A 111993-nucleotide genomic window follows, 5' to 3' on the forward strand; every position below is an offset into this window, starting at 1 on the left:
CGGCGGCCCCTGCGGCGTCCCCTGCGGCGGCCCCTGCGGCGGCCCCTGCGGCGGCCCATGCGGCGTCCCATGCGGCGGCCCATGCGGCGGCCCCTGCGGCGGCCCCTGCGGCGGCCCGTGCGGCTCGCACGACGGGGCCCGCGGCCTCGGCGGTGTGCATGTCGATGATGGGTGCGAGGGCGCGGACCTTCGCTGCTTCGGCGGGGAGCGAGAGGTCGAGGAAGGTGGGCAGGTGGGTGCGGATGAGCCAGTCGAGGGCGATGTACGAGCGGCGCTCGTCGTGGCCGTCGTCGCGGGTGCCGATGATGCGTGGGATGAGCGGAACGAGTTCCTGGCGCTTGTCGTCGGGGAGCACGTCGTTGAGCGACCTGCCGAACGATCCGAGGACGGGCGAGACGCACTCGGGGTGGTCGCTGAACGGTTCCCCGGCGACGTAGGATGCGGCCTCGAGGAGGCACATACCTGCCTCGGGCGTGGAGTGTGCACCGGAGTCGAGGGTGATGGTGGGCGTGCTCATGAGTGGTTCCCTTCGTTGGTGGTGGGTCGTGCATGCCGGTCGGGGCGGGTGCGTGCGCGCTCCCCAGCAGCGGCCCCAGCCGCTCCCGCCCCGAGCTTGTGGGCGTGGTGGCGTTCGACGAGCCACCAGGCGAGGTAGAGGATCGCGGCGAGCGGGAGGCCGACCGCGGGGTCGATGTAGTCGGGAGTGTTCATGCGAATCGGCCTCCGCGCTTCACTCGGCGAGTGACGCGGGCCGTGAGGACGCGACGCTGCCCCTGAGTGCCGGCCAACGTCGTGGCTCCTGCATCAGCGAAGGCCTCGGCCCGCTGGAAGTCGGCGGCGCCCGAGAGCACGCCACGCGCCAGCTCGGCGAGGAGTCGCGAGTTCCGTTCGATCTCGCGGCGGGCCGTGGGCCTCCAGCGCTTCGCTTCCTCGGCGAACGACTCGGCCAGCTCGAACAGGTCGTTACTCAGGGCGATGCGGTCGGTGTCGGTAATGGTGCCGGTGTGGATTCTCATGCTGCTCCCTGCACTCGGGCTGCGGAGCATCCTCGCTCGCAGTGTCGGTCATCGATCAGCACGTGACCGCACGACCCGACACCCGCTCTGTAGGTACCTACGAGAGATGAGTTAGACGGTTCATTTACGGTTCTATGTGCGACAACAGATGTCGGGCCGTAGGTCCTGATCTCGTCGGGTCGCGACAGATTTGTCGGGCCGTGCGACCCGTCAGCAGGTGTCGGGTCGTTAGAGGGTGACGCCCCGACAGCAGGTGTCGGGCCGTTGGCGAAGAGTGGAGGCTCGCCGTAGTCGCGTCCGAAGTCGAAATTGAGGTCGAAGACGACGGGCTTGCGGTCGGCTCGGAGGTGCTCGGTGAGGCGCTGGTCGCCGTGCCGGATGAGCCCGCGGGTGCGGAGGTCGCGGAAGGCGCGCTCCACGGTCCTGAGCGAGCACCCGAGTTCGTTCGCGAGTTCGCTCTTCTTGCGCCACACGTTGCGTCCGTCGCTGTGGGCGTGGTTGGCGAGCAGGAGGAGCACCCGGAACGCCGTGGGCGGCACGACGTCGAGCGGGAGCTTGGATACCCAGATGAAGGCTTCCAGGCTCATGCGGCATCCCACGGGTTGCGAGCGAGGATCGCCTCGATGTCCGCCGCGGCATAACGGCGATGCGAGCCGGTCGGTCGAATCGCACGGATGTCACCACGGTCGGCCAGTCGCGCCAGAGTGCTCAGGCTGACGCCGAGGGCCTCGGCGGCGACGCCGGGAGTGACCCATTCGTCATGAGTAGGGCGAACTGTCATACCGGGGAGTGTACATGCCATTTCGCCCTAATCACGCGTTTCCGCCAACTTGATTGCGGATTTGACGGATTTGGGCGATACTCGTCTACATGGAGACGAAGCAGAAGGATCGAGTCCGCATCGCCAAGCGTCAGATGGACGCGGAGGTCGGTCGGCGTGTCCACATGCTGATGTGGGACCAGCAGCTCACTCAGACCGCTTTCGGGGCTCGCGTGGGGATCGACCAGAGCACGCTCGCGAAGAAGCTGCGAGGACAGCGCGGATGGAGCCTCGACGAGGTGGCCACTGTTGCCGCGGAACTGGGCGTGAGCGTGGCTTATCTGTTCGGCGAGGGCGAAGGTGTGGGCCCTGCCGGGATCGAACCGACGACATCCACGGTGTAAACGTGGCGCTCTACCAGCTGAGCTAAAGGCCCTGGTGCGCTCAGTCTATCCGGGTGCGGATGCGCACCCGTGTCGTGGAAGAGGGATAGGCTGAGGTCGGCGCGCGTTGTGCACGGCCGACAAGGCTGCCCGTGTCGCTTCCCGTTTCCTTGGCATGACCTGCCAGCTTGACGAAAGGTTCCCCCGTGACCGTCCACGACCAGGATCCGTACTCTCAGGGCCCCCTCGACAGCGATCCGGAAGAGACCGGTGAGTGGCAGCAGTCGCTCGACGAGCTGGTGGACGCCAAGGGCCACGGCCGCGGGCGCGAGATCATGCTCAGCCTGCTCAAGCGCTCCAAGGAACTGCACCTGAACGTGCCGATGGTTCCGACCACCGACTACATCAACACCATCGCCCCGGAGAACGAGCCCGAGTTCCCCGGCGACGAGGAGATCGAGCGGCGTTACCGCGCCTGGATCCGTTGGAACGCCGCCATCACGGTGCACCGCGCCCAGCGCCCCGGGATCGGCGTCGGCGGTCACATCTCCACCTACGCGTCCTCCGCGGCGCTGTACGAGGTGGGCTTCAACCACTTCTTCAAGGGCGCGGACCACCCCGGTGGCGCCGACCAGATCTTCATCCAGGGCCACGCCTCCCCCGGCACCTACGCCCGCTCCTTCCTCGAGGGTCGCCTCACCGAGGACCAGCTCGACGGCTTCCGCCAGGAGAAGTCGCACGCGCCGAACGGCATCCCGTCGTACCCGCACCCGCGCCTGATGCCGGAGTACTGGCAGTTCCCGACGGTGTCCATGGGTCTCGGCCCGATCAACGCCATCTACCAGGCGATGTCGAACAAGTACCTCGAGAACCGCGGGATCAAGGACACCTCGCAGTCGCACGTCTGGGCGTTCCTCGGCGACGGCGAGATGGACGAGGTCGAGAGCCGCGGCCAGCTCCAGGTCGCCGCGAACGAGGGCCTCGACAACCTCACCTTCGTCGTCAACTGCAACCTGCAGCGTCTCGACGGCCCGGTGCGCGGCAACGGCAAGATCGTCCAGGAGCTCGAGTCGTTCTTCCGCGGCGCGGGCTGGAACGTCATCAAGGTGGTCTGGGGCCGTGAGTGGGACGACCTGCTCGCCCGCGACACCGAGGGTGCACTGCTCAACCTCATGAACGTCACGCCCGACGGCGACTACCAGACGTACAAGGCCGAGTCCGGGGCCTACATCCGCGAGCACTTCTTCGGCCGCGACGAGCGCGCCGCCGCGCTCGTCAAGGACTACTCCGACGACGACATCTGGAACCTCAAGCGGGGTGGCCACGACTACCGCAAGGTGTACGCCGCGTTCAAGGCCGCGACCGAGCACAAGGGCAAGCCGACCGTCATCCTCGCGAAGACCGTCAAGGGCTACGGGCTCGGCCCGCAGTTCGAGGGCCGCAACGCGACCCACCAGATGAAGAAGATGACGCTGGACAACCTCAAGACGTTCCGCGACGCGATGCACATTCCGATCACGGACGCGCAGCTCGAGGAGAACCCGTACCTGCCCCCGTACTACAACCCGGGACCGCAGGACGAGACGATCCAGTACATGCTCGAGCGCCGCAAGGCCCTCGGCGGCTTCCTCCCGGAGCGCCGCTCGACGCACGTCGGCCTCTCCCTTCCCGAGGAGAACGCCTACGCGCTGCCGAAGAAGGGCTCCGGCACGCAGGAGATCGCCACGACCATGGCGTTCGTCCGCCTGTTGAAGGACCTGCTGCGCTCGAAGGAGTTCGGCCACCGCATCGTGCCGATCATCCCCGACGAGGCGCGCACGTTCGGCATGGACGCGTACTTCCCGACCGCGAAGATCTACAACCCCAACGGCCAGCACTACACGTCGGTCGACCGGGAGCTGCTGCTCGCCTACAAGGAGAGCCCGCAGGGACAGATCGTCCACGTCGGCATCAACGAGGCCGGTGCTCTCGCGGCATTCACCGCCGCGGGCACGTCGTACGCGACGCACGGCGAGCCGCTCATCCCGATCTACATCTTCTACTCGATGTTCGGCTTCCAGCGCACCGGCGACGCCCAGTGGGCCGCCGGCGACCAGATGGCCCGCGGCTTCATCATCGGCGCCACCGCCGGGCGCACCACCCTCACGGGTGAGGGCCTCCAGCACGCCGACGGGCACTCGCACCTGCTCTCCTCGACCAACCCGGCGACGGTCTCCTACGACCCGGCGTACGGCTATGAGATCGCGCACATCATGCGCTCCGGTCTCGAGCGCATGTACGGCGGGCAGCACGAAGACCCGAACGTCATGTACTACCTCACGGTGTACAACGAGCCGATGGTCCAGCCCGCGGAGCCGGCCGACGTGGATGTGGACGGCATCGTCCGCGGCATCCACCGCGTCTCCGTCGGCGAGGGCGACGGCCCCCGCGCCCAGCTCTTCGCCTCCGGCGTCGGCCTGCCGTGGGCGCTCGAGGCCCAGGAGCTGCTGAAGAAGGACTGGGGTGTCGTCGCCGACGTGTGGTCGGTCACCTCGTGGACCGAGCTGCGCCGCGACGGCCTCGCCGCCGACGAGCACAACTTCCTCCACCCGGACCAGGAGCCGCGCACCGCGTACCTCACGCAGAAGCTCCAGGGCGCCGAGGGTCCCGTCGTCGCGGTCAGTGACTTCATGCACGCCGTGCAGGACCAGATCCGCCCGTGGGTCCCGAACCGCTTCGCCACGCTCGGCGCCGACGGCTTCGGCTTCTCGGACACCCGTGCCGCGGCCCGCCGCTTCTTCAAGATCGACGGACCGTCGATCGTCGTGCGCACGCTGCAGGCGCTGGCCGAGGAGGGCAAGGTCGAGCGCGGCCTCTCCGCCCAGGCCATCGAGAAGTACCGCCTGCACGACGTGAACGCCGGCACGAGCGGCAACGCAGGCGGCGAAAGCTGAGCCCTCGGTGACAGCTGCCTCCGCCGCCGGCATGGACAAGGCCGCCACGCTCACCTGGCTGCGCCGGATCTCCGGCGACATCGCCACGGTGACGATCAAGCGGCTGGAGGACACCCTCCCCTGGTACGCCGACATGCCACCGGCCCGCCGCTCCGCGGTCGGGCTGGTGGCGCAGGCGGGCATCACCTCGTTCATCCAGTGGTACGACGACCCGACGTCCACCCCGTGGATCGCCGCGGACATCTTCGCCGCCGCTCCCCGTGAGCTGCTGCGGAGCGTGAGTCTGCAGCAGACCCTCCAGCTCATCCGCGTCACGGTCGAGGTGACCGAGGAACGGGTGGCGGGCAAGGGCGAGCACCTTCGCGAGGCCATCCTGCTCTACTCGCGGGACGTAGCCTTCGCCGCCGCCGACGTCTACGCGCGCGCCGCCGAGGCCCGCGGCCTCTGGGACGCGCGGCTCGAGGCGCTCGTCGTCGACTCGATCCTCACGGGCGAGGCCGACGAGGAGCTTCCCAGCCGCATCGCCGCTCTCGGGTGGCACGGCCACGGAGAGGTCGCGGTCCTCGTGGGCACCACGCCTCCGCAGTTCGACGTCGACCTCGTGCGTCGCACGGCGCGGAAGCTCGCGGTCGACGTCCTGATCGGCGTGCAGGGCTCGCGCCTCGTGCTCGTGCTCGGACGCGCGCGCGTCGAGGGCCAGGAGGGCGAGGACGAGGAGCTCGGGTTCCAGGAGATCGCGGCCCGTCTGGAGCCGTCGTTCGGCCCGGGGTTCGTCGTGCTGGGGCCGGCTGTGGCTGCCCTCGTCGACGCCAGCCAGAGCGCGCGTGCGGCTCTGGCCGGATTCGCGGTGGCCCGCGCCTGGCGGAGCGCACCGCGGCCCGTCGAAGCCGACGACCTGCTCCCGGAGCGCGCCCTCGCCGGCGACCCTCTCGCGAAGCAGACCCTGATCGAGCGCATCTACCGCCCGCTGCAGGCACACTCGACCGACCTCGTCACGACGCTCTGGAGCTATCTCGACAACGGCCGTTCCCTCGAGGCGACGGCCCGCGAGCTCTTCGTGCATCCGAACACCGTCCGCTACCGCCTGAAGCGGGTGAGCGAGGTCATCGGGTGGGACGCGACCGGGCCCCGCGAGGCGCTCATCCTGCAGACGGCGCTCATCCTCGGCTCCATCGGGGCCGCGGAGCAGGTACGCCGCCGTCCGCCGCTGCGCCGCCCTCCGCGCTGACCCACCCGACGCATTCTGTGCGCCACACACAAGGGTTCCGCGCAATCTTGTGATGGATCATCCACCGTTCTGCCGCGATCGTTGGCAGACTGGGTGGGTGATTGTCGTCGTCTGCCCTGGACAGGGCTCGCAGACCCCCGGATTCCTCGCCCCCTGGCTCGAGCTCGACGGAGTGGAGGAGCGTCTCGCCGCCTACTCCGAGGCCGCGCAGCTCGATCTCCGCGCGCACGGCACCGAGTCGGACGCGGACACCATCCGCGACACCCGGGTCGCCCAGCCGCTGATTGTGGCGGCCTCCCTCGTCGCCGGTGACGCCCTCGTGGCCGCCGCCGGCCGCCGCGCCGACGGCATCGCCGGGCACTCCGTCGGGGAGATCGCGGCGCTCGTCGGCAGCGGCGTGCTGGACGCCGAGACGGGCATGCGCCTCGTCGGCATCCGCGGGCGGGCGATGGCCGATGCCGCCGCCCAGACCCCGACGGGGATGAGCGCGGTGCTCGGCGGCGATGAGGAGACGCTCCTCGCCCGCCTCGCCGAACTCGGCCTCGCCCCGGCGAACTTCAACGGCGGCGGGCAGATCGTCGTCGCCGGTCCCCTTCCGGCCCTGGCCGCTCTCGCCGAGGAGCCGGTCAAGGGCACGCGCGTGGTGCCGCTCCAGGTGGCCGGCGCGTTCCACACCGACTACATGGCCTCCGCCGTCTCGACCCTCCGCGACGCGGTCGCCGACGTGCAGCCGTCCGACCCCGAGATCACGCTCTGGACCAATCGTGACGGCTCGGTCGTGACCGGCGGGGCGACGGCGCTCGACTACCTCGTCGACCAGGTCTCCTCCCCCGTCCGGTGGGACCTCTGCATGACCTCGTTCGCCGACGCCGGGGTGACCGGCGTCATCGAGCTCGCCCCCGCGGGCGCCCTCGTCGGCCTCGCCAAGCGCGGCCTGCGCGGCGTACCCACGGTCGCCGTGAAGACCCCCGAAGACCTCGAAGCCGCCGTCGCGCTGCTGAACGGAGAAGCCGCATGACCGCCTCCCTCGCCCAGATCGCCGGGCCCGCCTACACCCGCATCTACGCGTTCGGCGCGGCTCGCGGCGAGAACGCGGTGCCCAACGAAGACCTCATCGGGCCGATCGACTCGAGCGACGAGTGGATCCGTCAGCGCACCGGCATCATCACGCGCGCCCGGGCCGACAAGGGGACGGACGCCATCGACCTCGCGACCGCGGCGGCAGCCGAGGCCATCGAGAAGTCGGGGGTCCCCGCCGACCAGGTCGACCTCGTGATCGTCGCGACCATCAGCAACCCGAAGCAGACGCCGTCCGTCTCCGCGATCGTCGCGGACCGCGTCGGGGCCAACCCGGCCGCGGCCTACGACATCAACGCGGCCTGCGCGGGCTACGCCTACGCCGTGGCGCAGGCCGACGCCCTCATCAAGGCCGGGGCCGCGCGCCACGCCCTCGTGATCGGCACGGAGAAGCTCTCCGACGTCGTCGACCCGACCGACCGCAGCATCTCGTTCCTCCTCGGCGACGGCGCCGGCGCCGCTCTCATCGGCCCGAGCGACACGCCGGGCATCGCCCCCGCGGTCTGGGGCAGCGACGGTTCCAAGGCCGACGCCGTGGGCATGAACGGCACCCTCACGGACTTCCGCGACGGCGTGGTGCCGTGGCCGACACTCCGTCAGGAGGGCCCGACGGTCTTCCGCTGGGCCGTGTGGGAGATGGCCAAGGTCGCCCGCGAGGCACTGGACAAGGCCGGGATCGAGGCCTCCGACCTCGCCGCCTTCATCCCGCATCAGGCCAACATGCGCATCATCGACGAGTTCGCCAAGCAGCTCGGTCTGCCGGAGACCACCGTCATCGCCCGCGACATCGAGACCACCGGTAACACGTCTGCCGCCTCGATCCCGCTCGCCAGCCACCGCCTCATGGCCGAGCACCCGGAGCTCTCCGGCGGCCTCGCCCTGCAGATCGGCTTCGGCGCCGGCCTCGTCTTCGCGGCCCAGGTCGTCGTCCTCCCCTGAAGACGCGTCGACCTTCCCTAGACTGTTCCACGGTTCCGAATACAACCCGTAAGAAAGAGGAAGACCACCATGGCTTTCACCAACGATGAGGTCCTCGCCGGCCTCGCAGAGCTGATCACCGACGAGACCGGCATCAACGCCAGCGAGGTTGCCCTGGAGAAGTCGTTCACGGACGACCTCGACATCGACTCGATCTCGATGATGACGATCGTCGTCAACGCCGAGGAGAAGTTCGGCGTCACCATCCCCGACGACGAGGTCAAGAACCTGAAGACCGTCGGCGACGCCGTCAACTTCATCGTCGCGGGCCAGGAGTAATCCCGGCAGGATGCCACCCTCGCCCCTGGCGGGGCGTGGCATCCTCCCGCCCTGCCCATCCCCCGCACGAACTCGTTTCGACAAGGAACCACACCTCATGACCAAGCGCATCGTCGTCACCGGCATCGGCGCCACCTCCGCCATCGGCGGGACGGCTCCGGAGAACTGGGACAACCTTCTCGCCGGTGCCTCCGGCGCCCGCACGATCGAGCACGACTGGGTGCAGGAGTACGACCTGCCCGTCACGTTCGCCGCCTCCGCGAGCGTCCGCCCGGAAGAGGTGCTGCCCCGCCACGAGGCGAAGCGTCTCGACCCCTCTTCGCAGTTCGCCCTCATCGCGGCTCGCGAAGCCTGGGCGGACGCGGGCTCGCCCGAGGTCGCTCCCGAGCGCCTCGGCGTCGACTTCGCGACGGGGATCGGCGGCCTCTGGACGCTGCTCGACGCCTGGGACACGCTGCGCGAGAAGGGCCCCCGCCGGGTCATGCCGCTGACCGTGCCGATGCTGATGCCGAACGCGGCCGCCGGCAACCTGTCGCTGCAGTTCGAGGCCCGCGCCTACGCACAGACCGTCGTCAGCGCGTGCGCCTCCAGCACCGAGTCGATCATCCACGCCTTCCACCACCTGCAGGAGGGGCTGGCCGACGTCGTCATCGCCGGCGGCACCGAGTCGGCGATCCACCCGATCACGATGGCCGCGTTCGCGTCCGCGCAGGCGCTGTCGCGCCGCAACGACGACCCTGCCCATGCCTCCCGACCCGGCGCGATCGACCGCGACGGCTTCGTGATGGGCGAGGGCGCCGCGGCCCTCATCCTCGAGACCGAGGAGCACGCCAAGGCCCGCGGCGCGAAGATCTACGGCTACGTCCTCGGCGGCGGAGTGACCGCCGACGCGTACCACATCACCGGCAACGACCCCGAGGGCAAGGGTGCGGCCCGCGCCGTCGTCCAGGCACTCGAGGAGGCCGGCATCACCCCCGACCAGGTGACGCACATCAATGCCCACGCGACCTCGACGCCGGTCGGCGACCCCAACGAGTACGTCGCGCTGAAGAACGTCTTCGGCGACCGGATCGACGAGATCCCGGTTTCGGCGACCAAGGCGTCGACCGGACACCTCCTGGGCGGGACCGGCGCGCTGGAGGCGATCTTCTCCCTCCTCGCGCTGCGGGACCGCGTGGCCCCGCCGACGATCAACATGACCGAACCCGACCCGGAGGTGCCGTTCCGTCTGTCCGGAGAGGCGGCTCCGCTCGGCGACGGCCCGCAGATCGCCATCAGCAACTCGTTCGGCTTCGGCGGACACAACGCGGTGCTCGTGCTCGGCGGCGTCGACTGACCGCTTCCGCATTCACGACGAAGGCCCCCGGGATCCGATCCCGGGGGCCTTCGTCGTACGCGGTCCGCTCTGGCCCTTCGACAGGCTCAGGGACCCAGGGGCGCGCTCGCCCGGACGGCAAGGCGCTGCGAACGCTCCCGACGGCGGCGCTCGATCCGCGGGAGGAACCATCCGATCAACGGGCCGACGCCGAACGCGAACAGCACGGTGCCGACGCCCACCGGACCGCCGAGGAGGAAGCCGACGAGCAGCACGGACCCCTCGATGACCGTCCGCGCCAGCCAAACCGGCCATCGGGTCACCCGGACGAGCCCCGTCATGAGTCCGTCGCGCGGTCCGGGGCCGAAGTCCGCCGCGATGTAGAGACCGGTGGCGAACGCCAGCAGCACGAGACCGAAGGCGAACATGGGCGCCCCCAGCCAGACTGACCCCGGTGCCGGCAGCACGAGGAGCGTGAGATCGGCGAACGGGCCGATGAGCAGCGCGTTGAGCAGGGTGCCGAGGCCCACCCGTTGACGGAGCGGGATCCACAGCAGCAGGACGACGATCGAGATCAGCACCGTGACGACTCCGTACCCGAGTCCCGTCCAGCGCGCGACACCCAGCGAGAGCACGTCCCAGGGCGCGACGCCGATGCCGCCTCGCACCATGAAGCCGAGGGCGACGCCGTAGAGGAAGAGCCCGCCCACGAGCTGCGCCAGCCGCTCGACCAGGTCTCGGCGGCTGGTCGCGGTGAAGGGCAGGAAGACGGCACGGAAGAGCATCTCTCCATCGTGGCCCGTGCGAAGGCGTCACGAGGCCGACCACTGAGCGAAAAGTGGTCTGCACATGGAAGGCCACTTTGCGGCAGGCTGGAGGCATGGCCTCCCGTCTCGTCACCCAGCTCGGTACGCAGGACATCGACGACGCCTCGGCGTCGGGCCTGGCCGACCGCATCAGGGCCCTCATCCTCGATGGACGCCTCACCGTCGGCGAGCGGCTGCCGAGCGAGCGCGCCCTCGCGCTCGAGCTGCGGCGGTCACGCTCGACCATCACCCGCGCCTACGGCGTTCTCGAAGCCGGGGGCTACGTGAACCGGCGACACGGCGGAAGCACCAGAGTGGCTCTGCCGCATGGCCCGTCCGCGCCCGCGCCCGACCGGGACGACGAGGCGATCGACCTGGCGATCGCCTCGATGGATTCCACACCGGGCCTGTACGACGCGACCGTGCGGTCCCTCCCCCGGCTGGCGGCGCTGCGGGGCACGAGCGGCTACTCGCTGCAGGGCCTTCCCGAGCTCCGAGAAGCCGTGGCCCGCCGGTTCACCGAACGTGGCGCGGCGACCTCGGCCGACGAGATCATGATCACCTCCGGCGCCCTGAACGCCGTCAACCTCATCCTCACGGCGATCGGCCGCCGGGGCGAACGCGCCCTCGTGGAGCAACCGACCTTCCCGCACGCGCTCGAGGCTCTGCACCGGCACGGCTACCGGCTGCTCCCGACGCCGGTCGACACCGACGGCTGGGACACCCGGCACCTCACCGACACCCTGCTGACCGCACGCCCGCACGTCGCGTACCTCATCCCCGACTTCCACAACCCCACCGGAGCGACGCTGCCGCAGGAGGAGCGGTCTCGGATCGCGACGACGGCCCGCAACACCGGCACGCACCTGATCGTCGACGAGACGACGGCGGAGCTCGACATCGACCGGGGATGGGCACCGGCGCCGATGGCGGCCGATGGCCCGAACGTGATCACGGTGGGATCGATGTCGAAGATCGCGTGGGGAGGCATGCGCATCGGCTGGATCCGCGCCGAGCGCTCGGTCATCGCCCGGCTGCTGGCCGTCCGTCCCTCGTTCGAGCTCGGCACCGCCCTCCTCGAGCAGTGCATCGCCGTGGAGTTGCTCGACGACGTCTCGGCACTGACCCAGCACGTCCGGCGACGTCTCACTGCCGGGCGGGAAGCCGTAGCCACGGGAATCGCCGGGATCCCGGGGATGCGGATGCCGGAGACACCCGGCGGGCTCTCCGCCTGGATCGATCTCGGCGCTCCCCTGTCGACGACCCTCTCGCTCGCCGCACGCGAACGGGGACTCATCCTGCCGCCCGGGCCGCGCTTCACGACCGGCGGGGTGTTGGAGCGGCGACTCCGGGTCCCGATCACGCTCCCGCCCGAGCGTGCGGCGGAGGCGATGACGCGCCTGGCGCAGGCCTGGGCGGACGTGCGCGGCGGTGGTGTGAACACCGTCGACGACCTCGCGCACGCGGCCGTGATCTGATCTGCGCAGACGAAGACCCCGCCCAGTCTGCCGGGGCGGGGTCTTCGTCGAGCGGAGCGGGGATTCGTCTTCTCAGCCTCCGGGATCACTCACCGGCATCCGATACTCACGCCTCCGCGCTCCCGGTATCGACGGTCGGTCAGCCGACCTTGTGGAGCCAGACGACGCGCGCGTCGTCGCTGGCGTGGCGGAAGGGCTCCAGCTCCTCGTCCCAGGCGGAGCCCAGGGCGATGTCGAGCTCGCGCTGCAGCTCGACGGCGTTGCCCGCGGCGATCTCCATCGCGTAGCGGATGCGGTCCTCGCCGATGACGATGTTGCCGGCAGCATCGGTCTGGGCGTAGTGGATGCCGAGGTCGGGCGTGTGCAGCCACCGACCGCCGTCACTGCGCGGCGTGGGATCCTCGGTCACCTCGAACCGGAGGTGCTCCCAGCCCCGGATCGCGGTCGCGAGGGCAGCACCGGTACCGACGGGACCATCCCAATAGAACTCGGCGCGGCGCGCGCCGGTCAGCACGGGCTGCTCGGTCCAGTCGAAGTTCACCGCACGCCCGATAGCGCGACCCACCGCCCATTCCAGGTGCGGGCAGAGCGCGCGAGGCGCCGAGTGGATGAAAACCACTCCGCGTGCGTAAGCCGTCGCCATGATCTCTCCGTTTCATCAGGTGCGTCTTCCCCTACGACCTGAACCACGAAGTGGCGAAAGTATGCGGTTGTGCGCCCATTCTCGCCGAGTTCCCGCGAAATCACAAGCATGTGATTCGACGACGAAGGCCCCGGTCCGCGGACCGGGGCCTTCGGGCGCTTCGACGAGCTCAGCGACCCACCGTGGGGACGCTCAGCGACCCAGTGTGCGGAGGCTCAGGCCTCGCTCATGGCCTGCTTGACCTGCTGGCCCTTCGCCGCGTAGTAGGCCGCGCGAGCGGCGTCCTTGCGGGCCTGCTCGGCGTAGCCGAACTCGAGCACGTCCTGCGGGACCTCGACGTTCGGGACGTCGTCGGTGCCGTGGTACTTCTCGATGTAGGCGTCGAGCTCGGGACCGGAGGTCCACGAGGTGATGAGGCAGTAGCGCGGGTCGGTGCCGTTGTGGGTGGCCGCGTGCCACAGACGCTGGGTGTCGACGATGAGCTGCGCACCGGCCGGGAGGGCGATACGGTACTCGATGCTGGGGTCCGTGCGGTTCTCACGCAGGACGAAGTAGCTGTCCTTGTCGTCCGTCAGGTTGAAGAACCCGCGCACGACCCAGCCGGTGCCGTCCGGGTTCAGGCGGTTGTTGTCGTCCTGGTGGAGGTTGTAAAGGCAGTCGCCGTACGGGGTCGGCTGCAGCTCGATGACGCGGCAGCGGCCGACGTTCGCGCCGGGCTCCTGCGCACGGCGCGTGAGGTTCGGGGCCTTGGCGGTCTGCTCGTCGATCCAGACGCCGTCCTTGTCGGTGCGCGGCGGCTTGTGGTTCCAGAAGCCGTTGCACTCGATGTCGCCGAAGGCGCTGGCGAGGGGCGCGAACCGGGTGTCGCCCGAGGACTTCCAGTCGACGTACTCGATGTCGAGCCACTCCTTGGGGTCGGCCTCCTGGTCGTAGCTGTCGAGGACGACGAAGCCCTTCTCCTCCAGCGCTGCGGACTTGATGTATCCCATGATCGAGTCATGTTCCTTTCATCGGGGGCCAGCACGTTTTAACAGGCCCTGATAAGGCAAGGCTAACAGCGGGACCTGGCCCTCCCCCGGAGGGTCGCCGTGGATAAGCGAATAGACTGGGCGGGGCACCCGGCGCGTCCGTGGCGCCTGTCGCTACGGGAGGACGAGACACCAGCATGAGCACCGCGACCAACGTCGAGGCGACGGCAGTCAACACGATCGAATGGCTCGCGGCGGGACGCACGACCATCGTCGTCCCGGTCTACCAGCGGCAGTACCGTTGGGACATCGGCGGCTGCGAGCGGCTCCTCTCCGACGTCAGGGCGGTGGCCGCGGAAGACGACGCGCATCGCCACTTCATCGGTTCGATCCTCTCCGCCGAGGACGGCTCCGGTCCGGACGCCGACCTCATCCTCATCGACGGGCAGCAGCGCCTCACCACGCTCATGCTCCTCGTCGCCGCGCTGCATCACTCGGTGCGCGACCGCGATCCGGAGCTCGCCGCCGACCTGGCCCGCGTGCTGGTCCGCCCCGACGATCCCGAGCGCACGAAGCTCCGTCCGCACGACGCCTGGGCCGATCTCTACGAGTCGGTCGTGCTCGATCGCCGCGACGACCTCGACCGGGAGTCGCGCTTCGACGACAACTACGCATTCTTCCGCAGCCAGATCCATGCCGACGAGGTGCCGTTCATCTGGCAGGGGCTGCAGCGACTGGAGCACGTCTCGATCACGCTCGGCGCCCAGGCCAACGCGCAGCAGATCTTCGAGAGCCTGAACTCCACCGGCGAGCCGCTGCGGGATCACGAGCTGATCCACAACTACATCCTCATGGGGCTGAACCATGCCGAGCAGCTGGACGTGGAAGCCCGGTTCTGGCTGCCGATCGAGCAGCACACGGGCGAGGCGATCGGCGCGTTCTGGCGCCACTATCTCGTACTCGTGACGGGGCGGGAGGTGGCGGCGAACGGAGAGCACGGCGTGTACAGCGCCTTCCGCCAGTCGTTCCCGCGCGTCGACGTCGCCCACCTCCAGGCCGACGCCGAGACGTGGCGGCACTATGCGGAGATCTACGGCATCCTCCTCGATCCGACGAAGGAGCAGGACCCCGAGATCGCGCGGCAACTGGGGTACGTGAACACGTTCGGACGCTCCTCGTACCCGCTGATCATGAGCGCCTACAGCGATCACGCGCGCGGGCTGATCGACCGAGCCCAGCTCATCGAGACGCTCGAGTGGCTGCAGGCGATGTTCCTGCGCCGCGCGCTCGTGAATCTCCCTGCCGAGCGACTCATCGCCCGGCTCTGTCGTGCCCGTCGCGACGGACACGACGCCCTCGCCCGTGCCATCGCGCGGATCACCCCCTCCGACGAGCGGGTCAGCGCCGTGCTCAAGTACAGCGAGCTGCCGTATCCGGCCTACGTGCTCGGCCGGCTCGAGGGCGTCGACGACGTGGACGGCTTCGACGTCGAGCACATCGTGCCCGCCGTGCCCGGCGACGCCTGGTCCGGCGACGGCGTGCGCCCCTGGAGCGAATACTCCGAGGACGAGCAGAACAGCCACCGCGCCCTCGCACCGACCCTCGGCAACCTCACGCTCCTGGAGCAGGGGCTGACGGAGCGGGTGTTCGGCGCTTCCTTCCCCGCCAAACGCGATGAGGCCTACGCCCGCAGCGCGGTGCCGGCAACCCGCGCCCTCGCCGCACAGGAATCCTGGGGCACGGCGGCCATCACCGCACGCACGGTGGCGCTGACGGCCGACCTCGTCCGCGTGTGGGCACGACCCGCACTGCCCGAGATCGACGACGACGGCCTCACCCCGATCCTCGACGCCGTCCGCCGCCGCGGCTGGCCCGCGGGGTGGGAGCGCGAGTTCGACTACGTGGAATACCGCGGCGAGCGGTGGGAGGTGTACGACGTCAAGCACCTGTTCAATCGCGTGTTCCGTCGGGCTTGGACCGACACGACCGAGGCCGCTCTGGCCTACTGCGCGACCCACGGCGGACCGATCTACCGCGACAAGGCGTGGAAGGGGCAGTGGGACGACCTCGACGACACGCACTTCCTTTACATGGGTTGGGACTCGAACTACATGATGACGGCCGTCCAGGGAGTCCTCGACGAGTCCGGCATCGCCGCCGAGGTCTTCGTGAAATACTCCTACATCGGGAATGTGATGTGACCATGACCACTGTCATCCGCCGCCGCCTGCTCGACCTTGTGCTCGAGGACCACACGCTCACGGTCCCCCTCGTGTGGGACGACCCGGCAGACACGCGCACGATCGACGTGTTCGCCCGCGTGGTGGCACGCGAGGGCGGCGAGGCCCTCCCCTATCTGGTCTTCCTGCAGGGCGGGCCGGGCCACGAGGCGCCGCGCCCCTTCCACGCCTCCACGGCACCGGCGTGGCTGGATCAGGCCCTCGCGCACTATCGGCTCGTACTCCTGGACCAGCGCGGCACCGGCCTCTCCTCCCCCGTCGGCGACGGCGACCTCGCGCAGGGCGCCGAAGCCGTCGCCGAGCACCTGACGCACCTGCGTGCGGATGCCATCGTGCGCGACTGCGAGGCACTGCGCGAGCATCTGGGGGCATCGACCTGGAGCGTCCTCGGTCAGTCGTTCGGCGGCTTCACGACGCTGGCCTACCTGTCCACCCACGCGGATTCCCTCGACGACGTCTTCATCACCGGCGGTCTCAGCACGGTCGAGCGCGATCCGGACGAGGTGTACGCGCTCTGCTTCGACAAGATGCGCACGGCCTCCGAGCGGTACTACCGGCGCTTCCCGGAGCACCGCGACGTCATGCGACGCCTGGTCGATCTCGCGGACGCCGGTGAGCTCGTCCTTCCCGACGGCGAGGTCGTGTCGCCTTCGCGCCTGCGCTCCGTCGGCTCCGCGCTCGGCACCGACGACGGCTGGCAGACGGTCTGGTCCTTGCTGGAGCGGGATCCCGCGTCCAACGCCTTCCGGCACGACCTCCAGCACGCCATGCCCTTCGGCGGCCGCAACCCGCTGTACTACGCGTTCCATGAGTCGAGCTATGCGAACGGGCACACCACGCGGTGGTCCGCCGAGCGCGTCGAGCCGACGGACTTCCGCGACGATCCGACCCTCTTCACGGGCGAGCACATCCGCCGCGAGTGGGCCGACACCGTCCCGGCGCTGCAGCCCTGGCGCGAGGTGACGTCCATCCTGGCGGAGCACCCCTGGCCGCGGATCTACGACACCGCCGCCCTCGCCGCCTCCGGGGCGACGGGCGCGGCCGCCGTGTACGTGAACGACGTGTATGTGCCCCTGGAGTTCTCGTTGGAGACCGCCCGCCTCCTCCCCGGTGTGACCCCGTGGGTGACGAGCGAGCATGAGCACAACGGCCTGCGGACGGGGCCCGTGCTGGAGCGGTTGATCGACCTCGCCCACGGACGCCGCCTCCGCTGACCTCCGCCGCGCGACGGATGTCACCGCCGCGCTCCGCGATCTATCCTGGGGCCATGGAGCATCTGCTCGGGTGGACCACGATCGTCCTCGTGCTCGGCACGGGGCCGGTGCTGTTCTTCGTGGGCATCCGGCATTCCCTCTCCCGTCGTCCCGTCGAGGAGAAGTACGAGCAGGCCGGGTCCGGAGGGCTGGTCGGCGTCTTCGACGCGGTGTGGTCCCCCACCGCGCACGAGGCCGGCCAGGAGCGAGACCGGCAGACCCGGCGCACGGCCCCGGCGCCGACCCCCGGAGATCCGCCGGGCCGCATCGAGCGCGGACGCATCGTCATCGACGTCTGAGCGACTCGCCCACCCCGCGCATGACGAAGGCCCCGCACTCCGAGGAGTACGGGGCCTTCGTGGGCGGTCTTACTTGGAGGAGCCGCCGAAGCCCTTGAAGCGCTGGTTGAACTTCTCGACGCGGCCGGCCGAGTCCATGATGCGCTGCTTGCCCGTGTAGAAGGGGTGCGAGGCCGACGAGATCTCGACGTCGATCACCGGGTACTCCACGCCGTCCAGCTCGATCGTCTTGTCGCTCGTGACGGTGGAGCGGGTGAGGAAGGTCTCGCCCGAACCCAGGTCGCGGAACACGACAGCCTTGTACTCGGGGTGAATGTCAGTCTTCATGGGATTCCTTTGTTGCTGCCCTGGATTGTGCCAGGGACGAGGGAAGTCTGTGGTGCCGAACGCACCAAGGATCGATTCTACCAGTACTTCGACAAGCTCAGTAACCCAGCGGGGACCGAACTCAGTGACCCACGGGGACCGAGGTCAGGAGGCGGCGCGGGCGGAGTAGCGCCCGTCCTCGCTGCTGAGCGCGATCGGCATCCCGAAGGTCTCGCCCAGGGCATCCGCGGTGAGCGTCTCGGCGATCGGGCCCGCGGCGACCACGGCACCGTCGCGGATCAGCAGCACGTGCGTGAACCCGACGGGGATCTCCTCGACGTGATGGGTCACCATGAGCATCGCGGGCGTCGTCGGCGCCGACGCATAGCCGCCGAGCAGAGCCAGCAGCTCCTCGCGCGACCCGAGGTCGAGCGAGGCCGTCGGCTCGTCGAGCAGCAGGAGCTCCGGGTCCGTCATGACCGCCCTGGCGATCTGCACGCGCTTCTGCTCGCCGTCGCTCAGCGTGCCGAAGGTGCGGTCGGCGAGGTGCGCGAGACGCCAGTCGCCCAGCACGCGCAGCGCACGCCGCTCGTCGATGTCCTCGTAGCTCTCGTTCCAGCGCCCGAGCACGGAGTACGCCGCCGTCAGGACGGTGTTGAGCACCGTCTCGTCGCGCGGGATGCGCTTGGCCATGGCGGACGACGCGAACCCGATCCGCGGACGGATCTCGAAGACGTCGGCGCGTCCGAGTGTCTCGCCGAGGATGGTGACCGTGCCCGAGGTGGGGTGCATCAGCGTGTCGGCGAGCTGCAGCAGGGTCGTCTTCCCCGCACCGTTCGGCCCGAGGATCACCCATCGCTGATCGTCCGAGACCTGCCAGGTCACGTGATCGATGATGTTGCGCCCCTCTCGGCGCACGACGACGTCGGTGAACTCCAGAGCGATCGGCATACCGAAAGCCTATCGGCTCAGGCGGACAGCTCTGCGTAGAGCGCGCGCGTCTCGTCGGCGATCGCGCCCCAGCTGAACTTCGCGCGGGCCCTCTCCCGACCGGCCTCCCCGTACTCCCGCGCCCGCGCCGGATCCGTGGCGACCTCGGTGAGGACTGCCGCGAGATCGGCGATGAAGCGGTCGGGGTCGGTCGGTGTGCCCGTACCGTCCTGCACCTGCTCGATGGGGACCAGCCGGCCCGTCACGCCGTCGTCGACGACCTCGGGGATGCCGCCGGTCGCCGTTCCCACGACGGCCGCTCCGCAGGCCATGGCCTCGAGGTTCACGATCCCGAGCGGCTCGTAGACGGAGGGGCAGACGAAGGTGGTCGCTGCGGCCAGGATCGCCGACAGCTCGTCCCGCGGCAGCATCCGCTCGATCCACACCACGCCCTCTCGGGTCTGCTGCAGCAGCCGCACCCCCTCCTGGACCTCCGCCATGATCTCCGGCGTGTCCGGAGCACCGGCGCAGAGGATGAGCTGGACCTCGGGCGGCAGCAGCCGTGCCGCCTGCAGGAGGTAGGGCAGACCCTTCTGCCGCGTGATGCGTCCGACGAAGACCACCGAGGGTCGGTCAGGATCCATGCCGATCGAGGAGAGGAAAGCTCGATCCTGGACCGGACGCCAGCGCTCCACATCGATCCCGTTGTGGATCACCCGGACCCGCGCGGGGTCGACCTGCGGATAGCTGCGGAGGATGTCCGCGCGCATGCCGGCACTCACCGCGATCACCGCGGCGGCGTTCTCGTAGGCGAGCTTCTCGATACCGCTCGACACGGCGTAGCCGCCCCCGAGTTGCTCGGCCTTCCACGGCCGCAGCGGCTCGAGGCTGTGCGCCGTGAGCACGTGCGGGATCCCATGGAGCTGGGAGGCGAGGTGTCCTGCGAAGTTCGCGTACCAGGTATGGCTGTGCACGACGTCGGCGCCCGCGATGGCCGACACGATCTCCAGGTCCGTTCCGAGCGTCTGCAGCGCCGGGTTGGCGGCGGAGAGGCTCTCGGGAGCGCGGTAGGCGAAGGTGCCCTCCTCGTCGCGCGGCGCGCCGAACGCACGCACCGTCACATCGATGTCCCGACGCAGTGCGGAGACGAGTTCGGCGACGTGCACACCCGCGCCTCCGTAGATCTCCGGCGGATACTCCTTGGTGATCATCTCGACTCGCATGCCTAGACGCTATCGAGCGGGTTGTCCAGATGCTAGTTCCCCGCGCCGGACGGGATCTATGGTGGACCCATGTCCGCTCCAAAGAAGGTCTTCGGGATCATCCTCGCTGGCGGCGAGGGCAAGCGACTCATGCCGCTGACGGCCGACCGCGCAAAACCCGCCGTCCCGTTCGGCGGCCAGTACCGCCTGATCGACTTCGCCATCTCGAACCTCATCAACTCCGGGCTGAGACAGATCGTCGTGCTCACGCAGTACAAGTCGCACAGCCTCGACCGGCACATCTCCCAGACCTGGCGCATGTCGGCCCTGCTCGATTCGTACGTGACCTCGGTCCCGGCCCAGCAGCGCCTGGGCAAGCGCTGGTTCTCCGGCTCCGCCGACGCGATCCTGCAGAGCATGAACCTGATCAACGACGAGAAGCCCGACATCGTCGTCGTGATCGGTGCCGACCACGTCTATCGGATGGACTTCCGGCAGATGCTCGAGGCGCACATCGAGTCCGGCGCGAAGGCGACGGTCGCCGGCATCCGTCAGCCGCTCGCTCTGGCGTCCCAGTTCGGGGTCATCGACGCCGACCCGGAATCCGGGCGGATCCGCCAGTTCCTGGAGAAGCCGACCGACGCCACGGGTCTCGCGGACTCCCCGCACGAGGTCCTGGCCTCGATGGGCAACTACATCTTCGACACCGACGCCCTGATCGCGGCCGTCGAGGCCGACGGGGAGCTGCCCACGTCGAGCCACGACATGGGCGGCGACATCGTCCCGTACTTCGTCGACCGCGGCGAGGCCGGCTACTACGACATGAAGCAGAACGAGGTCCCGGGGTCGTCGCCGCGCGACCGCTCCTACTGGCGCGACGTGGGGACGATCGACTCGTTCTTCGACGCGCACCGGGACCTGATCTCGACGCTCCCGATCTTCAACCTCTACAACATGGAGTGGCCGATCCACTCGCAGGCGGTCAACTCCCCGCCGGCGAAGTTCGTCCGCGACTCGGTGGGGCGGATCGGCAACGCCATCGACTCGATCGTCTCGCTGGGGTCGGTGCTCTCCGGCACGCACCTCGAACGCAGCGTCGTGGGGCCGTGGACCCTGGCCGGCGGCGGCTCGACCATCACGGACTCCGTGGTGTTCGATCACGTGCACGTCGGACAGGGTGCCCGCGTGCACCGCGCGATCCTCGACAAGAACGTGGTCCTCGCCGACGGCGCGACGGTCGGAGTCGACCGTGAACGCGATCTCGCCCGCGGGTTCACGGTCACGGAGTCGGGGATCACGGTCGTGGGCAAGGGCGTGTTCATCGAACGCTGACGCGTCATGCGGCACGGGCTCCGGTCCCCCGGGTCGCTAGGCTCGGGGGGTGACCACCGCGCGATTCCTCGTCGTCCTCGATGCCGATTCCACGCTCATCCGGAACGAGGTGATCGAGCTCCTCGCAGAGGAGGCCGGGCGTCGGGCCGAGGTGCAGGCGGCCACCGAAGCCGCGATGCGCGGGGAGATCGACTTCGCGACGAGCCTCCGCTCCCGGGTCGCTGCTCTCGCGGGCGTTCCCGTCGAGGCGTTCGCCCGCGTTCGCGCCCGCGTGGAGCCGACCCCGGGCGTCCGCGACCTCACCGCCGCCGTGCACGCACGGGGCGGAGTCGTCGGCGTGGTCTCGGGCGGGTTCCACGAGATCCTCGACGAGGTCGCACCGGGACTCGGCGTGGACCGCTGGCGCGCGAACCGCCTCGAGGTCGCCGACGGCGCGCTCACGGGCCGGGTGGACGGTGACATCGTGGACGGCACGGCCAAGGCCTTCTGGCTGCGCACCTGGGCCGAGGAGCTCCGCGTGGCGCCGCATGCGACCATCGCGATCGGCGACGGCGCCAACGACCTCCCGATGATGGCGGTCGCCGGCCTGGGCCTCGCCTTCAACGCCAAGCCCGCCGTCCGCGAGTCCGCGAGCCTTGTCATCGGCCCGATCGACCTCGGGACGGTCATCCCTCTGCTCCCCTGACCCTGGCCGATGTCCGGGGCCGGGTCTACGGTCGGATCATGGACATCATCCTCATCCCCGGCCTCTGGCTCGACGCCTCCAGCTGGGACGACGTCGTGCCCGCCCTCGAGCGCGCCGGCCACCGCCCTCGCCCGCTGACCATGCCCGGGCTCGACGCGTCTGCGAAGACAGCGGCGGGTATCGGTATCGAGGACTGGGTCGCCGCCGCGGTAGCCGCCGTCGATGCCGCGGAGGGCGATGTGGTGGTCGTCGGGCACAGTGGCGGAGGCAATGTCGCCTGGGGAGTCGCCGACGCACGACCTGACCGCGTGGCCAGGGTCGTCTTCGTCGACACCGTGCCCCCACCCCCGGGCTCGGGCATCAGCGAGTTCCCGGTGCAGGACGGCGTCGTCCCGTTCCCGGGCTGGGGCTTCTTCCCCGACGAGGACGTGCACGATCTGGACGACGAGACCCGCGCGAGGACGGCCCCGCTCACCCACAGCGTGCCCGCGCGCGTGCCGACGGACGAGCTCGCTCTGAGCGACCCGGCGCGGTACCGCATCCCGGTCACCCTGCTGATGGGAGGGCTGGATCAGGACGCCTTCGATGCCGTGATCAGCCAGTGGGGTCCGTACGCGGAAGAGTACGGGGCGATCGACGACGCCGAGGTCGTCCGGATCGGCTCCGCGCACTGGCCCCAGTTCTCGGCGCCCGAGCGTTTCGCCGAGCTCCTCGTGCGCGCGATCGATCGTTGACGGGAAGAGCCGGGCTCAGTGCCCCATGCCGAGACCGCCGTCGACCGGGATGACGGCGCCCGAGATGTAGCCGGCGTCGTCGCTCGCCAGCCAGGTCACGACGCCTGCGACCTCATCCGGCGTCGCGAAACGTCCGGCGGGGATGTTCGCCTTGTACTGCTTCTGCGTCTCCTCGGGGAGTTCCGCGGTCATGTCGGTCTCGATGAAGCCGGGTGCCACCACGTTGGCGGTGATGCCGCGTCCGCCGAGCTCGCGCGTGAGCGAGCGGGCGAAACCGACCAGCGCGCTCTTCGAGGCGGCGTAGTTCGTCTGCCCCGCGGAGCCGTAGAGGCCCACGACGCTGGAGATGAGGATGACCCGTCCGAACCGCGCTCGCAGCATCCCCTTCGAGGCCCGCTTGACGACGCGGAACGTGCCGCCGAGGTTCGTCGCCACGACGCTGTCGAAGTCGTCCTCGCTCATGCGCATGAGCAGGGTGTCCTTGGTGATGCCCGCGTTGGCGACGACGATCTCCACCGGGCCGAGCTGCTGCTCCACCTCGGTGAAGGCCGCGTCGAGAGCGGCGGCGTCCGTGACGTCGGCGCGCACCGTCAGGGTGCCCTCCGGACCCTCGCCGCTGCGAGCGGTCACCGCCACCCGGTAGCCCTCCCGCACGAAGCGCTCGGCGATGGCGCGGCCGATGCCGCGGTTGCCTCCGGTGACGAGGACGACGCGCTCCGCGCTCATGGGACACTCCTGGGTCTGGGGTCGAGGGCCGGGAATCCGAACCGTGATCGATCCTAGCGACGTTGCTCTCTCGCCTTCACGACGGCCGTTTGACAGACGAGGGGCGGGCTGGGACTCTGAGGGCGACGAAAGGCATCAGAGTGAGCGATCCCCGTATCTCCGGTCCGTCGGGTGAGCAGCCCCCGGCCCTCCCATCGGCCCCCGGCTCCTCGCCTGCGTACCCGGGATTCCCGCAGACTCCCCCGGCGCATGCCGCGCCGCAGCAGTACTCGCCCCCTCAGCAGTATTCGGCCCCTCAGCAGTACGCGGCCCCGCAGCCGTATGGGGCTGCGCCTGCCCGCCCGACCAGCGGCCTCGCGATCACCTCCCTCGTCTGCGGCATCGCCGGTGTCGTGCTGTTCTGGGCGATCGTGCCGATGCTCGCCTCGATCGCGGCCGTGATCACCGGTCACATGGCGCTCGGGCAGATCCGTCGCACCCCCGGTCTCGGAGGCCGCGGCATGGCGATCGCCGGGCTCATCCTCGGCTACGTCATGATCGGCGTGCTGGTCTTCACCATCGTGTCGACGATCATCGGCCTCGTCGTCTTCGGCGCCTTCACCCTGCCGTTCGTCTTCGCGAGCTGACGCCTCGCCCGGGCATGCCGATGTCGCCACGGCGGCGTAGGCTGGAACCATCGTGAAGAGCGCACGTCGAGTCCCGGCCGTCACCTCACTGCCGCAGTCCCCGCGGGATGAGGGTGACCACCGTGTGCGCCGGTACGCCCTCACGATGACGATCCGCATCGTCTGCTTCGGGCTGATGTTCTTCGTGCAGCCCTTCGGCTGGTGGACATGGGTCTTCGCGCTGGCCGCCGCTGTCCTCCCGTACATCGCGGTCGTCTTCGCCAACGCCGGCAGCGACAGCACGGAGACCGCCGCCGAGTCGCCGCTGCGCGAGATCGACGCGCCCCCCGCACCGTCGCTCGCTCCGGAGACCGCCCCCGACGTCATCACCATCCGCGAAGGCCGCACGGACCGATGAGCGAGCTCATCTGCTCGCGCGCCGGATGCCGGAGCGCGGCCACGAAGCAGGTCGTCTGGCGCAACCCGCGCATCCACGCCGCCGACCGCGAGAAGATCTGGCTGGCGTGCGATGAGCACGTCGGCTTCCTCCACGACTACCTGGCCGCGCGGGACTTCCCGGTGACGGTTCGAGACGGGGTGCCCTCCTCATGAGCAACCGCCTGACCCGCTGGGGCGTGTACGTCCTCATCGCCATCGGCTTCGCGATCGCCTGCGTCTTCCTGTCGAACTGGCAGTTCGAGCGGAACGAGTCCAGGGCCGAGCAGATCGCGCTCGTGGAGCAGAACTACGACGCGCCGGCCGTCCCCCTCGCCGACGTGGTCGCCGACGACGAGCTCGACCCCGCAGACGAATGGCGCCCCGTCACGCTGCAGGGCGAGTACCTCGCCGACGAGCAGCTTCTGGTCCGCAACCGTCCCCACGGCGGAACGAGCGCGTTCGAGGTGCTGGTCCCTTTCCGTGACGCGGACGGCCGTGTGCTCATCGTCGACCGCGGCTGGGTGCCCCCGGGCGAGGGGCAGCTCCCGGACGCCGTTCCGTCGCCGCCGTCCGGCGAGGTCACGGTGACCGTCCGCCTGCGTCCCGGCGAGCCGCTTCCCGGGTCCGGACGCGGGGCTCCGGAGGGCCAGGTGCCCACGATCCACCTCCCGTCCATCGCCGACCTCGTCGGGGACGACGTGATCACCGGCACCTACGGACGCCTGGTCGAGGAGCAGCCCGCCGCCGACACGGCACTGGGTGGCTTCGAGTCCCCCACCGACGACCCGGGTCCGCACCTGTCCTATGCGATCCAGTGGATCCTGTTCGCCATCATGGGCTTCATCTTCATCGGATACATCATCCGCACGGAGATCGTGAAGCACCGCGAAGAGGTCGAGGGGAAGCCGGCACCGGTGAAGGCGCCGAAACGCCGCGACCGCGACGCGGACGCCGAGGACGAACTGCTCGACGCCCGCTGAGCGGGCCGGGGATCGTCAGCCCCGACCCCGTCGGCGCCGTGCCGTCATCGCCACGAGCCCCGTGGCGAACAGGAGGGTCCCGAGCAGCAACGTGCCCCACGGGTCCCCACCGGTGCGGGGCAGACGGCCGCCGCCAGGGTCCGCTCCGGAGCCGTTCGAGGGCGGAGTGGGCGTCGGCGGCACGGGGGCGTCCTCCCAGACGGCGTAGAGGACGAGGTCGGCGGTGAGCGTCGAGATGCTGAGCCGGTCGAACGCGGGATCGGCGACCGTCGCGTCCGCGGACGCCGACCACCCGAGGAACGTGGTCCCGGGACCTCGGAAGAGCAGGTCGAATGCTCCGGGATACGTGATGGACGCCTCCGGAGGCCCATCCCAGGTGACGGTGCCGTCGGCCCCGCCGTTCTCCTGGAAGGTCACGGCGAACGAGGGAGACGGATCGGAGTACACGGCGGTGAGCGTGATGTCTCGTCCTGCGAAGCGCACCGTGTGTCCCGCCTGGAAGAGTCCGTCAGCCGCCACGGGGCTCGTGATGATGCGCGCCGCCGCGATCGTCGCGATGCGCCAGCCGACGAAGACCTCGTCACCCCGGGTCAGTCCCGCTCCGTCCACGACGATCGCGCTCGATCCGGCGTCGTAGCCGAGCGGATCCGTCGGCACGGTGCCGCCGGTGTTGCCGTCCCCGTCGTAGTGGAGGGTGAAGGGAGCGGCCTCCGGCTGCTGCCACCGGGCGTAGAGCTCGAGGTCGGCGCCGACCGGCGTGTCGAAGTCATACGGCACGAAGAAGCCTGCTGTCGTCCGCTGGTACCAGCCGAGGAACGTCTGGCCGTCCGGTTGCGGGGGCAACGGATCCGGAGTGGTCGCCATCCCCTGGTCCTCGACCGTCTGCGTCAGCTCGTCGATGGGCTCCGGGCTGGAGGGATGGTCGTAGAATCGGACCGTGTGCGGATCCGTCAGCCACCGCGCTTAGAGCACCAGGTTGCTGGCCGGCATCGTCGCTCCGTCGAACGTGAACGGCACGTTGAACTGGGAGTCGGTGTACCAGCCGAGGAAGACATCGCGACCCCGGGTGGGGTCGGCAGGCGCCGACGCCTCGAGCGAGGTCTCGAAGGGGATGCCCGTGACGGCGGGGATCGCTGTGCCGCCACCCGTCACGAAGCTGAGCGCATACGTGTTGCGGCTGTAGAACTGGTACCGGTATCTGTCGTTGACGTTCCCGCTGTTGTTGAGCTGATAGAGCCGTCCGGACGGCTGGTCCAGCTGGAAGTAGTTGCCCTGGGTGTTCGTTCCGGTGCCGTACCCGACGTACGACGTGAACCCGTCGATGACGCTCGCCACCTGCCGATCGCCGGTCGACGCCCAGTACCAGGCGCTCCGGTACTGCTCGAAGACCTGGTGACCGGCGGGGACGGCGGCGCGCACGGCGGTCTTGTTGTTGGCGTACAGCGTCTCCACCCGCAGCGGGTCGTTCGGGGTGCCGTCCGGCGCGAGGACGACATCCGGCGCCGACTGACCCTGGTCGAGAGCCTCGGCGTACTCGAACCGCTGCGTGAGGTTCTGCGTGGACGCGGCCGCCATCTTGCCGGTCATGGTCGTGGTGCGTCCGGCGAGATCGACGGACCCGGCATCCGCACCCGCACCGGTGTAGACCGCGGTGAAGATCAGCGGCGTGAACTGCTGGGGTCCCCAACCGCGGAGGACGCAGCTCTGATTCTCCGTCCCGGCGTCGTAGACGGTGATCATCCCGGACCCGTCGGTCTGCGACAACGGCACCGGTGCCACGCCCGCGGCCTGCATGTCGAAACCGATCTTCTCGCGCACCGAGAACGTGCCGAGCAGCTGCGCGCCACCGGACACGGTCGACGCGAAGTAGGTGTTGCCGCCGACATCCATGGTGATGTCGTAGGTGCCCGCGGCGGCGCACGCGGCGGGGACATTGGCCGAGCTCCCCGGGGCGATGAGCCGGAAGTCCGTGCGCCACAGCGCCCGCGTCAGATAGACGTTCACCACCGTCGACCCGTCGCCCTGCACCGTGACGTCCTGTTGACTCACCGCCAGGTCGGCGAAGGTGAGCGGATCGGACTGCACGACGGCGGGGTCGAGCTGCGCGCGCACGAGCTCCTTGATGAGCGTCGGGAGGTCGTCCTTCGCGGTCGGGCCCCCGACGGTAGAACCCGCGGTCGCCGAGGAGGCGATGTCATCGAGGAAGAGGAAGTTCGCCGGATCCGCCAACTGGGCGTCGCTGAGCCTCCCGTCGTCGTCGGTCCACGCCGGGGGTGCGGCGCCCGCCGCGGTGAACACCGGGGACGGGTAGGACTCGGGAACGACGTTCGGCTTCTCCAGCCAATAGCTCACGTGGTACTCGACGTCCTGCCCCTGCCACCCCGCGTAGAGCGTGGTGGTGTCCGTCAGCGGGAGGTCGACGGGCTGCGATCGCGCGGCATCCGCCCACCACTGCGTGAACGTGTAGCCCGTGCGGGTCGGGGGTGGGACAGCCGCGAGATCCGCTGCGGTGAAGGCCGTGTCGGGCTCGACGACGAACTCCGGGGTCACCGCGGTACCGTCCGTCACGAAGGACACCGCGAAACCGGAGACGAGGATCGGCACCAGCCGGAAGTTCCCGGTGACCGGGGTCGCGAAGTCGTACGGGCTCCGGGTCGGGTCGTCCTCGCGGTACCACTCCCCCGTGAAGACCTTTCCGTCCGGCACCTCGGCGACATCGGGAGCGATCTCGCCCAAGGGCTCGCCGTCCCGCACTTCATCGGCGTCGATGATGCGTTCTGCATCCGCTCCCGCAGGACCGGCGAGGAACTGCACGACCCACGTGTCCGCGAAGGTGGCTCGGACGACGAGGTCCGTCGTGATGACCGTGCTCTCGAACCGGAAGGGCTCCTCGGCACCGGCGGGTCCCGTGACCCAGCCGTCGAACGGTCCCTCCGCGGACGTCGGGGCGGGCTGCCGCGGCGCCAGCCCTCCGTCGGCGACGGCGACCTGTGCGACGGTGCTGCCGAGAGACTCGAACGTGACGGTGTGATACCCCCAGATGCCCGGCGTCGTCGGTCCGCCGACGGGGGCGGCCGCGAGAGCCGGAGCCGCGGTGCCCACCGCTCCGGCGACTCCGAGGACCAGCGCGAGCGCGGCGACGAGTGTCCGACGTCGTGCCCTGCGCATGTGGTCGTCCCCCTCCGGCGAGCAGATCGCTACAGTGTGCCACCCCGCCACTCTCCGTTCCACCCCCTCTCACCCCGGGTCTCACCCTCCCCTCCCTCCCCTCCGCCCGCCCTGCCGAGCTCAAAAAGTCCCCTCACCTCGAGCTCCCGTGACCGTTTTCCATCCCGCATCCGCGTGCGCCGCGGTTGCGGGATCAGAAACGGGCGTGCGGCAGCGCCGGGACGCCCCTTTTTGATCCCGCGCGGGACGACCGTGCGGGATCGGAAACGGGCCGCCCGCGTGGGGAAAGGGGGCGTTAACGCACCAGGGAGCCGGGGACGGCGGCGGAGGAAGGGGCGGAGGGGGAATCGGGCGCGGGGGCGGGGAGCTGCCAGCGGCCGTCGACACGACGGTAGACGATCCGGGTGTGGTTCCGGTCGGACGCCCCCTGCCAGAACTCGACCCGCGTCGGAACCACCCGCCACAGCACCCAGTCCCCCGGTCGCAGACCCCCGCGTGCGCTCTCGGAGCGGGCCGCGAGGTCGGCGTCGCTCTCGGTCGCCGACGCCTCCTCCACGGTTCCTCGGACTCGGACCGCGCGCCGCTGCGGCTGCCACCAGAGGTTCAGCGCCGCCGCCGGACGCGCACCGAGCTGCGCGGCCTTCCGGGAGGACCGGGCCCCGGCGAACGCCCAGCCGCGCGCGTCGACGTCCTTGAGGATCAGCGTGCGCGCGTCAGGGATGCCGTCGGCGTCCACCGTCGCCAGCGTCGCCGCGTGCGGTTCGGGGACGCCGGCCGCCGCCGCCTCGCGGAGCCACTCCCGGAAGAGCAGCACCGGATCGTCCGGAAGGTCGTCGAGGTGCAACGGCGGAGCTGTCCCGGTGAGGGTGGGCTGCACGCGCAACCACGTCGCGAGTTCCGAGGGAGGAAGGATCGGGTGCTCCGCCATCCTCCGACTATGCCACGACCCGCTACGCGAGCTCGATGAGGTCCTGGTACTCCTGGCTCCAGATGTCCTCGACGCCGTCGGGCAGGATGAGGACCCGCTCGGGGTTCAGCGACTGCACCGCGCCGGGGTCGTGCGACACGAGCACCACCGCACCCTCGTAGTGGGCCAGCGCCCCGAGGATCTCCTCGCGCGAGGCCGGATCGAGGTTGTTCGTGGGCTCATCGAGCAGGAGGAGGTTCGCGGACGACACGACGAGCGTCGCCAGCGACAGCCGGGTCTTCTCGCCACCGGACAGCACACCCGCCGGCTTGAGGACGTCGTCGCCGGTGAACAGGAAGGAGCCGAGGACCTTGCGGGCCTCCGTCTCCGTGATGTGCGGAGCGGCCGACACCATGTTCTCCAGGACCGAGCGGCTGACGTCGAGGTTCTCGTGCTCCTGCGCGTAGTACCCGACCTTGAGGCCGTGTCCGGGCTCGAGCTGGCCGGTGTCCGGCTGGTCGACCCCCGCGAGCATGCGCAGCAGCGTCGTCTTGCCCGCACCGTTGAGACCGAGCACGACGACCTTGGAACCGCGGTCGATCGCGAGGTCGACGTCGGTGAAGATCTCCAGCGAGCCGTACGACTTCGACAGCCCGGAGGCCATGAGCGGGGTCTTGCCGCAGGGGGCGGGTTTCGGGAACCGCAGCTTCGCGACGCGGTCCTCCTGACGCACGTCCTCCAGCCCGGAGAGGAGCTTCTCGGCACGCGCGAGCATCTGGTGCGCTGCTGCCGCCTTCGACGCCTTCGCCCCGAAGCGCGCCGCCTGCTGCTGCAGCGTCGTCGCCTTCTTCTCGGCGTTGGCCCGCTCCTTCTTGCGACGCTCCTCGTCCGCAGCGCGCTGCCGCAGATAGTTCTTCCAGTTCATGTTGTAGATGTCGATGACCTGGCGGTTGGCGTCGAGGTAGAACACCCGGTTGACGGTCTCGCCCACGAGCTCGACATCGTGGCTGATGACGATCAGCCCGCCCTTGTAGTTCTTGAGGAACTCGCGCAGCCACACCACGCTGTCCGCGTCGAGGTGGTTGGTGGGCTCGTCGAGGATCATCGTCTGCGCGTCGGAGAAGAGGATGCGGGCGAGCTCGATGCGCCGGCGCTGGCCTCCGGAGAGGGTCGACAGCGGCTGGTCGAGGATGCGGTCCGGCAGCGAGAGGTTGTGCGCGATCGAGGCCGCCTCCGCCTCGGCCGCGTAGCCGCCCTGCGCCTCGAACTTCTCGGTGAGCGCGGCGTAGCGCTTCATCGCCTTGGCAGCGACCGCGGGGTCGTCGGACCCCATCGCGAGCGAGGCCTCCGTCATGCCGAGGTTGAGCTGGCCGAGGCCGCGGGCGTCGAGGATCCGGGTACGGGCGAGGTCTTCCGGATTGCCCGAACGGGGATCCTGCGGCAGGTAGCCGAGCTCGCCGGAACGGGTGACGGTGCCACCCGAGGGCAGCACGTCGCCGGCGAGCACCTTGGTGAGCGTCGTCTTGCCCGCACCGTTGCGTCCGACGAGGCCGATCTTGTCGCCATCGGACACACGGAACGAGACGTTCTCCATCAGCAGGCGCGCGCCAACGCGGATCTCGAGGTCGTGCACGGCAAGCACAGCGGACGTCCGTTCGTTCGGGAGGAGGTGATGGCCGAGCGGCCAGCCAACCAGTATATGCCGCCCTGCCTGTGGCGACGCCCGGCACGGATATCCCTCTCCAGGGTGACCGAGGCGATACCCCGGAGTGATGCTCCTCTCCCCACCCCCTGCTTACGGTGCCGGAGTGGACATCCTCAACGACCTCATCCTGCAGGCGATCGCCTCCCCCTGGCTGTACGCCGTGCTGTTCGCGGTGACCGTGATCGACGGGTTCTTCCCGCCGGTCCCGAGCGAGACGGTCCTCGTCGCCGCGGCGGCCGTCGCCGCGTCCACCGGCGACGGCGACATCGTGCTGCTGGGTGCCGTCGCCGCCCTGGGCGCCGCGATCGGCGACAACATCGCGTTCCTCATCGGGCGCCGACTGGGCACGACGCGGTTCGCCTGGATGCGGCGCCCCCGCGTCGCCGCCGCCTTCGCCTACGCGCAGCGTGCGCTGGACCGTCGCAGCGCCACGCTGATCCTGGGCGCCCGCTACATCCCGATCGGACGCGTCGCGGTGAACATGTCCGCCGGAGCGCTCGGATTCCCGTGGCGACGGTTCCTCCCGCTGAGCCTCATCGCCGGTGTGAGCTGGAGCGTGTTCAGTCTCGCGATCGGGCTGCTCGCGGGCGCGTGGCTGCACGACCAGCCCCTCCTCAGCGCCGCCATCGGCGTCGTCATCGCCCTGATCGTCGGCGTCGTCATCGACCGGATCGCGGCGCTCCGCCGACGCCGTACGCCGGTCGCGCACCTGGCAGGATGAGACGCATGGCACGCCGCCGAGAGCGCACCCCGCGCCCGCCACGGATCAGCCGTCGCACCGGCGCCCTCGTGGCGCTGACTGCGACGGTCGTCGTGCTGTACGCGCTCCTCGTCTCCCTTCAGACGGTGCTCTCCGGCACGCCGCTGCCCCTGTCCTTCCTGCTCGGCGCCGCCGTGTGCGGCGCTCCCCTCCTCGTCCCCTCCCGGCCGCGGACGGCGATCGTCGTCTTCGCCGCCGGCGCGTTCCTGCTGCCGCTCCTCGTCGAGCCGGCGCGCGCGATCCACTCCCCCTGGCCCTGGTCGGTACCGGCCCTCCTGTCCTTCGTCCTCCTCGTGGGCGTGATGTCCTTCGTGCAGGGAGCCCGCCTCGGAGGCCTCACCCTCGTGATCGGCGCACTGACCTCGCTGACGGCGCCGCTGCTGCGCCCGGACATGGTCGCGACGCCGGCGAGCTCCGGCAGCGCCACCGCCAATCTCATCGTGACGACCTCGGTCGCTGCCGCGATGCTGCTCATCGCCGTCCTCGTCGCCGGTCGTGTGCGTGTCGCGGCGGAGCTCACGAGGGAGAAGGAGCACAGCGCGCTGGAGGAATCCCGGCGCGCTCTCGTGGAGGAGCGCACCCGGATCGCCAGGGAGCTGCACGACGTCGTGGCGCACAGCATGTCGGTGATCCAGGTGCAGGCGTCGACCGCGCGCTACCGGATCGCGGACCTCGACGCCGAGGCCGCCGCCGAGTTCGACGACATCGCCGCCACCGCGCGCACGTCGCTCACCGAGATGCGGCGCATGCTGGGAGTGCTCCGCACCGAGGACCAGCACGCCGAGCTCGCACCGCAGCAGGGACTGGACGACGTCCCGGCCCTCGTCGACACGATCCGCCGGGCAGGGGTGGAGGTCGGCCTCGTGCTGGAGGGGATGGAAGCGGCCTCCGCAGCGGGACCCGGCGTGCAGATCGCCGCCTTCCGCATCGTGCAGGAGGCGCTGAGCAACGCCGTCCGCCACGCGCCCGGTGCCCGCGTCACCGTCCGGCTCCATGCCGACGCCGATGCCTTGCACATCCGTGTGCGCAACGCCGCACCGCCGCAGCCGACCGAGAGCCCCTCCGGCGGCTACGGCCTCCGGGGAATGCGTGAGCGCGCCGAGCTGCTCGGCGGGAGTCTCGCCGCCGGGCCGTCCGACGACGGCGGCTGGACCGTCGAGGCCACCCTGCCGCTGTCTGCAACGGCCGTACCGCCCACCCCGACCGCCTCGGCGGAAGACAAGGAGAACCCGTGACGATCAGCGTGCTCATCGCCGACGACCAGGCGATGGTCCGCGCCGGTTTCGCCGCCCTACTGGACGCGCACGAGGGGATCCGCGTGGCGGGCCAGGCGGCCGACGGCGCGGAGGCCGTGACGCTCGCCGCGCGGCTCGATCCCGACGTCATCCTCATGGACGTCCGCATGCCGGAGCTCGACGGCATCGAGGCCACCCGCCGCATCCTCGGTCCGTCGTACCCTGCCGCGCACGTGCCGCGGATCCTCATGCTCACCACCTTCGACATCGACGACTACGTCTACGACGCCCTCGCCGCTGGGGCCAGCGGGTTTCTCCTCAAAGACGCTCTGCCGGAGGAGCTCGTGCACGCCGTGCGCGTGGTGGCGGGCGGCGATGCGCTCCTCGCCCCCAGCGTGACCCGGCGCATGATCGAGCAGTTCGCCGGACGGCGGCCGGCCTCGCGGCGGTCGGCGACCGCCCTCGCCGAGCTCACCGACCGGGAGCGGGAGGTCCTCGTCCTCATCGGCAAGGGCCGGTCGAACACCGAGATCGCCGGCGACCTGTTCATCGCCGAGCAGACCGTGAAGACCCATGTCGGCAAGGTGCTCGCGAAGCTCGGTCTCCGCGACCGTGTGCACGCCGTCATCCTCGCGTACGACACCGGTCTGGTCGAGCCCTCCGCCTGAGTCACCCCTGCGTAGGGTCAGGACGGCACCACGGAGTGATGTCCCGTCCCCCACCGCCTCCATAGCCTCCGAGGACACCGTTCCCAGGAGGACTCATGGTCATCGCCGCGGCTCCACGCCTCAGCACCCCCGCCCCCGCCGTATCCGCCCCCACCGGCCACCGCGACACCGGAATCGACTTGGTGCGCGCGCTGTGCGTGCTCGGCGTCGTCCTGCTGCACGCGGTCATGGTCGGGGTCACCATGTCGGAGACCGGACCGGTGTTCGAGAACGCGAGCGACGGCACGAGCTGGATCGCGCCGCTGAGCTGGCTGCTGCAGGTGATGCCGCTCTTCTTCGTGATCGGAGGGTTCTCCGGGCTCCTCGCGTACCGCCGCCTCCGCGCCCGCGGCGGGAGCGCGACCGCCTTCGTGGCCGGTCGGGTGCACCGGCTCCTGCGCCCGGCCCTGTTCACGGTCGGCGCGGTCGGGGTCGCGCTCGCGGTGCTCACCGTCGTCGGCGTCGCACCGGATCTCATCGCGGTCGCCGGCTTCCGATACGGACAGCCGCTCTGGTTCCTCGGGGTCTTCCTGCTGTGCCAGGCGTTGCTCCCCGCGCTCGTCGCCCTGCACGAGCGCGCGCCCCTGCGCACGATCACCGTCCTCGCCACCGCGGCCGTGGCGGTCGATGTCCTGCGGGCCGTGACCGGGAACGACGCCGTGGGGTTCCTCAACCTCGCCTTCGTGTGGTTGACGATGCAGCAGCTCGGATTCCTCCTCGCCGACGGCCGCGTGGACGCCCTTCGTCGCCGCACCCGCGCCGCGATCGGCGCCGGCTCCCTCGCCCTCCTCGTCATCTCCTTCCTCGGCGGCGTGTACTCCCCCGACCTCATCGCCAACATCAACCCGCCGACGTCCGCTCTGCTGCTGGTCGGGCTGATCCACACGACGCTTTTCTCCCTGTACCGGGCGCACATCGGGCGCCTCAGTCGTCGCCGTCCGGTGGCCGCGTTCACCGCCTTCGTCACCCGGCGGACGATGACGATCTACCTCTGGCACATGCCGGTGCTGCTGGCGATGGCCGGGGCGACGGCGCTGGTCGCCCTCCTCGGCGGATTCACTCTGCCCGCGCTCGACAGCGCGGAGTGGTGGGCCGCCCGCCCGCTGTGGCTCCTGACCGCTGTCGTCCTCACCGCGATGGTCGCGGTCCGCGTCGATCGGTTCGAGAATCACCCCTCGCCGGAGGCGACGGCGTCGCACCGCCGCCTGGCGCTGGCAACGGTGCTGGGTCTCGGCGGAGTGGTGCTCCTCCTGGTGCTCGGCACGACGGTCGCCACCGCGGCGCTCGCCGTCCTGCTGCTGGTCGCGGCGCTGCGGCTGGCGGGACACCCCGGCAGCGCCGTCCCCGGCACCGCCGGCCTGGCCTGACCGTCAGCCGACCCCGCGGGCGGCGAGGGCATCGCCGACCTGATCCGCGTGGCGCAGCGTCAGCACGAGCAGCGGCACCACGCCGCGCACGCCCAGGCGGACTCCTCGTGCGCGCTCCGCATCCCGTACCCGCTGCGCGAGTCCGGCCACGACGGGAACCATGGTCAGCGTGAGCGATACCGCCATCGACACCGCCTCCGGATCGACCCCCACGCGCCGCAGCGGACGCAGGAGGCGCTGCAGCACGGCCAAGAGATCGGACATGCGTGTGGTCAGGGTGAGGAGGGCGGCGAGCAGCAGCAGCACGGCGACCCGCCCGGTGCTCACCCAGGCGGCGATGGGAGACACGAAGACGGCGAGGGCGATCGCGAGCACGAGCAGGACCGCACGCAGCCGCCACAGCTCCGTCACCGCGGCGGAGAGCGGCACCCCCGCGATCGGGTAGAGCGCGAGCACGGCCGTGAGGCAGACCGCGACGCTGAGCGGCCCGTGCGGGAACAGCGTCAACGCGAGCGCCGCGACGGCGAGCCCGGCGAGCTTCGGACCGGCCGGCACCCGATGCAGCAGTCCCGCACCGACCGGAGACGGCAGGATCATGCGCACAGCCGCCGGTAGCGTGCGATGACCGCCTCGGGCTCTCCCTGATCGACGACGCACCCGCCGTCGAACAGGACGGCGGTGTCGCAGCGGGCCGCGAGCTCGAGATCGTGGGTGACGATCAGCACCTGCGCCTCCTGCGACAGAAGGAGGTCTCCGATCCGCCGCGCGTTGCGCAGGTCGAGGAGTGTCGTCGGCTCGTCCGCCACGATCAGCGCCGGCTCGGCGAGGAGCACCGCGGCGAGGGCCAGCATCTGCTTCTGTCCTCCCGAGAGCGACGACGCCGGGATGTCGGCGTGGGCACCGAGACCGTGCCGCTCCAGGGTCTCCTGCACGCGGGCGGCGATCTCGTCACGGGGCCGCCCTCGGAGCGACAGCGCCAGATCCTCGGCCGGGGTCGGCATCAGGATCTGGGCATCCGGATCGGTGAAGACGAAGCCCACCCGACGGCGCACGGCGGTCCGCTCCCGGAGCGCGTCGAGGCCGTGGACGGTGACCGTTCCCGTGGTCGGCGTCATGAGGCCGTTCAGCAGCCGGGCGAACGTCGACTTCCCCGAGCCGTTCGCTCCGATCACGGCGATGCGCGGTGCGGTGAGCTCCAGCGTCACGTCGTCGAGGAGCACGCGGTCGTCGACGGTCACGCCCACGCCGTCGAGACGCAGCGTCCCCGGCTCCGCGATCGTCGTCGCGTCCCGCTCCCGCCAGCGCATGCATCCTCCTGAACACCGTTCACCTGAACGCCGTTCACTATAGTGGGGGCATGAGTCCCGAGACGAATCCCGCCCGTCACGATCGGGAGAGCGTCGCACGGACCGCCCTCGCCCTTCTCGACGAGGTGGGGCTGGCCGATCTCTCCATGCGCCGGATCGCGGCCCGGCTCGACGTGCAGCCGAGCGCTCTCTACTGGCACGTCGCGAACAAGCAGGAGCTCCTCGCCGACCTCGCCGATCGGATCACGGCGACCGTCCCAGACGGAGCGGAGGGCGTCCTCGCGACCGCCCGCGCGCTCCGCGACGCCCTCTTCGCCTACCGGGACGGCGCCGAGCTCGTCCTCAGCACGTACGCGCTCCAGCTCGGCTCCGCGCAAGCCCGCGACGCCCTGGTCGCCGCCCTCCACGCCGAGGGCGCCACCGACGCCGAGGACCGCGGGGCGGCGATCCTGCACTTCGTGCTCGGCCATGCCACCCTCGTCCAGCAGCGGATGCACGCCGACAGCCATGGCGCACTCCCGGCCTCCGGCGAGGTCGACGTCACCGCGGGCCTGGACCGGGTGTTCGACCTCGGCGTCCTCGCCCTGGCCGGTGAGCTCAGCGCACCGATGACTCCGCGGCGTGCCCGAGCCTGAGCCCGGGGATCACCGCGAGCAGCACCAGCCCGACACCGAGGACGAACACGACGGCGAACGCGTCCGCGCCGCCGCCGAGGGTGGCGACGGCGAGCCCCGCCAGCGCGATGGCCACCGCCGAACCCGTGGCATCCGAGATCGACAGCGCCGAGGAGTTGAATCCCTGGTTCGTCTCGTCCGAGTAGGCCAGCGTCAGCACTGTGAGCCGCGGATACAGCAGCCCCATGCCGCCCCCGGCGAACGCCCACCCGACGATCACGAAGACCGGGGAGGCATCGAACGCCGCTGCGGCCAGGACGCAGAGCATCGCCACGAGCAGTGCGCCGAGGCTGAGCGCCGTGATGCGGTGATTGCCCAGCCGCTCACCGTAGCGGCCCTGCGCAGCCGACGCCCCGGCCCAGGCGAAGGCCGCGAGCATCAAGGCGACTCCGGCCCAGGTCGCGGAGAAGTCGAACTTCCGCATCAGCAGGTACGGGATGTAGGCCTCCGCGGCGAAGAACGCGCCGGCCGCCACGCCACGCATGAGCACGACGCTGGGGAGCCCGGCGCCGGCTCGGAGGGTCCGTCGTGGCAGGAGCGGGAGCACGACGACGCCGATCGCGAGCACGGCCCCCAGTGCCACCGGCCACCCGATCGCCGGATCGAGCTCGGCGGACAGCCCGATCACCACCGCGAGCACCGCCACGACGACGGCCAGCAGCAGACGGGTCACCAGCGAACGGCGGTCTTGCGGCTCCCCGCGGCCGAGATCGACACCCCGCAGTCGGATCGCGATCATCGAGAACGCGATCGCGGTCAGGACCGCCACGCCGAGGAACGCCCAGCGCCAATCGAGGTACTCCGCCACCGCTCCCGCGAGGAAGGGCCCGATCATCGACGGGACCACCCAGGCGGCGGCGAACGCCGCGAACACCCGGCCGTGCAGGTGCGGCGGATACAGCCGCGCGACCACGACGTACAGGGCCACCGTCTGCCCACCCGCGCCCAGCCCCTGCACCAGTCGTCCGATCAGGAACTGGGGCATCGTCGTCGCGAACCCGGAGATCAGCAGCCCCAGGATGAAGAGGGTGACGGCGGCGTACAGCGCGCCGCGCGGACCACGCGCGTCCGACCAGGACCCCGCCGCGACCATCCCGATCACGCTGGTCGCGAGCGTACCGGCGAAGGCGACGGCATACAGCGATTGGCCGTTCAGGGCATCGCTGACGATCGGCATGACCGTGGTCACCGCCAGGGCCTCGATCGCGGCGAGGAAGATCAGGGCGACAGCGCCCAGAGTCACCCAGACGCGGCTGCGGTCCCAGATCGTTGCCGTCGGCTCCGCCGCCGTCATCGCTCGACGAGCGCGGCGATGCGTTCGATCGCCTCGGTGAGGATCTCGGGGCTCGTACCGAAGTTGAGTCGCACGTGCCCGGCCCCCTCGTCGCCGAAGGCCGGGCCGAAGTGCAGCGCCACCTTCGCCTCACGGAGGATCTTCCGGGCGGGGTTGTCTCCCCAGCCGAGGGCGGAGAGGTCGATCCACGCGAGGTACCCCGCGTCCGGAAGGCGATAGCGGGCGGCGGGGAGGTGACGGGCCAGCAGGTCCTCGAGCAGGACGCGGTTCTCGTCGAGCGTGCGCAGGAGGCCGTCGAGCCACGCGTCGCTCTCCTCCGAGAACGCGGCGACGGCGGCGAGCAGACCGAACTGCCCCGTCCGCCACTCCACCTCGACGGGCAGGTCGCGCACGACCGCGGACGTCTCTTCTGCGGCGGTGACCATGAGCGCGCACTTCAGCCCCGCGAGGTTGAACGCCTTGCTCGCGCTGACGACGGCATAGCCCACCCGCGCCGCCGCGTCACTCGCGGCGAGGAACGGCGTGAAGCCCGTGCCCGGCTGGGTGAGCGGCGCATGGATCTCGTCGGAGACGATCGTCGCGCCGTACTCCTCGGCCAGTTCGGCCAGCGCGGACAGCGTCTCCCGATCGTGCACGGTGCCGGTCGGGTTGTGCGGGTTGCAGAGGAGCATGGTCGTCGCGCCGTCCTCGAAGGCGGCGCGGATCCCGTCGAGGTCGAGCTCCCAGCCGGTCCCCGTGTCGCGCAGCGGGACACGCTGCACCTCGGCACCGGCCTCGGCGACGAGGTCATAGAAGGGCGGGTAGACCGGCGGCGTGACGACGACGCGCTCCCCCGGCTGCGTGACGCGACGGAGGATCTCGACGATGCCCATGCTCACGTCCGCCGTGCTGCGCATCCGCGCCGGGTCGGGTCGGCAGCCGAAGCGGCGCTCCGCGAAACCCGCGTACGCCTCCGCCAGCGGCGTCCGCGAGGCGATGTACCCGGTGTCCCCGAGATCCAGCGCCCGCTGCAGTGCGGCCGTGATCGCCGGGGCGAGCGGGAAGTCCATCTCCGCGACGAAGAGGGGCAGCACGTCTTCGGGATACTCCCGCCACTTCTCGCTGGTCCGCTCGCGCAGCTCCGACAGCGACAGGGCCTTCACCGACAGCATTCGTCCTCCGATTCTCCCCGCGTCGATGCGGAGACGTCGAAGCGGGCGTGCCCGGCACGCCCGCTTCGTCTGGTGGTCAGGTGACCGGAACGCTCAGATCGCGAAACCGAGCGCACGCATCATGTCGCGCCCGTCGTCCGTGATCCGCTCGGGCCCCCACGGCGGCATCCACACCCAGTTGATGCGGAAGCGGTCCACGACGTTGTCGAGGGCCTGCGCCGTCTGGTCTTCGAGGACGTCCGTGAGCGGGCAGCCCGCGCTGGTCAGCGTCATGTGGATGACGAGAGCGTCGTTCTCGTCATCCCAGGCGAGGTCGTAGATGAGTCCGAGGTCGACGACGTTGATCCCGAGCTCAGGATCCATCACGTCCTTGAGAGCCTCGGTGACCGCGTCGTACTTCTCGTCCGTCAGGGTCGCTGTCATGCGATCAGCCTACGCCTCGATGGGAGCGGAGGGGTCGAGGAACCGGTCGTAGCCCTCGTTCTCCAGGCGGTCGGCGAGCTCGGGGCCGCCCTCCTCGACGATCTTGCCCGCGACGACCACGTGCACGTAGTCGGGGCGGATGTAGCGGAGGATCCGGGTGTAGTGCGTGATGAGCAGCACACCGAGGCCGGTGGACTCCTTCGCGCGGTTGACACCCTCGGAGACGATCTTCAGCGCGTCCACGTCGAGGCCGGAATCGGTCTCGTCGAGCACGGCGAACTTCGGCTTGAGCACCTCGAGCTGGAGGATCTCGTGGCGCTTCTTCTCGCCGCCCGAGAAGCCCTCGTTGACGTTGCGCTGCGCGAACTTGGGGTCCATGCGGAGGTTGGCCATGGACTCCTTGACGTCCTTGGTCCACTGCCGGATCGAGGGCGCCTCGCCGTCGAGCGCGGTCTTCGCGGTGCGCAGGAAGTTCGTCACGGTCACGCCGGGGATCTCGACCGGGTACTGCATGGCGAGGAACAGACCGGCGCGGGCACGCTCGTCGACGCTCATCGCCAGGACGTCCTCACCGTCGAAGGTGATGGAGCCGGAGGTGACCGTGTACTTCGGGTGGCCGGCGATCGTGTAGGCCAGGGTGGACTTGCCGGAGCCGTTGGGGCCCATGATGGCGTGGGTCTCACCGGTGTTCATGGTGAGGGTGATTCCGTTGAGGATCGGGGTGGTCCCCGCCTCGGTCTCGACCGTCACATGCAGGTCGCGGATCTCGAGAACAGACATTCTTCAGACTTCCTTCGTCACAGCGGGATCGATGAGCACGTCGTCGCCGTCGATCTCGACGACGTAGACCGGGACGGGCTCATATGCGGGGAGATTCTGGGGCTTGCCGGTGATCAGGGAGAACGCCGAGCCATGGGCCCAGCACTCCACCGTGTCACCTTCCACGAAGCCCTCGGACAGCGAGATGTCGCCGTGGGTGCACGTGTCGCCGATGGCGTGGATGACGCCCTCGCCGTCCTTGATGACCGTGATCGGCACACCGTCCGGCTCGACGCGCAGCGGCGTGTCCTGCTCCAGCTCGGAGACGCCGCAGACGCGCTGCGCGGTCACGCGTCCACCTCGGCGAGCTCGGCCTCGATGGCGGCCAGCAGCTCCGACTCCAGGTCGGGGATGCCGAGGCGCAGCACGATGTCGGTGAGGAAGCCGAGCACCACCAGTCGGCGGGCCTCGTCCTCCGGGATGCCGCGGGCCTGGAGATAGAAGAGCTGCTCGTCGTCGAAGCGGCCGGTGGCACTCGCGTGCCCGGCGCCGACGATGTCGCCCGTCTCGATCTCGAGGTTCGGGATGGAGTCCGCGCGTGCGCCCTCCGTGAGCACCAGGTTGCGGTTGGCCTCGTAGGAGTCGGTGCCGGTGGCCTCCGCCCCGATCAGCACGTCGCCGATCCACACGCTGTGGGCGCTCTCGCCCTGCAGCGCGCCCTTGTAGAGCACGTCGCCGGTCGTGTGCGGGCCCTTGTGGTGCAGGTACACCTGGCTCTCCAGGTGCTGACCGGAGTCGGCGTAGGACAGCCCGTAGAGGTAGCCCTCGGAGCCGGCACCGGCGAGCTCGACGCTCGGGTTCACGCGCACCACGCCGCCGCCGAAGCTCACGACGAAGTGCTTGAGGGTGGCGTCGGCCGCGACCCGCGCCTGGTGGGCGGCCGCGTGCAGGGCGTCGTCATCCCACTGCTGCACGGAGACGACGGTGAGCTTCGCTCCATCGCGGACGATGATCTCGACGTTCTGGGCGTACTGCGCCGAGCCCTTGTGCTGCAGCACCACCGTGGCGGCGCTGTGCTCGAGGGCCTCGATCACGATGTGGGCGTCCGCCCGGCGGTCGGCTCCGGTGCCCGTGAGCGACAGGAAGATCGGCGATGCGACCTCCTCCTCGCGCGGGATGCGGATGTGCAGGGCCTCGGAGGCGCCCTGCCACGCGACGGCGGCGGTGATGTCCTCGGCGAGGAAGACCTCGCCGCGCGGAGCGGTTCCCGCCGGGAGCGGCGCGGCGACGTACTGCTCGCCGGACGTGAAGGAGTACTGCACGCCCTCGTCGCCCTCGGCCGGGCGGAACAGCGGCGTGAGCGCGGCCACCGGCGTGTGCTTCCAGTTCACCTCGCGACCGGTCGGCGTGCCGAAGTCGTCCGGGTCGAACGAGTGCGGACGCTCGGAGCGGGTCTGCACCGGGACGAATCCGGCGTCCGCCACCTGGGCGGCCGGGTCGATGTGCGCGTTCGTGTGCTGCGCCTCGCTGGGCGCTGTCGTCGAGGCCGCCATTTAGCCGACCGATCCTTCCATGCCCATCTCGATGAGCTTGTTCAGTTCCATCGCGTACTCCATCGGCAGCTCGCGCGCGATCGGCTCGATGAAGCCGCGCACGATCATCGCCATCGCCTCGTCCTCGGGCATGCCACGGGACTGCAGGTAGAAGAGCTGCTCCTCGCTGACCTTGGAGACCGTGGCCTCGTGGCCGAGCTGCACGTCGTCGACACGGATGTCGATCGCCGGGTAGGTGTCGGAACGGGACTTCGTGTCGACGAGGAGGGCGTCGCAGCGGACGGTGTTCGCCGAGTGATGGGCGGCGGCGTCGACACGCACCTCGCCGCGGTAGCCGGCACGGCCACCGCCGCGGGCGATCGACTTCGAGACGATCGACGACTGCGTGTACGGCGCCATGTGGATCATCTTCGCGCCGGCGTCCTGGTGCTGACCGGGGCCGGCGAACGCGACGGAGAGGGTCTCGCCCTTGGCGTGCTCACCCATCAGGTAGATCGACGGGTACTTCATCGTCACCTTGGAGCCGATGTTGCCGTCGACCCACTCCATGGTCGCGCCCTCGTGCGCCACGGCGCGCTTGGTGACCAGGTTGTAAACGTTGTTCGACCAGTTCTGGATCGTCGTGTAGCGCACGCGGGCGTTCTTCTTCACGATGATCTCGACGACGGCCGAGTGCAGGGAGTCCGACTTGTAGATCGGGGCGGTGCAGCCCTCGATGTAGTGGACGTAGCTGTCCTCGTCGGCGATGATCAGGGTCCGCTCGAACTGGCCCATGTTCTCGGTGTTGATCCGGAAGTAGGCCTGCAGGGGGATCTCGACGTGCACACCCTTGGGGACGTAGACGAACGAGCCGCCCGACCAGACGGCGGTGTTCAGCGCGGCGAACTTGTTGTCGCCCGCGGGGATGACGGTGCCGAAGTACTCCTCGAAGAACTCGGGGTGCTCGCGCAGGGCGGTGTCGGTGTCCATGAAGATGACGCCCTGGGCCTCCAGGTCCTCGCGGATCTGGTGGTACACGACCTCGGACTCGTACTGCGCGGCGACGCCGGCGACGAGACGCTGACGCTCGGCCTCGGGGATGCCCAGGCGCTCGTACGTCTCGCGGATCTCCTCGGGGAGGTCTTCCCAGCTCTGCGCCTGCTTCTCGGTGGAGCGGACGAAGTACTTGATGTTGTCGAAGTCGATGTCGCTGAGGTCGGCACCCCAGGTCGGCATCGGCTTGCGGCCGAAGAGCTGATAGCCCTTGAGACGGGTCTTCAGCATCCATTCCGGCTCGTTCTTGAGGGCCGAGATCCCGCGGACGACCTCTTCCGAGATCCCGCGTTTCGCGACGGCACCCGCGGCATCCTCATCGTGCCAGCCGAATTCGTACACCCCCAGACCATCGAGCTCCGGGCGGTCGATCAGCACATCCGACATGCAACACTCTCCTCACAGGTCCCAAACGGTGTCATCCGCCCCGACACACCTGATCCCCGTCGAGTCTGCGGGAGCGGGTGCCGTTGGTGGGGCCCTCATCACGGGCGCTTCCATCGCGCCTAAACTGTTGACGATGCTTCAGCGCTGTCAGCGCTCATCGCAACAATCCGATTCTACAGGTTCCGCCTGACGGACGGGCCGTGCGCCACGTCTTCGACGGGCCGGAGGACTTATGCCCGAGACGACCATCCCCGCCCCCTCGACGACCAGGGCGACCGCCTCCCCCCGCTCCGCGGTGTGGGGTCGCGCGCTCACCGTCTTCGCGTGGCTGTCGTTCCTCAGCGAGACGATCATCATCGGCACCGGCGGCGCCGTGCGGCTGACCGGATCCGGCCTCGGCTGCACCGAGTGGCCGCTGTGCACGCCCGAGTCGCTCGTCCCGATCGTCGAGGTGCAGGGCATCCACGGGATGATCGAGTTCGGCAACCGGCTGATGACCGGCGTCGTCGGGATCATCGCGATCGCCGTCGTCCTGCTCGTCCTGCACACCATCAGCGGCCGCCGGGCGCTCATCGACGCCCTGTGGTTCGCCATCGGCGGTCTCGCCGGCGCGGCCGTCGCCTTCGTCCTGGTCTCGCTCACCGACTTCCCGGCGTTCCCCGTCGCCTCCGCCGTGCTCCTGATCGCGGTGATCGCGGCGGCGGTCCACTCGGTGCGCACGACGCCCGCCCGACGGGATCTCGTCCTCCTCGCCTGGCTCGTGCTGATCGGCGTCGTCGCGCAGGCCCTGGTCGGCGGCATCACCGTGCTCACGGGCCTGAACCCCTTCATCGTCGGGTTCCACTACACGTCGTCGCTCCTGCTCGTCTGCATCACCGCCGCGTTCCTCGTGCGGCTGGCGACTCCGGAAGGACCGCGCGAGCGGGCCGTCCCCACCTGGTTCGCGATCGTGACGCACGTCACCGGCCTCGCCCTCGCCGTGACCATCCTGTTCGGCGTGCTGACGACCGGATCGGGCCCGCACTCGGGCGACGCCGACGTGCTGCGCCGCGGCTTCGACGCCACGGTCCTCGCCCACGTCCACTCCTGGCCGGGCTACATCCTCGCCGCCCTCGTGCTCTTCCTGACGGTGTCCGCCTGGGTCCTGCGCCTCGAGCCCCGCCGGTGGCTGCTCGTCCTCGTCATCGCGATTCTTATCCAGGTGGCCGTCGGCGTCTGGCAGGCGCGGGAGGGGCTGCCGCCTGTGCTCGTGGGCATCCACATGGTCCTGGCATCGCTGTCGGCCGCGACCTACACGGTCGTCGTGCTGCACCTCAAGCGCACCGCGTCCGTCGTACCCGCCCCCGTCGACTGACCTGCCGCACAGACGATCCATAGCGCGCGCACCGGCCGCTCATCACCGCATCGACCATCGTGGTCGACATGAACAAGACACTCACCCGCAGCGCCGGGTTCTGGCTCCTCATCGTCGTCTCCCTCGCCGCGGTCGGGGTCGGCGGCTGGATGATCGCCGGACAGATCGGCACGATGACGACCACCCTGATGGACGGCACCGCCACCGGTGTCGAGGTGTACGTCGGTCAGTCGCTCGTCGTCGTCGGCGCGGTCGTCCTCGGTGCGGGCCTGGTGGGCCTGCTCCTGTCGCTCGGCCTCGTCGCCGCGCGCACGCTGGTCGCCTCCCCGATCGCCCCCGCGCCGATCGTCGAGCGCGAGGAGCCGATCATCCAGGACGAGGCGGTCGAGACGGTCTCAGTCCCGCGCGACGAGCCCGCTCTCCGGACCGCCGATGCAGAGCCGCAGGTCGATGCGGAGCCTCAGGCCGGCGAGCCCCAGGCCGACGAGGATCAGAAGGGCAGCAGCGGGTCGATCGCCACGGCGACGAACAGCAGCGTCAGGTAAGTGATCGAGGCGTGGAAGACTCGCATCGGCCGCGCCTCGGTCCCCCGGACCGCCTGGTTGTACAGGCGGTGCGACTCATAGATGAACCAGCCGCCGAACACCAGGGCGGAGACGGTGTAGACGAGGCCCATGCTGGCGATCGGCACGAGCAGCAGCGAGCAGGCGACCGTGGCCCACGCGTACAGGATGACCTGCAGGCCGACCTGCGACGCGTTGCGGGTGACGCCGAGCATGGGCACGTCGACATCGTCGTAGTCGTCCTTGTACTTCATGGACAGCGGCCAGTAGTGCGGCGGCGTCCAGAGGAAGACGAGCAGGAAAAGGATGAAGGCGGGCCAGTCGAGCGACCCGGTGACGGCAGACCAGCCGATGAGGACCGGGAAGCACCCCGCGATGCCGCCCCAGATGATGTTCTGCTCGGTGCGGCGCTTGAGGATCATCGTGTAGATCACGACGTAGAAGAAGATCGCGGAGGCCGACAGGATCGCCGTGAGCGGGTTCGTGGTGAACCAGAGCCACACGGTCGACACGATCGCGAGCGTCCACGAGAAGATCAGGGCGCCGCGCGGACTGACCTCGCCGGTCACGAGCGGCCGGTTCTCCGTGCGGTGCATGTGCGCGTCGATGTCGCGGTCGAGGTACATGTTGAACGCGCCGGCCGAACCGGCGCTCATCGATCCGCCGATGACCGTCGCGAGGACCAGCCAGAGATCGGGCAGCCCGCCCTGCGCGAGGAACATGACCGGAACGGTCGAGACGAGGAGGAGTTCGAGGACCCGGGGCTTCGTCAGAGTGACGTAGGCGCTCACCGTGCGACCGATGGACGACTTCCGTACGGTCTGATCAGACATCGTCGAGATCTCGATCGCCTCCTCCGCGCGCGTTACCGGACAACCTCTCCAGTCTATGACACGCCGTGACGCGTTCCGCGCCTTCTACCCCTCAGTCGCCGGGACCGTCCCCGCTATGCTGAGAGCACTCGCGCGCCCGGTGCTGCGCACAACCCCGCCCGTCTCCTGGACGATGCGGGATGCGCCAGGGAAGTTGCGGATGCGCCAGGGAATACCGGCGCCCTCGAAACTGTCGGAAAGGGCATGAACGTGTCGGAATTGCAGTGGGACGAGATCGATCGACGCGCGGTGGACACCGCCCGGATCCTGGCGGCCGATGCGGTCGAGAAGGTCGGCAACGGTCATCCCGGCACGGCGATGAGTCTGGCTCCCGCCGCCTATCTGCTCTACCAGCGGGTGCTGCGGCATGACCCGACCGACACCGACTGGCTCGGGCGCGACCGCTTCATCCTGTCGGTCGGCCACTCGTCGCTGACGCAGTACGTACAGCTCTATCTGGGCGGGTTCGGGCTCGAGCTCGACGATCTCAAGGCACTCCGCACCTGGGGCTCGAAGACCCCCGGACACCCCGAGTACGGCCACACCAAGGGCGTCGAGATCACCACGGGCCCGCTGGGCCAGGGCCTCGCGTCGGCGGTCGGCTTCGCGTACGCCGCCCGCTACGAGCGCGGCCTCTTCGACCCCGAGGCCGCAGCGGGCACGAGCCCGTTCGACCACTTCGTCTACGTGATCGCGGGCGACGGCGACCTGCAGGAGGGCGTCACCAGCGAGGCCTCCTCGCTCGCCGGCCACCAGCAGCTCGGTAACCTCATCGCGATCTACGACTCCAACCAGATCTCCATCGAGGACGACACGAACGTCGCCTTCACCGAGGATGTCGCCGCTCGCTACCAGGCCTACGGCTGGCACGTGCAGACCGTGGACTGGAAGAAGACCGGCGAGTACGTGGAGGACGTCGCCGAGCTCCACACCGCGATCGAGGCGGCCAAGGGCGAGACCGACAAGCCGTCGCTCATCATCCTCAAGACCATCATCGGCTGGCCGGCTCCCGGCAAGCAGAACACCGGGAAGATCCACGGATCGGCGCTCGGAGCCGACGAGCTCGCCGCCACCAAGAAGGTCCTCGGGTTCGACCCGGAGCAGACCTTCGTCGTCGCCGACGAGGTGCTGGAGCGCACGCGCGGCCTCGCGGAGCGCGCCGCCGAGGCCCGCGCCGCCTGGCAGGAGTCGTTCGATGCCTGGGCGGCCGCCAACCCCGAGCGCAAGGCCCTGCTCGACCGCGTCGAGGCCCACGAGCTCCCCGCCGACATCGCCGACGCACTCCCCGTCTTCGAGGCCGGCAAGGACGTCTCGACCCGCGCCGCGTCCGGCCAGGTCATCAACGCGCTGGCCGCGCAGCTCCCCGAGCTCTGGGGCGGCTCCGCCGACCTCGCCGAGTCGAACCTCACGACGATCAAGGACGCGCCGTCCTTCATCCCGGCTGAGTGGTCGACCCACGAGTGGTCGGGCACCCCGTACGGCCGGGTGCTGCACTTCGGCATCCGCGAGCACGCGATGGGTGCGATCGTCAACGGCATCGTGCTGCACGGGCCCACGCGCGCCTTCGGGGGCACGTTCCTCATCTTCAGCGACTACATGCGTCCGGCCGTGCGCCTGGCCGCGCTGATGAACGTGCCGAGCGTCTTCGTCTGGACGCACGACTCCGTCGCCCTCGGCGAGGACGGCCCGACGCACCAGCCGATCGAGCAGCTCGCGACGCTGCGCGCGATCCCGAACCTGGCCGTCGTCCGTCCGGCGGACGCCAACGAGACCGCCGCCGTGTGGCTCGAGATCCTCCGGCGCCACGAGGGCCCGGCCGGCATCGCGCTGACCCGCCAGAACATCCCGGTGTTCCCGCGCGGCGAGGGCGAGGCTTCGGGCGACACGTTCGCGTCCGCCGCCCAGGCCGCCAAGGGCGCTTACGTCCTGGCCGAGGCGCCGAACGGCACGCCGGACGTCATCATCGTGGCCACCGGCTCCGAGGTGCAGCTCGCGGTGAACGCCCGCGAGGTGCTCGCCGGCGAGGGCGTGAACGTCCGCGTCGTCTCCGCCCCCTCGCTGGAGTGGTTCGCGGAGCAGGACGAGGCCTACCGCGAGAGCGTGCTGCCGGCGTCCGTCACCGCCCGCGTCTCGGTCGAGGCCGGTTCCGTGCTCACGTGGCGCGGTATCGTCGGCGACCGCGGTCGCTCGGTCGGCATCGACCACTTCGGCGCCTCCGCCGACTACAAGACCCTCTTCGAGAAGTTCGGCATCACCACCGAGGCCGTCGTCGCGGCCGCCCGCGAGACCATCAAGGAGAACGCATGAGCACCCCCACCGCCCAGCTCGCCGCCGCCGGCGTCAGCATCTGGCTCGACGACCTCTCGCGCACCCGCATCTCCTCCGGCAACCTCGCCGAGCTGATCGCGTCGCGCAACGTCGTGGGCGTCACCACGAACCCGACCATCTTCGCGAACGCGATCACGGACAAGAACGACACGTCCTACGACGCGCAGGTCACCGAGCTCGCCGCATCCGGAGCCTCCGCCGAGGACGCGGTGTTCGCCGCGACGACCCAGGACGTCCGTGCCGCGCTCGACGTCTTCCGCCCGGTGTGGGAGGAGTCCGGTCACGTCGACGGACGCGTCTCGATCGAGGTCTCCCCCGACCTCGCCCACGACACCGACGGCACCGTGGCGCAGGCCAAGGAGCTCTGGGACCGGATCGACCGGCCCAACCTCCTCGTGAAGATCCCGGCGACCAAGGCCGGCCTCCCGGCCATCACCGAGGCCATCGCAAACGGCATCAGCGTCAACGTGACCCTCATCTTCAGCCTGGAGCGCTACGCCGAGGTCATCGACGCGTACCTCACGGGCCTCGAGCGTGCCAAGGAGGCGGGCATCGATCTGTCCACCATCCACTCCGTGGCCTCGTTCTTCGTCTCCCGGGTCGACACGGAGACGGACAAGCGCCTGACCGCGATCGGCACGGACGCGGCCACCGCGCTGAAGAGCAAGGCGGGACTCGCGAACGCCCGACTCGCCTACGAGCTCTTCGAGAAGACGTTCGCCGAGAAGCGCGCGCAGGATCTCCTCGCCGCCGGCGCCAACGTCCAGCGCCCGCTGTGGGCGTCCACCGGCGTGAAGGACCCGGCGCTGCCGGACACCCTCTACGTCACGGAGCTCGTCGCGGACGGCGTCGTGAACACGATGCCGGAGAAGACCCTCGAGGCGACGTTCGACCACGCCGTCGTCACGGGAGACACCATCACCGGCGGCTACGAGGAGGCCCGCGAGGTCTTCGCCGGGCTCACCGAGGTGGGCGTCGACTTCGACGCCGTCACCGAGGTGCTCGAGGAGGAGGGGGTCGCGAAGTTCATCGACTCCTGGCACGATCTGCTCGCGCAGGTCACCGAGGCTCTGGAGGCGCAGCGATGACCTTCGCCATCCACGCATCGGGCGCGGCGCGCGTCGCGATCGAGGAGACCGTGCCCGCCCTGGTCCACGACCTCGTCGCCTCCCGCATCACCGGTGGCGACGCCACGCTCTGGGGTCCGGCCGCCGAGGCCGAGGCTTCGGTCCGCCTCGGCTGGGTCGAGGCCGTCTCGGTCTCCCGCCCGCTGGTCGCGGAGATCATCGCGCTGCGCGAGGAACTCGCGGCGAAGGGCGTCACCCGCGTGGTGCTGGCCGGAATGGGCGGCTCGTCGCTCGCTCCCGAGGTCATCGCGCAGACGTCCGGCGTCCCGCTCACGATCCTCGACTCCACCGCCCCGGGGCAGGTGCTCGCCGCGCTCGACGAGGGTCTCGCCGAGACGGTCCTCGTCGTGTCGTCGAAGTCGGGCTCCACGGTCGAGACCGACTCGCAGCGCCGGACCTTCGAGGCCGCCTTCCGCGACCTCGGCATCGATCCCACCGAGCGGATCGTCGTGGTCACCGACCCCGGCTCCCCGCTCGACGCCTCCGCGCGCGAGGCCGGCTACCGGGTCTTCAACGCCGACCCGAACGTGGGCGGCCGCTACTCGGCGCTGACCGCCTTCGGCCTCGTCCCGTCTGGACTCGCCGGCGTCGACATCGACGAGCTGTTGGACGAGGCCGAGGCCTCGCTGCTCGAGGTGGCCGTGGACTCCGCCGACAATCCCGCCCTCCGTCTCGGGGCCGCGATCGCCGCCACCAACCCCCGCCGCGACAAGCTGGGTCTGATCACCGACGGCACGCACATCAATGGGCTGCCGGACTGGATCGAGCAGCTGATCGCCGAGTCCACGGGCAAGGAGGGCACGGGCATCCTCCCGGTCGTCCTGCTCCCGGTCTCGCCGGAGCTCGACCCGGTCCCCGCCGACCTCCAGATCGTGCGTCTCGTCGACGACGCCAACGAGTTCCACCTGCACGAGCGGCACGAGGGCGAGATCCTCGTCAGCGGCACCCTCGGCGCGCAGTTCATCGTCTGGGAGTACGCGACGGCTATCGCCGGGCACCTCCTCGGCATCAACCCGTTCGACCAGCCCGACGTGGAGTCGGCCAAGGTCGCCGCCCGGGGCCTGCTCGACGCGCGCCCGGAGCCCACGGCGCCCGCGTTCGTCGAGAACGGCGTCGAGGTGCGGGTCTCCGATCCCGCCCTTGCCGTGTCGGGAACCGTCGAAGGCGTGCTGGACGCCCTCTGGGCCCAGCTCCCCGCCGACGGCTACGTGTCCATCCAGGCCTACGTCAACCGCCTCGAGGTACCGCAGCTCCAGGGCCTGCGCGAGCTCGTCGCCGCCGACTCCGGGCGCCCGACCACGTTCGGCTGGGGACCGCGCTTCTTGCACTCCACAGGCCAGTACCACAAGGGCGGCCCCGCCCAGGGCGTGTTCCTGCAGATCCTGGAGCGCACGGACGTGGATCTCGAGATCCACGACCGGCCGTTCACGTTCGGGCAGCTCATCCAGGCGCAGGCGGCCGGTGACGCGGGTGTGCTCGCGGAGCACGGACGGCCCGTCGTCTCCCTGACGATCACCGAGTCCTCGGACGACGTGCTCGCCCTCTTCGAAGCCGCACAGAAGTAACCGCAGGAGAGCCCCCACCGATGTCTGTACCCATCTCGCGCGGGCACAACCCGCTGCGCGACCCCGACGATCGTCGTCTCAACAGGATCGCGGGGCCCAGCGCCCTCGTGATCTTCGGCGTGACGGGTGATCTGTCCCGCAAGAAGCTCATGCCGGCGGTCTACGATCTCGCGAACCGGGGGCTCCTGCCCCCGGGCTTCGCGCTCGTGGGCTTCGCCCGCCGCGACTGGGAGGACCAGGACTTCGCCCAGGTCGTCTACGACGCGGTGAAGCAGCATGCCCGCACGCCGTTCCGCGAGGAGACCTGGACGCAGCTGCTCCAGGGCATCCGGTTCGTCTCCGGCGAGTTCGACAACCCCGACTCCTTCCGCAAGCTGCGGGAGACCGTCGAGAAGCTCGACGTGGAACGCGGGACCATGGGCAACCACGCCTACTATCTCTCGATCCCGCCGAAGGACTTCCCGCTCGTCGCGAAGCAGCTCAAGGACTCGGGGCTCGTGGGCGAGGACGCGGACGACGACGAGCGCTGGCGGCGCGTCGTCATCGAGAAGCCGTTCGGGCACGACCTCGAGTCGGCGCGCGCTCTCAACGCAGCCCTCGAGGTGGCGTTCCCCGCCGACTCGATCTTCCGCATCGACCACTACCTCGGCAAGGAGACGGTGCAGAACATCCTCGCGCTGCGCTTCGCGAACGAGCTGTACGAGCCGATCTGGAATCGCAACTACGTCGACCACGTGCAGATCACGATGGCCGAGGACATCGGCGTCGGCGGTCGTGCCGGGTACTACGACGGGATCGGCGCCGCCCGCGACGTCATCCAGAACCACCTGCTCCAGCTCCTCGCGCTCACGGCGATGGAGGAGCCCATCAGCCTCTCCGCCGAGCATCTGCGGGCCGAGAAGGAGAAGGTCCTCGCCGCGGTGCACGTGCCGGAGGATCTCTCCCTCGCCACGGCACGCGGACAGTACGCCGGCGGCTGGCAGGGCGGTGAGAAGGTCACCGGCTTCCTCGACGAGGAGGGGATGAACCCCGAGTCGACGACGGAGACCTACGCGGCCATCAAGCTGGAGATCGACACCCGACGCTGGGCCGGCGTGCCGTTCTACCTGCGGACGGGCAAGCGCCTCGGCCGTCGCGTGACGGAGATCGCCGTGGTGTTCAACCGTGCGCCGCAGCACCTGTTCGGCCGCGGCAACGCCTCGGAGCTCGGGCAGAACGCCCTCGTGATCCGCGTCCAGCCCGACGAGGGCGTGACGATCCGCTTCGGCTCGAAGGTGCCGGGCAACGGCACGAACGTCCGCGACGTGACGATGGACTTCGGCTACGGCCACGCGTTCACGGAGGCGAGCCCGGAGGCGTACGAGCGTCTGATCCTCGACGTCCTCCTGGGCGACCCGCCGCTGTTCCCGCGGCATGAGGAGGTCGAGCTCTCCTGGAAGATCCTCGACCCGGTGGAGAAGTACTGGGCCGCCCAGGGCGGTCCGGTGGAGCAGTACGCGCCCGGCTCGTGGGGACCGGCCTCGGCCGACGACCTGCTGGCCCGCGACGGACGAGTCTGGAGACGCCCGTGATCATCGACCTTCCCGACACGACCGTCAGCCAGGTCGCCAAGCAGCTCGTCAAGGTGCGCGAGGAGGGTGGCGCCGTCGCCCTCGGCCGCGTCCTCACCCTGGTCATCGCGGCCCGCAAGGGCGTCGCGGAGGCCGCGATCGACGCGGCGAACGATGCGTCGCGCGAGCACCCGATGCGTGTGATCGTGCTGACCACCGGCGACGGCGAGTCCCGCCTCGACGCGCAGATCCGCGTGGGCGGAGACGCCGGGGCCAGCGAGGTCGTCGTGCTGCACGCGCACGGCGCCGCCGCGAGCAACGAGGAGAGCCTGCTCACCGGACTGCTCCTGCCGGATGCCCCGGTGGTGGCGTGGTGGCCGGACGAGGCCCCCACCTCTCCAGCGACGTCGCCGCTCGGCCGCATCGCCCAGCGCCGGATCACCGACGCCGCCACGTCCCCGGATGTGCGCGACCGCCTCGCCCTCCTCGGGCGCACGCACGCTCCCGGCGACACCGACCTCGCCTGGACGCGCCTCACGCACTGGCGCGAGCAGCTCGCCGCGGTGCTGGACCAGCCGCCGTACGAGACCATCACCGCCGTCGAGGTCCGGGGTGGGAGCGCCTCGCCCTCCACCGCACTGCTCGCCGCGTGGCTGCAGATGGCACTGGATGTGCCGGTGCGGTGGTCGTACGAGGACCCGGAGCACTGGCAGGAGGGCATCAAGTCGGTGCGCCTCACCCGGGAGTCCGGCGACATCCTCCTCGAGCGGCCGTCGCCCGGCGTCGCCGTCCTCACCCAGCCGAACCAGCCCGACCACGATCTCCACCTGCCGCGGCGGACGCTGCGCGAGTGCCTCGCGGAGGAGCTGCGCAGGCTCGACCCCGACGTCCTGTACGGTCGAGTGATCACGGAGGGCTGGGAGAAGCTCGGTCCGCCCGAGACAGGAGAGTGACCTCGATGCCGGGATCGTCCGCAGAGAAGCGGGTCGTGGTCGAGGCCACCCCCGCCGCCCTCGCCCTCCGGGTCGCCGATCGCTTCCTCACCCGTGTACGCGCGCGGACACGCAACGGCCGTCTGGCTCACGTCGCCCTGACGGGCGGCTCGATGGGCGGTGCCGTCCTGCGCGCTGTCCGGGACAACCCGCGGTCCGCCGAGATCGACTGGTCCCTCGTGCACTTCTGGTGGGGTGACGAGCGCTTCGTCCCGCAGGAGGACGCGGACCGGAACGCCCTCCAGTCGCGGGAGGCGCTGCTCGACCACATCGATGTCCCCGCGGAGAACGTGCACGAGGTCGCCGCCTCGGACAGCGGTCTCGACCTCGATGAGGCCGCCGCCGCGTACGCCGCCGAGCTCGCCCGCTTCGGCACCGAGGACCACCCGTGGCCGTCGTTCGCGGTGTGCTTCCTCGGCGTCGGTCCCGACGGCCACATCGCTTCGCTCTTCCCGGACCGGGAAGAGGTCACCGTGACCGATGCCGCGGCGCTGCCCGTGCGGGACTCCCCCAAGCCCCCGCCCGAGCGGGTCACCCTCACCCGCCCGGTCCTGAACGCCTCCAAGCGCGTCTGGCTCGTGCTCACGGGTGCCGACAAGGCATCGGCGCTCGGCCTCGCTCTCGCCGGCGCCAGCTACACGAGCGTTCCCGCAGCCGGGGCGAAGGGCCGCAAGCGGACGGTCTTCTTCGTCGACGAGGCCGCGGCATCCGAGGTCTCCCCCGACCTCATCGACCAGGCCTACTGAGCGTCCGGGCCGCGTGTCTCACGCGGGTCCGGCTGCTCCGGCGCACCTGATGCTGGAGCAGCCGGCGGGGTGGCGTGATCGCTCCCCCGGGTGATGCCGAGCTCCTGGCTCTCGCTGAGGACCTGCGGGTGGAACCGGGCGAGCCCGACGACGCCCCAGACGGCGATGCTGCCGGCGACGCCGAAGATGATGAAGACCCACCACGGAGCCGCCGCGGCCTCACCGAGTACGAGCATGCCGATGAGCACGGCCACCATGGGGTCGACCACCGTCAGACCGGCGATGACGAGGTCCGGCGGACCGGAGCTGTAGGCGGTCTGCACGAAGTACGCGCCGACGGCACCCGCCGAGAGCAACGCGAGCAGGCAGACCGCGGTGATCCACTCGAACTGGCCGGCCTCGATGCGCTTGATGATGACCTTCGCGAGGGTGGCGACGAAACCGTAGAGGATGCCGGCGCCGATGATGTAGAACAGCGCGCGCATCCGGTGCCGGAGGATGAGCCAGCACGCCCCGAGCACGATGATCACGACGAGCAGGATCGCGAGGATGACGAACAGCTCGCGGTCCGTGACCTCCTTCTCCGTGGCGTAGATCGCGGCGAAGAACACGAAGAGGAAGATGCCGCCGACACAGGCGATGATCGCGGTGAGCGACTGCCGCGTGGGGGCGTGACCGGAGATGCGGGCGTTGAGCAGCGTCGTGATGACCAGCGCGATGGCGCCGAGAGGCTGCACCACGATGAGCGGTGCTTTCACGAGCGCCGCGAGCTGGCAGACGATCGCGAGTCCCAGCATGAGCGTCCCGATCACCCAGGACGGGCGGGTGAACAGGCGCTTGAGCTGATCGAAGCTGAGGCCGGCGGCGCCGTCGGAGCCGCTGAGCCGCTCGACCTTCTCCACGCCCCGGTGCTGGTACTGCGCGCCGAGCGACATGAACACGGCACCGGCGAGAGCCAGCGGGATCCCGAGGAGCAGGTCCGGGTTCTGGAACGCGCCGACAAGCTGGTCGCCGACGTCCTCGACCGTCCCCATCCACACCCCTGCGCTCACAGTACGACCCTACCCGGAGAGTGCCGCGGACTAGGGTTGTGACGTGGCTGTCCTTCCGATTCGCATCATGGGCGATCCCGTCCTGCACTCCCCCGCCTCCCCCGTCGAGGCGATCACCGATGAGATCCGCACCCTCGTCGCCGACATGCTCGAGACCATGGACGCCGCGCCCGGCGTCGGCCTCGCCGCCCCTCAGGTGGGGGTGCCGCTGCGGATCTACACGTACTCCTACGTCGACGACGACGACCAGCCATGGCGCGGTGTGCTCATCAACCCCGAACTGTGGATGACGCCGACGGAACCGGGCGCGCCGGACCCCGAGCTGGAGTCCGAGGGCTGCCTGTCCTTCCCGGGCGAGCGGTTCCCCCTGCGCCGGTCCGACCGCGTGCGGGTGACGGCGACGGATCTGGACGGCAGCCCGGTCACGCTGGACGTGGACGGCTGGCGCGCTCGCATCATGCAGCACGAGTTCGACCACCTCGACGGCGTGCTCTACATCGACCGCCTCTCGGACTCCGACTGGAAGACGACGCAGAAGATCGCTCGCAAGCGCGGCTGGGGACGCCCGGGGGCCAGCTGGCTCCCCGGAGTGGATGACCTCGAGGGCTGATCCCATTCAGCCCACGCACAGCATCCTTCAAGTTGCGTCATAGACTCCGGGCACTATAGCGTGTTCGCGGCGGGGATATTCAGCATGCCCCGCGTCACGCTCTGAAGGGGAAATCCATGATGAAGTCGCGCACCCGTCGCGCACTCGTGCTCACCGGTTCGGCTGTCGCCGTCTCGCTCGCCCTCACCGGCTGCAGCGCGATCAACAGCATCCTCGGCGGCGGTCGCGCCGACGCCGACCGCGACGAGGAGACCGGTCAGGTCACCGAGAGCGCGAACATCGACGTGTTCTCCGTGAAGCTCGGCGACTGCATGCTCGAGACCGGCTCCGGGATGCTCACCGACGCGAACGTCGTGCCGTGCTCCGAGCCGCACGACGAAGAGGTCTTCTACGAGATCAAGATGGACGACGGCGAGTACTCGGAGGACGCCATCAGCGCCGCGTCCGAGGAGTGCATCGGCGACGCGTACACGTCCTTCGTCGGCGTCTCGTACCAGGAGTCCGCCCTGGACGTGACCACGCTCACCCCCAGCAAGGACTCGTGGGAGCAGGCCAACGACCGCGTGATCCAGTGCATCATCATCGACCCGGCCGGACAGGTCGAGGGATCGCTCAAGGGCGCCGCTCGCTGATCAGACCGCACCTTCACGAAGGGCTCCGCCGCGAGGCGGGGCCCTTCGTCGTCCGTGCCACGGCTCAGCCGTCCGCGGCACGGAGAGCGAGCCACGCCGCGACGCGGTCGTCCGGATCGGACAGCGAGAGGCCCGTGAGGTCCTCGATCCGTCGGACGCGGGTCGTCAGCGTCTGCCGGTGGATGCGCAGTCGCGCCGCGCTCTCGCTCCACGCCCCGTTGCACGTGAGGAACACCCGGAGCGTGTCGAGGAGCTCGGCCGGCCGCTCGGCTGCGCGCAGCGGGTCGAGCAGACGCGCAAGGCGCGTGGTCTGATCGGGGTCCAGCGCGCCGAGCACGAACGACACCGTCGGAATGGCCTCGTAGCGGACCACGCGTTCGCCGCCGGTGCGCGCGGCCTCGCAGGCGTGCCGCGCCTCGTCGATGCTGCGGGCGAGGGCATCCGTACCCGCCGGTCGGCCGAGACCGAGGTAGAGCGTCGAGGCGAACGCCCTGGCGCGATGCGCGATCTGGTCGGCATGGTCCTCGCGCACGACGCCCTGCACGATTCCCCGTTGCGACGTGAAGACGTGCTCGGCGCCGAGCTCGTCGAGCCAGAGACCGAGCAGATGCTCGACGTCGACACCGCTGGTGCGGGACGCGAGCGCGAAACCCACCAGCACGCGCTCGTGCACGCCCCAGCGGCGGAGCAGACGAGTGGCCTCCTCCCCTCCCTCGCGGACGGTCTCGAACATCATCGAGCGGCCGAGGCGCTCCAGCTGGCTGCTGTCCCGGGTGCGCATCAGGAGATCGAGCAGCGCCGCGGCCTGCGAGCTCAGTTCGCGACCGCGGCCGGAGCTGTCGTTGCGCGGAGCGGTCACGAGCTGCGCGGTGATGTCCTGGCCAGGACCGACCGGGTGCACCTGCAGGGCGCGATGGCGCACCCGCACCGGTCGGCCGACGGCGACGGCGATCGCATCGTCGATGTGCAGGCTTCCTGCTCCTGCGGTCGTGATGACCTCGCCATGCCGATCCAGGAGCACCGCCCACCCGTCGATGCGGTGCGCCAGCTCCGCGATGACGCCGGTGATGCCGCTGCGCCGCGCCGCCAGCGTGAGCACCCGCATCGCCGAGGTGATGGCGCGAGCCTCCGCCGCCTGATCGACGGCGAGGAGCGAGGTCAGCGTCGGTGCCACCAGCGGCGGTGACAGGGGGACCCCGACGATGGCCGTGAACCCCGCGTCCCGCACGGCTTCGCGAAGACGGGGGCTGTCGTCGCTCGTGACCACCACGGTCTCCCCCAGCGCGGCACGGCGGTCGCCGCCGACGCCGAGGAGCGCGGCCTCTTCGGCTACGACGAGCGTCGCGTGGAGCGGATCCACCGGCGGACCGAAGTCGTCGAGGGGAAGGACCGCGTTGACCGGCCGCGCTCCGGGAACAGCGCCCGGCAGCAGTTCCGCCCGGAGATACCTGGCCACGGAGGCGACGTCACGAGCCACCCACCGATCATACAGATTGTCGAAGAGCAGCCGCTCTGTTCACGCTTCTGTCGGATGCCGAGGGCTTCCGCTCTCTCCTAGCATCGTGCGCATCCCCACTTCCCGAAGGATGTCATGAAAGCTGTTGTCTTCCGCGACCCCCAGTCGCCCATCGAGTTCGTCGACGTCGACCTCGCTCCGCCCCGCGCCGGTGAGGTGCGCGTACGCATCGCCGCCGCCGGTGTCTGCCACTCCGACCTGCACGTCAAGCGCGGCGAGTGGGACGCCGCCGCTCCCCTGGTCATGGGCCACGAGGGCTCCGGCGTCGTCACCGAACTGGGCGAGGGCGTCACCACGCTCGCTGTCGGCGACCACGTCGTGCTGAGCTGGGTGCCGCCGTGCGGCGAGTGCCGCTACTGCCGCGCCGGTCACGAGGCCCGCTGCCAGAAGGTCGCCACCGTGGTCGCTCCCCTCGGCGTGCTCTTCGACGGCACGTCGCGGCTGAGCCGCGACGGCGAGCAGCTGCACCACTACCTGGGTGTGTCGTCCTTCGCGGAGGAGGTCGTCGTCCCCGCATCCGGAGCCGTGAAGGTCCGCGACGACGCGCCCCTCGACGTCATCGCCGTGGTCGGCTGCGCTGTCGCGACCGGTGTCGGCGCCGTCCTGAACACCGCCGCCGTGGAACCCGGATCGACCGTCGCCGTGATCGGCTGCGGGGGCGTGGGCCTCAACGTCGTCCAGGGCGCCCGACTCGCCGGTGCCGAGCGCATCGTCGCGATCGACGTGCGGCCGGAGAAGACGCAGATGGCCCTGCAGTTCGGGGCCACGGACCGCATCGACGCCTCCCAGGGCGACGCCGTGGCGCAGCTGCGGGAGCTCATCCCGGACGGCGTCGACTACGCCTTCGACGCGATCGGACGCACCTCCACGACCGAGCAGTCCATCCAGATGCTCGGACTCGGCGGCGCCGCGGTCATCGTCGGGCTGCCGCCCACGGGAGCACGCGCCTCGTTCGAGCCGCTCGTCCTCGCCGAGGCCGACCAGCGCATCCTCGGCTCGAACTACGGCTCGGTGCGGCCGTCGATCGACGTCCCCGCGCTCGTGGACCGCTACATGGACGGGCAGCTCAAGATCGATCCGCTGATCTCCGGTCGCCGTCCGCTCTCCGAGGCCGCCGCCGCCCTGGACGACCTCGACGGCGGCTCGGCACTGCGTACCCTCCTCATCCCCTGACCGCCGCGCGCGGCCCATCCCTGAAACCCGAAACCAGGAGAACCATGTCAGACACCGTCGTCGCCCCGCCCGGCGCCCCGCAGGATGCCGGGCTCCGCACCGGCGTCATGAGCGGACCCGAGCTCGCCGCCCAGGCCATCGCCAACATCGCCCCCAGCGCCGTCATCGCCTTCACGGCCGCCGCCATCTTCCTCGGCGCCGGGAACGGCACCATCTACGCCTTCGCACTGGCCACCATCGTGATCCTGTGCGTCGGATACTGCGTGGTGGTGTTCGCTCGCAAGCACGCCTCGGCAGGCTCGCTGTACACCTACGTGTCGAAGGGCCTCGGCCCGTTCGGCGCCTTCCTCGCCGGCGTGACGCTGCTGATCGGCTGCTTCGGCATCGCGGCGGCCTCCCTCAGCGGCTCGGTCAGCTACATGGGGCAGTTCCTGAGCATGCTGGGCCTGCCCGCCCAGGGGCTTGGCTGGGACATCGGCCTGGCGATCCTGCTCGGTGGCCTGGCGACGCTGTTCACCATCCGCGGCATCCGTCTGTCCGCCCGGGTCTCGCTCGTCCTCGAGCTGCTCTCCGTCGGCATCATCCTGGTGCTCCTCATCGCGGCGCTCGCGTGGGCGGGTCCCTCCGCCTGGGACCCCGCGCAGGTCCTCGCGACCGGCTCGTCGTTCCAGGGCATCGCGTCCGGCATGGTGCTGGGCATCCTGGGCTTCGTCGGCTTCTCCTCGGCGGACGCCCTCGGCCGCGAGGCCAAGGAGCCGTACAAGGCGATCCCCCGCGCCATCATGTGGAGCGCCCTCGGCGTCGGCGTGCTCTACGTCTTCGCCGCGTACACGCAGATCGCGGTCCTCGGCGACGACCTCGCCACCGCCGCGAGCCCGCTGGAGAGCATGTCCGCCCTCATCGGCATGCCGGGCTGGTTCGCGGCCGTGCTCACGTTCGGCGTCTCGGCGTCGTTCTTCGCGGTCGTCGTCGCCCCGCTCAACGTGATCGGCCGCATCGTCTACGTGATGGGCAAGGAAGGCGTCGTCGCGGAGCGCTTCGGACGGACGCACGAGCAGCACCTCACGCCGCACCGCGTGCTCATCCTCGCCGGCGCCGCGGCGATCACGGTCGACATCGTGCTGCTGCTGGCGGGAGCGGCGACGGGCGACATCCTCGTCTGGGTCAACACCTGGGGCACCTACGGCTACATGGTCGCCTACGCCCTCGTCGCCATCGCGTGCGTGGTCTACACGCAGCGGGCCAAGATGCGGAACGGTCTCGTGAAGGTGTGCGCCACGGTCGCGGTCGTGACGATGGCGTACGTCTTCTTCGCGAACGTGTGGCCCGTGCCCGCCTTCCCGTACAACGTGATCCCGTACGTGTTCCTCGTGACCGTCGCCCTCGCGCTCACCCGGTACGCGTACCTCGCCCGTCGTCGCCCTGACGTCATCGCCCGGATCGGCAACACCGAGACGAGCGCTATGGAGGGCGTCGGCTGAACCGTCCTCTTCGACAGGAAGAGCCCCTCCGCGAGGAGGGGCTCTTCCTGTGTCCGGGCGTGCCGCCGAGCGGTCCGGGAACGGAAGAAGCCCCCTCCGTTGGAGGGGGCTTCTTCCGTTGGCTCCCCGGCTTGGACTCGAACCAAGAACCTGCCGGTTAACAGCCGGCTGCTCTGCCAATTGAGCTACCGAGGAATGTGCGCCGCGGTGCGGGCAACTCGTCAAGCTTAGCAAACTCGAGACGCTGTTCGTGACACCGGGGCGCCTTCCGCGACCCTCGGGCGTGTCGCGCTCAGCGGCGGGAATCCGACTCCGCATTCGGCACCCAGAGCAGGTCCTTGCCGACGCCCCGCGCGACGACGTGGCCCCCGCGCAGCATGAGCGTCTCTGCGTTCAGCTCGCGGATGAAGTCCGCGTCGTTGGTGACGAGGAGGGCCGCCATCCCCTCCTCCTTGCGGCGCCGGGTGATGGCGTCGAAGACGACCGGTCGCACCTCCAGATCGAGGTTCGCGAGGATCTCGTCGGCGATGAGCACCCGCGGCTCCAGCACGAAGGAACGGGCGATCGCGACCCGCTGGCGCATGCCCGCGCTGAGCTCATAGGGGAACTTCGCGGCGGTCCCGAGCGGCAGGTGGAGCTCATCCAGGAGCGTCGCCACCCGGATGGAGAGCGCCCGGGTGTTGACGCGCTTCTCCCGGATGAGGATCGGCTCGGCGATGACCTCGTTGACCGTCAGCTGCGGCGGCAGATCCGCCCCGGCACCTTGCGGCACGAAGCCCGTGCGGTAGGTGAGGATGCGGTGCTTGCGACCCGGACGACGGATGTCGATGCCGCAGACCTGCGCCCGGCCGCCGACGACGCGCACCGAGGGATCCGTGGAACCCGCAAGTGCGGCGACGAGCGTCGACTTGCCCGAGCCGGTCGGTCCCGCGACGCAGATGAGCCCGCCGGGGGCGAGCGAGAACGTCACGCCGTCGACCGCGCGATTCGGCGTGCCGTGACCGATCCGGTCGATGACCAGATCGGAGCACTCGATCGCGTTCGAGGATTCGGGCGTACGGGGCATATCTCCATCCTGCCGTCTCGTCCGGGACCGGTCCGGTTACGACTCGGCGAAGAACCGCTGGCGCTCCACATCGATGTCCCGCAGCCGCACCCGCAGCGCGCGTCCGCCGTCGGAGTCCGCGGGGACGCGCTGGACTGCGCCCAGCAGCTCCTGCTTCTCGTGCTCGAGCTGCCGCACCACCAGCCGTCGGGCGAGATCCGTCGCCGACGCCACCGCGCCGGTCTCGTCCCGCGCCGGGAACGGCGTCATCAACAGCTCGCCCGCGAGCGAGCGGTACGGCTCGCGCACGCTGTTCACCGCGTCCGTCACCCAGCCGGGACGGCTGCGATCGGGGGCGGCGGCGACCGCCTCGCGCACGGCATCGAGGCCGGGCGTGCGGAACGGCTCCGCGAGGGCTCGCGTCAGCAGCGCCGCATCGATCTGGTGCCCGTACTGCAGGGCTCCCATGAGCGCATCGCGCTCCACGGCGACGTCGGGTGAACGGGGCAAGCTGGCGAGCGTCACGGCCGCGACGACCGGCCCGCCCGTGGCGGGATCGACCCGCGGACCGGTCTCCCGACGCGCCTGAGGAGCGGCCGCCTGCGCACCGCGCGCGGCGCGCTCGACCTCCCCATGCACCTCGGTCGGGTCCATGCCGAGTCGGCGCGCGAGCACCCGCTCGTAGCCGGGGCGCAGCAGGCGGTCGCGGATCTCCGCCACGATCGGGGCCGCGGCACGGAGGGCGCCGACCCGGCCCTCGACCGTGGAGAGGTCGAAACCCGCGAGCTTGCGGTCGATGGCGAACTCGAACATCGGCTGCTTCGCGTCCATGAGGCCGCGCACCGCCGCGTCCCCGCGCTGCAGCCGGAGATCGCACGGATCGAGGCCGTCCGGTGCGACCGCGACGAATGTCTGCGCGTTGAACCGGTCGTCCTCGGTGAACGCCCGCAGGGCGGCCTTCTGCCCCGCCTCGTCGCCGTCGAAGGTGAACACCACCTCCCCGGACGCGTTGTCGTCGCCCATGACCCGGCGCAGCACCTTGATGTGCTCGGCGCCGAACGCGGTGCCGCAGGTCGCGACCGCGGTCGTGAGCCCGGCGAGGTGGCAGGCCATCACATCGGTGTAGCCCTCGACGACCACGACCCGGCGCGGGTCACCGCGGGCGATGTCGCGCTTGGCGAGGTCGAGCCCGTAGAGCACCTGGGCCTTCTTGTAGATCGGGGTCTCGGGGGTGTTGAGGTACTTGGGGCCCTGGTCGTCGTCGAAGAGCTTGCGGGCACCGAAGCCGATCGTCTGCCCGGACACATCCCGGATCGGCCAGACGAGGCGGCCGCGGAAGCGGTCGTACACGCCCCGCTGTCCCGTCGAGACGAGGCCTGCGGTGCTCAGCTCTTCACGCGTGAACCCCTGCGCGGTCAGCGCCTTGAGCATGCCGTCCCAGCCGCGGGGGGCGAAGCCGACGCCGAAGTGCGCCGCCGCCCCGGCGTCGAAGCCGCGCTCCCCGAGGAAACGGCGGGCGGCCTCCGCATCCGGCGACAGCAGCTGGGAGCGGAAGAACTCCGCGGCCGCCGTGTTCGCCGCGTACAGGCGGCTGCGGCCACTGGTCTCCGGCGCCGCACCTCCGTCCTCGTAATGCAGGGTGTAGCCGATGCGGCCCGCGAGCCGCTCGACCGCCTCCGTGAAGCTCACGTGGTCCATCGCGCGGAGGAAGGAGTACACGTCGCCCGACTCCCCGCAGCCGAAGCAGTGGTAGTAGCCGACCTGCTGACGCACGTGGAAGCTGGGGCTCTTCTCGTCGTGGAACGGGCACAGTCCCTTGAGGGACCCCACCCCCGCCGACTTGAGGGCGACGCGCTCCCCCACGATGTCCGCGATGTTGGTGCGGGCCTTGACCTCGTCGACGTCGGCCTGCCGGATGCGGGGCATCAGCGGGCGCCTTCTGCGACGGGCCGCCTCTCGACAGGCGTGCGCGCGCCGGGGCGCGCATGACGCGGCGTCCAGATGCCGACCTCCGCCGGGTCGATCTCCCCGACCAGGCGGTTGTGCCAGTCGATCGCACTCTGATCTGTCAGGCTCGCGATCTGATCCACGACGACCCGCGCCCGCTCCGCGTCGCTCTCGGCGGCGACGAAGTCGGCGGCGAACGCGGGCTCCAGCACATCCGCGCCGGCCGACCACAGGGTGTCGGTCGACCACAGGGCGTCGGCCAAGCGCTTCAGCACTCGGCGCTGCTCCTTGTAGACGCCCTTCCTGGCATCGATCGTGACGATCGCCTGACCCATGATCCCCTTGAGCACCGCGATCTCGACCTCGACGACGCGAGGCACGATCACGTGCGCGTTGTAGCGGACCAGGCGCGTGCCCCCGAACGCCTCCCGGGTGGCCGCGACCGCCGCGCGCGCGAACCGGCCGATGAGGTCGCTGGTGAGGTTCTTGAGCCGGGCGAGATCCTGTCGGGAACGATCGAAGGACGCGAGCCACATCGGCTGCGAGGCGAGCCGGTAGAGGGCGTCGGCGAGTTCGTCGCGCGTGAAGTCGTAGCCGACCCACTGCTGGATCCGGCTGAGCAGGGCCTCGTGCGCCGCCGGGTCGGCGAGCTGCGCGACGTCGACGTAGCCGTTGACGATCGCGTCCTCGAAGTCGTGCACCGAGTAGGCGATGTCGTCGGAGAGGTCCATGATCTCGGCCTCGATGCAGCGCAGCCGCCCCGGTGCTCCGTCGCGCATCCAGCGGAACACGGCCTCGTCCTCCGGGTACACGCCGAACTTGAGCCGACCCCCCGGGTCGGGGACGGGGCTGTCGACGGTCCACGGATACTTGCAGGTCGCGTCGAGACTGGCCCGCGTGAGGTTCAGGCCGACGGAGGAGCCGTCGGCGTCGAGCACCTTCGCCTCCAGCCGGGTGAGGATGCGCAGCGACTGGGCGTTGCCCTCGAAGCCGCCGATGGCCGCCGCCCACTCGTTCAGCGCCCGCTCGCCGTTGTGGCCGAACGGCGGGTGGCCGAGGTCATGGCTCAGGCACGCGGTGTCCACCACGTCCGCGGAGACCCCGAGCGCCGCGGCGAGCTCCCGGCCGACCTGCGCGACCTCGAGCGAGTGGGTCAGACGGTTGCGGGCGAAGTCGGCCGTGCTGGCGGGGCTGAGCACCTGCGTCTTCGCGGCGAGCCGCCGCAGAGCCGCGGAGTGCAGCACCCGGGCGCGGTCGCGGGCGAAGTCGTCCCGCTCGGAACGGTGGGTCTCCGCGATGAAGCGCTCCGCGTCGCGCGGGTCGTAGCCGTCGGCGCGTGCGCCGGCCCAGGGGTCATCCGCCACTGTTCTCGATCTCCGCTCCACGCATCATCTCCGAGGCCGACGAGGCGAGCTCGCGCGACTCCAGCCACTTCTCCGGAAGGGCGGTCTTCTTCGGATGCCCCGCGCGGCCGCGCTGCCCTTCGGCGTCCGCACCCGGATACGGTGCCGCGCGGTCGAGCCGTCCGAGGAGGTCGTCGATCTCCTGCAGGCTCGAGGCCGTCGCGAGACCGGTGCGGATGTCTCCGCCCACCGGGTAGCCCTTGAAGTACCAGGAGACGTGCTTGCGGATGTCGCGGCAGCCGCGGTCCTCGTCCTCGAAGAACTCGACGAGCAGCTCCGCGTGCCGACGGAAGGCGTCGGCGACGAAGCCGAGCGTCGCATCGACCGTCTTGCCCTCTCCCCCGAACGCGAGGGCGAGCTGCCCGAACAGCCACGGCCGTCCCAGGCACCCGCGGCCGACGACCACGCCGTCGCAGCCGGTCTCCGCCATCATGCGCACGGCGTCGTCCGCCGACCAGATGTCGCCGTTGCCCAGCACGGGAATGCTGGTCACGGCCTGCTTGAGCTCGCCGATCGCGCTCCAGTCGGCGTGACCGGAGTAGAACTCGCTCGCGGTCCTGGCGTGCAGCGCCACGGCAGCGGCTCCAGCGTCCTCGGCGGCCCGCCCGGCGTCGAGGAACGTGAGGTGGTCGCTGTCGATGCCCTTGCGCATCTTCACCGTCAACGGGATGTCGCCGGCGGCCTTCACGGCCTGATCGACGATGTCGGCGAAGAGCTTCGACTTCCACGGCAGCGCCGCTCCGCCGCCCTTGCGCGTCACCTTCGGGACCGGGCAGCCGAAGTTGAGGTCGATGTGGTCGGCGTGGTCTTCCGCGACGATGATGCGGACGGCCTCGGCGATGGTCTTCGGATCGACGCCGTAGAGCTGGATGGACCGCGGTGTCTCCGACTCGTGGTGCCGGATCAGTCGCATGGTCGTCTCGTTGCGTTCGACCAGCGCGCGCGAGGTGATCATCTCGCTGACATAGAGGCCGGCCCCGTACTCCCGGCACAGGCGTCGGAAGGCCGTGTTCGTGATCCCGGCCATCGGCGCGAGGACGACCGGCACGTCGAGGTCGATCGGGCCGATGCGGAGGGGGCGGGCGGGGGCGGTGGCGAGAGTCATGGCGTGTCCATTCTCCCAGACCCGGAGCCGGTGGGGATGCGGCGACCTAAGCTGTGCATATGACCGATTCCGCACTCCGTTCCATCCCCTTCACCGACGCCCAGGGGCAGGAGAAGACACTGGACGATCTGGGTGCCGACGTGGTGCTCGTGGTGAACGTGGCCTCCAAGTGCGGCCTCACTCCGCAGTACGAGCAGCTGGAGGAGCTGCAGCGCCGGTTCGGCGACCGCGGCTTCACCGTGGTCGGCTTCCCCTGCAACCAGTTCTTCGGCCAGGAGCCCGGGTCGGTCGACGAGATCCTCGAGTTCTGCTCCACGACGTACGGCGTCTCCTTCCCGGTGAACGACAAGGTCAAGGTCAACGGCAAGAACGCCGCCGAGCTCTACAAGGCGCTCAAGGAGACGCCGGATGCGGGGGGCAAGGCCGGCCGCGTCGAGTGGAACTTCGAGAAGTTCCTCGTGCTTCCGGACGGCGAAGTGCTCCGCTTCCGGCCGAAGCAGAAGCCCGACGCCCCGGAGATCGTCCAGGCGATCGAGGCCGCGCTCCCCCGCTGAGCGTCGTTCACCTCTGCGTCACGCGCGCACCGCGCCGTGACGCCCGACGTGGCCGCCCTCGTTCACCTTCCGGTCTCCCCGTCGACATGTGGCGTCCCTAGTCTCACCGCGGCGACACGCGCCGAAGACGAAGGAGACCACGCATGCCCGACCGACTGCCCCTCAGCCGGCGAACTGTCCTCACCGCGGGAGCGCTCGGTGCGCTCGGTACCGCCCTCCCCCTCGGCACCGGACCTGCCGCAGCGACGATCGCCCCGGCGTCGCCGGGTGGTGGGCAGGCGCGGAACCTGCGCTTCCGTGCCGACGGCACCTTCAAGGTGGTGCAGTTCAACGACACGCAGGACGACGAGCTGACCGACCGCCGCACCGTCGAGCTGATGGAGAAGGTGCTCGACCAGGAGAAGCCGGACTTCGTCGTCATCAACGGCGACGTGATCACGGGCGGCTGCGAGACGCGGCTGGCGGTGAAGCAGGCCATCAACAACGTGGTCATGCCGATGGAGTCCCGTCGCATCCCCTGGGCGGTCACCTACGGCAACCACGACGAGGACTCGCTGCCACAGTCCGGCGTCGACGAAGCCGGGATGCTGAAGATCTACCGCTCGTACGAGTACAACGTGAACGCCGAGAACACGCGCGGCGTGACGGGCACGAGCAACACGATCGTGACGATCGGCTCCGCTGCGAAGAAGAACCGGGAGGCGTTCGCGCTCTGGCTGATGGACTCGGGCCGCTACGCGCCGGACGCCATCGACGGCCAGGACTTCGCCGGCTACCCGGCCTGGGACTGGCTGCGCATGGACCAGGTCGCCTGGTACCGCGACCAGTCTCAGCGCCTGGAGCAGCGCCGTGGACGCAAGGTGCCCGGCCTCATGTTCCTCCACATCGCCCTGTGGGAGCACCGCTTCATGTGGTGGGGCGGTGTGGACACCCGTACGGCGGCCGACGCCGCGCGCGGCAAGGCCCGCCACGGCATCGTCGGCGAACGCAACGAGGACGAATGCCCCGGACCGTTCAACTCGGGCATGTTCAACGCGATCCTCGAACGTGGCGACGTGAAGGGCGCGTTCGTCGGGCACGACCACGTCAACGATTACACGGGCGACTACTACGGCGTGATGCTGGGCTATGCCCCGGGAACCGGCTTCGGCGCCTATGGTCTCCCCGGCGCCGAGCGCAACCGCATGCGCGGGGGCCGGGTGTTCGAGCTGAAGGAGGCGGGCGACGAGGTCGCCATCTCCACCAGGGTCGTCTACGCCCGGGACCTCGGCATCGACCTGACCGCGAACGACCAGCCGATGGAGCCGCTCCCCCTCGGACCCCGCCAGCAGCGCCTCTGAGGCCGGGCAGCAGAACGGCGGGGACCCCCGACCCGGGGTCCCCGCCGTCGTCTGTCGGTGCGGATCAGGCCTCGACGGCCGCGCTGCGCTGCGCCCAGAGGTCGCGGATCACGTTCTCGAACGCGGCCGGCGGCTGCGCGCCGCTGATGCCGTACTGCCCGTCGACCACGAAGAACGGCACCCCCTGGATGCCATACGCGCGGGCCTGCGCCTGGTCCTGACGGACGTCGGCGAGGTACTGCTCGCTCTCGAGCGCGGCACGGGCGCGATCGGCATCGAGTCCCACCTCGGCGGCGAGGGCGACGAGGTCGTCGATGCGTCCCACGTGCTTGCCCTCGGTGAAGTAGGCGGACATGAGCCGCTCCTCCATCTCGTGCTGGCGCCCCTCGGCCTTCGCGAAGTGCAGCAGCTCGTGCGCCTTCACGGTGTTCGTGTGCTGCAGCAGGTCGAACCGGTACTGCAGGCCCGCGTTCGCGGCGACGTTCGTGACGTTGGCCAGCATCTGCTCGACCTGTGTGCGCGGCATCCCCTTGTGGCCGGAGAGGAAGTCGATCTCGTCACCGTCGAAGTCGACCGGGGTGTCCGGGGAGAGCTCGAACGAGTGGAAGGTGACCGTGACCTGCGGAGCGTCCTCGTCGGCGGAGACCGCCTCCAGCCCCTTCTCGAGGTTGCGCTTGCCGATGTAGCACCAGGGGCAGGCGATGTCGGACCAGATGTCGATGGAGATGGGTTCAGTCACATCGGGGACAACCGCTCGGGCGTCCGACGTATTCCGTCAGTAGAATCCTCGGATGCTCTCCGCCGACGATCCGCTGCCCTTCCGGCCCGCACGGGTGCTCGTCGCGGGGGTCACCGGCTCGGGGAAGACGACCCTGTCCCGCCGGCTCGCCGCCCTCTGGGGCCTCCGCCACGTGGAGATCGACGGCCTGTTCCACGGCCCGGACTGGACCCCGAGGGCGGAGTTCCTCGACGACGTGCGCACCTTCGCGGCGGAGGAGCGCTGGGTGACCGAGTGGCAGTACACGAGCAAGGGAACCGACGAGATCCTGACCCCGAGGGCGCAGCTCGCGCTCTGGCTCGACTATCCGTACCGCGTGGTGCGGTCGCGTCTGCTCCGGCGCACCCTCGGCCGCAGCATCCTGCGCACCCGGATGTGGAACGGCAACGTCGAGAAGCCGATCTGGCGGATGCTGGGGGCCCCGCCGGAGGAGAGCATCCTGGCCTGGCAGACGGCGACGCTGCACAAATGGTCCGAGCGCTTCCCGGCGGTGCAGGAGCGCTTCCCCCACCTCACGATCGTGCGTCTGACGCATCCGCGCGAGACGGAGCGCTGGCTGCGAGCTCAGGCCGAGGTCGGGGTGTCCACGGCGCCGCCGAAACGTCGGTCCCGGGAGAGGTAGACCCCGATCGCGCGCCAGAGCTCCTCGCGGGAGAAGTCCGGCCACAGGGTGTCCAGGAACACCATCTCGGCGTAGGCCGACTGCCACAGCAGGAAGTTGGAGGTGCGCTGCTCCCCCGAGCTGCGCAGGAAGAGGTCCACGTCCGGCATGTCCGGGACGTAGAGGTGACGACGGATCGTCTTCTCGCTGATCGCGTTCGGTTTCACCCGCCCGGCCGCGACATCGGCCGCGATGGCCCGCATCGCGTCGACGAGTTCGACCCGACCGCCGTAGTTGACGCACATGGTGAGGGTGAGCACGTCGTTGTCGCGGGTGAGCTGCTCGGCGTACTGCAGCTCCTTGATGACGCTCCCCCACAGGCGCGGCTTGCGCCCCGCCCACCGCACGCGCACACCCCACTCGTTGAGCTGATCGCGGCGGCGGTGCAGGACATCGCGGTTGTACCCCATGAGGAAGCGGACCTCCTCGGGGGAACGGGCCCAGTTCTCGGTGGAGAACGCATAGACGGAGAGGTGCTTCACGCCGGCCTGGATCGCGCCGGCGACGACGTCGAGCAGCACCTCCTCCCCGGCCTTGTGCCCCTCGATGCGGTTGAGGCCCCGGCGGTTCGCCCAGCGACCGTTGCCGTCCATGACGATGGCGACGTGCTCCGGGACGGCCGGGAACGCGGGCGGGTACACGCCGGTCCAGTCGATCGGCCGATACGGCACGGCGTCCTTGTGCGTGTAGGGCTTCGGGCTCACCGTGCTCCTTCTCCGGGGGTGGACGACACGTGCGCGAGCGAGCGGATGCCGCGCTCCAGGTGCCACTGGGCGTACGCCGCGACGAGACCCGAGGCGGCGGCGGTGTCGGCGTGCGGGGCCGCGTCGATGAGGTCCCAGTCGCCGCGGATCAGGGCACGCAGCAACGTCAGGGTCTTCTCGGCGATCCGCGGGCTGCCGGCGGGCGCGTCGGTGTGGCACACGAGTCCGCCCAACTGCGCGACGAAGACGGAGTGCGGCCCCGGAGCCCCGCAGCGCGCGCAGTCCTCGAGGGACGGCGCCCATCCCGAGAGCGACATGACCCGCAGCAGGTACGAGTCGAGGATGCTGCGCGGAGCGTGCTCGCCGCGGGACAGCGCCCGCAGCCCGCCGACGAGCAGGAGGTACTGCTCCGGGGTGGCCTCGGCGTCGCTGAGCCGATCCGCCGTCTCGACCATGGCGTTCGCGGCGGTGAACCGGTCGTAGTGCGCGGCGATGTCCGTGCCGTAGGCCCCGAGCGACTCGGCCTGCTGCACGATGTCGAGCGAGCGGCCTTCGTAGAGCTGCACGTCGGCGACCATGAACGGCTCGAGGCGGGAGCCGAACTTCGACGAGGTGCGACGCACGCCCTTGGCGACCGCGCGCACTTTGCCGTGCCGCCGCGACAGCATCGTGACGATGCGATCCGCCTCCCCCAGCTTGTGGGTGCGCAGGATCACCGCTTCGTCTCGGTAGGTGGGCACCCTTCGATTATCCTCCGTGCGCGACAATGGACGCGTGACCGAACCGCTCTTCACCATTCCGCTGTGGGCGGACCTCCTCGGCGTCGGTCTCGGCGGAGTGCAGGGCGCGATGTTCGCCGCCGGATTCCAGGGCCAGCGCCGGCTCGACTGGCTGGGCGTCGCGATCATCGGAATCATGATCGGCATGGGCGGCGGTCTCATCCGCGACATCCTGCTCGGACAGACACCGGCCACCCTGCAGAACCAGTGGTATCTGGTCACCGCAGCGGGTGCGGCCTTGCTCGGCATGCTGCTGGCCGGACTCTTCACGCGGCTCAACACGGCGATCGTGGTGCTCGACGCCGTCGTGATCGGGATGTTCGGCGCCTTCGGGACGAGCAAGGCCCTCGCCTTCGGCATCCCCGAGGTTCCCGCGGTCTTCATCGGGGTCTGCGCCGCGGTCGGCGGGAGCGTGCTCCGCGACATGCTGATGGGCCTGCCGACGGCGATCATGCACGTCGGCTCCCTGTATGCCGTGGCTGCGGCCGCCGGCTGCACGTTCATCGTCGTCGCGAACGCCGTCGGGATGCCCATCCCCCTCGCGGCCGTCATCGGCATCGTCGTGACCGCCGTGATCCGGATCCTCGCCGTGACGTTCGACGTCTCGCTGCCGGAGCAGCGCCGTCTCTACCGCCGCAAGGTCGCCGCGGAGACCGGTGCCATCCCGATCGTGAAGCCCCAGGACTGACTTCGAATCGCGCGATTGGCTCCATACGGCGGCCGAATACGACCAATCGGGCGATTCGAAAGAGAGTCAGGTGGCGGCGAGCCCGTCGATCACGCGCGCGAGGCCGAACTCCCACGCCGTCCGGGCGTCGTAGGGCGCACCCATGGATTCCCCGGCAGCCTGGCCCACCGACCGGGCGAGCGGCAAATCGTCACCCAGGTAGGTCGCCAGCCGGGGTGCCGCCTCCGCCCATGAGGCGGCGAACGACTCCGCACCCTGCTGCTCGCGCATGCGCGCCGCCGCGGAGAGGGTGAAGTCCAACACGAAACTCAACGCCGCGTCGCGCTCCACGGCGCCGAGACCGAGGCCGTCGAAGGCGTGGAGTTCCCGGTCGTACTTGGCGATGGTGCCCGGGCCGAGCGCGACCCGCGGATCGTGGATGTCGATGAGCCACGGGTGGTCCCGGAAGAGGCGCAAGTTGTCCTCGGCGACTGCCCGGACCGCCGCGCGCCACTCGGATGCCTGCACAGGCGCGACGAGCATCCTGGCATTCATCGCGTCCGCCATCAGGACGAGCAGGTCGGCGCGGCTGTTGACGTGGGTGTAGATCGACATCGGCGTCAGGTCGAGGCTCTGCGCGAGAGACCGGATGGTCACCCCCGCGAGGCCATCGACGTCAGCCAACGCGACAGCGCGGTCGACCACGTCATCCGTCGAATGACGCGCCTTCGGTCCTCGCTGTGGCGTCGCGGGAGCCACAGGGCTGTGCCGCCAGAGCAGATCGACGAGGTTCTTGGTCATCGGGAATAGCCTAGACCGCTCGCGCCTTAACCCTATACGCTGTACAGTCTTTAGGAATGGAGAACCGTGAACATCACCCAGACCGCTCTCTCGCTCAACGTCCCCGACGTCGCAGCCTCCGCAGCCTTCGCCATGACGCACTTCGGTTTCGAGGAGGCGATGTCCGCGGAGGGCTTCGTCTCGTTGCAGCACCCGGGGCCCGTGCCGAATGTCATCTTCCTCGAGACGGGGCTGTCGACGTTCCGCCCGCAGGAGATCGCCGGGCCCGCCGGTCAGGGAACTCTGATCGTCTTCGTCGTCGACGATATCGACCAGGAGTTCGCCCGGATCACGGCCGCGGGCGCTCGCGTGGTCACCCCTCCCGAGACCGAGCCCTGGGGCGAGCGATACTGCCAGTTCGCCGACCCCAACGGCCTCATCTGGCAGCTGGTGCAGTGGGTGGACTGATCCCCCGCTTCGAATCGCGCGATTGGTCCCATCCGGCGGCCGAATACGACCAATCGCGCGATTCGAAAGAAGGTCAGACGGCGGCCAGCTCCTGCTGACGGCTGCGGATCGACCGGTTCACACCGGACACGATCGCCTTGAGCGACGCGGTCGAGATGTCACCGTCGATGCCGACTCCCCACAGGCGCTGGTCTCCCACCTGCAGCTCGACGTACGCGGCGGCCTGCGCGTCACCACCGGCGCTGAGAGCGTGCTCGACGTAGTCGTAGACCGTGATGTCGAAGCCCTGGCCCCGGAGCACCTCGACGAACGCCGCGACCGGACCGTTGCCGTTGCCCGATACGGAGACCTCCTGGTCGTCGTCCCGCAGCACGACGTCGAGCACGACGTCACCGGACATGTCGCTCCGGGTCTGCGTGGCGAGCAGCTCGAACCGGCCCCACTTCGCCTCGGTGTCGGCGGCCGGCAGGTACTCGTCGGTGAAGATCGACCAGATCTGGTCGCTGGTGACCTCGCCGCCCTCGGCGTCCGTCTTGGCCTGCACGACCCCGGAGAACTCGATCTGGAGCTTGCGCGGCAGATCGATCGCATGGTCAGACTTCAGCAGGTACGCGACGCCGCCCTTGCCGGACTGGGAGTTCACGCGGATGACGGCCTCGTAGGAGCGACCGAGGTCCTTCGGGTCCACGGGCAGGTACGGCACGGCCCACTCGATCTCATCGACCGTGACACCCTGCGCCTCGGCCTCGGCGGCCATGGCCTCGAAGCCCTTCTTGATGGCGTCCTGGTGCGAGCCACTGAACGCCGTGAAGACGAGGTCCCCGGCCCACGGGCTGCGCTCCGGAACCGGCAACTGGTTGCAGTACTCGACCGTGCGCTTGACCTGGTCGATGTCGCTGAAGTCGATCTGCGGGTCGATGCCCTGCGTGAACATGTTGATGCCGAGGGCGACGAGGTCGACGTTGCCCGTGCGCTCCCCGTTGCCGAAGAGGCACCCCTCGATGCGGTCGGCTCCGGCCATGTACCCCAGCTCGGCCGCGGCGATCGCGGTGCCGCGGTCGTTGTGCGGGTGCAGCGACAGGATCACGTTCTCCCGGTGGTTCAGGTGCCGGCTCATCCATTCGATCGAGTCGGCGTAGACGTTCGGCGTCGCCATCTCCACGGTCGCGGGGAGGTTGATGATGACCTTGCGGTCCGGCGTGGGCTCGAAGATCTCGATGACCTGGTTGCAGACGTCGACCGCGAACTCCAGCTCGGTGCCGGTGTAGCTCTCCGGGGAGTACTCGTAGTACACCCGCGTGTCCGGGATCGTCTTCTCGAACCGACGGCACAGCCGAGCGCCCTCGAGCGCGATGTCGATGATGCCCTGCTTGTCGGTGCGGAACACGACCTCGCGCTGCAGCACGCTCGTGGAGTTGTACAGGTGCACGATGGCCTGCTTGGCACCGGCGATGGCCTCGTAAGTGCGCGCGATCAGATGCTCGCGTGCCTGCGTCAGGACCTGGATCGTGACGTCATCCGGGATGAGGTTCTCCTCGATCAGCTGACGCACGAAGTCGAAGTCGGTCTGACTCGCAGAGGGGAAGCCGACCTCGATCTCCTTGTACCCCATGCTGACGAGCAGCTCGAACATGACGCGCTTGCGCTCGGGCGACATGGGGTCGATGAGGGCCTGGTTGCCGTCGCGGAGGTCGACGGCGCACCAGCGGGGCGCCTCGGTGATGCGGGCATCGGGCCAGGTGCGGTCAGGCAGGTGGACGTTGATCTGCTCGTGGAACGGCCGGTACTTGTGGATCGGCATCGCGGACGGGCGCTGGGTGTTCTGCATGATGGGGCTTCTTCTCTTCGTCAAGATGTACGGGCCAACACAAGCGCCGCGACGAGGAAGGCCCTAGCTTTAGGACTCGTCGCGGCAGCTAAGAAGAAGCAGACCGCCGAAAGGCATGTGGTCATGCTAGCAGGGAAGCCGCGGGCGTTTCGACGTCTGAGACGGTGCGTGCCCGCGCGACACTGGTCGGTATGAGCATCCTCCGCGACCGCCCTGTCACCGCCGTCGGCGTCGCGACGGCAGTGCTGTTGCTGCTGGCCGGCTGTGCCACCGCGCCGGGAGCGTCCGCTCCGCCGACAAGCACGACCGTCCCCTCGGACATGCTCCTGGAGGAGGCGGAACCCGCACCACCGAAGGGGCGCGTCGTCGCCACGGGAACCGTGCTCGACGAGTCCGGGGACGTGCGGCTGTGTCTCGGCGCGATCCGCGAGTCGTATCCGCCGCAGTGCGACGGCGTCCCGCTCGACGAGTGGAGCTGGGAGGGTCTGGACGGTCGCGAGTCGTCCGGGGAGACGCGGTGGGGGGCCTACGCGGTGACCGGCACCTGGGACGGCGAGCGATTCACGGTGGCCGGTCCCCCGGCGCTCCTCGCACTCTACGATCCGATGGCTCCGGAGGATCCGACGGCCGGCGCCGACGGCACGAGCTCGGCGGACGAGCTGGATCGGGTGCAGAACGACATCACCGGACGCCTCGGCGCGGACGCGCTCGCCGTGTCGGCGGACCGCGGCTACGTGTGGCTCCAGGTCGTCTGGGACGACGGGACGCTGCAGGACGCGGTGGATGCCGAGTACGGCGAGGACGTGGTCGTCGTCACGTCTGCGCTCCGCGAGATCGACTAGGCGTCCGTGACCAGGGCGAGCTTGCCGCCCGGGTGACCGGTGGCGAGGAGCCGATGGGCCTCGGGCGCCTCGGCGAGCGGGAACGTGCGTGCGAGCGGCACCACCAGGTCACCGTTCTGCGCCAAGGCGATGAGCTCGCTGCGCACCTCGTCGCGGAACCGGGCGCTGTCGGGCATCGACCCCGCGATCGCGAGGAACCCGTCGGCCGACGCTCGCGCGAAGTTCGCGATCGTGACGATCCGGCGGCGATCGGACACCAGGGCGAGGGACACGTCGACGGCCTCGTCCGTGCCCACCGCGTCCAGAGCCGCCGCGATCGGCCCGTCGGCCAGCGCTCGTACCCGATCAGCGAGTCCGGAGCCGTAGGCCACCGGGATCCCACCGAAACGGCGGACCTCGCCGAAGCGTTCGGGGCTGGCGGTGCCGATGACCCGGACATCCCGGAGCCGTGCCTGCTGCAGCACGCTGACACCGACCGCGCCCGACGCCCCGTGCAGCAAAACCGTCTCCCCCGGCGTCGCCCCGGTGACGGCGAGCATCTCCGCGGCCGTCGTGCCGACGAGCAGGAGGTTGGCCGCTTCCGGGTGGGTGAGCGTGGACGGCTTCGCGAACACCTTCGCCGCGGGCACCGTGACCTCGGTCGCGTAACCGCCCCGCACGCGGAACGCCACGACCTCATCGCCGACGTCGGCCTCGCCGGAACCGATGCGGGTCTCGGGGCCGATCGCCGCGAGCTCACCCGAGACCTCGTAGCCGATGGGCACCGGGAACTCGATCCCCGGCTGGGCGGCGGCGACATGCTTCGCGTCGGCCGGATTCACCCCCGCGGCCCGGACCCGGATCGTGACCTCGCCCTCGCGCGGCGCCGCGGGCTCATACTCCTCGAACTCCCACGAATCGGGAGATCCCGCCGCCTCCGCCACCCAGTGCCTCGCCATGCTTCCACCCTTCATCCTGGCTTCCATCATGCGCCCGCGGGAGCATGACGGCGCGTTGTTTCGGCACAGAACCTGCTCCGTCGCAGGGCTCAGTGGTCACCTCCCCGGAGTGGCCGACGTAAGAACCTTCGACGAGGGCATCACAGCGACGTTCTTGAACGACATCTCCGTGCGGTGGTCGACCCCGGAGAGTATGACGTACACGGTGACGGGCCCTTCCAGGCTCGACCCGGGATACGCGCGGCTGCTGGTCACGGAGAAGTCGGGAAAGGTGCCGGGGAGAATCGGTTCACCGGCTCCAGGAAGACGGGGCGTGTGGGCACGCACCCCGCCGACGCCGCCACACCCAGCACTGTCAGTCCGGTGGCCGCAGCGCGGAGAAAGCCCCGCTTCACTCGAACCGTCTCCGTCGGCATCGGCTACATGCAGCACGCGACAGCAACGCGGCCACGACTCATCGACCGATCCCTCGATCCGACCTTCTCGCCCGCATCGCCGCTACGCACGCTCAGAGGAAGCAGCGGATGTTGGTCGCCGAGCCGGAAATGTTGCTCCACGCATTGGCGGAGACCGTCGCCAGGACCGTGCTCCCGTTCCGGACCTGCATGTAACCGGAGGCGCGGGCGTTCGCCGCCGACTTCGTCGCGAAGGAGGACGGGATCGCGATGGTCGTACAGCTTCCCCAGCTCAGCATGGCGCCGACGCGATTGAGCTCCCGGTACGCGCAGATGCGACCGGTCGCACAGTTCCCGACCGCTCGCGCCATCGTGCGGACGGTCGCCATGTTCGAGGTGTACTCCATGTCGAGCTTCGGCCATACGGCGCTGCCGGCGTCGATCACCACGCCACCGGGCACCTCGTCGAGGATGCGCACCATCAGCGGGTCGAGCGGCGGCTCCTCAGCAGTGGCCGCGACGACAGGGCCGCCCGCTCCGGTCAGGACCAGGGCCAGTCCGAGCACGACGGCGATGCGCAGTCGTGTCATCGCAGCATCTCCTCGTCGATGTCCCACATCCGGTAGTCGACGATCGCCCCCGCGGGGAATACCCCGTCGTCCTTGAGCACAGTCCGTTCGAGACCCACGATGCGGCCGGTGTCGAGCGATACGAGCACGTCGTCACGGACGACGCCGTCGGCGGAGACGACCCGGATCCCGGAGACCGGGCGGCCGAGCCGATCGTTCGTCGTCCCCAGAGCCTCCGCGCCCCCGGACTCCTCGATCAGGGTCAGCAGCTCGGCGTGCTGCGCGTTCGTGAGCGTCCACTGCCCGAAGACGGAGGTGATCGCCGTCACCACCTCGAACGCGGTGGGCTGCTCGGGCATGTCGAAGGCGACCAGCAGTGCCCGGACGTCCTCGGCGGAATCGCCCGGGACATCGACGACGGGAGTGACGAACTCACCCGGAGCGAGGACGACACGGGATGCCACCTCGCCCGTGCTCTTCACCTCGGCCTGTCCGTTCGCCACCGCATCCGTCGGCGCGTACGGCTCACCGTTGATGGCGACGGCCTCTCCCGAGAGATCCTCCTCCCAGGTGAAGGTCGCGAACTGCGGCACGACCTCGGCCCGTTCGGTGTCGACCTCGACGTTGTACGACCAGAAGGCCGTGCGTGTCGAGCGCTCCGGTTCCGTGGGTGGACTGAAGACCTCGAGATCCGCCTCCGCCGCGGCCACCGTGTCGCCCAGGGAACCGGCATCCTCGAACACGAGCGGAGACGGCGCTCCCGCCACGGCGGCTCCCTGCGGGAGGAGGACGCCGATCGCCACAGCGGCGGACGCGGCGACAGCCGTCAGCCCTGCCGCCCAGCCGATCGTCCTGGCTCGCCGTCGTCGCGGGGCACGCGCGGACCGGATGATGCGGTCGCGCGCGGCGATCGCGCGCGCATCCGGCTCGGCATCGCGCGGCGTGCGCGCAGGATCGGCCTCGACGAGCACGCGCTCGAGCAGGGCATTGTCAGACATCACGCGCTCCCCGTCCCCTCCAGTCCCAGCGTCTCTCGCAGCCGATCTTCGGCACGAGCCAACGTCTTCCGTACCCGGGACTCAGAAGTGCGCAGCAGCTCCGCGATCTCCCCCACCGCGAGTCCATCCCAGTACGTGAGCATGATGATACGCCGTTGCCCCGGAGTGAGGACACCCAAAGCTCTGAGCACTTCGCTGCGCCCGAACCCGCCGAGGGTCTCGGGATCGCCGGAGAGTCCCGCGTGCACGGCGTCGATCGCGCCGTGCGCAGTGGACGAACGCCGAGCCCGCGCGCGGAGCTGCCGGTCGGTCTGACGGAGCAGCCAGACCTTCCCCGGCGGCCGCGAGGGCCGCAGTCGCGACCACGCCACGAGGAACACCTCGGACACGATCTCGCTGACCTCGTCGTCATCCGGGACGACGCCCTCGATGTGGTGGCGCACCGTCGCCCAGTGCTCATCGAACACTCGTGTGAAGACCTCGTTCCGCAGCGAGCTCGGGTCTTCGCCGCGGCCGATCATGTCGGTGGGGTCGGCGGTCGGCCCGCCGCCTCCGACGTCCTGCTGCCCGGCATGTCAGAACCCGAGCCGCCCGAGCTGCTTCGGATCGCGCTGCCACTCCTTCGCGACCTTGACATGGAGCCCGAGGAAGACGCGGGTCCCGAGCAGTTCCTCGATGCCGGCGCGGGCGCGCGCTCCCACGTCGCGGAGGCGCTTGCCCTTGTGGCCGATGATGATCGCCTTCTGGCTGTCCCGCTCCACGACGATGGAGGCATGCACGTCGGTGAGGTCGCTGTCTTCGCGCGGGGCGATGTCATCGACGACGACGGCGATCGAGTGCGGGAGCTCGTCGCGCACGCCGTCGAGGGCGGCCTCGCGGATGATCTCCGCGATCCGGTCCTCGGCGGACTCGTCGGTGGTGACGCCCTCGGGGTAGAGCGCGGGCCCCTCCGGCATGAGCTGCAGGATCTCGTCCGCCAGCACCTCGAGCTGATCCCGCGTCAGCGCCGACAGCGGGATCACCGCCGCCCAGTCCTCGCGGAGGGAGTCGACCTCCATCAGCCGCTCGGTGATCTCGTCGCGACCCGCGGCGTCGGTCTTGGTGACGATCGCGATCTTCTGCGCACGCGGGTAACCGTCCAGCGAGGCGGCGATGCGGCGGTCGCCGGGACCGACCTTCTCGGTCGCGGGCACGCAGAAGCCGATCACGTCGACGTCGCCCAGGACCTGCTCCACGAGATCGTTCAGCCGCTCGCCGAGGAGTGTGCGCGGCTTGTGGATGCCGGGAGTGTCGACGATGACGAGCTGCCCGTCCGGCCGGTTGAGGATGCCGCGGATCGCGCGGCGCGTGGTCTGCGGCTTCTCGCTGGTGATGGCGATCTTCTCGCCGACCAGGGCGTTGGTGAGCGTGGACTTGCCCACGTTCGGCCGCCCGACGAAAGTCACGAACCCGCTCCGGGTGTCTTCAGTCATCGCGCCGCTCTCCTTCATCCTGCACTTCTTCGGGCTCTGCCGCCCGTTCCACGAACACCGTCGCGATCCCGCGCCCCCGCCCGCGGGACGCGCCCCCGGTGAGCACGAGCCCGTGGACTGTCGCCGTCGCACCGGGCTGCGGCACCTGGCCGAGCGTCTTGCCGAGCAGGCCGCCGATGGAGTCGACGTCCTCGTCCTCGAGCTCCAGACCGAACAGATCGCCCACGTCCTCCAGTGAGAGCCGGGAGCTCACCCGATAGCGGCCGTCGCCCAGGTCGACGAACTCGGCGGACACCTGATCGTACTCGTCCGAGATCTCCCCCACGAGCTCCTCGATGAGGTCCTCCAGCGTCACCAGGCCGGAGATCCCGCCATGCTCGTCGATCACGAGACAGACGTGCACGGCGTCGCGCTTCATCTGCTGCAGCAGCGTCTCCGCGCGCATCGACTCGGGGACGAACGTGGCCGGCCGAGCGATCGGACGGATGGATGCTGCGCGCCAGGCGCTGTCGTCCCGGTACGCGAACTGCACGAGGTCCTTGAGATACAGCACCCCGACGACGTCGTCGGCCTCATCGTCGACGACGGGCATGCGGGACACCCCGCGATGAAGGAAGAGCGACATGGCCTCGTCGGTCGTCGCCTCCGCGCCCACGGTGACCATCTCGGTGCGCGGCACCATCACCGCCCGGACGAACTGGTCGGTGAAGTCGAACACCGAGTGGATGAGATCGCGGTCGTCCTCCTCGATGAGGTCGTTGGACGCGGCCTCATCGACCATGCTGAGCAGCTGGTCCTCGCTGGAGAACGAACTGCGTCCGGTCCCCGGGGTGACACGGTTGCCCAGGACGACGAGCCCCTGGGCGATGGGACCCAGGATGATCCGGAGTCCGCGCACGATGGCCGCGCTCCCGCGGATCATGCTCTCGGCGTGCTGGTGACCGAACGTCCGCGGACTCGCCCCGACGAGGACGAAGGTGATTCCGGTCATCAGGATGGCGGCGGCGAGCATCGCCCACCAGATGTTCTCGAAGACGATCGTGAACGCCACGGTGACGAGCACGGCGGCCGTCACCTCCGCGAGGACACGGATGAAGGCGACGGCGTTGACGTGCGCGTCGAGGTCGGCGGCGATCCGCCCGAGGGCCTTCGCTCGGCGCCCCTCGGTCGCCATGTCCTCGAGTCCGGCGCGCGAGGTCACGCCGTATGCCGCGTCGATCGCGGCCATGAGGCCGCCGAACGCCACCAGCAGCACCGCGGCGACGAGCAGCAGCAGCTCCGTCATCGCCGGCGGCGCTCGGACGCGGCGAAGCCCTGGATGAGCTGCTTCTGCAGCCCGAACATCTCCCGCTCCTCATCCGGCTCGGCGTGGTCGAACCCGAGCAGGTGCAGCAGCCCGTGCGTGGTGAGCAGGATGAGCTCGTCCATGAGGGTGTGGCCGGCGGCCTGCGCCTGCGTCTCCGCGACCTGCGGGCAGAGGACGATGTCGCCGAGCAGCCCGGGAGGCGTGGGACGGTCCTCGGTGCCGGGCCGGAGCTCGTCCATCGGGAAGCTCAGGACGTCGGTCGGCCCCGGCTCGTCCATCCACTGCACGTGCAGCGCCTCCATGGCGCCCTCGTCGACGAGCACGATGGCCACCTCGGCGTCCGGGCTGACGTGGAGCTGCGCGAGGTTGAAGTCCGTCAGCCGCTGCAGCACGGTCTCGTCGACATCGATGGCCGACTCGTTGTTGATCTCGATCATGAGAGCCCTCGTTTCGGCATGCGGTCGCGTGGTCCTGGTCGCTGGGCACCGCGGCGCTCGGCGCGGTTGGCGAACTCGTGCGCCTGCTCGCGCTCGGCCCGCTGCGCCACGCGCCGCTCGTCGTACTCGCTGTAGGCGTCGACGATGCGCCCCACCAGGGAGTGCCGGACCACGTCGTCACTGGTGAGACGGGAGAAGTGGATGTCGTCGATGCCGTCGAGCACCCGGGTGACCAGGCGGAGGCCGGAAGCGCCCTGCGGGAGGTCGACCTGGGTGATGTCGCCGGTGACGACCATCTTCGTGCCGAACCCGAGACGGGTGAGGAACATCTTCATCTGCTCGGGCGTGGTGTTCTGCGCCTCGTCGAGCACGACGAAGGAGTCGTTGAGGGTGCGTCCGCGCATGTACGCGAGGGGCGCGACCTCGATGGTGCCCGTCGCCATCAGGCGCGGCACGATCTCCGGATCCATCATCTCGTTGAGCGCGTCGTAGAGCGGCCGCAGGTACGGATCGATCTTGTCGGTGAGCGTGCCGGGAAGGAAACCGAGGCGCTCCCCCGCCTCCACCGCCGGACGGGTGAGGATGATGCGGGTGACCTCCTTGCGCTGCAGCGCCTGGACGGCCTTGGCCATCGCCAGGTAGGTCTTGCCCGTTCCGGCAGGACCGATGCCGAACACGATCGTGTTCTCCTCGATCGCGTCGACGTACTCCTTCTGACCGAGGGTCTTCGGCCGGATCACCTTGCCGCGCGTGGAGAGGATCGCCTCGCCCAGCACTTCGCTGGGCCGCGGGCCGCCGTCCTGACGCAGCATCCGCGCCGAGCTGGACACGTCGCTCGGGGCGAGATCGTGCCCGGCCTTGGTCATCGTGAGGAGCTCGTCGACGAGGGTCTTGGCCTTGGCGACGGCCTCGCGCGCGCCCGTGAGGGTGATCTCGTTGCCGCGGACGAGCACCTGCACGTCGCGGTGCTCGCGCTCGAGCATCCGCAGCAGCCGGTCCTGCGGACCGAGCAGCTGCACCATCGCGACGCCGTCGGCATAGAGCCGTTCGGTGACGTTTTCCTGATCGTCAGAAGCCAACGAGCTTGTTCTCCTCGAGGTTGCCGAGCACATGGGCGTGCACGTGGAAGACGGACTGCGCGACACTCGCGCCGTTGTTGAAGATGAGGCGGTACTCGCCGTTGGCGTGTTCCTCCGCGATGCGCTTGGCGGCGGCGACCATCTCGGCCAGCAGCGCGGGATCCCCGGCCGCGAGCTCGGTCACGTCGCGGTACTCCTCGGTCTTGGGGATGACGAGCACATGGAGCGGCGCCTGCGGATCGATGTCGCGGATCGCGAAGACGCGGCCCGTGTCGAGCAGGATCTCCCCGGGGATGTCCCCGGTGAGGATGCGCGTGAAGATCGAGGGTTCGCTCATGCTCTCAGCTTACTGGGGGGACGCGCGACGCGGCCGGTCACCAGCGCCCGAGGGCCGCGGACAGCACGGCGATGGCCGCGGGGCCCGCCGTGGACGTGCGCAGCACGGTGTCGCCGAGCAGCACGCGTTCGGCGCCCGCGGCCGTGAGCTTCTCGAGCTCCTCCGGAGCGATCCCGCCCTCCGGACCCACCACGAGCACGAGGTCACGGTCATCCGGCACCAGCGCGGAGAGCCGCGCGGGCGCGGTCGGGTCGAGCAGGAGCACCCGCTGCGTCGCCGCGCGGGTCGCGAGCTGTGCGGTCGTCTCCGGGGCGGCCACCTCGGGTACCCAGGCACGGTGCGCCTGCTTCGCGGCCTCACGGACGATCGTCGCCCAGCGCTCGCGCCCCTTCACCGCCTTCGGTCCCTCCCAGCGCGACACGCTGCGACCCGCCTGCCACGGCACGACCTCGTCGACACCCAGTTCGCACGCGGCCTGCACGGCGAGCTCGTCGCGGTCGCCCTTCGCGAGCGCCTGCACGAGCACGAGGCGCGGACTCACCGGCTCGTGCTCGACGCGCTCGGTGATCCGGACGTCGACGCGCGACGGCGACACCTCTTCGGCGACGCCGGTCAGCCAGACGCCCCGGCCGTCGCCGACCGTGACGGCCTCGCCGACGCGAAGCCGCCGGACGACGGCCGCATGCTTCGCCTCGGCACCGGTCAGCGAGACGAAGCCGCCCGCCGCAGCGTCACCCGCGGATTCGACGAGGAAGTGCAGGGCCACGATCAGTGGGTGCGGAAGCGGTCGCGCAGCTTGGAGAACAGACCCTGCTGGAACTGCGCGAGCTGCGGGCCCGGCGCCTTGTTCTTCTTGGCGAAGTCCTCGATGAGCTTGCGCTGTGCGGAGTCGAGCTTGGTGGGGGTGACCACCTGCACGCCGACGCGGAGGTCGCCGCGCTGGGTGCCGCGCAGCGGCGTGATGCCTCGCCCCTTGATGGTCAGCACGTCACCGGACTGCACACCGGCGCGGATCTCCAGGTCGACCTCCCCGTCGAGACCCTCGATCGAGGTCTCGGTGCCGAGGATGGCATCGGTCATGGACACCTCGAGCGTGGCGAGCAGGTCGTCGCCGTCACGGCTGAACGCGGGGTGCGGGTTGACCGTGACCTCCACGTAGAGGTCGCCGTTCGGGCCTCCCGCGCGGCCGACCTCACCGGAGCCGGGGAGCTGCAGCCGCAGTCCGGTCTCGACGCCCGCCGGGATGTCGAGGGACACCGTGCGGCGCGAGCGGACGCGTCCCTGCCCGCCACAGGTTCCGCAGGGGTACGGGATGGTTGTGCCGTAGCCCTCGCAGGTGCCGCACGGCTGGGAGGTGACGACGTTGCCGAGAAGGCTCCGCACCTGACGCTGCACGTGCCCCGTGCCGCCGCAGATGTCGCAGGTGACCGGCGACGTGCCTTCCTGACAGCACGAGCCCTGACAGGTCTCGCAGAGCACGGCCGTGTCGACCTCGATGTCGCGGTGTGCGCCGAAGACGACGTCGCCGAGGTCGAGGGTGACCCGGACGAGCGCGTCCTGACCGCGCTCTCGCCGCGATCGCGGACGGGCGCCGCGTCCGCCGCCCTGTGACGCACCGAAGAACGTCTCGAAGATGTCGCCGAAGCCGCCGAAGCCGCCGAAGTTGTTCGCGCCGTCACCGCCGCCCATGTCGTAGCGTCGGCGTGACTCCTCGTCGCTGAGCACGTCGTAGGCGTGCGTGACGAGCTTGAACTTCTCCGCGGCTTCCTCGCCCGGATTCACGTCCGGGTGGAGCTGCCGTGCCAGGCGCCGATACGCCTTCTTGATCTCATCGGTGGAAGCGTCCCGGGACACCCCGAGAACCTCGTAGTGGTCCGCCACAATCGCCCTTCTGCGTGTGTTTCCGTGGGGGCCGCCTCAGCGGCCGGCCTCGTCGTCGTCGAGCATCCGCGACAGGTAGCGAGCGACCGCCCGTGCCGCCGCGAGGTTGCTCGGATAGTCCATCCGGGTGGGCCCCATGACACCGACCCGCGCGGTCCCCGAGGGCGCCGCGTAGTTGCTGGCGACGATCGACGCCTCGCCGAGCCCGAAGGAGGCGTTCTCGGTGCCGATGCTCGCCGCGAGGCCGTGCTCGTCGGGCACCATCTCGCTCATCAGCCGCAGCAGCGTGACCTGCTCCTCGATGGCCTCGAGGAGGGGGTGGATGCTGCCGCGGAAGTCCTGTTCCCGCCGCGCCAGGGTCGCGGCTCCGGCCATCACGAGCCGCTCCTGCCGGAAGCCGCCGAGTTCGTCGATCACGACGCCGGCGACCGCGCGGAGCACACGATCATGGGGCGTCTCCTCCGTGGCGAGGAGCGCCTGAAGTCGGTCGGAAGCCGACGCGATCGCCTGCCCGGTGATGAGGGCGGACAGTCGCGCGCGAAGCACCGCGAGGTCCGCTTCGTCGATCGTGTCCGGCAGTGCGGTGATCCGCTGGGACACCCCGCCCGCGTCCGTCACGAGGACGATGAGGAGCCGGTTGGGGGCCAGCGTGACGAGCTCCACGTGGGTCACGTGCGCTCTCGCGAACGACGGATACTGCGCCAACGCGACCTGTCCGGTGAGTTGAGTGAGCACGCGCACCGTCCGGACCATCAGATCGTCGAGGTCGGCCGGGTCGGCGAGGAACGACTCGATGGCGGAACGCTGCGCGGTGGAGAGCGGGCGGAGCTGGGCGAGGTGGTTGACGAACACCCGGTAGCCCTTGTCCGTCGGCACGCGTCCGGATGACGTGTGCGGAGCCGTGATCAGCTCCTCGTCCTCCAGCTGCGCCATGTCGTTGCGGATGGTCGCCGCCGAGACGCCGAAGGAATGACGGTCGACGATGGAACGACTGCCCACGGGCTCGTGCGTCTCGACGTAGTCCTGCACGATCGCGCGGAGGACCTGCAGCCCTCGCTCTGTGACCATGGCTTCCCCTTCCCGCCGATCGGATGCTGGCACTCTGCCGCCCTGAGTGCCAATCCTACCTCCTGCGATCGGGAGATCTCCGAAGGCGGACAGCCCGGCGTCGCGGCTCAGTCCGTCAGCTCGCGCACCACGGCATCGGCGAGGAGGCGGCCGCGGAGCGTGAGCTGGACGCGCCCGCGGATCGCCGCCGCCGCGTCGATCAGGCCGTCGGCGATGAGCCCGGCCACCCGATCCCTGTTCTGCTCCGGGACGTCTGTCACCGCGATCCCCTCGCGGATGCGACTGAGGAGGAGGATGCGCTCGAGCGTCTGCGCGTCCGGGTCCGGCCTCTCGCGCCCTGCCGCCGGCGACGACGAGGCCGCCAGCCGCTGCGCGTAGGCGGCGGGATGCTTGACGTTCCACCACCGGAGTCCGGCGACGTGGCTGTGGGCGCCGGGGCCGAAGCCCCACCAGTCGCTCCCCCGCCAGTACGCGAGGTTGTGGCGCGACCGCTGCCCCTCGCTGCGGGCCCAGTTGCTGACCTCGTACCACTCGAACCCGGCGGCGGCGAGGCGCTCGTCCGCCAGCTCGTACATGTCCGCCTGCAGGTCGTCGTCCGGAGTCGGCACCTCACCGCGACGGATCTGTCGCGCGAGCTTGGTGCCGTCCTCGATGATGAGGGCATACGCGGAGACGTGGTCCGACTCCAGGGCGAGGGCGGCGTCGAGCGAGGCCTCCCAGTCGGCGAGGCTCTCCCCCGGTGCGCCGTAGATGAGGTCGACGCTGACCGCGAGTCCTGCATCCTTCGCCGCGGCGACGGCGGTGCGCACGTTCTCGGGCCGGTGCGTCCGGTCGAGCGCGGCGAGGACGTGCGGAACGGCGGACTGCATGCCGATGGACAGCCTCGTGACGCCCGCCTCGGCGAGGATGCGCGCGACCTCCGGCGTCACGGTGTCGGGATTGGCCTCGACCGTGACCTCGGCGCCCGGTGCGAGTCCGAACGCCGCGGTGGCCGCTCCCAGCATGCGGGCGAGGTCTCCCGCGGGAAGCAGCGTGGGCGTGCCGCCGCCGAAGAAGACCGTGTCCATCGGGCGCAGCGCTCCGGCCTCATCCAGGACGGTACGCGCCAGGGCGATCTCGCCGATGAGGGTGGATGCGTAGTCCTCCTGCTTCGCTCCACGCAGCTCGCCGGACGTGTACGTGTTGAAGTCGCAGTAGCCGCAGCGCACGCGGCAGAACGGGATGTGCAGGTAGGCGGAGAACGGCGTCTCGGCGGAGATCGGAAGGTCTGCGGGGAGCCGCCCGTCCGCGGGCGCCGGATCCCCGAGTGGAAGTGGTCCCGCCATCACACCGGGGTCGCGTAGAGCGGGGAGATCGCGCGGAGGTAGCGCGCGAAGAGCTCGCGACGGCGGCGCTTCATCAGTGTGGGAACGAGACGGTAGAGCAGGGTGTTCGGGGCGTCGAATGCGCGGACCGTGAACCAGACCTCGTCGTTGTCCTCTCGCCAGTCCACGTCGAACGACTCCTCGCCGCTCACGACGGAGCCCCCGACCGTGCCCAGCACGAAGCCGATCCGCCGGGTCTCCTCGGTGACGGAGATCACGCGCAGCTCCGAGTCAGCGCGCATCCCACCCACTCGGCCGCTCAGGTGCAGCGTCATGCCCGCGCCCACGAAGGGCACCCCCTCCGCGTCGTACCGCGGCTCCACGTCGCGCTTGCTCGGTGCGATGGGGTTGCCCTCGGCATCGAAGCTCACGCCGGCGTACGCGGGGCCGGGAGCAGGGCGGACGTCTTCCACCGACAGCCCGGCCGCACGCTGCGCCGTCCAGGACAGCAGGGCTTCGCCGGCCGTCTGGAAACGCTCCTCGCCGCTCCCGATCCGCCAGGATTCCTCCGCCGGGATGCTGCGCTCCGGCGGGTACTGCATCAGATCGGGGGCGTGGGTCGCACCCACGGCCGCATAGTCCACCGTGTCGTCTCGGAAAGTCCCGCGCCGCATGAGATCCAGCCTACTTCGGGTTCCCTGAGCGAACACCCCCCGCGCCGCACGCCGTCACATCCCCCGGCGTCGACCGGGTCCCTGAGCCTGTCGAAGGGTGGATCCCTGAGCTTGTCGAAGGGTGGGTCCCTGAGCCTGTCGAAGCGTGGGTCCCTGAGCTTGTCGAAGGGTGGGTCCCTGAGCCTGTCGAAGGGTGGGTCCCTGAGCCTGTCGAAGGGTGGGTCCCTGAGCTTGTCGAAGGGCTCCTCCACAAAACGCTCGGTCCCTGAGCTTGTCGAAGGAATCGCCCATGCCCCGGGAAACCCGCACACACCTCCACCATGATGGCCGGATGCCATGGACCTACATCCTCGAATGCCGTGACGGCAGCTTCTACACGGGCAGCACGAACGGCGACCTCGAAGCCCGCGTCTGGGAGCACAACCACGACGACGCGTTCGCCGCCATCCATACGCGCCACCGGAGACCGGTCTCGCTGGTCTACGCGGAGCACTTCGACACCGTCGACGCGGCCTTCTTCCGGGAGAAGCAGATCCAGGGATGGAGTCGTCGGAAGAAGATGGCGTTGATCGAGAATCGGTGGGAGGACCTTCCGTCGTTGTCGAGGTCGTACAGTGCGCTTCGACAAGCTCAGCGACCCAGCGCGGACGGCCCCTGAGAACCGCGCGTTTCGACACGCTCAGCGACCCAGCGCGGACGGACCCTGAGAACCGCGCGCTTCGACACGCTCAGCGACCCAGCGCGGACGGACCCTGAGAACCGCGCGCTTCGACAAGCTCAGCGACCCAGCGCGGACGGACCCTGAGAACCGCGCGCTTCGACAAGCTCAGCGACCCAGCGCGGACGGACCCGCTTCGACAAGCTCAGCGACCCAGCGTGGACCGACAGGCTCAGCGGGAGCGGGCTACTTCTTGTCCTTGGTCTCGACGTCGCCGGAGAGCGCGGCGATGAACGCCTCCTGCGGAACCTCGACGCGGCCCACCATCTTCATGCGCTTCTTGCCCTCCTTCTGCTTCTCGAGGAGCTTGCGCTTTCGGGTGATGTCACCGCCGTAGCACTTGGCGAGCACGTCCTTGCGGATCGCGCGGATCGTCTCGCGGGCGATGATGCGGGCACCGATCGCCGCCTGGATCGGCACCTCGAACTGCTGGCGAGGGATGAGCTTGCGCAGCCGCTCCGCCATCATCGTGCCGTAGGCGTAGGCCTTGTCCCGGTGCACGATCGAGCTGAACGCGTCGACCTTCTCGCCCTGCAGGAGGATGTCGACCTTGACCAGGTCGGCCTCCTGCTGCCCCGACGGCTCGTAGTCCAGGGACGCGTAGCCCTGCGTCTTTGACTTGAGCTGGTCGAAGAAGTCGAACACGATCTCGCCGAGCGGCATGTTGTAGCGCAGCTCGACGCGCTCCTCGGAGAAGTACTCCATGCCCAGCAGCGTGCCGCGCCGCGACTGGCACAGCTCCATGACGGTGCCGACGTAGTCCTTGGGCAGCAGGATCGCCGCCTTGACCATCGGCTCCGACACCGAGCCGATACGGCCGTCGGGGTACTCGCTCGGGTTCGTCACGGTCACCGTCTCGCCGGTGTCGCTCGTCACGACCTCGTAGATCACGCTCGGGGCGGTGGTGATGAGGTCGAGGCCGAACTCCCGCGAAAGACGCTCGGTCACGATCTCCAGGTGCAGCAGGCCGAGGAAGCCGCAGCGGAACCCGAAGCCGAGCGCCACGGAGGTCTCCGGCTCGTACTGCAGCGAGGCGTCGGAGAGCTTGAGCTTGTCCAGCGCCTCGCGCAGTTCGGCGTAGTCGCTGCCGTCGATCGGGTAGATGCCCGAGAAGACCATCGGCTTGGGGTCCGTGTAGCCGGGGAGCGCCTCCGCCGCGGGCTTGCGAGCGTTCGTGATCGTGTCGCCGACCTTCGACTGCCGCACGTCCTTCACTCCGGTGATGAGGTAGCCCACCTCGCCGACGCCGAGTCCCTTGGTCGGAGTGGGCTCCGGGCTCGACACGCCGACCTCGAGGGCCTCGTGGTTCGCGCCGGTGGACATCATCTGGATCCGCTCGCGGGGCGAGAGGCTGCCGTCGACCATCCGCACGTAGGTGACCACGCCGCGGTAGGCGTCGTACACGGAGTCGAAGATCATGGCCCGCGCGGGTGCGTCCGCGTCGCCCACCGGTGCCGGGATCTCCTCGACGATCCGGTCGAGGAGATCCTCGACGCCCATGCCGGTCTTCCCCGAGACACGCAGCACGTCCTCCGGCTTGCCCCCGATGAGAGAGGCCAGCTCCTTCGCGTACTTCTCGGGGTCGGCGGCGGGCAGGTCGATCTTGTTGAGGACGGGGATGATGTGGAGGTCGTTCTCCAGCGCGAGGTAGAGGTTGGCCAGCGTCTGGGCCTCGATGCCCTGCGCCGCGTCGACGAGCAGGATGGCACCCTCGCACGCGGCCAGCGACCGGGAGACCTCGTACGTGAAGTCGACGTGACCGGGGGTGTCGATCATGTTGAGCGCGAACACCTCGTCCGGGCCCTGCGCCTGCCCCAGAGCCCACGGCATCCGCACCGCCTGGCTCTTGATCGTGATGCCGCGCTCCCGCTCGATGTCCATCCGGTCGAGGTACTGGGCGCGCATGTCCCGCTCCGCGACCACGCCGGTGATCTGGAGCATGCGGTCGGCCAGGGTCGACTTGCCGTGGTCGATGTGGGCGATGATGCAGAAGTTACGGATCTGCGCAGCCGGCGTCGCGGCAGGCTGAAGCGGGGTGAGAGCGCGTGGGGACATGTCCCGTCGATTCTACGGTGAGGGTCCTCATAATCCCCATTCGTGCGTATCGGTGATAGTCTCCCGAAGTTGCCCGGGATCAATCCGTGACACCGGATCCCGTAAGCGATACGACTCCGTCACAGACTCCGTGAAGGCTGTCGCGTCGCGCGGAACGGCGGATGAAACCCGATCATCCGCCCGGCTCAGCGTTGCGTCGGCAGACCCCGAGCGCGTCTGGAGAAGAGAAAGACAAATCCCCCTTGATCAAGTACCTCGCGCGCCGTGCCCTCGGCTGGCTGCTCATGATCGTGGTCGCGACGAACCTCACCTACTTCCTCGCGTGGGGCTTCCTCGATCCGCGCAGCAACTACGTGGGTCGTCGCCCTCCGCTCAGTCCTGAGCAGATCGACAACGTCCTCATCCCCCGCAACCTGAGCGACACAGTCCCGCTGATCGAACGGTGGTGGAACTGGTTCTCGGGGATTCTGCTGCGATGGGATTGGGGCGTCAGCCCGACGGGGCAGTCGGTGAACGAGCAGGTCGCCTATCGCATGTGGGTCAGCGCCGAGCTCGTCCTCGGCGCCACGATCATCGCCGCCGTGCTCGGCGTCTGGCTGGGCGTGTACACCGCCTCCCGTCAGTACAAGCTCGCCGACCGCATCGGCCAGGCGACCTCGATCATCACGATGAACATCAACATCATCGTGGCGGGTCTCGCCGTGGTACTCCTCGCAATCGCGCTCAACGAGGCGACCGGCGTGCGCATCTTCTACGTCACCGGCTCCTCCAGTCCCGGGGTCACCGGCTTCTTCCCCACGATCGTCGATGCGCTCCAGCACGTCACCCTGCCGACCATCGCTCTGGTGCTGGTCGGTTACGCCCAGTATCACTTCCTTCAGCGCTCCCTGCTGCTCGACAACATCAACGCCGATTACGTCCGCACGGCGCGCGCCAAGGGGCTCACGAAGGCCCAGGCGATCCGGAAGCACGCGCTCCGCACGTCCCTCATCCCCGTCGCCACCCAGGTCGCCTTCACGATCCCGACGATCTTCACCGGCGCGATCCTGACGGAGACGATCTTCGCCTGGCAGGGCATGGGGCGCTACTTCCTCGACACCATCAACCAGAACGACATCAACGGTGTCGTGGCGGTCGCCGCGTTCGGCGCCGTTCTGACCGCGATCGGCGCCGTGCTGGCGGACATCATCGTGGTCATCCTCGACCCGCGAGTGAGGGTGAGCTGAAAATGACCACGGAAATGATCGATCCCCTCGTCGAGCCGCCCGTCGGGCCTCCGCAGCCCGCCGACAAGTCGCTCTCGAAGTGGACGTTGTACACGCGCCGGTTTCTGCGCAACAAGCCCGCTGTCGGCGGCATCATCGTGCTGTTCGTCCTGATCCTCTTCGCGACGCTCGGACCGTTGCTGTCGCGCTACGCGGTGAATGACATGGACTTCCTGGCATTGAGCTCGCCCCCGTCGGCCGACCACTGGTTCGGGACCAACGGCGCCGGGAACGACACGTACACGCAGACCGCTGTCGGTCTGCAGCGCTCGCTCATGATCGCCATCACCGTCTCGCTCGGCACGACGATCCTCTCGGCACTCGTCGGCACGGCCGCCGCCTACTTCGGCGGCTGGTTCGAGCGCATCGCTCTTCTGGTGATCCACTTCATGATGGTCGTCCCGACCTTCCTCATCCTGTCGGTCGTCTCGAATGACTCCGGCGGCGTCTGGTGGGTCATCGCCCTGGTGATGATCTTCGTCGGATGGTTCTTCCCCGCGCGCATCATCTGGACGATGGCGCTGTCGCTCCGCGAACGCGAGTACGTGCAGGCCGCGCGCTACATGGGGGTCCGTGGCGGACGCATCGTCCTGCGGCATCTGGTCCCCAACATCGGATCACTGCTGGTGATCAACTTCACCCTGGGCATCGTCGCCGCCGTGACCACCGAGACCGGTCTGTCGTTCATCGGCTTCGGCGTCAAGATCCCCGATGTCTCCCTCGGCTCCCTGATCGGCGAGGGCAGCACGACCATCACGAGCTCGCCGTGGCTGTTCTACTTCCCGGCCCTCGTCCTCACGCTGCTCACCGTGTCGATGGCACTCATCGCCGACGGTCTGCGTGATGCCCTCGATCCCACCTCGGCTGCTGGAGGCCGCGCATGAGCCCCATCCTCTCCGTCCGCGACCTCAACGTCAGCTTCGCCTCTGAGGCCGGCCGTGTCCACGCCGTCCGCGGCGTCTCCTTCGACCTCGAGGCCGGGAAGACCCTCGGCATCGTCGGAGAGTCCGGGTCGGGCAAGTCGGTCACCTCCCTGGCGGTGATGGGCCTGCTCGACGAGAACGCCAAGGTGTCGGGCTCGATCATGTTCGACGGCCAGGAGCTGATCGGCAAGACGGACGCGCAGCTCTCCACGATCCGCGGCAACGGCCTGTCGATGATCTTCCAGGACCCGCTGACCTCGCTGACCCCCGTGTACACGATCGGCACGCAGCTGATCGAGGCGTTGACCGTGCACCGCAACATGAGCGGCAAAGAGGCCAACGCCCGGGCCATCGACCTCCTCAAGCTCGTCGGGATCCCGGAGCCGGAGAAGCGCATGAAGGCCTTCCCCCACGAGTTCTCCGGTGGCATGCGCCAGCGCGTCGTCATCGCCATCGCGATGGCGAACGACCCCAAGCTGATCATCGCCGACGAGCCGACCACTGCTCTGGACGTGACGATTCAGGCACAGATCCTGGACCTCATCGAGAAGGCACAGGACGAGACCGGCGCGGCCGTGATGATGATCACGCATGACATGGGTGTCGTGGCCCGCACCGCCGACGACGTCATGGTCATGTACGCGGGCAAGCCCGTCGAGCAGGCCCCGGTCAGGGAGCTGTTCCACAAGACCCGGATGCCCTACTCGATCGGACTCCTCGGCGCCATCCCGCGCGTGGACAAGGCCGAGAAGGAGCCCCTGACCCCGATCAAGGGCAACCCGCCCCTGCTCATCGACCTGCCCGATGCGTGCCCGTTCGCGGACCGCTGCCCCATCGTGATCGATGCCTGCCGCGCGAAGGAACCCGAGCTTCTCCCCGTTCACACGGGAGGCGTGTCAGAACACCGTGCGGCCTGCATCCGTGCGGACGAGATCGAGGATGGCGGCATGCTCGGCGGGCTACCGGTGTACCCCGTGCGCGAGGTCCCCGAGAGCGACCTCACCCGCCTTCCCCGCGAGGAGCGGCCGATCACGCTCGAGGTGAAGAACCTCACCAAGACGTTCCCGCTTCTCAAGGGGGCGTTCCTCAAGCGCAAGGTCGGTGAGGTCCACGCGATCAAGGGGATCAGCTTCGACGTGCGCGAGGGCGAGACGATGGCCATCGTCGGCGAGTCCGGCTCCGGCAAGACGACGACGCTGCTCCAGATCATGGACATGGTCAAGCAGACCGAGGGCGACATCGTGATCGCCGGCACGAGTGTCAACGACATCCGCAGCCACAAGGTCGAGCGCGCTCTGCGTCGCGACATCCAGATCGTGTTCCAGGACCCGATGGGTGCTCTGGATCCTCGCCTGACCGTCGCCGACATCATCGCAGAGCCGCTTCTCGCGATCGGAACGCCGAGCGCCGAGGTGCACCGTCGTGTCGGTGAGCTGATGGATCTCGTCGGCCTCAATCCGGCGCATCGCGATCGCTTCCCCCAGGCGTTCTCGGGTGGTCAGCGACAGCGCATCGGCATCGCCCGCGCGCTGTCGACGAACCCCAAGATCGTCGTTCTCGACGAGCCGGTCTCCGCGCTCGACGTGTCGATCCAGGCCGGCGTGATCAATCTCCTCGATGAGCTCAAGGTCAAGCTCGGGCTGTCGTACCTCTTCGTGGCGCACGACCTCTCCGTCGTCCGCCACATCGCCGATCGGGTCGCCGTGATGTACCTCGGTGATTTCGTCGAGCACGGCGATGTCGACGAGGTGTTCGACAATCCGCAGCACCCGTACACCAAGGCTCTGCTCTCGGCGATCCCGGTCCCCGACCCGGACATCGAGCGCACGCGGCAGCGCGTCGTGTTCGATCCCGACACGGTCAGCACGAAGCCGGCGACGGTCTGACACGGGCACGGCCGGGGCCGAGAGTGGTCACCGTCCGATAACGGTTAGGCGCCATTCACCGCACGGCGGCGTACCGGTATGAGGCTCGAACTATTCTTCCCTTTATGACACGCCGTAAGGCGAAAGGAGCACCATGAAGCAGTACAAGCTGATGGGAGCGCTGGCATTCACCGGCGTTCTCGCACTCGCGATCAGCGGGTGCGCTGCCGGAAACGGCGGCAGTGGCAACAGCGGCGACAACGGCGAAGCTGCCGAAGTCGAGATGGCGAACTACAACCCGCAGCCCCGCGAGAACCTGAAGGAAGGCGGCGAGGTCAACTTCGCCATCCGCGAGGTCCCCGACCAGCTCAACGCATTCAACAGCGACGGCAGCGCGGACACCGCCCGCATCGCCGCGTGGTACACGCCGCAGCTGATCCTGATGGAGCCGGACGGCACGCAGTACAAGAACGACAACTACCTGTCGGAGTGGAAGAACGAGGTCAAGGACGGCAAGACGGTCCTGACGTTCACGTTCACCGACGAGGCCCACTGGAACGACGGCACCGACATGGACTGGACCGCCATCGATGCCACGTGGAAGGCCAACCGCTCCTACGACGAGGGCTTCAACCCGAACGCGACCGATGGCTACAAGGAGATCGAGTCCGTCGAGCAGGGCGACTCCCCCAAGACGGCCATCGTGACCTTCAAGGGCGAGTTCGCCTGGCCGCAGATGCCGTTCAACGGCGGCGTGATCCACCCGGCCCTCGCCGACCCGGACGTCTTCAACGAGGCGATGATCGACAACCCGCACCCGGAGTGGGGTGCCGGCCCGTACACCGTCGACGAGTTCGACGCGAACAAGGGCTACATCTCCTTCAAGCCGAACCCCGAGTGGTGGGGCGACGCTCCGCTGCTCGACAAGGTCACCATGACGGGCATGGACGGCCAGGCCGGCGTCAACGCCTTCAAGAACGGCGAGGTCGACATGGTGGAGACGGGCTCTCAGGAGCTCATCGACCAGGTCAAGGACGTCGACGGTGCGGTCGTCTACCGCGCACAGCAAACGGCGAACACCATCCTGCAGGTCGACGCGACGAAGCCGCAGTTCGAGGACGTCAAGGTCCGTGAGGCGTTCTTCAAGGCCATCAACATCGACCAGCAGAAGCAGATCGCCTGGAACGGCCTCGGCTACGAGGAGGACCCGGCCGGTTCGCTCACCCTGTTCTCCTTCCAGCCCGGCTACACCGACTCGATGAAGGCCGCCGGCTGGGAGTTCGACGTCGAGGGCGCCAAGAAGCTCCTCGACGAGGCCGGCTGGACCGAAGGCTCGGACGGCATCCGCGAGAAGGACGGCGTCAAGCTCTCCGTCGTCTACCCCATCTGGAACGACACCGCGACCGCCAAGGCGCTCGCGCAGTCGCTGCAGGCGCAGGAGAAGGAGATCGGCATCGACGTCAAGGTCGATGTGCGTCCCGCCAGCCAGTTCTCCGACGACTACACCTCGAAGAACTGGGACGTCTCCGGACTCCGCTTCACCTCGTCCGACCCGTTCGGTGCCGCCTGGTTCTGCCAGCTCTACTGCTCGGACTCCGGTCTGAACCTGTCGGGTGTCGGTGACGCCGAGCTCGACGCGGAGATCAAGGACAAGGTCGAGTCGCAGAGCGACCCCGAGGCGCAGACCAAGGCCGCCATGGAGCTCGAGCCCGAGATCTACAAGCGCTGGGGTCTCATCCCGCTGTACAACGGCCCGCAGATCTACACGGTTCAGGAGGGTCTGGCTAACCTGACCCCGGAGCCTTACGTGGGTCTCGACCTGTTCGGCATCACGCCGGTCGAGAACGTCGGCTGGGAGAAGTAACATCCTCTGACACATCTCGTGTCGAAGCGGGGTCGGTGGTCCATCCACCGGCCCCGCTTCGTGTATCGTCGTCGCGCGAAAGGTATGGTCTCCGTTTCGGCGGGGAGGTCCCGGCTCCGCCGGGGGCTTCCGAAACGAGTGGCCGGAAACGAGATCGGAGGATCGATGAAGAACAAGATTCGCGCGGGAGTGCTCGCCCTCGGCGTTGCGGCCGTCATGGTGTTGGGGTCTGGTGTCTCGGCAGGCGCGGTCGTGAAGCCCATACCGCAGGGCGACGGCGGCGGCGGGAAGATGGGCACCAAGACGTGCTTCATCGGAGGTATGCGCGCGATCTGCCTGAAGTAAAGGCCCTCTCGTGTCGAAGCGGGGTCGGTGGTTCATCCACCGGCCCCGCTTTCCTTATGCTGAAGGCGTGACCGTCCAGACCGTCCTCGTGCACGGCATCCGCACGTCGGCCACCATGTGGCGGTCGCAGATCGAGTACCTGGAGGCACGCGAGCTCCCCGTCACCGCCGTCGACCTCCCCGGCCACGGCAGCCGGATGGAGGAGGACTTCACCCTCCACGAGGCGCTGCACACGATCGACGCCGCCGTCCGCGCCGCCGCAGAGCGGGGCCCCGTCCTGCTGGTCGGGCACTCGATGGGCGGGCTGCTCTCCCTCGCGTACACCGGTGGCGCGGAGCCTCCCCCCGTCGACGGACTCGTCGCCGCGGCGTGCACCTCGCTGCCCCGCGGCGCGGGGCTGCGTGCATACCGACTGTTCGCCAGGGCGGTCGACTCCCTGCCCGACCGTGGCATGTGGCTGACGCAGCGGATGCTCGCTGCGACGATCCCCGAGGAGAATCGCGGTGATTTCGCCGCCGGCGGCTATGCGCTCGACATCCAGGACCAGACGCTCCGCAGCCTCGCCGCTCTGGACGTCGCCGCCGCTGTCCCCCGCATCGACGTACCCCTGTGGTTCGTGAACGGCCAGTACGATCAGCTCCGCTTGAACGAGCCCCTGTTCCGGCGTCTGGCCCCCGAGGCCGAGCTCATCGTCGTGCCGCGGACCACGCACCTTCTCACGGCCATGCGCCCGCGGGTGTTCAATGCCGTCCTCGCGCTCGCGATCGCGACGATCGAGCAGCGCACGGCGTCAGGCTGAGAGCACTCGGGGCCGCGCGGCGGCGGTGAGAGCTCCGCCGACGAGCGATAGGACGGCCGCCGCGAGGAAGACGAGCCAGAACCCGCCGGCCAGCGCGACGAGGCCGGCTCCGAGGACGGGCCCGATGAGTTGGCCGAGGGCGGCGATCACGTTCACGATGCCGAGGTCGCGCGCGTGGTCCTGCTCATCCGGGAGCAGATCGGCCGCGAACGCGAGTCCCACGGTCGAGAAGGCACCATAGCCGACGCCCATGAGCGCGGCGGCGATCATCGTCATCTCGAAGGTGGGCATGGCCACGATCACCACGCCCGATGCCGCCTGCACGACCGTGGCCGCCACCGCGAGTCGACGCCGCTCGCCGGTGCGGTCGGAGATGATCCCGGTGATCACCGAGGCGAGCACGACGAAGACGGTGTAGACGACGATGAGAAGCAGGAGGTTGTCCTGTGCGGTCGCGCTCTCCTGGCCGAGGCCGTGGAGGAGGAAGAAGAGGAACAGGGCCGTCCCGAGAGCGTTGCCGATGTTGGTGACGAGCCGGCCGGAGAGCATCCAGGCGAAGTCGCGGTCGCGGAGCGACGCCAGGCGGGGACGCCCGATGCGCTGGGGACGGAGCGCTTCGGTGCTCGGCGGGTCCGGCAGCAGCAGCGCCGCGGCGATGCCCACCGCCGCGATGATGCCGGCGAGGAGCAGATACCCGGCGAGGATGTCGAGGCCCAGCAGCACCACCAGCCCGACCCCTAGAACGATGCCGACCGCCTGGCTCGAACCGACCGCGGCGGAGGCGGCGCCGCGCTGCGTCGTCGGGAGCTGGTCGGCGATGAGAGCGGTGAACGCGGCGGAGGAGACGGCGACACCGATCGAGACGCCGATCCAGCCGGCGCCGACCGCCCACGGTCCCTCGGCGAATCCGGTGAGCACGAGACACGCGGCGGTGAGCACGACACCGCCGAGAGCCCACGGGCGACGCCGGTGCGCGCCGGCACGGGCGCGGTCCGAGAGCGCTCCGGCGAGCGGCCCGGCGACGACACCGGCGAGGCCACCCACTCCGAGCACGATCCCGGAGGAGACGACGCCACGGACCCAGTCGTCCTCCGGAGTGTCGAGCTGCAGCGGGAGGAGGAGCTGGACCGGGGTGAGCTGGACGGTCCAGATGGCGAGCCAGGCGAGGGTGAACAACGACATCCAGCGCAGGCCCGCCCTGCGGGTGGCGACGCCCGAGGTACCGCTCACGCTCGTGCCGCCTCGGCGTCGCGGGCCGCACGAGCGCCCCCGATGAGCTCGCGATACCAGCCGTAGGAGCCCTTCGGGGTGCGCTCCCCCGTCGAGAAGTCCACGTGAACGAGACCGAACCGTTGCGTGTAGCCGTCCGTCCACTCCCAGTTGTCGAGCAGCGACCAGACCGTGTACTCCTCGACGGGGACGCCGGCGTCGATGGCCTCGCCCACCGCGTCGATGTGCGCGGAGAGGTAGGCGATCCGGTCGATGTCCTCCACAGGACCGGCGACCTCGGGTTCCGGGAAGGAAGCTCCGTTCTCTCCGATGACGATCGGTGGCATGTCCGGGTGGCGGCGGTGCAGGTCGATCAGGAGAGCACGCAGCGCGGACGGCATGATCGGCCACTCGGGACCGAACCCGGTGACGGGGACTCCGGGCGTCGGCACGATCTCGAACGGGATGTCGTTCCCGGAAGCGGCGGCGGTGACGGTCGTCGGGTTGTAGAAGTTCACGCCGTAGAAGTCGATCGATCCCGCGATGCGTGCGAGGTCATCACCGAGGATGGGCAGCGGCGGAAGCCCGAGCGCCTCCAGGTCCGGTGTCGTCCCGGAGAGCAGCGGCTCGCTGAACAGCCGGTTGTGCAGGAGGTCGTAGACCGCGGCTGCGGCATGATCCTCCTCGGTGTCCCGCAGCGGCAGGACCCAGGTGTGGTTGTTGACGAGCCCCACGCTCTCCGCACCCTGGTGTCGCAGCGCGTCAGCGGCTCGGGAATGGGCGAGCAGCTGATGGTGGGCGGTCGGGAGCGCACCGTAGAGGAGCTGCCTGCCGGGTGCGAGCGCGCCGACGGCGTAGCCCTGCAGGGTGGTCATGGCGGGCTCGTTCAGGGTGTACCAGGACGACACCCGGTCTCCGAGGCGGGCGGCGACGAGGGCGACGTACTCCCCGAAGCGTTCGGCGGTGTCGCGAGCGAGCCAGCCGCCGTCGGCCTCGACCGGGCTCGGCAGCTCCCAGTGATAGAGCGTCGGGAACGGCGTGACTCCGGCCTCCAGCAGAGCATCGATGACGCGGGCGTAATGGTCCAGCGCCGCGACGTTCCCGGGCCCGCGTCCGTCCGGCTGCACGCGCGCCCAGGGAATCGAGAACCGGTACCGATCGAGTCCGAGACCGGCCACCAGGTCGACGTCATCCGCCACACGGCGATAGCTGTCGCAGGCTGGCTCCGCCGTCGAGCCGTCGCGGATGCGTCCGGGTTTCGCGATCTCGTCGTCCCAGATCGACCGGCCCGCTCCGTCGGCACGGCGGGAACCCTCGATCTGGATGGCTGAGGTGGCGGCGGACCAGCGGAGCCGCGCACGCGCGGTCGGGTCGGTGCTGAGGGGGGTCATCGGGCTCCTTGACGTCGTCGTCGTTGAGGATGATTCTGCACCCGGTCCCACCCTCCGCGCGACGGCGTCTCGTCCGGTCGGTGTCGTTTCGCACGATCCCATCCGGTGCTGGTAGACTCGACTCTTGGCTTGCGTGTGGGTTCTTCCCTCACGACCGCCGTGCAGCAGCCCTCTTCTGCTGCCGGCACTCCGAATAACTCCTGTACAGAAAGCGTCCACACGTGGCAAACATCAAGTCGCAGATCAAGCGCAACAAGACCAACGAGAAGGCTCACGCGCGCAACAAGGCCGTGAAGAGCGAGCTGAAGACTCTCGTCCGCCAGACCCGCGCGGCCGTCGCCGCCGGCGACAAGGCCGCAGCAGAGAAGAGCCTGAAGAAGGCCTCGGTCAAGCTCGACAAGGCCGTCAGCAAGGGTGTGCTGCACAAGAACCAGGCATCGAACCGCAAGTCGGCGATCGCCAAGCAGGTCGCGGCTCTCTGAGCTTCCGACTTCCGGAAAGCCCGTCTCCTCATGAGGCGGGCTTTCTGCTTTCCGGGAGGCGAGAGCCCTAGCCCCCGAACGGTTCACGGGTGGCGATGACCGTCACCATGCGCTCGAGCGCGAAGATCGGGTCGCGCGCCGCACCCTTGACCTCGGCGTCGGCGCGCGCGGTCGCCTGGATCGCCATTCCCAGGGAGCGCTCGTTCCAGCCCGCCAGGTCTCGCCGCGCGCGGTCCACCTGCCAGTCCTTCATCCCGAGGCGCTGGGCGAGCTGCCTGCTGGGTTCACGATTGCCGGCGACGCGCGCCATGGTGCGCAGCTTCATCGCGAACGCGGCGACCATCGGCACCGGGTCCGCACCGGAGGACAGGGCATGGCGGAGCGCCACGAGAGCCTCCCCGTAGCGACCGGCGATGGCGGTGTCGGCGACGACGAACGCCGACACCTCGACCCGGCCGCCGTAGTACTTGGTGACGACCTCTTCGGTGATGTCACCGTCGACATCGCCGATGAGCTGCTGACATGCAGCGGCGAGCTCGGTGAGGTCGTCGGCGAATGCCGAGACGAGCGCTCGGAGTGCCGGCGGAGCGATGCGCTTCTTGGCCGCCTTGAACTCCCCCGCCGCGAAGTCGACCCGGTCGCCGTCGCGCTTGATGGCGGGGCAGGCGATCTCGATCCCACCGCCGGTCCCCGCGCGGAGGGCGTCGAGGAGCTTCTTCCCGCGGACACTGGCTCCGGTATGCCGCAGAACGACGGTCGCGCCCTCCTGCGGGTTCTCCAGATACCCGATGGCCTCTTGGAGGAACGCGTCGGAGCACTTCTCCACGCCGGACACGCGGACCAGTCGCGGCTCTCCGAACAGCGACGGCGAGGTCAGGGAGAGCAGCGTGCCGGGAGCGTAGTCGTCGGCACGCACGTCGCTGACCTCGAGCGCCGGATCCTCGGCACGGAGGTAGTCGCGCACCCCGGCGATCGCGCGCTCGGCGCAGACTTCTTCCGGCCCGGATACGAGCACCAACGGCGCGGGATGAGGCTCTCGCCACGACACCTGCGGGATCTTCGTGGCCTTCGCGCCGCCGCGGGAGGGAGGACGGGAAGCTGCCATGGGACCAGCCTACCGGCGGCGTCGGACACCCGCCTCAGGGCGGCGCGACGTCGGTCCAGACGCGGAGGGCATGGTCCTCGATGCCGAGCAGGGTGCGGCCGTCGTGGTCGGTGCGGTAGACGTGCGCGCCGAGAGCCGACAGCGTCTCCAGGGTCTCCCGACGCGGGTGCCCGTAGTCGTTTCCCGCGCCGACCGTGATGAGCGCCACGCTCGGCTGCAGAGCCTCGTAGAGGGCAGGCGCCTGGTCAGCGCTCCCGTGGTGGGCGACCTTGACCACGTCGTATCGTGTCAGCGGCGTATCGCGGAGCAGCGCGCGTTGCGGGGCCGCGGAGAGGTCGCCCAGCAACAGGGCGCGCGGCACTCCTCCCCCGGCGAACTCGGTGACGACGCTCGCATCGTTGCCCGGCGGGAAGGCGACACTGTCCTTCCGCGGCCAGAGCACCCGCCACGATGCTCCGCCGAGAGTGCCCCGGTCTCCGGCGCCGGCTGCGCGGAGGGCAGCGCCCGCCCGCGCCAGGTCGTCGAGCATGCGCGCATCGGTGTCATCGGCGGGCGGTCCGTGCAGCACGGTGTCCACTCGCCCTTCGAGCACAGCCGCACCCCCGACGTGGTCCGCGTCGAAGTGCGTGAGCACGAGCAGGTCGATGCGATCGACGCTCAGCGAGCGGAGGCATGCGTCGAGCGCCGCCGGGTCCGGACCTGTGTCGATGAGGGCGATCGCGTCCTGCGAACGCACCAGGATCGCGTCGCCCTGGCCCACGTCGCACGCGGCGATCGCCCACCCGTGCGGCGTCACGAGCGGAGCGAGCGGACCGTCGACCAACGCGCGGGAAGCACCGACGGACGCCACGACGATAAGAACGCCGGCCGCCACGCATCGGACGATGGTGAGGACGCCGCCGGACATCGAGGCCCACGGCCGACGAGACCACACCGTCACGACGTCCGGGCGCGTGACGTCCCGTAGGCGCGGTCTTCCGCGGCAGCACACGATGGCGATCGCGACGCTCACCAGCGCGACCAGGGCAGCGCTCCCGAGACCCGCGGGGAGGAGCACCTGAGCGCCGGGGAGCCCGGAAGTGACATGCGCGACGGTCGCGATCCACGCCGACGGCAGCCAGGCGCACGCGGCGAGCAGATCCGCGACGGGTGGGAGAGGCGCAGCGAGACAGGCGAGCAGCCCGATCACCGTGGCGATCGGCGCAGCCGGCTCGGCGAGGAGGTTCGCGACGACCGAGACGAGCGATTGCTGTTCCGCGAACAACGCGATCACGGGCGCGCACGCGAGCTGCGCCGCCAGAGGCACGGCGATCGCCAGGGCGAGCGGACCGGGCAGCCAGCGCCCGATCCCGATCGCCAGCGCCGGGGCGAGCAGGATGAGGGCCCCGGAGGCCACGGCGGACAGCGCGAATCCCGGGGTCGACGCCAGCCAGGGATCGGCGACGAGGAGAGCGGCCACACACAGGGCCAGGATTCCGGCGCCTGCGCTCGGCCGCCCGACGAGGATCGACAGCATGCCCGCCGCAGCCATCGTGGCGGCCCGGATGACGCTCGGCTCCGGTGTCACGAGTACGACGAAGGCCGCCAGGGCGAGGGCGGCGAGCACGACCCGCAGCGCTCGCGTCCCGCCGCTCAACGCCACGATCCCGAAGACCGCAGCGGCGACGACCGCGCAGTTCGCCCCGGACACGGCGGTGAGGTGGCTGAGGCCGCTCGTGCGCATGTCGACGTCGACCGCAGCGGGCACGGCGGTGGTGTCGCCCACCGCCAACCCCGGGAGGAGTCCGGCGCCGGGTTCCGGGAGCCGTGTCGCGCGCTCGACGAACGACCGGCGGAGGTCGGCAGCGAATCCGAAGAGGCCAGGTGCCGCCCCCTCCACCATTCCCGCGGTGACGAAGACGACGAGCACGGCCCGCTCTCCCGGGTCCGTTTGAGCACTCTCTCCGGTCACCCGCACCTGCGCACCGAGGACGAACCCCTCCCCCTCCTCGATGCCGATGCGCACCGGACCGGCCGCCGGCGCCACGGCCCCGGGCGCACCGATGCCGCTCAGCTGCACGTCCATCCACAGACGCCCATCGCGTCCCACGGACGCCGAGGACGAGACTTCACCGACCGCTTCGACGGCTCTGCCTCCCCACGCGTGCACGGCGTCACGGCCCGCGGACTGTGCGAACACGGTGAACGCCACGGCCGCCGCCGTCGCGAGAACCACGATGACCAGTCCCCCGATCGTCGCGACTGCGCGGCGCCGGATCGCCAGAGCGGCGCCGATGATCCCCGCGGCCGCCAGGCATCCACCCGCCACCCACGCCGCCGCTCCCGGCACGAACACGCAGACCAGGGCCACACCCCAGGCACCGACCGCCACCGGCAGCAGGCGCAGATCGCGCGTCACGCCGATCCCTCCTCGGACCCCAGGGACGAACGCTGCCTCTCATGCATCGGATCACCCTAGAGTCGCGCCGGTGCCCGCTCCGCCCGCCGCGACCACCGCCGCACGAGCAGAGGACAACGACCCTGGAGGTCAGGGTGTGGAGGAGCACTTCTCTGATGGAGGAGACCGCCGGCGTCGGACGCGGTGACGACCTCGTCGGAAGCGATTGAGTAGCCTGGGTACTCGCGCGCGGCGGACGCTGCCGCGACGAGGAGGAGAGCGCATGAATGTCCCGGCTGGGTGGTACGACGATGGTTCCGGGCGCCAGCGGTGGTGGGACGGAGCACGGTGGACCGACGCCTACGCTCCCACTTCGGCTCCGACGAATCCCTCGCTGCCTCATCCCGAGGCGCCGACATACGGGTCGGCCGCCCCGGCGCAACAGGTCCCTGACGCTGCTTCTCGGCCGACGCCGGTCCTCGGGTTCATCGGGCTGGGCCTGGCCGTCTTCGGCGCCGTTCTCGCCTTCATCCCCGTGTTGTTCGTGGTCGGCGCGGTGATCCTGTTCGCCGGGTTCGTCGTGTCGCTGATCGGGTTGTTCACGAAGAACGCCGCGAAGTGGCCGTCGATCGTCGGCATGGTCGTGTCGGTCGTCGGCGCCGTGATCGGGGTCATCGTGCTCATCGTGTCGCTCGTGCTGGCCTCGTCGGCGCTGAACGACTCGTTGCCCGCCGAAAGCGCGCCCCCAGCCAGCGCCCAGCCATCGGACGCGCCGAGCAGCGCCAGTGAGAGCCGTCCGACACCTGAGGAGATCGGCGCGTCCGCGGAGGAGATCAACCGGTCGAACGGCCTGACCACCTATGACGACATGCCGGACTTCTACCCCTGCGTCGGGCAGTACGTCTACGACTCCGAGTTGTCCGATGAGAGCGTCCAGCTCCTGGTCGACGGACGCGATCCGCTCGAGTCCGAGCGGGAGCTGGCGACCCAGGTGATCACGGATGCCACGCTGACCTGCGATCCCCAGGGGTAAGCGACTGTCACACGCGCACCCCGTCGCGCAGCCCCTCCAAGACCTTCTCCCCGATCCCGGGCACCGCCAGGAGATCGTCCACCGTGCGGAACCGACCGTTCTCCTCGCGCCACGCGACGATACGCTCGGCCAGCGCCGGTCCGATTCCCGGGAGCTCCTCCAGAGCCGCCTGATCCGCGGTGTTCAGATCGATGGTCCCGTCTCCGGATGGCGGCGCCGACGGATCGGCGACGGCACCCACGACCGGGACCAGGATCTGCTCCCCGTCCTCGACCCGTCGGGCGAGGTTGACACCCACGAGGTCGGCGGCATCCGTCGACCCGCCGGCGGCCGCGAGGGCATCGACGACCCGGGAGTCGGTGCGCAGGACATACAGGCCCGGGTGCTCGACCGCGCCGAGCACGTGCACGTAGATCTCCGCGGGCCCGGACTCGACCGACGCCGAGCTCTCCGCGAACGGAACGGCCTCGACGGACGACGGTTGCCCCTGCACCAGGCCGAGGCCGACGGCGGTGGAGAGCGCGACGATCGTCAGCACGACCGCCGCGCCGAGCCCGAGGCGGAGCCCCCGACGGGCCGGAGGAGGTGGAGGCGGGGACGAGGTCATCCGGACACCCTAAGCTCCGCGCCCACCGCCTCCCGGAGCCGGACACAGCGACCGTGGAGAGACGCTCCGAAGGGACTCGTCGTGGAGGACGGCCGTTCTCGGTCGCAACCCGGTCCGGGGATCACCGCTTCGCGCCGGGGTCGGCGAAACCGCGGAGAACGCCGGGCACTCAGCCCTTGACGACGATGCTGACGATCTTCGGGGCCCGCACGACGACCTTGACGATCTCGCGATCGCCGATCGACCGGATGACGCGCTCATCGGTGCGCGCCAGCGCCTCGAGCTCGGCCTCGCCGATGCGTGCCGGCACCTCGAGCTGCGCGCGCACCTTGCCGCCGATCTGCACGACCGCGGTGACGGTGTCCTCGACGAGCAGCGCCGGATCGGCGGAGCGCCACGACACGAGTCCGACGGACGGCTCGTGTCCCAGGATCTCCCACATCTCCTCCGCGGTGTGCGGGGCGATGAGGTCGAGCATGACGGCGATGGTCTCCGCCGCCTCACGGACGGCGGGGTCGGCAGCACCGGCAGCGCCGTCGATCGTCTTGCGGGTCACGTTGACGAGTTCCATCAGACGGGCGACGAGCACGTTGAACTTGGTCTGCTCGACCAGCGCAGGCGCCTCGGCGAGCAGCTTGTGCGTCGCACGGCGCAGCGCCGCGTCGCCTCCGTCGAAGACGACGTCGACGGGGCTGGCGACCTCGTGCGCGATCCGCAGGGCGCGCGCGAGGAACTTCTGCGCACCGGTGGTCGACACGTCCGCCCAGTCCTTGTCGTCCTCCACCGGACCGGCGAAGGCCAGACCGACGCGGAGCGCGTCTGCACCGTGGGCGTCGAGCTCCTCCTGGAACAGCACCAGGTTGCCCTTGCTCTTCGACATCTTCTGGCCGTCCAGCAGCACCATGCCCTGGTTGATCAGGTTGGAGAACGGCTCGGTGAAGTCGATCAACCCCATGTCGAAGAGGACCTTCGTGATGAAGCGGGCGTAGAGCAGGTGCAGGATCGCGTGCTCGACACCGCCGATGTACGAGTCCACCGGTGCCCAGCGTGCCGCCTGGGCCGGGTCGAACGCCTGCGTGTCGCTGTTCGGCGACAGGAACCGGAGGAAATACCAGGAGCTGTCGACGAAGGTGTCCATCGTGTCGGGATCGCGGAGTACCGGGTCGCCCGTCTCCGGGTCGGTCGTGCGCACCCAGCTCTCCGCGCCGCCCAGCGGCGAGGTCCCCTTCGGCTTGAGGTCCAGGCCCTCCACGCTCGGCAGCTTCACGGGCAGCCGGTCCTCGGGCACGGGGATGATCCGGCCGTCCTCGGCGTGCAGCATCGGGATCGGCGTCCCCCAGAACCGCTGACGCGAAATCAGCCAGTCACGCAGGCGGTAGTTCTTCGCCGCCCGCCCCGTCCCCGTGGCCTCCAGCTGCTCGATGGCGCGCGCGATCGCGTTGCGCTTGGACAGTCCGTTCAGCGGACCGGAGTTGATCATGCGCCCCTCGCCGGTGAGCGCGACGCCGGTCTTCGCCGGGTTCTGCTCGTCGAGCGCGGCATCGGCGTCGATCGGGACGCCGTCCTCGTCCACCTCGATGACCGGCATGGCACCGGTGACCGGAGCGGTGGTGTCGACGACGACCTTGACCGGCAGGTCGAACGCGCGTGCGAAGTCCAGGTCGCGCTGGTCGTGCGCCGGGACCGCCATGACCGCGCCGTGCCCGTAGTCGGCCAGCACGTAGTCGGCAGCCCAGATCGGGAGCTTCTCGCCGTTGACCGGGTTGATCGCGTAGCGGCCCAGGAACACGCCCGTCTTGGGACGGTCGGTGGACTGCCGATCGATGTCCGTCGTCTTCTGCACCTCGGCCAGGTAGGCCTGGAAGCGCTCACGCACCTCGGGCTCGGCGTCGGCGGCGAGCTCGGCGGCCAGGTCGCCGTCGGGCGCCACGACGAAGAACGTCGCGCCGTGCAGGGTGTCCGGTCGGGTCGAGAACACCGTCACCGGCTCCTCGCGCCCCTCGATGCGGAAGTCGACGTCGGCGCCGACGGAACGGCCGATCCAGTTGCGCTGCATCTGCAGCACCTTGTGCGGCCAGAACCCCTCGAGCTGGTTCAGGTCGTCGAGCAGGCGGTCCGCATAGTCGGTGATGCGGAAGTACCACTGGGTGAGCTTCTTCTTGACGACCTCGTAGCCGCAGCGCTCGCAGCGCCCATCGACGACCTGCTCGTTGGCCAGAACGGTCTGGTCGTTCGGGCACCAGTTGACCGGGCTCTTCTTCCGGTACGCCAGGCCCCGCTCGTACATCTTCAGGAACAGCCACTGGTTCCAGCGGTAGTACTCGGGATCGGATGTGTGCAGCACCCGGCTCCAGTCGAACGAGACGCCGTACTGCTGGAAGCCCACCTTCTGCTGCGCGATGTTCTGGTACGTCCACTCGCGCGGGTCGGCGCCCTGACGGATCGCGGCGTTCTCCGCGGGCAGGCCGAAGGAGTCCCACCCGATGGGGTTCAGGACGTTGTGACCGCGGTGCCGCCAGAAGCGGGCGACGATGTCGGAGTACAGGTAGTTCTCCGCGTGCCCCATGTGCAGGTCACCGGAGGGATACGGGAACATCGCCAGCACGTAGCGCCGCGGCCGCGTGTCCTCGTCGCCGCCCGTGAGGAACGTCTCGTGCTCCGCCCAGTACTTCTGCCACTTGGCCTGGATGGCGTGCGGCGAGGAGAACTCCTCGTCGACGGGAGCGGTGGACATGTTCTCGGACAACGAACGCACGACCAATCTGAAGGGAAAAACGGGATCAGTTCAGGATATCGGAACGCCAGGTGGCGGGCATTTCCGCGCCGAGCGCCGCGAGAGGGGCGCGGGCCTTCGTGGCGACCTCACGCACTTCGGCCGCGGGCACCGATCCCCACGTGATCCCGCCACCGGCGCCGACGAACGCAGCCTCCTCATCCACGACGATGCTGCGGATCACCATCGCGAGGTCGAGCGCACCGTCCACGCCGATATAGCCGAAGCAGCCGGCATAGATGTCGCGCGGGCCGCCTTCGAGCTCGTGCAGCTGCGTCATCGCCGACAGCTTCGGCGCTCCGGTCATGCTTCCGGCGGGGAATGCGGCCTCCAGCAGCACCCCGACCGTGGTCCCCTCCGCGGCCGTGCCGCTGACGGTGCTGACGAGCTGATGCACGGCGGGATAGCTCTCGACCTCCCAGAGCCCCTCGACCCGGATCGACCCCGGCACGCACACCCGGGAGAGGTCGTTGCGCATGAGGTCGACGATCATGACGTTCTCGGCCCGCTCCTTCGGATCCGCGGCGAGCTCTGCGGCGAGCGCGGCATCGGTCACGGCATCGGCGCCTCGAGGGCGGGTCCCCTTGATGGGACGGGTGCGGATGACGCCACCGGCGGCGTGGAGGAACTGCTCGGGGCTGGCACTGAGGAGCGCACGTCCCCCGATACGCAGGAATCCGCCATGGTGGGCGGGAGTCGCCGCCCGCAGCCGCTCGTACACGGCGACGGGGTCATGGGTCCCTGGCACGGTGAACCGCGTCGTGAGGCAGAGCTGGTACGCGATGCCCGCGTGGATGAGGTCGCGGCAGCGGTCGATGAGCTGCTCGTATGCGGCAGGGGTGTGGCGGGCCTCGGCGGCGTGACGATCCTCCACCACCCGCGGCGTCAGCGCTTCGGGGCCGGCGTCGCTCAGAAGGGACTGCAGCCAGCGCTCCCCCTCACGCGACTCCCCCTCCGGGGCCAGCAGCCACAGGCGGTGCGCGGCATGGTCGACCGCCACGGCCATGGTCACGCGCAGCCACGTCCGGGCTTCCGGCTCCGGGTCGGTGGCGACCGGAGCCCCCGCGCGGACGGCTCCGCTCTCGTAGTCGCGCCAGCCCACCCATCCCCCGCGGAACGGCGGCATCCCCGCCTCGACGGGCCCGGCATCCAGGCGCACGTCCTCCGGGAGCTGTTCGGCGACCCCGGTGCCGAGGAAGCTCCATCCCTCGGCGGCGTCAGCGCCCGCATCGAGCCAGAACACATCCGCCAGCTGCTGCGCGATCACCGCGAAAACACGCTCCGGAGCCACCCAGGACGGCAGCGGTCGGGGGGTCAGGCGGTCGGGCACCTTTCCAGCCTAGGACCGGGCCGCTCCCGTATCCTCATGGGGTGGACGACCTCCTGCTCTGGCTCCTCGACACCGTGCAGTCGATCGATCCGGTCACGCGCACTCTGGTCGCGGGTCTCGCCGTCATGCTGGAGACGAGCATCCTCATCGGCCTCATCGTCCCCGGCGACACGATCGTCATCATCGCCTCGATGGGCGTCGCCACTCCCCTCGAGGGCATCGCGATGGGTGTCGCCGTCGTCGTCGGCGCCCTCATCGGAGAGAGCATCGGCTTCTGGCTCGGCCGCTGGCTCGGCCCCTACATCCGTGCTTCCTGGCTCGGGCGGCGGATCGGGGAGCACAACTGGGTCCGCGCGGAGAACTACCTTGCACGTCGCGGCGGCATCGCCATCTTCCTCTCCCGCTTCCTCCCGGTCCTCCACTCCCTCGTCCCTCTCACAGTGGGGATGAGCGAGTACCCCTACCGGCGCTTCCTGGCCTGGACGACCCCGGCCTGCATCATCTGGGCCTCGGCGTACGTGAGCGTGACCTCGCTGGCGGCCGGGAGCTTCCGTGAGCTCGTCGACCGCGTGCACTTCGCGGGCTACCTGTTCGTCGGGGTCATCGCCCTGTTCCTCGTGCTCGCCTACCTGGGCAAGCGGCTGCTGCACCGCCTGGAGGCTCGTCATCTGGAGGCCCCGGCGGCGGAGTCCGACGCCGACGTGAAAGACTGAGGCAATGGCCCCCGCACCCCCGGCGCCCAGGATCCACTGGTTCGCCCGTCTCGAGCACCGCCTGCACGTGTGGCGCGAGGGACGAGCGCGCCGCCGCGGCCGGAACGCCACCGTCCTGCCCTTCCCGGGCTACGGCGGCCCCGGATGGGTCCGTGTGCTCGGTCGTGTGCTCATCGTCCCGCCGCAGCGCCGCGGT

The 111993-nt window shown here is 69.8% G+C and carries 110 protein-coding genes, 2 tRNA genes and 1 pseudogene (1 of these 113 only partly in view); 52 read left to right on the forward strand and 61 right to left on the reverse strand.

Annotation, left to right across the window (positions count from 1 at the left end; translation table 11 throughout):
- The 5 genes and pseudogenes from KVS71_RS07690 to KVS71_RS07710 all read right to left on the reverse strand — a co-directional run.
- Nucleotides 1-517, reverse strand: a pseudogene (locus tag KVS71_RS07690) (hypothetical protein); the annotation flags it as partial.
- The gene (locus KVS71_RS07695; RefSeq protein WP_217584272.1) at nt 514-711 is read right to left on the reverse strand and encodes a hypothetical protein; all 198 of its coding nucleotides are present in this window, start codon (nt 709-711) and stop codon (nt 514-516) included. The gene KVS71_RS07695 and the pseudogene KVS71_RS07690, both read right to left, overlap by 4 nt.
- Complete coding sequence (locus KVS71_RS07700) at nt 708-1016, reverse strand: hypothetical protein (RefSeq protein WP_217584273.1); 309 nt, start codon at nt 1014-1016, stop codon at nt 708-710. Before KVS71_RS07700 ends, KVS71_RS07695 begins: the two co-directional genes overlap by 4 nt.
- On the reverse strand, nt 1013-1603 hold the full coding sequence (locus tag KVS71_RS07705; RefSeq protein ID WP_217584274.1) for a helix-turn-helix domain-containing protein: 591 nt from the start codon (nt 1601-1603) through the stop codon (nt 1013-1015). Before KVS71_RS07705 ends, KVS71_RS07700 begins: the two co-directional genes overlap by 4 nt.
- Complete coding sequence (locus tag KVS71_RS07710; protein WP_217584275.1) at nt 1600-1797, reverse strand: helix-turn-helix domain-containing protein; 198 nt, start codon at nt 1795-1797, stop codon at nt 1600-1602. Before KVS71_RS07710 ends, KVS71_RS07705 begins: the two co-directional genes overlap by 4 nt.
- Nucleotides 1798-1967: 170 nt before the next feature.
- On the opposite strand from KVS71_RS07710, the gene KVS71_RS20430 reads away from it, so the two are divergent.
- On the forward strand, nt 1968-2180 hold the full coding sequence (locus KVS71_RS20430; protein WP_368874648.1) for a helix-turn-helix domain-containing protein: 213 nt from the start codon (nt 1968-1970) through the stop codon (nt 2178-2180).
- Here the strand turns inward: KVS71_RS20430 and KVS71_RS07720 are convergent.
- Nucleotides 2140-2212, reverse strand: a tRNA-Val gene (locus KVS71_RS07720). The genes KVS71_RS20430 and KVS71_RS07720 overlap by 41 nt on opposite strands.
- 153 nt (nt 2213-2365) lie before the next feature.
- Between KVS71_RS07720 and aceE the strand changes: the two genes are divergently transcribed.
- The 6 genes from aceE (at nt 2366) to KVS71_RS07750 (ending at nt 9990) form a co-directional block, all read left to right on the forward strand.
- On the forward strand, nt 2366-5092 hold the full coding sequence (gene aceE / locus KVS71_RS07725; protein WP_060921837.1) for a pyruvate dehydrogenase (acetyl-transferring), homodimeric type: 2727 nt from the start codon (nt 2366-2368) through the stop codon (nt 5090-5092).
- A gap of 31 nt (nt 5093-5123) precedes the next feature.
- Nucleotides 5124-6320 carry a CdaR family transcriptional regulator gene (locus tag KVS71_RS07730; RefSeq protein ID WP_025103615.1) on the forward strand — a complete coding sequence of 399 codons (1197 nt, stop codon included), beginning with the start codon at nt 5124-5126 and terminating at the stop codon, nt 6318-6320.
- A gap of 97 nt (nt 6321-6417) precedes the next feature.
- Nucleotides 6418-7338, forward strand: coding sequence for an ACP S-malonyltransferase (locus tag KVS71_RS07735; protein WP_217584276.1), 921 nt, complete (start codon nt 6418-6420; stop codon nt 7336-7338).
- A complete protein-coding gene (locus KVS71_RS07740) occupies nt 7335-8336 on the forward strand; it encodes a beta-ketoacyl-ACP synthase III (protein WP_144881182.1) in 1002 nt (333 codons plus the stop codon). Before KVS71_RS07735 ends, KVS71_RS07740 begins: the two co-directional genes overlap by 4 nt.
- A 69-nt stretch (nt 8337-8405) precedes the next feature.
- Nucleotides 8406-8654, forward strand: a complete 249-nt coding sequence (locus tag KVS71_RS07745; RefSeq protein ID WP_017202249.1) for an acyl carrier protein — start codon at nt 8406-8408, stop codon at nt 8652-8654.
- Between the two features lie 97 nt (nt 8655-8751).
- On the forward strand, nt 8752-9990 hold the full coding sequence (locus KVS71_RS07750; protein ID WP_060921840.1) for a beta-ketoacyl synthase: 1239 nt from the start codon (nt 8752-8754) through the stop codon (nt 9988-9990).
- 86 nt (nt 9991-10076) lie between these two features.
- Here KVS71_RS07750 and KVS71_RS07755 read toward each other — a convergent pair whose 3' ends face one another.
- Nucleotides 10077-10754, reverse strand: a complete 678-nt coding sequence (locus KVS71_RS07755) for a hypothetical protein (RefSeq protein ID WP_217584277.1) — start codon at nt 10752-10754, stop codon at nt 10077-10079.
- Nucleotides 10755-10849: 95 nt separating this feature from the next.
- Here KVS71_RS07755 and KVS71_RS07760 point away from each other — a divergent pair, with 95 nt between their 5' ends.
- The gene (locus KVS71_RS07760) at nt 10850-12253 is read left to right on the forward strand and encodes a PLP-dependent aminotransferase family protein (RefSeq protein WP_217584278.1); all 1404 of its coding nucleotides are present in this window, start codon (nt 10850-10852) and stop codon (nt 12251-12253) included.
- A gap of 139 nt (nt 12254-12392) precedes the next feature.
- Here KVS71_RS07760 and KVS71_RS07765 read toward each other — a convergent pair whose 3' ends face one another.
- Nucleotides 12393-12896 carry a DUF3145 domain-containing protein gene (locus KVS71_RS07765; RefSeq protein ID WP_025103621.1) on the reverse strand — a complete coding sequence of 168 codons (504 nt, stop codon included), beginning with the start codon at nt 12894-12896 and terminating at the stop codon, nt 12393-12395.
- A 215-nt stretch (nt 12897-13111) separates the two neighbouring features.
- On the reverse strand, nt 13112-13885 hold the full coding sequence (locus tag KVS71_RS07770; protein ID WP_025103622.1) for a hypothetical protein: 774 nt from the start codon (nt 13883-13885) through the stop codon (nt 13112-13114).
- A 176-nt stretch (nt 13886-14061) separates the two neighbouring features.
- On the opposite strand from KVS71_RS07770, the gene KVS71_RS07775 reads away from it, so the two are divergent.
- The 3 genes from KVS71_RS07775 to KVS71_RS07785 are packed head-to-tail and all read left to right on the forward strand — an operon-like array spanning nt 14062 to nt 17656.
- A complete protein-coding gene (locus KVS71_RS07775; protein WP_105949926.1) occupies nt 14062-16065 on the forward strand; it encodes a DUF262 domain-containing protein in 2004 nt (667 codons plus the stop codon).
- Nucleotides 16062-17318 carry an alpha/beta fold hydrolase gene (locus tag KVS71_RS07780; protein ID WP_199787643.1) on the forward strand — a complete coding sequence of 419 codons (1257 nt, stop codon included), beginning with the start codon at nt 16062-16064 and terminating at the stop codon, nt 17316-17318. Before KVS71_RS07775 ends, KVS71_RS07780 begins: the two co-directional genes overlap by 4 nt.
- Nucleotides 17319-17371: 53 nt before the next feature.
- Entirely contained in the window at nt 17372-17656 is a 285-nt protein-coding gene (locus tag KVS71_RS07785; RefSeq protein WP_126893090.1) for a hypothetical protein, read from the forward strand.
- A 69-nt stretch (nt 17657-17725) separates the two neighbouring features.
- On the opposite strand, the gene KVS71_RS07790 is transcribed toward KVS71_RS07785, so the two are convergent.
- From KVS71_RS07790 to glgA, 3 genes are all read right to left on the reverse strand, one after another.
- Nucleotides 17726-17983: a type B 50S ribosomal protein L31 gene (locus KVS71_RS07790; protein WP_025103626.1), complete on the reverse strand. Its 258-nt coding sequence runs from the start codon at nt 17981-17983 to the stop codon at nt 17726-17728.
- Between the two features lie 144 nt (nt 17984-18127).
- A complete protein-coding gene (locus tag KVS71_RS07795) occupies nt 18128-18913 on the reverse strand; it encodes an ABC transporter ATP-binding protein (RefSeq protein ID WP_060921845.1) in 786 nt (261 codons plus the stop codon).
- Nucleotides 18914-18930: 17 nt separating this feature from the next.
- A complete protein-coding gene (gene glgA, locus KVS71_RS07800; RefSeq protein WP_060921846.1) occupies nt 18931-20115 on the reverse strand; it encodes a glycogen synthase in 1185 nt (394 codons plus the stop codon).
- Nucleotides 20116-20184: 69 nt separating this feature from the next.
- Between glgA and KVS71_RS07805 the strand changes: the two genes are divergently transcribed.
- Genes KVS71_RS07805 through KVS71_RS07815 form a run of 3 tightly spaced genes read left to right on the forward strand, consistent with a single transcriptional unit; the run spans nt 20185 to nt 22845 of the window.
- A complete protein-coding gene (locus KVS71_RS07805) occupies nt 20185-21426 on the forward strand; it encodes a glucose-1-phosphate adenylyltransferase (RefSeq protein ID WP_060921847.1) in 1242 nt (413 codons plus the stop codon).
- 49 nt (nt 21427-21475) lie between these two features.
- Nucleotides 21476-22111: a phosphoserine phosphatase SerB gene (gene serB, locus KVS71_RS07810; RefSeq protein WP_105949930.1), complete on the forward strand. Its 636-nt coding sequence runs from the start codon at nt 21476-21478 to the stop codon at nt 22109-22111.
- Nucleotides 22112-22149: 38 nt separating this feature from the next.
- The gene (locus KVS71_RS07815; protein ID WP_217584279.1) at nt 22150-22845 is read left to right on the forward strand and encodes an alpha/beta fold hydrolase; all 696 of its coding nucleotides are present in this window, start codon (nt 22150-22152) and stop codon (nt 22843-22845) included.
- 15 nt (nt 22846-22860) lie between these two features.
- Here the strand turns inward: KVS71_RS07815 and KVS71_RS07820 are convergent, their stop codons facing one another.
- Nucleotides 22861-23571, reverse strand: a complete 711-nt coding sequence (locus tag KVS71_RS07820; RefSeq protein ID WP_060921849.1) for a beta-ketoacyl-ACP reductase — start codon at nt 23569-23571, stop codon at nt 22861-22863.
- 140 nt (nt 23572-23711) lie between these two features.
- Between KVS71_RS07820 and KVS71_RS07825 the strand changes: the two genes are divergently transcribed.
- Genes KVS71_RS07825 through KVS71_RS07840 form a run of 4 tightly spaced genes read left to right on the forward strand, consistent with a single transcriptional unit; the run spans nt 23712 to nt 25594 of the window.
- A complete protein-coding gene (locus KVS71_RS07825; protein ID WP_234024112.1) occupies nt 23712-24197 on the forward strand; it encodes a DUF4190 domain-containing protein in 486 nt (161 codons plus the stop codon).
- A 52-nt stretch (nt 24198-24249) separates the two neighbouring features.
- Nucleotides 24250-24594, forward strand: a complete 345-nt coding sequence (locus KVS71_RS07830; RefSeq protein ID WP_082750016.1) for a DUF3099 domain-containing protein — start codon at nt 24250-24252, stop codon at nt 24592-24594.
- A complete protein-coding gene (locus KVS71_RS07835) occupies nt 24591-24788 on the forward strand; it encodes a hypothetical protein (protein WP_060921850.1) in 198 nt (65 codons plus the stop codon). Before KVS71_RS07830 ends, KVS71_RS07835 begins: the two co-directional genes overlap by 4 nt.
- Entirely contained in the window at nt 24785-25594 is an 810-nt protein-coding gene (locus tag KVS71_RS07840) for an SURF1 family protein (protein WP_105949931.1), read from the forward strand. The genes KVS71_RS07835 and KVS71_RS07840 overlap by 4 nt, the downstream gene beginning before the upstream one ends.
- A gap of 15 nt (nt 25595-25609) precedes the next feature.
- On the opposite strand, the gene KVS71_RS07845 is transcribed toward KVS71_RS07840, so the two are convergent.
- The 4 genes from KVS71_RS07845 to KVS71_RS07860 form a co-directional block, all read right to left on the reverse strand.
- Complete coding sequence (locus KVS71_RS07845; RefSeq protein WP_306663915.1) at nt 25610-26548, reverse strand: InlB B-repeat-containing protein; 939 nt, start codon at nt 26546-26548, stop codon at nt 25610-25612.
- 9 nt (nt 26549-26557) lie between these two features.
- Nucleotides 26558-28762 carry an InlB B-repeat-containing protein gene (locus KVS71_RS07850; protein ID WP_217584281.1) on the reverse strand — a complete coding sequence of 735 codons (2205 nt, stop codon included), beginning with the start codon at nt 28760-28762 and terminating at the stop codon, nt 26558-26560.
- Nucleotides 28763-29057: 295 nt separating this feature from the next.
- Nucleotides 29058-29690, reverse strand: coding sequence for a pyridoxamine 5'-phosphate oxidase family protein (locus tag KVS71_RS07855; protein WP_217584282.1), 633 nt, complete (start codon nt 29688-29690; stop codon nt 29058-29060).
- Nucleotides 29691-29712: 22 nt separating this feature from the next.
- A complete protein-coding gene (locus tag KVS71_RS07860) occupies nt 29713-31311 on the reverse strand; it encodes an ABC-F family ATP-binding cassette domain-containing protein (protein WP_060921888.1) in 1599 nt (532 codons plus the stop codon).
- 166 nt (nt 31312-31477) lie between these two features.
- Here KVS71_RS07860 and KVS71_RS07865 point away from each other — a divergent pair, with 166 nt between their 5' ends.
- The 4 genes from KVS71_RS07865 to KVS71_RS07880 all read left to right on the forward strand — a co-directional run bounded on the left by KVS71_RS07865 (nt 31478) and on the right by KVS71_RS07880 (nt 35443).
- Nucleotides 31478-32095: a DedA family protein gene (locus tag KVS71_RS07865; protein WP_060921889.1), complete on the forward strand. Its 618-nt coding sequence runs from the start codon at nt 31478-31480 to the stop codon at nt 32093-32095.
- Between the two features lie 5 nt (nt 32096-32100).
- Nucleotides 32101-33369 (forward strand): sensor histidine kinase, encoded by a 1269-nt coding sequence (locus KVS71_RS07870; RefSeq protein ID WP_217584283.1) that lies wholly within the window; start codon nt 32101-32103, stop codon nt 33367-33369.
- Entirely contained in the window at nt 33366-34037 is a 672-nt protein-coding gene (locus KVS71_RS07875; protein WP_060921891.1) for a response regulator transcription factor, read from the forward strand. The genes KVS71_RS07870 and KVS71_RS07875 overlap by 4 nt, the downstream gene beginning before the upstream one ends.
- A 95-nt stretch (nt 34038-34132) precedes the next feature.
- A complete protein-coding gene (locus KVS71_RS07880) occupies nt 34133-35443 on the forward strand; it encodes an acyltransferase (protein ID WP_217584284.1) in 1311 nt (436 codons plus the stop codon).
- A gap of 3 nt (nt 35444-35446) precedes the next feature.
- Here KVS71_RS07880 and KVS71_RS07885 read toward each other — a convergent pair whose 3' ends face one another.
- Together KVS71_RS07885 and KVS71_RS07890 are read right to left on the reverse strand one after the other, a co-directional pair.
- Nucleotides 35447-36040: a CbiQ family ECF transporter T component gene (locus KVS71_RS07885; RefSeq protein WP_060921893.1), complete on the reverse strand. Its 594-nt coding sequence runs from the start codon at nt 36038-36040 to the stop codon at nt 35447-35449.
- A complete protein-coding gene (locus KVS71_RS07890) occupies nt 36037-36750 on the reverse strand; it encodes an energy-coupling factor ABC transporter ATP-binding protein (RefSeq protein ID WP_060921894.1) in 714 nt (237 codons plus the stop codon). Before KVS71_RS07890 ends, KVS71_RS07885 begins: the two co-directional genes overlap by 4 nt.
- 50 nt (nt 36751-36800) lie before the next feature.
- Between KVS71_RS07890 and KVS71_RS07895 the strand changes: the two genes are divergently transcribed.
- Nucleotides 36801-37385: a TetR family transcriptional regulator gene (locus KVS71_RS07895; RefSeq protein WP_217584285.1), complete on the forward strand. Its 585-nt coding sequence runs from the start codon at nt 36801-36803 to the stop codon at nt 37383-37385.
- Here KVS71_RS07895 and KVS71_RS07900 read toward each other — a convergent pair.
- The 7 genes from KVS71_RS07900 to sufB all read right to left on the reverse strand — a co-directional run bounded on the left by KVS71_RS07900 (nt 37348) and on the right by sufB (nt 44023).
- Nucleotides 37348-38718 (reverse strand): MFS transporter, encoded by a 1371-nt coding sequence (locus KVS71_RS07900; protein WP_217584286.1) that lies wholly within the window; start codon nt 38716-38718, stop codon nt 37348-37350. The two genes, KVS71_RS07895 and KVS71_RS07900, sit on opposite strands and share 38 nt — an antisense overlap.
- Nucleotides 38715-39869 carry an aminotransferase class I/II-fold pyridoxal phosphate-dependent enzyme gene (locus tag KVS71_RS07905; RefSeq protein ID WP_217584287.1) on the reverse strand — a complete coding sequence of 385 codons (1155 nt, stop codon included), beginning with the start codon at nt 39867-39869 and terminating at the stop codon, nt 38715-38717. The genes KVS71_RS07900 and KVS71_RS07905 overlap by 4 nt, the downstream gene beginning before the upstream one ends.
- A gap of 93 nt (nt 39870-39962) precedes the next feature.
- On the reverse strand, nt 39963-40292 hold the full coding sequence (locus KVS71_RS07910; RefSeq protein WP_017202280.1) for a metal-sulfur cluster assembly factor: 330 nt from the start codon (nt 40290-40292) through the stop codon (nt 39963-39965).
- A gap of 9 nt (nt 40293-40301) precedes the next feature.
- The gene (sufC, locus tag KVS71_RS07915; protein ID WP_025103648.1) at nt 40302-41072 is read right to left on the reverse strand and encodes a Fe-S cluster assembly ATPase SufC; all 771 of its coding nucleotides are present in this window, start codon (nt 41070-41072) and stop codon (nt 40302-40304) included.
- A 3-nt stretch (nt 41073-41075) separates the two neighbouring features.
- Nucleotides 41076-41402 carry a non-heme iron oxygenase ferredoxin subunit gene (locus tag KVS71_RS07920; protein WP_025103649.1) on the reverse strand — a complete coding sequence of 109 codons (327 nt, stop codon included), beginning with the start codon at nt 41400-41402 and terminating at the stop codon, nt 41076-41078.
- Entirely contained in the window at nt 41399-42604 is a 1206-nt protein-coding gene (gene sufD / locus KVS71_RS07925; RefSeq protein WP_217584288.1) for a Fe-S cluster assembly protein SufD, read from the reverse strand. The genes KVS71_RS07920 and sufD overlap by 4 nt, the downstream gene beginning before the upstream one ends.
- Entirely contained in the window at nt 42605-44023 is a 1419-nt protein-coding gene (gene sufB / locus KVS71_RS07930) for a Fe-S cluster assembly protein SufB (protein WP_025103651.1), read from the reverse strand.
- Between the two features lie 232 nt (nt 44024-44255).
- On the opposite strand from sufB, the gene KVS71_RS07935 reads away from it, so the two are divergent.
- Nucleotides 44256-45377 carry a COX15/CtaA family protein gene (locus KVS71_RS07935; RefSeq protein ID WP_217584289.1) on the forward strand — a complete coding sequence of 374 codons (1122 nt, stop codon included), beginning with the start codon at nt 44256-44258 and terminating at the stop codon, nt 45375-45377.
- Between the two features lie 68 nt (nt 45378-45445).
- Nucleotides 45446-45922 (forward strand): hypothetical protein, encoded by a 477-nt coding sequence (locus KVS71_RS19985; protein WP_254635581.1) that lies wholly within the window; start codon nt 45446-45448, stop codon nt 45920-45922.
- Here the strand turns inward: KVS71_RS19985 and KVS71_RS07945 are convergent.
- Nucleotides 45868-46773 (reverse strand): heme o synthase, encoded by a 906-nt coding sequence (locus tag KVS71_RS07945; protein WP_217584290.1) that lies wholly within the window; start codon nt 46771-46773, stop codon nt 45868-45870. The two genes, KVS71_RS19985 and KVS71_RS07945, sit on opposite strands and share 55 nt — an antisense overlap.
- Before the next feature lie 249 nt (nt 46774-47022).
- Between KVS71_RS07945 and tkt the strand changes: the two genes are divergently transcribed.
- Genes tkt through pgl form a run of 6 tightly spaced genes read left to right on the forward strand, consistent with a single transcriptional unit; the run spans nt 47023 to nt 55120 of the window.
- Nucleotides 47023-49119: a transketolase gene (tkt, locus tag KVS71_RS07950; RefSeq protein ID WP_217584395.1), complete on the forward strand. Its 2097-nt coding sequence runs from the start codon at nt 47023-47025 to the stop codon at nt 49117-49119.
- Nucleotides 49116-50228, forward strand: coding sequence for a transaldolase (gene tal / locus KVS71_RS07955; RefSeq protein ID WP_217584291.1), 1113 nt, complete (start codon nt 49116-49118; stop codon nt 50226-50228). Before tkt ends, tal begins: the two co-directional genes overlap by 4 nt.
- Nucleotides 50225-51832: a glucose-6-phosphate isomerase gene (locus KVS71_RS07960; protein WP_217584292.1), complete on the forward strand. Its 1608-nt coding sequence runs from the start codon at nt 50225-50227 to the stop codon at nt 51830-51832. Before tal ends, KVS71_RS07960 begins: the two co-directional genes overlap by 4 nt.
- Nucleotides 51833-51852: 20 nt before the next feature.
- Nucleotides 51853-53403, forward strand: a complete 1551-nt coding sequence (zwf, locus tag KVS71_RS07965) for a glucose-6-phosphate dehydrogenase (protein ID WP_025103658.1) — start codon at nt 51853-51855, stop codon at nt 53401-53403.
- On the forward strand, nt 53400-54335 hold the full coding sequence (locus KVS71_RS07970) for a glucose-6-phosphate dehydrogenase assembly protein OpcA (RefSeq protein WP_060921903.1): 936 nt from the start codon (nt 53400-53402) through the stop codon (nt 54333-54335). The genes zwf and KVS71_RS07970 overlap by 4 nt, the downstream gene beginning before the upstream one ends.
- A gap of 5 nt (nt 54336-54340) precedes the next feature.
- Nucleotides 54341-55120: a 6-phosphogluconolactonase gene (gene pgl / locus KVS71_RS07975; RefSeq protein ID WP_186326318.1), complete on the forward strand. Its 780-nt coding sequence runs from the start codon at nt 54341-54343 to the stop codon at nt 55118-55120.
- On the opposite strand, the gene KVS71_RS07980 is transcribed toward pgl, so the two are convergent.
- Nucleotides 55114-56154, reverse strand: a complete 1041-nt coding sequence (locus tag KVS71_RS07980; protein ID WP_217584396.1) for a DMT family transporter — start codon at nt 56152-56154, stop codon at nt 55114-55116. The two genes, pgl and KVS71_RS07980, sit on opposite strands and share 7 nt — an antisense overlap.
- Nucleotides 56155-56215: 61 nt before the next feature.
- Between KVS71_RS07980 and def the strand changes: the two genes are divergently transcribed.
- Together def and KVS71_RS07990 are read left to right on the forward strand one after the other, a co-directional pair.
- Nucleotides 56216-56782 (forward strand): peptide deformylase, encoded by a 567-nt coding sequence (gene def / locus KVS71_RS07985; RefSeq protein ID WP_217584293.1) that lies wholly within the window; start codon nt 56216-56218, stop codon nt 56780-56782.
- 116 nt (nt 56783-56898) lie between these two features.
- A complete protein-coding gene (locus KVS71_RS07990; RefSeq protein ID WP_060921905.1) occupies nt 56899-57414 on the forward strand; it encodes a septum formation family protein in 516 nt (171 codons plus the stop codon).
- Between the two features lie 64 nt (nt 57415-57478).
- On the opposite strand, the gene KVS71_RS07995 is transcribed toward KVS71_RS07990, so the two are convergent.
- Nucleotides 57479-58891: a helix-turn-helix domain-containing protein gene (locus KVS71_RS07995; protein ID WP_217584294.1), complete on the reverse strand. Its 1413-nt coding sequence runs from the start codon at nt 58889-58891 to the stop codon at nt 57479-57481.
- A 114-nt stretch (nt 58892-59005) separates the two neighbouring features.
- Between KVS71_RS07995 and KVS71_RS08000 the strand changes: the two genes are divergently transcribed.
- On the forward strand, nt 59006-60103 hold the full coding sequence (locus tag KVS71_RS08000; protein WP_025103665.1) for an alcohol dehydrogenase catalytic domain-containing protein: 1098 nt from the start codon (nt 59006-59008) through the stop codon (nt 60101-60103).
- A 44-nt stretch (nt 60104-60147) separates the two neighbouring features.
- Nucleotides 60148-61584, forward strand: coding sequence for an APC family permease (locus KVS71_RS08005; protein ID WP_217584295.1), 1437 nt, complete (start codon nt 60148-60150; stop codon nt 61582-61584).
- 119 nt (nt 61585-61703) lie between these two features.
- Here KVS71_RS08005 and KVS71_RS08010 read toward each other — a convergent pair.
- The 5 genes from KVS71_RS08010 to dusB form a co-directional block, all read right to left on the reverse strand.
- A tRNA-Asn gene (locus KVS71_RS08010) sits at nt 61704-61779 on the reverse strand.
- A 97-nt stretch (nt 61780-61876) separates the two neighbouring features.
- Entirely contained in the window at nt 61877-62650 is a 774-nt protein-coding gene (locus KVS71_RS08015) for an ATP-binding cassette domain-containing protein (protein WP_025103667.1), read from the reverse strand.
- A gap of 36 nt (nt 62651-62686) precedes the next feature.
- On the reverse strand, nt 62687-64555 hold the full coding sequence (gene dnaG, locus KVS71_RS08020) for a DNA primase (protein ID WP_217584296.1): 1869 nt from the start codon (nt 64553-64555) through the stop codon (nt 62687-62689).
- The gene (locus tag KVS71_RS08025; protein WP_217584297.1) at nt 64555-65940 is read right to left on the reverse strand and encodes a deoxyguanosinetriphosphate triphosphohydrolase; all 1386 of its coding nucleotides are present in this window, start codon (nt 65938-65940) and stop codon (nt 64555-64557) included. The genes dnaG and KVS71_RS08025 overlap by 1 nt, the downstream gene beginning before the upstream one ends.
- The gene (gene dusB, locus KVS71_RS08030) at nt 65930-67084 is read right to left on the reverse strand and encodes a tRNA dihydrouridine synthase DusB (RefSeq protein WP_217584298.1); all 1155 of its coding nucleotides are present in this window, start codon (nt 67082-67084) and stop codon (nt 65930-65932) included. Before dusB ends, KVS71_RS08025 begins: the two co-directional genes overlap by 11 nt.
- 59 nt (nt 67085-67143) lie before the next feature.
- Here dusB and KVS71_RS08035 point away from each other — a divergent pair, with 59 nt between their 5' ends.
- Nucleotides 67144-67638, forward strand: a complete 495-nt coding sequence (locus tag KVS71_RS08035) for a glutathione peroxidase (RefSeq protein ID WP_217584299.1) — start codon at nt 67144-67146, stop codon at nt 67636-67638.
- A 143-nt stretch (nt 67639-67781) separates the two neighbouring features.
- Entirely contained in the window at nt 67782-68978 is a 1197-nt protein-coding gene (locus tag KVS71_RS08040; RefSeq protein WP_217584300.1) for a metallophosphoesterase family protein, read from the forward strand.
- 64 nt (nt 68979-69042) lie between these two features.
- Here the strand turns inward: KVS71_RS08040 and KVS71_RS08045 are convergent, their stop codons facing one another.
- A complete protein-coding gene (locus KVS71_RS08045; RefSeq protein ID WP_217584301.1) occupies nt 69043-69717 on the reverse strand; it encodes a DsbA family oxidoreductase in 675 nt (224 codons plus the stop codon).
- Nucleotides 69718-69769: 52 nt separating this feature from the next.
- Between KVS71_RS08045 and KVS71_RS08050 the strand changes: the two genes are divergently transcribed.
- Nucleotides 69770-70378: an AAA family ATPase gene (locus KVS71_RS08050; protein WP_217584302.1), complete on the forward strand. Its 609-nt coding sequence runs from the start codon at nt 69770-69772 to the stop codon at nt 70376-70378.
- On the opposite strand, the gene KVS71_RS08055 is transcribed toward KVS71_RS08050, so the two are convergent.
- Together KVS71_RS08055 and recO are read right to left on the reverse strand one after the other, a co-directional pair.
- The gene (locus tag KVS71_RS08055; protein ID WP_062634275.1) at nt 70321-71121 is read right to left on the reverse strand and encodes an isoprenyl transferase; all 801 of its coding nucleotides are present in this window, start codon (nt 71119-71121) and stop codon (nt 70321-70323) included. The two genes, KVS71_RS08050 and KVS71_RS08055, sit on opposite strands and share 58 nt — an antisense overlap.
- Nucleotides 71118-71861 (reverse strand): DNA repair protein RecO, encoded by a 744-nt coding sequence (gene recO, locus KVS71_RS08060; RefSeq protein ID WP_217584303.1) that lies wholly within the window; start codon nt 71859-71861, stop codon nt 71118-71120. The genes KVS71_RS08055 and recO overlap by 4 nt, the downstream gene beginning before the upstream one ends.
- A gap of 34 nt (nt 71862-71895) precedes the next feature.
- Between recO and KVS71_RS08065 the strand changes: the two genes are divergently transcribed.
- On the forward strand, nt 71896-72588 hold the full coding sequence (locus KVS71_RS08065; RefSeq protein ID WP_025103677.1) for a trimeric intracellular cation channel family protein: 693 nt from the start codon (nt 71896-71898) through the stop codon (nt 72586-72588).
- Between the two features lie 66 nt (nt 72589-72654).
- Here the strand turns inward: KVS71_RS08065 and KVS71_RS08070 are convergent, their stop codons facing one another.
- Nucleotides 72655-73368, reverse strand: coding sequence for a TetR/AcrR family transcriptional regulator (locus KVS71_RS08070; RefSeq protein WP_060922178.1), 714 nt, complete (start codon nt 73366-73368; stop codon nt 72655-72657).
- Between the two features lie 66 nt (nt 73369-73434).
- On the opposite strand from KVS71_RS08070, the gene KVS71_RS08075 reads away from it, so the two are divergent.
- On the forward strand, nt 73435-73815 hold the full coding sequence (locus KVS71_RS08075) for a VOC family protein (RefSeq protein WP_217584304.1): 381 nt from the start codon (nt 73435-73437) through the stop codon (nt 73813-73815).
- 73 nt (nt 73816-73888) lie between these two features.
- Here KVS71_RS08075 and leuA read toward each other — a convergent pair whose 3' ends face one another.
- Nucleotides 73889-75643 carry a 2-isopropylmalate synthase gene (gene leuA / locus KVS71_RS08080; RefSeq protein ID WP_217584305.1) on the reverse strand — a complete coding sequence of 585 codons (1755 nt, stop codon included), beginning with the start codon at nt 75641-75643 and terminating at the stop codon, nt 73889-73891.
- Between the two features lie 191 nt (nt 75644-75834).
- Here leuA and KVS71_RS08085 point away from each other — a divergent pair, with 191 nt between their 5' ends.
- Nucleotides 75835-76485, forward strand: coding sequence for a hypothetical protein (locus KVS71_RS08085; RefSeq protein ID WP_217584306.1), 651 nt, complete (start codon nt 75835-75837; stop codon nt 76483-76485).
- On the opposite strand, the gene KVS71_RS08090 is transcribed toward KVS71_RS08085, so the two are convergent.
- From KVS71_RS08090 to KVS71_RS08155, 14 genes are all read right to left on the reverse strand, one after another.
- Entirely contained in the window at nt 76482-77423 is a 942-nt protein-coding gene (locus KVS71_RS08090; RefSeq protein ID WP_217584307.1) for an NADP-dependent oxidoreductase, read from the reverse strand. The genes KVS71_RS08085 and KVS71_RS08090 overlap by 4 nt on opposite strands.
- Before the next feature lie 508 nt (nt 77424-77931).
- Nucleotides 77932-78408, reverse strand: a complete 477-nt coding sequence (locus tag KVS71_RS08095) for a hypothetical protein (RefSeq protein ID WP_105949958.1) — start codon at nt 78406-78408, stop codon at nt 77932-77934.
- The gene (locus tag KVS71_RS08100) at nt 78405-79385 is read right to left on the reverse strand and encodes a hypothetical protein (protein ID WP_105949959.1); all 981 of its coding nucleotides are present in this window, start codon (nt 79383-79385) and stop codon (nt 78405-78407) included. Before KVS71_RS08100 ends, KVS71_RS08095 begins: the two co-directional genes overlap by 4 nt.
- Nucleotides 79385-79906, reverse strand: coding sequence for an RNA polymerase sigma factor (locus KVS71_RS08105; protein ID WP_105949960.1), 522 nt, complete (start codon nt 79904-79906; stop codon nt 79385-79387). Before KVS71_RS08105 ends, KVS71_RS08100 begins: the two co-directional genes overlap by 1 nt.
- A 54-nt stretch (nt 79907-79960) precedes the next feature.
- Nucleotides 79961-80857 (reverse strand): GTPase Era, encoded by an 897-nt coding sequence (gene era, locus KVS71_RS08110; protein ID WP_062635160.1) that lies wholly within the window; start codon nt 80855-80857, stop codon nt 79961-79963.
- A complete protein-coding gene (locus KVS71_RS08115) occupies nt 80850-82142 on the reverse strand; it encodes a hemolysin family protein (protein ID WP_025103687.1) in 1293 nt (430 codons plus the stop codon). Before KVS71_RS08115 ends, era begins: the two co-directional genes overlap by 8 nt.
- A complete protein-coding gene (gene ybeY, locus KVS71_RS08120) occupies nt 82139-82600 on the reverse strand; it encodes an rRNA maturation RNase YbeY (RefSeq protein ID WP_060922186.1) in 462 nt (153 codons plus the stop codon). Before ybeY ends, KVS71_RS08115 begins: the two co-directional genes overlap by 4 nt.
- Nucleotides 82597-83622, reverse strand: a complete 1026-nt coding sequence (locus KVS71_RS08125; protein ID WP_231919667.1) for a PhoH family protein — start codon at nt 83620-83622, stop codon at nt 82597-82599. Before KVS71_RS08125 ends, ybeY begins: the two co-directional genes overlap by 4 nt.
- 46 nt (nt 83623-83668) lie before the next feature.
- Nucleotides 83669-84016: an HIT domain-containing protein gene (locus KVS71_RS08130; RefSeq protein WP_060922187.1), complete on the reverse strand. Its 348-nt coding sequence runs from the start codon at nt 84014-84016 to the stop codon at nt 83669-83671.
- Nucleotides 84017-84053: 37 nt separating this feature from the next.
- Nucleotides 84054-84782 (reverse strand): 16S rRNA (uracil(1498)-N(3))-methyltransferase, encoded by a 729-nt coding sequence (locus KVS71_RS08135; RefSeq protein ID WP_217584308.1) that lies wholly within the window; start codon nt 84780-84782, stop codon nt 84054-84056.
- A 2-nt stretch (nt 84783-84784) separates the two neighbouring features.
- Entirely contained in the window at nt 84785-85897 is a 1113-nt protein-coding gene (gene dnaJ / locus KVS71_RS08140) for a molecular chaperone DnaJ (protein WP_060922189.1), read from the reverse strand.
- Nucleotides 85898-85933: 36 nt separating this feature from the next.
- Nucleotides 85934-86965, reverse strand: a complete 1032-nt coding sequence (gene hrcA, locus KVS71_RS08145) for a heat-inducible transcriptional repressor HrcA (RefSeq protein WP_060922190.1) — start codon at nt 86963-86965, stop codon at nt 85934-85936.
- A 107-nt stretch (nt 86966-87072) separates the two neighbouring features.
- Nucleotides 87073-88290: a radical SAM family heme chaperone HemW gene (gene hemW, locus KVS71_RS08150; RefSeq protein ID WP_105949962.1), complete on the reverse strand. Its 1218-nt coding sequence runs from the start codon at nt 88288-88290 to the stop codon at nt 87073-87075.
- Nucleotides 88290-88943 carry a DUF1990 family protein gene (locus KVS71_RS08155; RefSeq protein WP_217584309.1) on the reverse strand — a complete coding sequence of 218 codons (654 nt, stop codon included), beginning with the start codon at nt 88941-88943 and terminating at the stop codon, nt 88290-88292. The genes hemW and KVS71_RS08155 overlap by 1 nt, the downstream gene beginning before the upstream one ends.
- Nucleotides 88944-89232: 289 nt before the next feature.
- On the opposite strand from KVS71_RS08155, the gene KVS71_RS08165 reads away from it, so the two are divergent.
- The gene (locus KVS71_RS08165; protein WP_254635583.1) at nt 89233-89601 is read left to right on the forward strand and encodes a GIY-YIG nuclease family protein; all 369 of its coding nucleotides are present in this window, start codon (nt 89233-89235) and stop codon (nt 89599-89601) included.
- A gap of 246 nt (nt 89602-89847) precedes the next feature.
- On the opposite strand, the gene lepA is transcribed toward KVS71_RS08165, so the two are convergent.
- Entirely contained in the window at nt 89848-91716 is a 1869-nt protein-coding gene (gene lepA / locus KVS71_RS08170) for a translation elongation factor 4 (protein ID WP_025103696.1), read from the reverse strand.
- Between the two features lie 242 nt (nt 91717-91958).
- Between lepA and KVS71_RS08175 the strand changes: the two genes are divergently transcribed.
- The 6 genes from KVS71_RS08175 to KVS71_RS08200 all read left to right on the forward strand — a co-directional run bounded on the left by KVS71_RS08175 (nt 91959) and on the right by KVS71_RS08200 (nt 98777).
- The gene (locus tag KVS71_RS08175) at nt 91959-92942 is read left to right on the forward strand and encodes an ABC transporter permease (RefSeq protein ID WP_060921467.1); all 984 of its coding nucleotides are present in this window, start codon (nt 91959-91961) and stop codon (nt 92940-92942) included.
- A 2-nt stretch (nt 92943-92944) separates the two neighbouring features.
- Nucleotides 92945-93865: an ABC transporter permease gene (locus KVS71_RS08180; protein ID WP_060921466.1), complete on the forward strand. Its 921-nt coding sequence runs from the start codon at nt 92945-92947 to the stop codon at nt 93863-93865.
- Nucleotides 93862-95790 carry an ABC transporter ATP-binding protein gene (locus KVS71_RS08185; RefSeq protein WP_060921465.1) on the forward strand — a complete coding sequence of 643 codons (1929 nt, stop codon included), beginning with the start codon at nt 93862-93864 and terminating at the stop codon, nt 95788-95790. The genes KVS71_RS08180 and KVS71_RS08185 overlap by 4 nt, the downstream gene beginning before the upstream one ends.
- A 133-nt stretch (nt 95791-95923) precedes the next feature.
- Nucleotides 95924-97633, forward strand: a complete 1710-nt coding sequence (locus KVS71_RS08190) for an ABC transporter family substrate-binding protein (RefSeq protein ID WP_060921464.1) — start codon at nt 95924-95926, stop codon at nt 97631-97633.
- Nucleotides 97634-97798: 165 nt separating this feature from the next.
- Nucleotides 97799-97978, forward strand: coding sequence for a hypothetical protein (locus KVS71_RS08195; RefSeq protein WP_060921463.1), 180 nt, complete (start codon nt 97799-97801; stop codon nt 97976-97978).
- Between the two features lie 67 nt (nt 97979-98045).
- On the forward strand, nt 98046-98777 hold the full coding sequence (locus KVS71_RS08200; RefSeq protein ID WP_105949966.1) for an alpha/beta fold hydrolase: 732 nt from the start codon (nt 98046-98048) through the stop codon (nt 98775-98777).
- Here the strand turns inward: KVS71_RS08200 and KVS71_RS08205 are convergent.
- Entirely contained in the window at nt 98769-100007 is a 1239-nt protein-coding gene (locus tag KVS71_RS08205) for an MFS transporter (RefSeq protein ID WP_368874609.1), read from the reverse strand. The genes KVS71_RS08200 and KVS71_RS08205 overlap by 9 nt on opposite strands.
- The gene (locus KVS71_RS08210) at nt 100004-101377 is read right to left on the reverse strand and encodes a glycoside hydrolase family 1 protein (RefSeq protein ID WP_105949967.1); all 1374 of its coding nucleotides are present in this window, start codon (nt 101375-101377) and stop codon (nt 100004-100006) included. Before KVS71_RS08210 ends, KVS71_RS08205 begins: the two co-directional genes overlap by 4 nt.
- A gap of 221 nt (nt 101378-101598) precedes the next feature.
- Between KVS71_RS08210 and rpsT the strand changes: the two genes are divergently transcribed.
- Nucleotides 101599-101859: a 30S ribosomal protein S20 gene (gene rpsT / locus KVS71_RS08215; RefSeq protein WP_060921459.1), complete on the forward strand. Its 261-nt coding sequence runs from the start codon at nt 101599-101601 to the stop codon at nt 101857-101859.
- A 67-nt stretch (nt 101860-101926) separates the two neighbouring features.
- Here rpsT and holA read toward each other — a convergent pair whose 3' ends face one another.
- Both holA and KVS71_RS08225 read right to left on the reverse strand, forming a co-directional pair.
- A complete protein-coding gene (gene holA, locus KVS71_RS08220) occupies nt 101927-102964 on the reverse strand; it encodes a DNA polymerase III subunit delta (RefSeq protein WP_071329524.1) in 1038 nt (345 codons plus the stop codon).
- 34 nt (nt 102965-102998) lie between these two features.
- Nucleotides 102999-105362 (reverse strand): ComEC/Rec2 family competence protein, encoded by a 2364-nt coding sequence (locus KVS71_RS08225; protein ID WP_368874610.1) that lies wholly within the window; start codon nt 105360-105362, stop codon nt 102999-103001.
- A 262-nt stretch (nt 105363-105624) separates the two neighbouring features.
- On the opposite strand from KVS71_RS08225, the gene KVS71_RS08230 reads away from it, so the two are divergent.
- Nucleotides 105625-106374 carry a DUF2510 domain-containing protein gene (locus KVS71_RS08230; RefSeq protein ID WP_217584310.1) on the forward strand — a complete coding sequence of 250 codons (750 nt, stop codon included), beginning with the start codon at nt 105625-105627 and terminating at the stop codon, nt 106372-106374.
- 7 nt (nt 106375-106381) lie between these two features.
- Here KVS71_RS08230 and KVS71_RS08235 read toward each other — a convergent pair whose 3' ends face one another.
- The 3 genes from KVS71_RS08235 to KVS71_RS08245 form a co-directional block, all read right to left on the reverse strand.
- A complete protein-coding gene (locus KVS71_RS08235) occupies nt 106382-106981 on the reverse strand; it encodes a helix-hairpin-helix domain-containing protein (protein WP_144881224.1) in 600 nt (199 codons plus the stop codon).
- 169 nt (nt 106982-107150) lie between these two features.
- The gene (gene leuS, locus KVS71_RS08240; protein ID WP_217584311.1) at nt 107151-109715 is read right to left on the reverse strand and encodes a leucine--tRNA ligase; all 2565 of its coding nucleotides are present in this window, start codon (nt 109713-109715) and stop codon (nt 107151-107153) included.
- 46 nt (nt 109716-109761) lie between these two features.
- The gene (locus KVS71_RS08245) at nt 109762-111084 is read right to left on the reverse strand and encodes an anthranilate synthase component I family protein (RefSeq protein ID WP_217584312.1); all 1323 of its coding nucleotides are present in this window, start codon (nt 111082-111084) and stop codon (nt 109762-109764) included.
- A gap of 41 nt (nt 111085-111125) precedes the next feature.
- Here KVS71_RS08245 and KVS71_RS08250 point away from each other — a divergent pair, with 41 nt between their 5' ends.
- Both KVS71_RS08250 and KVS71_RS08255 read left to right on the forward strand, forming a co-directional pair.
- Nucleotides 111126-111797: a DedA family protein gene (locus KVS71_RS08250; RefSeq protein WP_025104953.1), complete on the forward strand. Its 672-nt coding sequence runs from the start codon at nt 111126-111128 to the stop codon at nt 111795-111797.
- 4 nt (nt 111798-111801) lie between these two features.
- Nucleotides 111802-111993 carry the start of an App1 family protein gene (locus KVS71_RS08255; protein WP_060921451.1) on the forward strand. It continues 834 nt past the right edge of the window, so 192 of the gene's 1026 nt are visible here — the first part of the coding sequence; it begins with the start codon at nt 111802-111804; the stop codon falls past the right edge of the window.

This window comes from Microbacterium sp. GbtcB4, from assembly GCF_019091465.1.
In the GTDB taxonomy this organism is placed as follows: Bacteria; Actinomycetota; Actinomycetes; order Actinomycetales; family Microbacteriaceae; genus Microbacterium; species Microbacterium paraoxydans.

What these genes read in the sequence shown, in the direction of transcription:
- KVS71_RS07695 (WP_217584272.1), bottom strand. Translation starts at nt 711, where the DNA reads ATGAACACTCCCGACTACATCGACCCCGCGGTCGGCCTCCCGCTCGCC.
- KVS71_RS07700 (WP_217584273.1), bottom strand. Translation starts at nt 1,016, where the DNA reads ATGAGAATCCACACCGGCACCATTACCGACACCGACCGCATCGCCCTG.
- KVS71_RS07705 (WP_217584274.1), bottom strand. Translation starts at nt 1,603, where the DNA reads ATGAGCCTGGAAGCCTTCATCTGGGTATCCAAGCTCCCGCTCGACGTC.
- KVS71_RS07710 (WP_217584275.1), bottom strand. Translation starts at nt 1,797, where the DNA reads ATGACAGTTCGCCCTACTCATGACGAATGGGTCACTCCCGGCGTCGCC.
- KVS71_RS20430 (WP_368874648.1), top strand. Translation starts at nt 1,968, where the DNA reads ATGTGGGACCAGCAGCTCACTCAGACCGCTTTCGGGGCTCGCGTGGGG.
- KVS71_RS07730 (WP_025103615.1), top strand. Translation starts at nt 5,124, where the DNA reads ATGGACAAGGCCGCCACGCTCACCTGGCTGCGCCGGATCTCCGGCGAC.
- KVS71_RS07740 (WP_144881182.1), top strand. Translation starts at nt 7,335, where the DNA reads ATGACCGCCTCCCTCGCCCAGATCGCCGGGCCCGCCTACACCCGCATC.
- KVS71_RS07745 (WP_017202249.1), top strand. Translation starts at nt 8,406, where the DNA reads ATGGCTTTCACCAACGATGAGGTCCTCGCCGGCCTCGCAGAGCTGATC.
- KVS71_RS07750 (WP_060921840.1), top strand. Translation starts at nt 8,752, where the DNA reads ATGACCAAGCGCATCGTCGTCACCGGCATCGGCGCCACCTCCGCCATC.
- KVS71_RS07755 (WP_217584277.1), bottom strand. Translation starts at nt 10,754, where the DNA reads ATGCTCTTCCGTGCCGTCTTCCTGCCCTTCACCGCGACCAGCCGCCGA.
- KVS71_RS07760 (WP_217584278.1), top strand. Translation starts at nt 10,850, where the DNA reads ATGGCCTCCCGTCTCGTCACCCAGCTCGGTACGCAGGACATCGACGAC.
- KVS71_RS07765 (WP_025103621.1), bottom strand. Translation starts at nt 12,896, where the DNA reads ATGGCGACGGCTTACGCACGCGGAGTGGTTTTCATCCACTCGGCGCCT.
- KVS71_RS07770 (WP_025103622.1), bottom strand. Translation starts at nt 13,885, where the DNA reads ATGGGATACATCAAGTCCGCAGCGCTGGAGGAGAAGGGCTTCGTCGTC.
- KVS71_RS07775 (WP_105949926.1), top strand. Translation starts at nt 14,062, where the DNA reads ATGAGCACCGCGACCAACGTCGAGGCGACGGCAGTCAACACGATCGAA.
- KVS71_RS07785 (WP_126893090.1), top strand. Translation starts at nt 17,372, where the DNA reads ATGGAGCATCTGCTCGGGTGGACCACGATCGTCCTCGTGCTCGGCACG.
- KVS71_RS07790 (WP_025103626.1), bottom strand. Translation starts at nt 17,983, where the DNA reads ATGAAGACTGACATTCACCCCGAGTACAAGGCTGTCGTGTTCCGCGAC.
- KVS71_RS07795 (WP_060921845.1), bottom strand. Translation starts at nt 18,913, where the DNA reads ATGCCGATCGCTCTGGAGTTCACCGACGTCGTCGTGCGCCGAGAGGGG.
- glgA (WP_060921846.1), bottom strand. Translation starts at nt 20,115, where the DNA reads ATGCGAGTCGAGATGATCACCAAGGAGTATCCGCCGGAGATCTACGGA.
- KVS71_RS07805 (WP_060921847.1), top strand. Translation starts at nt 20,185, where the DNA reads ATGTCCGCTCCAAAGAAGGTCTTCGGGATCATCCTCGCTGGCGGCGAG.
- KVS71_RS07815 (WP_217584279.1), top strand. Translation starts at nt 22,150, where the DNA reads ATGGACATCATCCTCATCCCCGGCCTCTGGCTCGACGCCTCCAGCTGG.
- KVS71_RS07820 (WP_060921849.1), bottom strand. Translation starts at nt 23,571, where the DNA reads ATGAGCGCGGAGCGCGTCGTCCTCGTCACCGGAGGCAACCGCGGCATC.
- KVS71_RS07835 (WP_060921850.1), top strand. Translation starts at nt 24,591, where the DNA reads ATGAGCGAGCTCATCTGCTCGCGCGCCGGATGCCGGAGCGCGGCCACG.
- KVS71_RS07840 (WP_105949931.1), top strand. Translation starts at nt 24,785, where the DNA reads ATGAGCAACCGCCTGACCCGCTGGGGCGTGTACGTCCTCATCGCCATC.
- KVS71_RS07850 (WP_217584281.1), bottom strand. Translation starts at nt 28,762, where the DNA reads ATGCGCAGGGCACGACGTCGGACACTCGTCGCCGCGCTCGCGCTGGTC.
- KVS71_RS07855 (WP_217584282.1), bottom strand. Translation starts at nt 29,690, where the DNA reads ATGGCGGAGCACCCGATCCTTCCTCCCTCGGAACTCGCGACGTGGTTG.
- KVS71_RS07870 (WP_217584283.1), top strand. Translation starts at nt 32,101, where the DNA reads ATGGCACGCCGCCGAGAGCGCACCCCGCGCCCGCCACGGATCAGCCGT.
- KVS71_RS07880 (WP_217584284.1), top strand. Translation starts at nt 34,133, where the DNA reads ATGGTCATCGCCGCGGCTCCACGCCTCAGCACCCCCGCCCCCGCCGTA.
- KVS71_RS07885 (WP_060921893.1), bottom strand. Translation starts at nt 36,040, where the DNA reads ATGATCCTGCCGTCTCCGGTCGGTGCGGGACTGCTGCATCGGGTGCCG.
- KVS71_RS07890 (WP_060921894.1), bottom strand. Translation starts at nt 36,750, where the DNA reads ATGCGCTGGCGGGAGCGGGACGCGACGACGATCGCGGAGCCGGGGACG.
- KVS71_RS07895 (WP_217584285.1), top strand. Translation starts at nt 36,801, where the DNA reads ATGAGTCCCGAGACGAATCCCGCCCGTCACGATCGGGAGAGCGTCGCA.
- KVS71_RS07900 (WP_217584286.1), bottom strand. Translation starts at nt 38,718, where the DNA reads ATGACGGCGGCGGAGCCGACGGCAACGATCTGGGACCGCAGCCGCGTC.
- KVS71_RS07905 (WP_217584287.1), bottom strand. Translation starts at nt 39,869, where the DNA reads ATGCTGTCGGTGAAGGCCCTGTCGCTGTCGGAGCTGCGCGAGCGGACC.
- KVS71_RS07910 (WP_017202280.1), bottom strand. Translation starts at nt 40,292, where the DNA reads ATGACAGCGACCCTGACGGACGAGAAGTACGACGCGGTCACCGAGGCT.
- sufC (WP_025103648.1), bottom strand. Translation starts at nt 41,072, where the DNA reads ATGTCTGTTCTCGAGATCCGCGACCTGCATGTGACGGTCGAGACCGAG.
- sufD (WP_217584288.1), bottom strand. Translation starts at nt 42,604, where the DNA reads ATGGCGGCCTCGACGACAGCGCCCAGCGAGGCGCAGCACACGAACGCG.
- sufB (WP_025103651.1), bottom strand. Translation starts at nt 44,023, where the DNA reads ATGTCGGATGTGCTGATCGACCGCCCGGAGCTCGATGGTCTGGGGGTG.
- KVS71_RS07935 (WP_217584289.1), top strand. Translation starts at nt 44,256, where the DNA reads ATGCCCGAGACGACCATCCCCGCCCCCTCGACGACCAGGGCGACCGCC.
- KVS71_RS19985 (WP_254635581.1), top strand. Translation starts at nt 45,446, where the DNA reads ATGAACAAGACACTCACCCGCAGCGCCGGGTTCTGGCTCCTCATCGTC.
- KVS71_RS07945 (WP_217584290.1), bottom strand. Translation starts at nt 46,773, where the DNA reads ATGTCTGATCAGACCGTACGGAAGTCGTCCATCGGTCGCACGGTGAGC.
- tal (WP_217584291.1), top strand. Translation starts at nt 49,116, where the DNA reads ATGAGCACCCCCACCGCCCAGCTCGCCGCCGCCGGCGTCAGCATCTGG.
- KVS71_RS07960 (WP_217584292.1), top strand. Translation starts at nt 50,225, where the DNA reads ATGACCTTCGCCATCCACGCATCGGGCGCGGCGCGCGTCGCGATCGAG.
- zwf (WP_025103658.1), top strand. Translation starts at nt 51,853, where the DNA reads ATGTCTGTACCCATCTCGCGCGGGCACAACCCGCTGCGCGACCCCGAC.
- pgl (WP_186326318.1), top strand. Translation starts at nt 54,341, where the DNA reads ATGCCGGGATCGTCCGCAGAGAAGCGGGTCGTGGTCGAGGCCACCCCC.
- KVS71_RS07980 (WP_217584396.1), bottom strand. Translation starts at nt 56,154, where the DNA reads ATGGGGACGGTCGAGGACGTCGGCGACCAGCTTGTCGGCGCGTTCCAG.
- KVS71_RS07990 (WP_060921905.1), top strand. Translation starts at nt 56,899, where the DNA reads ATGATGAAGTCGCGCACCCGTCGCGCACTCGTGCTCACCGGTTCGGCT.
- KVS71_RS08000 (WP_025103665.1), top strand. Translation starts at nt 59,006, where the DNA reads ATGAAAGCTGTTGTCTTCCGCGACCCCCAGTCGCCCATCGAGTTCGTC.
- KVS71_RS08005 (WP_217584295.1), top strand. Translation starts at nt 60,148, where the DNA reads ATGTCAGACACCGTCGTCGCCCCGCCCGGCGCCCCGCAGGATGCCGGG.
- KVS71_RS08015 (WP_025103667.1), bottom strand. Translation starts at nt 62,650, where the DNA reads ATGCCCCGTACGCCCGAATCCTCGAACGCGATCGAGTGCTCCGATCTG.
- dnaG (WP_217584296.1), bottom strand. Translation starts at nt 64,555, where the DNA reads ATGCCCCGCATCCGGCAGGCCGACGTCGACGAGGTCAAGGCCCGCACC.
- dusB (WP_217584298.1), bottom strand. Translation starts at nt 67,084, where the DNA reads ATGACTCTCGCCACCGCCCCCGCCCGCCCCCTCCGCATCGGCCCGATC.
- KVS71_RS08035 (WP_217584299.1), top strand. Translation starts at nt 67,144, where the DNA reads ATGACCGATTCCGCACTCCGTTCCATCCCCTTCACCGACGCCCAGGGG.
- KVS71_RS08040 (WP_217584300.1), top strand. Translation starts at nt 67,782, where the DNA reads ATGCCCGACCGACTGCCCCTCAGCCGGCGAACTGTCCTCACCGCGGGA.
- KVS71_RS08050 (WP_217584302.1), top strand. Translation starts at nt 69,770, where the DNA reads ATGCTCTCCGCCGACGATCCGCTGCCCTTCCGGCCCGCACGGGTGCTC.
- KVS71_RS08070 (WP_060922178.1), bottom strand. Translation starts at nt 73,368, where the DNA reads ATGACCAAGAACCTCGTCGATCTGCTCTGGCGGCACAGCCCTGTGGCT.
- leuA (WP_217584305.1), bottom strand. Translation starts at nt 75,643, where the DNA reads ATGCAGAACACCCAGCGCCCGTCCGCGATGCCGATCCACAAGTACCGG.
- KVS71_RS08085 (WP_217584306.1), top strand. Translation starts at nt 75,835, where the DNA reads ATGAGCATCCTCCGCGACCGCCCTGTCACCGCCGTCGGCGTCGCGACG.
- KVS71_RS08090 (WP_217584307.1), bottom strand. Translation starts at nt 77,423, where the DNA reads ATGGCGAGGCACTGGGTGGCGGAGGCGGCGGGATCTCCCGATTCGTGG.
- KVS71_RS08095 (WP_105949958.1), bottom strand. Translation starts at nt 78,408, where the DNA reads ATGACACGACTGCGCATCGCCGTCGTGCTCGGACTGGCCCTGGTCCTG.
- KVS71_RS08100 (WP_105949959.1), bottom strand. Translation starts at nt 79,385, where the DNA reads ATGTCTGACAATGCCCTGCTCGAGCGCGTGCTCGTCGAGGCCGATCCT.
- KVS71_RS08105 (WP_105949960.1), bottom strand. Translation starts at nt 79,906, where the DNA reads ATGATCGGCCGCGGCGAAGACCCGAGCTCGCTGCGGAACGAGGTCTTC.
- era (WP_062635160.1), bottom strand. Translation starts at nt 80,857, where the DNA reads ATGACTGAAGACACCCGGAGCGGGTTCGTGACTTTCGTCGGGCGGCCG.
- KVS71_RS08115 (WP_025103687.1), bottom strand. Translation starts at nt 82,142, where the DNA reads ATGACGGAGCTGCTGCTGCTCGTCGCCGCGGTGCTGCTGGTGGCGTTC.
- ybeY (WP_060922186.1), bottom strand. Translation starts at nt 82,600, where the DNA reads ATGATCGAGATCAACAACGAGTCGGCCATCGATGTCGACGAGACCGTG.
- KVS71_RS08125 (WP_231919667.1), bottom strand. Translation starts at nt 83,622, where the DNA reads ATGGTGCAGCTGCTCGGTCCGCAGGACCGGCTGCTGCGGATGCTCGAG.
- KVS71_RS08130 (WP_060922187.1), bottom strand. Translation starts at nt 84,016, where the DNA reads ATGAGCGAACCCTCGATCTTCACGCGCATCCTCACCGGGGACATCCCC.
- hrcA (WP_060922190.1), bottom strand. Translation starts at nt 86,965, where the DNA reads ATGGTCACAGAGCGAGGGCTGCAGGTCCTCCGCGCGATCGTGCAGGAC.
- hemW (WP_105949962.1), bottom strand. Translation starts at nt 88,290, where the DNA reads ATGGCGGGACCACTTCCACTCGGGGATCCGGCGCCCGCGGACGGGCGG.
- KVS71_RS08155 (WP_217584309.1), bottom strand. Translation starts at nt 88,943, where the DNA reads ATGCGGCGCGGGACTTTCCGAGACGACACGGTGGACTATGCGGCCGTG.
- KVS71_RS08165 (WP_254635583.1), top strand. Translation starts at nt 89,233, where the DNA reads ATGCCCCGGGAAACCCGCACACACCTCCACCATGATGGCCGGATGCCA.
- lepA (WP_025103696.1), bottom strand. Translation starts at nt 91,716, where the DNA reads ATGTCCCCACGCGCTCTCACCCCGCTTCAGCCTGCCGCGACGCCGGCT.
- KVS71_RS08180 (WP_060921466.1), top strand. Translation starts at nt 92,945, where the DNA reads ATGACCACGGAAATGATCGATCCCCTCGTCGAGCCGCCCGTCGGGCCT.
- KVS71_RS08185 (WP_060921465.1), top strand. Translation starts at nt 93,862, where the DNA reads ATGAGCCCCATCCTCTCCGTCCGCGACCTCAACGTCAGCTTCGCCTCT.
- KVS71_RS08190 (WP_060921464.1), top strand. Translation starts at nt 95,924, where the DNA reads ATGAAGCAGTACAAGCTGATGGGAGCGCTGGCATTCACCGGCGTTCTC.
- KVS71_RS08195 (WP_060921463.1), top strand. Translation starts at nt 97,799, where the DNA reads ATGAAGAACAAGATTCGCGCGGGAGTGCTCGCCCTCGGCGTTGCGGCC.
- KVS71_RS08210 (WP_105949967.1), bottom strand. Translation starts at nt 101,377, where the DNA reads ATGACCCCCCTCAGCACCGACCCGACCGCGCGTGCGCGGCTCCGCTGG.
- holA (WP_071329524.1), bottom strand. Translation starts at nt 102,964, where the DNA reads ATGGCAGCTTCCCGTCCTCCCTCCCGCGGCGGCGCGAAGGCCACGAAG.
- KVS71_RS08230 (WP_217584310.1), top strand. Translation starts at nt 105,625, where the DNA reads ATGAATGTCCCGGCTGGGTGGTACGACGATGGTTCCGGGCGCCAGCGG.
- KVS71_RS08235 (WP_144881224.1), bottom strand. Translation starts at nt 106,981, where the DNA reads ATGACCTCGTCCCCGCCTCCACCTCCTCCGGCCCGTCGGGGGCTCCGC.
- leuS (WP_217584311.1), bottom strand. Translation starts at nt 109,715, where the DNA reads ATGTCCACCGCTCCCGTCGACGAGGAGTTCTCCTCGCCGCACGCCATC.